We start from the raw sequence: 114953 nt of genomic DNA on the forward strand, positions 1-114953 counted from the left end.
ACGACGCGGGCGCGCACCTGGTGGTGCCGTTCACGTCCGCCGAGGCCGAACGGGAGTGCCTCGCGGCGGGACGGATGCGCGGGATCCGTCTCGATGGTTTGGCCCGCCACTTCGCGGGAACGCCCACGGCGTATGGCGTGGCGATCGGTTACGCGGGCTGTTCGCGCGAGGCGCTGGGCGGCGCGCTGGACGAGCTGGTGGGCTTACTGCGCTGATCGGATCAGGGCAAGAGCCCGGTAGGGTGACGGCCCATGAGGAAGACGCGGGTGGCCGTGGTGTTCGGCGGCCGGAGCACCGAGCACACGATCTCGTGCCTGTCGGCGGGCAGCGTGCTGGCTCATCTGGACCGCGACCGCTTCGAGGTCGTGCCCATCGGGATCACCCGCGAGGGCGGCTGGGTGCTGGGCACCGCCGACCCGAAGACCCTCACGATCTCCGACCGGCGGCTGCCCTCCGTCGACGGCGGCCAGTCGCTGGTCCTCGCCGGGGACCCGACGCGGCGCGAGCTGGTCGTGACCGAGCCCGGCGCCGAGGCGCTCGGTGGTGTCGACGTCGTCTTCCCCGTGCTGCACGGCGCCTTCGGTGAGGACGGCACGCTGCAGGGGCTGCTGGAGCTGGCCGGGATCCCGTACGTGGGGCCGGGCGTGCTGGCCAGCGCGGTGGCGATGGACAAGGGCTACGCGAAGAAGCTCCTCGCCGCGGAGGGCCTGCCGGTCGGGCGTTACGTCGAGCTGCGCCGCGGACAGTCCACTCTGGACGAGGCGGACCGGGAACGGCTGGGGCTGCCGGTGTTCGTCAAGCCGTCGCGGGCGGGGTCGTCGATCGGGATCAGCAAGGTGACCGACTGGGCCGACCTGGACGCGGCGATCGCCCTGGCGCGCGAGACCGACCCGAAGGTGCTGGTCGAGGCGGCGGTGCCGGGGCGCGAGGTCGAGTGCGGCGTGCTGGAGTTCCCGGACGGCCGGGTGGAGGCGTCGCTGCCGGCCGAGGTGCGCGTGCTCTCCGACGACGAGTCCGCCTGGTACGACTTCGAGACGAAGTACATCGGCGAGGACGCGGAGCTGGACATCCCCGCCAAGTTGGACGATTCGGTCACCGAGAAGCTGCGCGCGCAGGCGGTGAAGGCGTTCCAGGCGCTCGACTGCCAGGGCCTGGCGCGGGTGGACTTCTTCGTGGGCCCGAACGGCGAACTGACGGTCAACGAGGTCAACACGATGCCCGGCTTCACGGCGACGTCGGCGTACCCGAAGATGTGGCAGGTCACCGGCGTGGATTACCGCACCCTGCTGACGACGCTGATCGACACCGCGCTGGCACGGGGCACCGGGCTGCGCTGAGGCCGCCGGCCGCTGCGCTCAGAAGCGCAGCGGCACAGTGCGCCGGTCGCGCACGGCCCGGACCGGGCTGCATCGGGGCGCGGCCGCTGGTCCTGGCGGAGCCGGGGACCGCGCCGCCACTTCCCGGCCGAGCCAGGGGCCCTGCGCTCAGAAGCGCAGCGGCACAGTGCGCCGGTCGCGCACGGCCCGGACCGGGCTGCATCGGGGCGCGGCCGCTGGTCCTGGCGGAGCCGGGGACCGCGCCGCCACTTCCCGGCCGAGCCAGGGGCCCTGCGCTCAGAAGCGCAGCGGCACCGCGGGCAGCGTGGCCGCCACCGTGTCCGAGATCTGCTGCAGCGGCCCGGTCCCCGCGGAGTCGGGCACCGTCAGCGCCACGTACACCGCCCGGTCGACCACGTACCACGTCGACGAGCCCGGGCCCTCCACCGGCAGCCACTGCACTCCGCTGACCACCCGCAACTGGCTCGTCGGCGTCAGCTCCGGTGGCTTGCCCAACCCGCAGCGCAGCACGATCGACTCCGGGGAGCCCCACGCGATCGTCGCCTCCGGGGCGGGTTCGGCGATCGTCCGGCGGGGTAGCGCGGTGCCCTTCGAGTCCAGCTGCGCCGGCATCGCCGGGATCAGCTGCGCGCACCCGGCCGAACCGGCCTGCGGGGCGTCCACCGGCACCAGCGCCAGCGGGCCCGCCTCGTCACCGGAGCCGCGCACCACCAGCCCGATGACCGCGACCCCGGCCGCCAGCACGACCACCAGCACGGCCGCGACCACCAGCAGTGCCCGCGGCGGTGCCCCGGTCTCGGTGTCCGGCATCGCTTACAGGTGCACCACGGGGCAGGTCAGCGTGCGCGTGATGCCCTCGACACCCTGCACCTTCGCGACCACGAGCTGCCCGAGCTGGTCGACGTTGTCGGCTTCGGCGCGCACGATCACGTCGTAGGGGCCGGTCACATCCTCGGAACTGGTGACGCCGGGGATCCCGGCGATCTCCGCCGCGACCGCGGCGGCCTTGCCGACTTCGGTCTGGATGAGGATGTATGCGTGGACCACGGCGCGCCCCTTCGTCTCCGGCGTCGAACTCAAGGTAGGAACGTGGTGAGAACCTACCGCACGAACCACGAATTTAGGTCATCCGACTATCGAGCGACCGAGGTGACGCATGTCAACCCACCAGGCATCCGACTCCGGCACGGTCGCCGGAATGGGTGAGTTCGGCCTCATCCGCGCCGTGACCGAGAACCGAAGACAACCCGCGCCGACCCTCCTCGGACCCGGCGACGACGCCGCGGTCGTGGCCGCGCCCGACGGGCGGGTGGTCGCCACGACCGACGTCCTCGTCCAGGGCGTGCACTTCCGGCTGGACTGGTCCACTCCGGACCAGGTCGGGCGCAAGGCGGTGGCGGAGAACTTCGCCGACGTCGCCGCGATGGGCGCGGTGCCCACGGCCGTCCTCGTCGGGCTCGCCTGCCCGCCGGACACGCCCGCGAAGGTCGTCCGGGAACTCAGCGACGGCCTGTGGGCGGAAGCGCAGCGCGCCGGCGCCGGGGTCGTCGGCGGCGACATGGTGCGCGCCGACCAGCTCGTGGTGAGCATCACCGCGCTCGGTGACCTGCAGGGCCGCGCGCCGGTGACGCGTTCGGGCGCGCGGCCGGGGGACATCGTCGCGGTGTCCGGGCGGCTGGGCTGGGCCGCGGCCGGTCTGGCCACGCTCGGCCGCGGTTTCCGCTCGCCGGTCGCGGTCGTCAACGCCCAGCGCGCGCCCGAACCGGACTACGCCGCCGGCCCCGCGGCCGCGATCGCCGGGGCGACGGCGATGATCGACGTCTCGGACGGCCTGCTCGCCGACCTCGGCCACATCGCGGAGGCGTCCGGCGTGGGCATCGACGTGCTGACCGAGCACCTGGAGGTCGACCAGAAGCTGGTCGACGTGGGCACCGCGCTGGGCGCGGACCCGCTGACCTGGGTGCTGACCGGCGGCGAGGACCACGCGCTGGTCGCCACGTTCCCGTCGTTCGCCGACCTGCCCGAGGGCTGGCGGCGGATCGGCTCGGTCACGCTGGCCGATTCGGGCGTGACGGTCGACGGTGAGCAGTACCACGGCGAAAGTGGCTGGGAGCACTGGCGCTGACCCCGTTACGGTGACCCGTTATGGACCTTCGCGTGGTCGCCTACGACGATCCGGACGCGGTCGAGCTGATCGACGCCGTGCAGCAGGAGTACGTCGTGCGGTACGGCGAAACGGACGCCACCCCGGTCGATCCGGCCGAGTTCGCGCCGCCGCTGGGGTTGTTCGTCGTCGGCTACCTGGACGGGGAGCCGGTCGCCTGCGGTGGCTGGCGTGCCCGCGGTGACGACGAGGTCGAGCTGAAGCGCATGTACGTCGCCGATGCCGCTCGGGGCAAGGGTTTCGCCCGCGCGGTGCTGGCGGAGCTGGAGCGGACGGCGCTCGCGGCCGGGCGACGGCGGCTCGTGCTGGAGACCGGGCTGAAGCAGCCGGAGGCGATCGCGCTGTACCGGTCGGCCGGCTACACCGACGTTCCGGCGTTCGGCCACTACCGGGACGATCCGCTGTCGGTGTACCTGGGCAAGGACTTGGAGGATTCGAGTGGCGATCTACGCGCTGGGTGAGCTGACCCCGTCGATCCACCCGACGGCGTTCGTGCACCCGGACGCCACGGTGATCGGCGACGTGCGGATCGGGCCGGACGCGTCGGTGTGGCCGCAGGCCGTGCTGCGCGGGGACCACGGCTACATCGAGATCGGCGAGCGGTCCAACGTGCAGGACGGGTGCGTGCTGCACTGCACCGCCCAGGACCCGACGATCCTGGGCCCGTCGTCGGCGATCGGGCACGCGGTGCACGTGGAGGGCGCGCGGATCGGCACCGGTTGCCTCATCGCCTCGGGTTCGGTGGTGCTGAACGGCAGCGTGATCGAAGACGGCGCGATGGTCGGCGCCGGGGCGGTGCTGTCGTATTCGGCGCACGTGCCGTCCGGGCACATCGCGCTCGGGGTGCCGGCCAAGGTGCGGGAGAACACGTCGTTCGGGCCGGACAAGATCCAGCGCGTGGTGGACGGCTACGTCGAGCGGGCGCAATGGTTCCGCACCGCCCTGCGACGGCTGGATTAGGGACGGCCGATCAGGAGAGTTGCCGTGCGCGGGCCGGGGCGCCCGGGCCGGCCGCCTGAGCGGCGGCAGCGATTCGGCGCGGCGCCGCTCGGTGCCGGGCCCGGCCGCTTCGGGCGATGGTGCGGCCCGCCGGAACGGGAGCCGTGGCGGCGAGCGGGGCAGCGGCACGCCGCCCCTCGCCTGGGCTAGGGCGGTGTTTCCTGAACGAGGAAGCCACTCGTGATTGCCATGAGGTGGACGGTTGCCTCGTAGCGGCCGGCGAGCTTGTCGTACCGGGTGGCGTGACAGCGGCTTTTGGCCCTGTTCGATGGCCAGATGCAGCTTGGCGGTCCATCCACACCGCGAGCACCAGGCCGTGATCAGCCGGCTCGCGCTGCCCGACTCCGCTGGTGATCAGGCCGCCGCGTCCGCACGCGCTTGCAACGCCGCCAGGATCAGCCTCCACACTCCGGCGCGCTGCCAGCGCCGGAACAGGCCGTTCACGGCCAGGTCGGCTCGCCCCGTGGCCGCTCGACCTAGGGCAGCTTCCAGTCCACCGGCTCGGCGCCCTGCCGCTGCAGCAGCTCGTTCGCGCGGCTGAAGGGCTTCGACCCGAAGAAGCCGTTGCGGGCGGACAGCGGGCTCGGGTGCACCGACTCGATGCACGGCACCCCGCCGAGCAGCGGCTTCAGGCTGCGCGCGTTGCTGCCCCACAGGATCGCCACCATCGGCTTGCCGCGGGCGGCCAGCGCGCGGATCGCCTGCTCGGTGACCTCTTCCCAGCCCTTGCCCTTGTGCGAATTGGGCGAACCGGGGCGCACGGTCAGCGACCTGTTGAGCAGCAGCACGCCCTGTTCGGTCCACGGCGTGAGGTCACCGTTGGACGGCGCCGGGTAGCCGAGGTCGTCGCAGTACTCCTGGTAGATGTTGATCAGGCTCTTCGGCAGCGGCCGCACCTCCGGCGCCACCGCGAAGCTCAGCCCGATCGGGTGGCCCGGCGTCGGGTACGGGTCCTGGCCGACGATCAGCACCTTGACGTCGTCGAAGGGCTGCTGGAACGCCCGCAGCACGTGCTCGCCCGCCGGGAGATACTTGCGACCCGCGGCGATCTCCGCGCGCAGGAACTCACCCATCGCGGCGATCCGGTCGGCGACCGGGTCCAGCGCCTTCGCCCAGCCGGCCTCAACGACTTCGTGCAACGGTTTCGCAGCCACGGCGGCGTACTCTAGCGCCACCCCGGGCACGCGAAAACGGCGGATGCCGCAGGGCACCCGCCGTTTCCGATGAAGTCTGCAGCGATCAGCCGCGAACGACCTTGCCGGCCTTCAGGCACGAGGTGCAGACGTTCAGCCGCTTGCGCTGGGACACGCCGATCTTGGCGTGCACGGTCTGGATGTTCGGGTTCCAGCGGCGGTTGGTACGCCGGTGGGAGTGCGAGACGGACTTGCCGAAGCCCGGTCCCTTGCCACAGACGTCGCACACGGCAGCCACGTCGAACTCCTTTGACGATCAGGGAAGACAAAACACGCCCGGCGCGGGCCGGACACTCGGACCATAGTAAACGACGGTCCTTCGCCCTCCGGCGACCGGGTCGCTACCCTGGCCTGACCAGGGAGGAGGTCGGCGGTGCGGGCTCTGGACGAGCATGCCATCACAGCGTGGGCGGCGGCCTGCGTGCACAGCCTGGAGGTGCTGTGCCCGGCCATCAACGGCATCAACGTCTACCCGGTCGCCGACTCCGACACCGGCTCCAACCTGCTGCACACCATGTCCGGCGCGCACGCCCGCCTGATCGCCGAACCCGCCACGGACAGCGCGGCGACGGCACTGTCCGTGCTCGCCCGGGGCGCCGTCCTCGCCGCGCGCGGCAACTCCGGCGTGATCCTCTCGCAGGTCCTGCGCGGTCTCGCCGAAACCGCCGCCGCCGCGAGCGAGCTGGACGGGCCCACCCTGGCCAAGGCCCTGGCGAACGCGCACCGCACCGCCACCGACGCGGTCGCCCGCCCGGTCCAGGGCACGATGCTCAGCGTCCTGCAGGCCGTGGCCCAGGCGGTCACGCAGCCCGGTGACCTCGCCGACGTCGTCGCGATCGCCGCCAAGGCCGCTTCGGAAGCCCTCGAGCAGACCCCGCACCAGCTGCCGGTCCTCGCCGCGGCCGGGGTCGTGGACGCGGGCGCGCGCGGGCTCGTCGCGGTCTTCGACGCCCTGGCCGGCGTGGTCACCGGCACCGAGACCCAGATCGCGCACTCCTGCGAGGCGCACACCCGCGGCGAACCGGACGCCGAGCCGGCCCCCTACGCGTGGGAGGTCATGTACCTGCTGGACGGCGTCGCCGACGCGGACGTCCCGGTCCTGCGCCGGGCGCTGTCCGAACTGGGGGACAGCGTCACCGTGGCCGGGGACGGCAGCGGGGGACACGCCGTCCACGTGCACTGCGCGGACATCGGTGCCGCGATCGAGGCCGGTCTGCGGGCGGGCACGCCGAGCAACATCCGCGTCGAACCGCTGATCACACCGACCCCGATCGAACCGCCGTCCGGCCCGGACCGCGCGGTGGTCGCCGTCGTGCACGGCGAGGAGCTGGCCGCGCTGCTGCGGGAGGAGGGCGTCGCGGTGCTCGCGGTGCCCGACCACGCCACGCCGAGCGTCGAGGAGATGCTCGGCCTGATCACCGAGCGGGCGGCCGGTCACATCACCGTCCTCGCCGGCGGCGCGAGCCTGACCAGGGCCGCCGACGACGCCGCCGGCCACCCGATGATCGGCGACCGGGACGTGGTGGTCATCCCGTGCGCGTCGCCGGTCCAGGTGCTGTCCGCGCTGGCCGTGCACGACGTGCAGCGCCGCGCGAACGACGACGTCGTGGCCATGGCCGAGGCGGCCGCGGCAACGCGGCGTGGCGAGCTCGTGGTCGCCGCCGAGGAGTCGATAACCTGGGTGGGACGGGCCCACGCCGGTGACCTGATCGGTTTCGTCGACGGCGAGGTCGTGCTCGTCGAACCGGCCGGCGCCGAGCCCGCCGAGGCGGCGCTGGGTGTGCTGAACCGGATGCTGGCCGTCGGCGGCGAGCTGGTCACCGTGCTGACCGGGACCGAGGCGCCGCCGGGCCTGACCGACGAGCTGCGGGAGCGGTTGCGGGCGCAGCGACCGGAGGTGGAGTTCGTGGATTACCCCGGCGGCCAGGCCGACGCCGTGCTGCTGATCGGTGTGGAGTGAACGCGTGACCGGACTGCGTGACAAGCTGCCCCCGCTGCTGGGCGCCAGGACCGCGAAGGCGCTCGCCGAGTCGCTGGACATCCACACCGTCGCGGACCTGCTGCGGCACTACCCGCGCCGCTACGCCGAGCGCGGTGAGCTGACCGACATCGCCGGGCTGGAGATCGGCGAGCACGCGACCGTCATGGCGCGCGTGGAGAAGGTCAACATGCGCCGCATGCGCAACAAGCCGGGGCACATCCTGGAACTGGTCATCACCGACGGCCACCGCAGGCTGTCGTGCGCGTTCTTCGGCCGCCCGCACCAGCACGAGCGGCAGCTGCGGCTGGGTCGCACCGGGTTGTTCGCCGGCAAGGTCACCGCGTTCCGCAACACGCTCCAGCTCGCCAACCCCGAGTACCAGATGCTCGACGGCGACGACGACAGCGCGATGGACGACTTCGTGGGCGCGATCATCCCGGTCTACCCGGCCGCGGCCGGGATGCCGTCGTGGTCCATCGCGCGGTGCGTGCGCCAGGTGCTGGACACCCTGGAGCGCGAAGAGGACCCGATGCCGCGCGAGTTGCTCGACAGCCGCCAGCTCATGGACCTGTTCGACGCGCTGCACAACATCCACCGCCCCAAGGACCGCGACGCGCTGGAGGCCGCGCGGGACCGGCTGAAGTGGGACGAGGCCATGGCGGTGCAGCTGATCTTCGCGCAACGCCGGTACTCCGCGGTGTCCCGGCCGGCGCCCGCGTGCGCGCGCACGACGGACGGCCTGCTGGACGCCTTCGACCAGCGGCTGCCGTTCGAGCTGACCGAGGGCCAGCGCGCGGTGGGCGAGGACATCGCCGCCGACCTCGCCAGCGAGCACCCGATGAACCGGCTGCTGCAGGGCGAGGTCGGCAGCGGCAAGACGGTCGTCGCGCTGCGGGCGATGCTCCAGGTGGTCGACTCCGGCCGCCAGGCCGCGATGCTCGCGCCCACCGAGGTGCTCGCCGCGCAGCACGCCCGGTCGCTGCGCGAGATGCTCGGCGACCTGGGGCAGGCCGGTGAGCTGGGCGCCGCGGAGAACGCGACGAAGGTGACGCTGCTGACCGGGTCGATGTCGACGAAGGAACGCAAGCAGGCGCTGCTGGACACCGCCAGCGGCGCGGCCGGGATCGTCGTCGGCACGCACGCGCTGATCCAGGACACGGTGTCCTTCGCCGATCTGGGCCTGGTGGTGGTGGACGAGCAGCACCGGTTCGGCGTCGAGCAGCGGGACGCGCTGCGTTCCCGCGCGGCGAACGGCGGCAGCCCGCACGTGCTGGTCATGACCGCGACGCCGATCCCGCGCACGGTCGCGATGACGGTCTACGGCGACCTGGAAACCTCGGCGCTGCGGCACATGCCGGTCGGGCGGTCGCCGATCAAGACGAGCGTGGTGCCGGTCGCGGAGAAGCCGGCGTGGCTGGACCGGGCGTGGCAGCGGCTGGTCGAGGAGGTCCGCAAGGGCCACCAGGCGTACGTGGTGTGCCCGCGGATCGGGGACGAGCCGGCGTCGAACAACAGCGACCGCCGTCCGCCGCTGGCGGTGCTCGACGTCGCCGCCGAGCTGGAGAACGGGCCGCTGTCGGAGCTGCGCCTGGGGATTCTGCACGGCCGGATGCCGCCCGACGACAAGGACGCCGTGATGCGCGCGTTCGCGGCGGGCAAGCTGGACGTGCTGGTCGCGACCACGGTGATCGAGGTCGGCGTGAACGTGCCGAACGCGACGATGATGGTGATCATGGACGCCGACCGGTTCGGGGTCAGCCAGCTGCACCAGCTGCGTGGCCGGGTGGGCCGGGGCAGCGTGCCCGGGCTGTGCCTGCTGGTCACCGAGACGCTGGACGGCACCGCGACGCGCGAGCGACTGGCGGCGGTGGAGTCCACAACGGACGGGTTCGAACTGTCCCGGTTGGACCTGGAGCTGCGGCGCGAGGGCGACATCCTGGGCGCGACCCAGTCCGGCAAGCGCTCCAGCCTCAAGCTGCTTTCGCTGCTGCGCGACGAAGACGTCATCGCGGCCGCGCGGGAGCGGGCGCAGGAGATCGTCAGCGGCGACCCGGCGCTGGACCGGCATCCGGGCCTGGCGCACATGGTGTCCGACCTGGTCGATTCCGAGCGCGCCGAGTACCTCGAGAAGTCCTGACGCACGATCGGGCGACGGCCCGAGTTGTGCGTGATCTCCGGCGGCGCAACGCTGAGGCGTGCTCAAGACTGGATTACGCGCGGTCATCGGTTCGGCACTGCTCGTCCTCGCCGCCGTGGCGCCGGCTTCGGCCGCGCCCGGTGCGCAGCAGAACCCGCCGAGCTGGGCCCTGGACCGGATCGACCAGCGCGGCAAGGCCGGCGACCAGACCTACCACTACGACAGCACCGGCGAGGGCGTCACGGTGTACGTGATCGACACCGGGGTCGACGCGGCGCTGCCGGACCTGGCCGGGCGGGTGGACCCGGGCAAGGACTTCGTCGGCGGCACCGACAACCCGGCCGACGGCAACGGCGACGGCACGCGGATGGCCGGGATCGTGGCCGGCACGGAGTTCGGCGTCGCGAAGGCCGCGCGGATCGTGCCGGTCAAGGTGCTCGACGACAAGGGCAACGGGCGGCTCAACAACATCATCTCGGGCATCGACTGGGTCACCCAGAACGCGAAGCAGCCCGCCGTCGCGGTGATCGGTTTCGGCGGGCCCGCGTCCGACGGCCTGGACAACGCGGTGCGGCGGCTGATCGGCGTGATGCCGGTGGTCGCGGCGGCCGGGTGGTCGGGGGTGGACTCGTCGTTCTCCTCGCCCGCGCGGATCCCGGAGCTGCTGACCGTGGGAGCGGTGGACAAGGCGGACGCCTTCGCGCCGAAGTCGAACTTCGGGCTGGGGGTGGACCTGCTGGCGCCGGGGGTGGACGTGCCGTCGACCGCGCCGGGGGCGACCGCCGCGACGCCGTTCTCGGGCACCTCGATGGCGGCGGCGTTCGTCGCGGGCGCCGCGGCGCTCTACCGGGCCCAGTACCCCGACAAGACGCCCCAGCAGGTGATGGACGCCCTGATCAACAACTCGACGCCGGACGTGCTGACCGGCCTGCCGCAGGGCACACCGAACCGGCTGCTGTACACGCGGTTCGAGAAGGAGAACGCGGCGAGCTGAATTGCAGAAGCCCGTGACGGCGGCTGAAGGCGCCGAAGTCGCGCCCGGTGCAGGGCAACCTCATTCCGGTGTCGCGGAGGCACTCGGTGAGGTTGCCCGCACTGACCTCGGTGACCTTCCCGTTGCCGCAAGCACGGGCGAGGAGCCACACCGTTTCCGTGCACAGGCAGACCGTAGGCGCGCCCGACCCTTACCGCGTCGCGATCGTCGGTGACAGCGATGCCGCCTTGTCGCTCCACGACGGCAAAGACGCTGGGCTCCCCGAGGTTGCGAGGTTCTTCGCGAAACAGGACGTCGAGGCGTTCTGCAAGTGCGAAGTGACTCGGACAGGTCGTGTCGAAGGCGAGCATCGATCAGGGCGCCGACTCGGCTTCGTTGCGCAGAGGCAGATCCTCGATCGTGATCTGACCGTGCAGCAGTTCGACGGCTCGGTTCGAGGTGATCTTGTCGAACCTCCAGGCTTGGATCACCGCGTGTGCGAAGGTGGGCGGAACCGTCACCGAGGTCAGACCGGGCTGCGGAGCCCATCCGAGGGCTTCGAGTATCTCGGCGCGTGTCGGTGTGCGCCATCGACGGGCCGTGCTCCCGTCGATGACCTTTGCGTGTTGCGCTTGTCTGAGCGCTGTCGACCAGGACGTCCGATAGCGTGCGGCGAGTTCGATCAGATATTCGCGGGCCACGCTCTCGTCTCGCGGCCAGCCGTCGGTGATCACCGCGACCGGCAACAGCAGTTCGGCGGCGAACGCGCCGATGGCTCGCTCTCTTTCCTCGCGCGAAGCCGCGACACCGAGATCCGTCGAATACTCATCGCCCAGAACGAGGTGGCCCAGCTCGTGAGCGGCAGTGGCACGGCGACGACCGGGGTCGGCCGCACTGTTCACGACCGCCACTGCCAGCCCGTCGTCCGTCAGCGAAGCACCGTCCCCAGTCAGCTCAGTGACGAGCAGGAACTGTCCGGCGCGCTCGCATACCGACATCATCGTGTCAATGGGCCTGGTGCCAAGGTCCAGGTGCTCACGTAGCCAGGATGCAGCTTCCCGCGCCGCTGGTAGCCCGTCGACCTTGCCCGGAAAAATCACCACATCCAGGGGCGGTAGCTGTCCGAGGTCCACCAGTTGGCGGACGTCCCGTAGCCACTCGAACAAGGCGGCTTCCAGGCGTGACTCAGCGCGCCCGGAGTTCGTTCCGGTGTCGTCCAAGGGAAGGCTGCTGCGCCGGGAGACCACCGCCGGGCGCGCGTCCAGGAAGTACCCGATCGACACTGAGAGTGCCTCGGCGAGACGCGCCAGCTCAAGGGCGTCCAGACGTCGCGCTCCACGCTCGATTTTCACGACCATCGTGCGGTCCAGACCGATCTCGGCGGCCAGCTCGGCCTGGGACAGCCCAGCGCCCAAGCGCGCCTCACGCACGCGCTCGCCGATCTCGGTCCATTCCACACAGCCACGGTTAGTGCGATTTTCGCACATGTCAAGCGTGGTTGGTTCTATCGACGCAATCGAGGAAGCTGCATTACCCCGCACCACTGTGCGGCATGCGCACGTTCCGGATGATGTCCATCACCCGGGACTGAACTCCCGATGAGCGGGATCGGCAAGGTAACGTCACAGCACTACCGATCCGTGAACAGGGAAGGACCGGGCATGTTTCGCAAGGTGCTGGTCGCCAACCGCGGGGAAATCGCCATCCGGGCGTTCCGCGCGGGCTACGAGCTGGGCGCGGGCACAGTGGCGGTGTTCCCCCACGAGGACCGCAACTCGCTGCACCGTCTGAAGGCCGACGAGGCCTACGAGATCGGCGAACCGGGACACCCGGTCCGCGCCTACCTCGACGTGGAAGAGATCGTCGGCGCCGCGCGGAAAGCCGGTGCGGACGCGGTGTACCCCGGCTACGGATTCCTGTCCGAGAACCCCGATCTCGCGCGCGCGTGCGAGGAAGCCGGCATCACCTTCGTCGGCCCGAGCGCGGAAATCCTGGAACTGACCGGTAACAAGGCGCGCGCCGTCGCGGCCGCCCGTGAGGCCGGGGTGCCGGTGCTCGGCTCGTCGCAGCCGTCCACGAACGTCGACGAGCTGACCGCCGCGGCCGAGGAGATCGGGTTCCCCGTCTTCGTCAAGGCCGTCGCCGGTGGTGGCGGCCGCGGCATGCGCCGCGTCAACGATCCCGCGCACCTGCGCGAGTCGATCGAGGCCGCGATGCGCGAGGCCGAGTCGGCCTTCGGCGACCCCACCGTGTTCCTGGAAAAGGCCGTCGTCGACCCGCGGCACATCGAGGTCCAGATCCTCGCCGACGGCGCCGGCAACGTCATCCACCTCTTCGAGCGCGACTGCTCCGTCCAGCGGCGGCACCAGAAGGTCATCGAGCTGGCGCCCGCCCCCAACCTCGACCCCGAGCTGCGCGACCGCATCTGCAACGACGCCGTCGCGTTCGCCCGCAAGATCGGCTACCGCAACGCGGGCACCGTCGAGTTCCTGCTCGACCGGGACGGCAACCACGTCTTCATCGAGATGAACCCGCGCATCCAGGTCGAGCACACGGTGACCGAGGAGGTCACCGACGTCGACCTGGTGCAGTCGCAGCTGCGCATCGCCTCCGGCGAGACGCTCGCCGACCTCGGCCTGTCGCAGGAGAAGGTCTACCTGCGCGGCGCCGCGATGCAGTGCCGCATCACCACCGAGGACCCGGCCAACGGGTTCCGCCCGGACACGGGCATGATCAGCGCCTACCGCTCGCCCGGCGGTTCGGGCATCCGCCTCGACGGCGGCACCGCGTTCGCCGGCACCGAGATCAGCGCGCACTTCGACTCGATGCTGGTGAAGCTCACCTGCCGCGGCCGGGACTTCAAGACCGCGGTGGGCCGCGCCCGCCGCGCGCTCGCCGAGTTCCGCATCCGCGGCGTGTCCACGAACATCCCGTTCCTGCAGGCCGTGCTCGACGACCCGGACTTCGCCGCCGGGCGCGTCACCACCTCGTTCATCGAGGAGCGGCCGCACCTGCTGACCGCGCGGCACTCCGCCGACCGCGGCACCCGGCTGCTGACCTACCTCGCCGACGTCACGGTCAACAAGCCGCACGGCGAGCGGCCGCGCCTGATCGACCCGGCCACGAAGCTGCCGTCGCTGCCCTCGGCCGAGCCGCAGGCGGGGTCGAAGCAGAAGCTGGCCGAGCTGGGCCCGGAGGGATTCGCGCGGTGGCTGCGCGAGTCGCCGACGCTGGGTGTCACGGACACGACCTTCCGCGACGCGCACCAGTCGCTGCTGGCGACCCGCGTGCGCACCAAGGACCTGCTGGCCGTCGCGCCGGTCGTGGCGCACACGCTGCCGCAGCTGCTGTCCCTGGAGTGCTGGGGCGGCGCGACCTACGACGTCGCGCTGCGGTTCCTCGCCGAGGACCCGTGGGAGCGGCTGGCGAAGCTGCGCGAGGCCGTGCCGAACATCTGCCTGCAGATGCTGCTGCGCGGCCGGAACACGGTCGGCTACACGCCGTACCCGACCGAGGTGACCAACGCCTTCGTCGAGGAGGCCACCAACACCGGCATCGACATCTTCCGCATCTTCGACGCCCTCAACGACGTCGAGCAGATGCGCCCGGCCATCGAGGCCGTGCGGGAGACCGGGAAGGCCGTCGCCGAGGTCGCGCTCTGCTACACCTCGGACCTGTCCGACCCCGGCGAGAAGCTCTACACGCTGGACTACTACCTCAAGCTGGCCGAGCAGATCGTCGGCGCCGGGGCGCACGTCCTGGCGATCAAGGACATGGCCGGCCTGCTGCGCGCGCCGGCCGCGGAGAAGCTGGTCTCCGCGCTGCGCAAGGAGTTCGACCTCCCGGTGCACATCCACACCCACGACACCGCGGGTGGTCAGCTGGGCACCTACCTGGCGGCGATCGGCGCCGGGGCGGACGCGGTGGACGGCGCCGTCGCGTCGATGGCGGGCACCACCTCGCAGCCGTCGCTGTCGGCGATCGTCGCGGCCACCGACCACTCGCCGCGGCCGTCCGGGCTGAGCCTGCGGGCGGTCGGCGACCTGGAGCCGTACTGGGAGATCGTGCGCAAGATCTACGCGCCGTTCGAGGCGGGCCTGGCCTCGCCGACCGGCCGCGTGTACGACCACGAGATCCCCGGCGGTCAGCTGTCCAACCTGCGCACGCAGGCCAAGGCGCTCGGGCTGGGCGACCGCTTCGAGGAGATCGAGGCGATGTACGCGGCGGCCGACCGCATCCTGGGCCACCTGGTCAAGGTCACGCCGTCGTCCAAGGTGGTCGGCGACCTGGCGCTGCACCTGGTGGGCGCGGGGGTCGAGCCGGAGAAGTTCGAGGCCGAGCCGAACCGCTACGACATCCCGGACTCGGTGATCGGCTTCCTGCGCGGCGAGCTGGGCGACCCGCCCGGCGGCTGGCCGGAGCCGTTCCGCACCAAGGCGCTCGAGGGCCGCGCCGAACCGAAGCCGGAGACCGAGCTGTCCGCCGAGGACCGCGAGGGCCTGGCGAAGGACCGCCGCGCGACGCTCAACCGGCTGCTGTTCCCCGGGCCGACCAAGGAGTTCGAGGAGCACCGCCGCGCCTACGGCGACACCAGCGTGCTGTCCAGCAAGGACTTCTTCTACGGTCTGCGCCCGGGCGAGGAGTACGCGGTCGACCTGGAGCCGGGCGTGCGGCTGCTGTTCGAGCTGGAGGCCGTCGGTGAGGCCGACGAGCGCGGCATGCGGACGGTGATGGCGACGCTGAACGGGCAGCTGCGGCCGATCCAGGTGCGCGACCGGTCGGTGGCCTCGGACCTGCCGGCGGCGGAGAAGGCCGACAAGTCCAACCCGAAGCACGTCGCCGCGCCGTTCGCCGGTGTGGTCACGCTGTCGGTGGCCGAGGGCGACGAGGTCGCCGCGGGCGCCACGGTCGCGACCATCGAGGCGATGAAGATGGAGGCGGCGATCACCGCGTCCGAATCGGGCAAGGTGGTGCGCCTGGCGATCAACTCGGTGCAGCAGGTCGAGGGCGGTGACCTGCTGATCGTGCTGGAGTAACACCCGAACGCAGAACTCGCGCACGGGAACGCAGGACTCGCGCACCGGCACGCAGAACTCGCGCACCGGAACGCAGAACTCGCGCACCGGGACGTGGGACTCGCGCGGAAGCCGACAGCCCGCGAGTCCCACGCTCACGCTCGCGAGTCCCACGCTCACGCTCGCGAGTCCCACGCTCACGCCCGCGAGTCCCACACTCGTGCTCGCGAGTCCCACACTCGTGCTCGCGAGTTCTGCGCTCGTGAGCGCGAGTTCGGCGGGCGGGGAAATCCGCGTGCGGCGGCCCCCGTGCCGTCGTTAGGGTCGGTGCGTGCTGATCCAAGCGGTACCGCAGTGGCAAGGGGCCCGGACACCCCGGGCGGGCGATCTGCCCGCGGGGTGCCGGGCCCTTTCCGCGTTGGCGGCGGAGGTTCTCGGGGCGCCGGTGCGCGAGGTGCGTCTGGAGGCGGGCGAAACGCCGGTCGTGGACGGGATCGCGAACCGGGAAGCGTTGCTGGACAACCGGAAGCGGCACGCCGAGGCCCTCGCCGACGGACCGGTGCTCACCATCGGCGGTGACTGCGCCGCCGACCTGGTGCCCGTCGCCGCCGCCCGGGCCCGGCACGGCGAACGCTTCGGCGTGGCGTGGTTCGACGCGCACGGCGACCTCAACACCCCGGCCGGCTCGCCGTCCGGCGCCTTCCACGGGATGGTGCTGCGGTCGCTGCTCGGCGACGGCGATCCGGCGTTCGCGGCCGTGCCCGCGGTCGAGCCGGGCCGTGCGGTGCTCGTCGGGGCGCGGGCGCTGGATCCGGCGGAACGGGACGAAATCGAGGCGGGCCGGGTCCGGCTGGTTTCGGGGGAACCGTCGCGGATTGTCGCCGAAGTCCGGGATGCCGGTATCGAACGGCTGTACGTGCACGTCGATCTCGATGTCCTGGACCCGTCCGCGTTCGCCGGAATGGACTACCCGGAACCCGATGGGATGACCGTGTCGAAGCTCGTCGACGGGCTGCGTGCGCTCGCGGAGTTCGAGGTCGTGGGCGCGGGCATCACCGAATGCGTTTCCGGCAAACGGGATGATCTGGTGATTCTGGCACCTGTGCTGCACACCATTGGTGAATTACTTCGCTGATACAAGCGATTTCGCCGCGCGCGTGCTTGAATGAAGTTCGTGGGTAGCGCAGGTGGAGTCGCCGGCGCCGTAGGGGAACTCCTGCACACGGCGCTCGGTCAGAACGTCCCGATCCGGATTCGTTGCTGGGACGGCAGTGAAACCGGGCCGCCGGACGCGCCGGTGCTGCACCTCAAACACCGCCGCGCGTTGCGGCGCCTGCTGTGGGCGCCGAACGAGCTGGGCGTGACGCGGGCGCACGTCGCCGGCGAGCTCGACGTCGAGGGGCCGTTCGTGGAAGCCCTGGAGCGGCTGCACGATCTGGTCTACGACGTCGACTTCGACGTGGACCTCACCTGGGCGGTGCGGCGCGACCTGGCCAAGGCGGCGCTGAAGCTGGGCATCGTGGGGTTCCCGCCGAAACCGCCGCCGGAGGAGATCAAGCTCGCCGGGCGCATGCACTCCCGGCGCCGTGACGCGGCCGCCATCTCGCACCACTACGACGTGGGCAACGACTTCTACGCGCTCGTGCTCGGGCCGTCGATGACGTACTCGTGCGCGGTGTGGCCGAAGCCGGAGACCACGCTGGAGGAGGCGCAGACCGCGAAGGTCGACCTGGTGGCGCGCAAGCTCGGGTTGCGCGAGGGGATGCGGGTGCTCGACGTCGGCTGCGGCTGGGGCACCTTCGTCATCCACGCCGCCAAGGAGTACGGCGCGCACGCGGTCGGCGTCACGCTGTCGCAGGCGCAGGCGGACTTCGCGCGCAAGCGGGTCGCCGAGGAGGGGCTGTCGGACCTGGTGGAGATCCGGGTGCAGGACTACCGCGAGGTGTCCGACGGGCCGTTCGACGCGATCTCCAGCATCGGGATGGCCGAGCACGTGGGCGCGTCGATGCTGCCGGTGTACGCGAAGTCGCTGTTCGACCTGCTGCGGCCGGAGGGGCGGTTGCTCAACCACGCCATCTCGCGGCACCCGTCGGTGCCGCCGCGGAACCAGAAGACGTCGTTCATCGACCGGTACGTCTTCCCGGACGGCGAGCTGGAGCCGGTGAGCGTGATGGCCGCGGCGATCGAGGAGGCCGGCTTCGAGGTGCGGGACGTGGAGGCGCTGCGCGAGCACTACGGGCGCACGCTGCGCGCGTGGGTGGCGAACCTGGAGGCGAACTGGGCCGAGGCGGTCCGCCTGGGCGGCGCGGGACGGGCGCGGGTGTGGCGGCTGTACATGGCCGCGTGCGCGCTGAGCTTCGAAAGCGGGGCCATCGGGGTGAACCAGATCCTGGCGGTGAAGCCGACGGCCCGCGGCGGCAGCGGGATGCCGCCGGTGCGGAGCGCCTGGCTGTCCTGAACCGAGCGGCGAGGCCGGGCGGGCGGTTGCGGCCTGCCCGGCGCAGCGCGGGTGGCTTGGGAATTCAGGGTCGCTGCGGAGCTGCGCCTGGAGCCGAAGGCTGCGGCGCGCGCGGGTTCTGCGCGTGCGCCCGGCCGGTTCTCGCGTGGGCCGGCAGCAGGATGCCGCCGGTGCGGTCGGCGGGCTCAGTGTGGGGTGGCGCGGGCTGGTTCTCGTGTGGCCGGCGGCGGGATGCCGCCGGTGCGGAGCGCTTGGCGGTCCTAGCCGCGGGCGCGGCCGGAGGCTGCGGTGCGGCGGGCGGGTTAACGGAGGCCGCCCGGCCCGCCGCGCGGGTCCGGGCTCAACGCGGCGGGCCGTTGGCCATCACGGGCGAGGCCGGACGCTAGCGGGTTGGCGGAGGCCGCCCGACCTGCCGCGCCGGGCTTGGGCTCAGGCGTGGGTGAGGTCGGCCACCAGCTCGTAGGAGCGCAGCCGGTCGGCCTCGCCGTGGACCATCGTCGTGATCATGATCTCATCGGCGCCGGTGTCGCTGACCAGCGTCTCCAGGCCCTTGCGGACCGTCGACGGTGAGCCGTGGATCGTCGTGCCCAGGCGTTCGTCCACGAAGTGCCGGTCGATCTCCGAGTACGGGTACCCGGCGGCCTCCTCGGGCGTCGGCAGCGGGATCGGGTTGCCGCGCCGCAGCTGGAGGAACTGCAGGCCGCTCGGCCCGGCCAGCCACCGCGCCCGGTCGTCGGTCTCCGCGCAGATCACCGCCGCGCCGAGCATCACGTAGGGCTCGGGCAGCGCCTCCGACGGCTGGAACGACTCGCGGTACAGCTCCACCGCCGGGATCGTGTTGCGGGCGCTGAAGTGGTGCGCGAACGCGAACGGCAGCCCGAGCGACCCGGCCAGCCGCGCGCTGAACCCGCTCGACCCGAGCAGCCACACCGGCGGCTTGTACCTCGGCACCGCCCGCACCGCGCCCTCGCCGTCGAAGTAGCCCATCAGCTCGGACAGCTGCTGAAGGAAGTCGTCCGCGCCCAGCGCCTGCGCCGAACCACGCAACGCGATCGCCGTGCGCTGGTCGGTGCCCGGTGCCCGGCCGATGCCGAGGTCGATGCGGCCGGGGTGGAACGCCTCCAGCATCCCGAACTGCTCGGCCACCACCAGCGGCGCGTGGTTGGGCAGCATGATGCCGCCGGAGCCGACGCGGATGCTTTCGGTCGCCGCCGCGACGTGGCTCATCAGGACCGTCGTGGCCGAACTCGCGATGCCCGGCATGTTGTGGTGCTCGGCGACCCAGAACCGCCGGTAGCCGAGCCGCTCGGTCTGCCGGGCCAGCTCGACGGTGTTGCGGAGCGCGGTGCGCGCGTCCGCGCCGCTCGGAATGGGGGACAGGTCCAGCACGGACAGCGCGACGTCGGATAGCGGCTTCACGGCAACGTCCAACGCGCACCCGGCCGCACGTCTTCCCGCGCGAACGCAGAACTCGCCTGCGGGAGCGTGGGACTCGCGGCTCCGAATGTGGAACTCCCGCGCCGGAACACAGGACGCGCGGGCCGAGCGCGGGACGCGCGGCTCCGAGCGCAGGACTCGCGCGCCGGAGCGTGGGACTCGCGCGCCGGAGCGTGGGACTCGCGCGGGCGAGAGGTCAGTGCGGCAGGTTCAGGGCGGGGCAGGAGCCGTCCACGGCCGCCCGGCGGAGTTCGTCCCCGGGCACGCCGGGGAACTGGACCTGGGGGCAGTCGTGGGCCGGCGGTAGCACGAGTGCGCCTTCCGCGCCTACGAGCCCCGCCCTGCTTCGCCTCACCGCCAAGACCGCGCCCGTCCACAACTCCATGACGGTGGGCGACTACTAGGAGCCGCACGGCACCCGGCCACCCGAGTGCGGAACTCGCGCGCCGGAGCGCAGAACTCTTGCGCCGGAACGCGGAACTCGCGCGCCGGAGCGTGGGACTCGCGGGGCGGAGCGTGGGACTCGCGGGGCGGAGCGTGGGACTCGCGTGGCTATGAGCCGGGGACTGAGCCGATCGCTGGTGGGGACGGGGGTGCGCCGGTCACCACCGTGCCCAGCGTCTCCTGCCAGGCGCGCTGCCACAGCCCGGCGGCCTCGATCTTGCGCAGCCAGTCGTTGACGAACCGCTTGAACGTGTCGTCGTCGAGCTTGAGGCCGATGCCGTACGGCTCGCTGGTGAACGGCTGCCCGCTGATCTGCAGCTTCGAGTCCAGTTGCGCCTCGCCCGCCAGCACGGTCAGATCGTGCACGTACGCGTCGCCCTTGCCCTGCTCCAGCGCCTGCACGCACTCCTCGGCCGTGCCGAACGTGGTGATCTTCGCGCCGGGCGCGCGCTGCTGGATCGCCGCCACGCTGGTCGTCCCGGCCACCGCCAGGACGGTCTTGCCGTTGAGGTCGGCGGGGTCGTCGATGCCGGTGGTGCCCTTGAGCGTGGCGATCGCCTGCCCGGACAGCAGGTACGGCCCGGCGAACGCGACCCGCTGCGCCCGTTCCGCCGTGATCGTGTAGATCCGGATCACCGCGTCCACGGTGCCCGTTTTCAACATCGCTTCGCGCGTTTCCGGTGTGGTCGTCACGATGTTGACGTTCGGCCGGCCGATGATGTATTTCGCCAGCATTTTTCCGAGTGTCGCGTCGAATCCGTCGGTGCTCCCGGTGATCGGATTCCGCTGCGACAGCAGGGGCAGGTTCTCGTCGCCGCCGACGATCAGCGTGCCGCGGGCCCGGATCGCCTGGGCGGTCGGGCTGGCCGCCAGCTCCGCCTCACTGGCCACCGGAGCCTCACCGATAACTCCCTGACCAGTGGAAACTTCACCACCAGTGCTCGCGGTCTCGTCGCCGGTACAGGCGACGCCCGTCGTGAGCAGCGCCGCGCCGAGGCCGATCGAGGCCGCCGTACGGCGCGCAGCACGCACCCAACCTGCCATGAGGTGCTCCATCCACAGTCCCGGACATCACGAAGAGACGATCGGTCTCGCCGTGCATGGTAATTGCCCGGGAAATGATGGAGGCTGACGAAGACGTCGCTTTTTTCGTGATTTATTCCGCAGGCAGCCACTCGTCGTCGGAGGCCACGACGGTCAGTTGCTGGGTCGCGCGGGTCAGTGCGACGTAGAGCACGCGGCGCCCGGTGAGCGACTCGGTGATCAGCTCGGTCGGCTCGACCAGCACGACGGCGTCGTACTCCAGGCCCTTGGCGTCCAGGCTGCCGACGACCTTGAGCCGCTCGTCCGCCTGGCCCCGCACCCACGTGCCGACCTCGGCGACCCGGTCCATGGCGCACACCACACCGACCGTGCCCTCGACCGCGTCCAGCAGCTCCTTCGCCGCGGCCTGCACCGCGCTCTCCACGCTGCCGGGCTCGACCAGCCGCACGTCCGGCTCGATCCCGGTGGTCCGCACCGCGTGCGGCAGCTCACCCTCGGCGGCGTGCCCGGCGACCACCCGCGCGGCCAGGTCGAAGATCTCCGCCGAGTTCCGGTAGTTGGTGCGCAGCGTGTACCGGCGGATCGGGGTGCGCGCGCCGAACACCTGCGTCCGGGCCTGCGCCGCCTCCGCCGGATCCGGCCACGAGCTCTGCACCGGGTCGCCGACCACCGTCCAGCTGGCGTACTTGCCCCGCCGCCCGACCATCCGCCACTGCATCGGCGAGAGGTCCTGCGACTCGTCGACCACGATGTGCGAGTACTCGTCGTAGTGCTCCGGCCGGTGCGGTTTGCCGACCGACCCGCGCTCCGGCGGCGCCGCGTCCAGCTCGACCTGCTGCGCGCGGCGGCGGCGCTTGGGCGGCGGCCCGACCAGCACGCGCAGCTCGTCCAGCAGCGCCACGTCGGCGACCGTCCATTCGCGCTCCCGGTCGGCGAACGACGCGGCCAGCAGGTCGACCTCGTCCGGGGTCAGCACACCCCGCGCGGCCTTGGTCAGCCGCTTCGGATCACCCAGCCAGCGCAGGATCTCGCCGGGGTACAGCACCGGCCACCACACCACCAGGAAGCGGTGGAAGTCGATCCGCTCGCCCAGGTCGTGGATCAGCTCGGCGCGCTCGATCGTCCGGCCGTCGGCGCGGGCGTTCTCCTCGGCGCGGTCGGCCAGCGCCTCCAGCAGCGCCTCGGCCGCGCGCACCCGCGAGCGGTTCGGCGGCCCGCCGTGGCCGTGCACCTTGCGGCGGACCTTCTCCAGTTCCTTGCGGGTGAGCTTGAGGACCTCGCCCTTGTAGACGATCCGCATCTCGCCGGGCACGTCCGGCGGGGTGTCGCGCAACGCCTTGAGCAGCACCTTGCGCATCCGCAGCGACCCCTTGATCGCGGCCAGCGGCGCCGGGTCCTGCCGGTCGGTCTCGATGCCGTCGAGCACCGCGCCCAGCGCCCGCAGCTCGACGTTCGTCTCACCCATCGACGGCAGCACGCGGGAGATGTAGTTGGTGAACACCCCGGACGGGCCGACCACCAGCACGCCGGCCCCGCCGAGCTGGCGGCGGTAGCGGTAGAGCAGGTAGGCCGCGCGGTGCAGCGCCACGGCGGTCTTGCCGGTGCCCGGGCCGCCGGTGATTTCGGTGACACCGCGCCACGGCGCCCGGATGACCTCGTCCTGTTCCTTCTGGATGGTGGCGACGATGTCGCGCATCTTGTCGCCACGCGACCGGCCCAGCGCGGCCATCAGCGCGCCCTCGCCGACCACCTGCATGTCGTCGCCGACCGCGTCCGGGATCAGCACGTCGTCATCCACGTCGAGCACGGTCTGGCCGGAGCAGCGGATGACGCGGCGGCGCACCACGTCCATCGGTTCCTCGGCGGTGGCCTGGTAGAACGCGGCGGCCGCGGGGGCGCGCCAGTCGGTGACCAGGTTGTCGAACTCGGCGTCGCGGATGCCGAGGCGCCCGACGTAGATCGTCTCCCGGCTGGTGTGGTCGAGGCGGCCGAAGACCAGGCCCTCGTACTCGGCGTCCAGGGTCTGCAGCGTCTGGGTCGCGTGGTGGACCATCATGTCGCGCTCGAACAGCATCGAGGCCTGCTCGAAAACGGCTTCGCGCTGGGCGCCGTGGCCGATCTCGTAGCCCTTGGCACGCATCGCCTCCGCCTGCGCCCGGAGTTCGGCGAGCCGGGTGTAGACGCGGTCCACGTGGTGTTGTTCGATGGCGATCTCGGCCCGTCTGACCCGAGGTTCCGACACGCAGCGCTCCTACAGCTCACTCGCCGGCAACAGGAAGATTGACTCTACGCGTGCCCCGCGCGCTGTTCACCGGGTCCTGGGCAAAACACCGCGTAGAACACAGCGCGATGATGGGGGTGTGACGACGAGGATCGTGGCCGGGGCGGCGAGCGGGCGGCGGCTCAAGGTGCCCGCGCAGGGCACCCGGCCGACCTCCGAGCGCGTGCGGGAGGCGTTGTTCAACGCGCTGGAGGCGGCGGGCGAGCTGACCGACGCGCGGGTCCTGGACCTCTACGCCGGTTCCGGCGCCCTGGGCCTGGAGGCGCTCTCGCGTGGCGCGGCGGACGCGGTGTTCGTCGAGTCCGACCGGCGGGCCGTGCAGGTGCTCAAGGCCAACGTGAGCGCGCTCGGGCTGGGCGGATCGGTGCGCTCCGGCCCGGTGGAGACGGTGCTGGCGCAGCCCGCCGACGAGCCGTTCGACCTCGTGCTGGCCGATCCGCCGTACTCGCTGGGGGCGGACCGGATCGGCGCGGTGCTGACCGTCCTGGCCGCCGGCGGCTGGATCGCCGGGCACGGGCTGGTGATCGTGGAACGCGCGCTGCGCGACGGCGAACCCGCCTGGCCGGCCGGGTTCGAACCGGTGCGCACGTCGCGGTACGGCGACACGGCGTTGTACTGGGCGGAGTACGTCACTTCACCGCGCCACGACGGGTAGAGCTTGATAGCGTCCGCGGCATGCGGCGTGCGGTGTGTCCTGGCTCCTACGACCCGGTGACCAACGGCCACCTCGACATCATCGAGCGGGCGGCGAAGCTGTTCGACGAGGTCGTGGTCGCGGTCATGATCAACAAGTCCAAGAAGGGCATGTTCTCCATCGAGGAGCGCCTGGAGATGCTGCGGGAGATCACCGCGCACCTGCCCAACGTGCGGGTGGACTCCTGGCACGGGCTGCTCGTGGAGTACTGCAAGCAGAACGGCATCGCGGCGATCGCCAAGGGCCTGCGCTCGGTCAGCGACTTCGACTACGAGCTGCAGATGGCGCAGATGAACCGCGAGCTCTCCGGGGTGGAGACGCTGCTGATGTCCAACAACCCCGCCTACGGCTTCGTGTCCAGCTCGCTGGTCAAGGAGGTCGCCACCTACGGCGGCGACGTGAAGAACCTGGTGCCGGGCGTGGTTTTCGAGCGGCTGACCGCGAAGCTCGCCGAACGCGCCTGATCGGGCGACGACTTTCGTCGGGACTTCGGGCGCGTTCACCTGACGGCCTCCTGCGGGTAACGCGATCGGGCTACGGTCCGAAAATGACCAACACCATGATATCCCGGGTGGCCGGGGTGCTGCTCGCGTTCGTCCTCACGTTGTTCACGGGCCTCGGCCTGGTCGCGCCCGCCTCGGCCGCGCCGGCGTCCCTCGCCCAGGCCGAGTGCGGCGACACCTCCGGCTTCACGGAGGTCGCGCTGAGCGACCTGCCCGCGGAGGCCACCGACACCTACGAGCTGATCCAGCAGGGCGGCCCGTACCCGTACGAGCAGGACGGGACGGTTTTCCAGAACCGCGAAGGGCTGCTGCCCGCCTGCGCGAGCGGCTACTACCACGAGTACACCGTGGAGACCCCCGGCAGCGACGACCGCGGCGCGCGGCGGATCGTCACCGGCTCGGCGGGGGAGTACTTCTACACCGGCGACCACTACGCGAGCTTCGACCTGGTGGACGTGAATTCCTGACGGAACTCCTTGACACGCCCGCCCGTCGCCCACCACCACCCTCAACGGAAACGCTTCGCGTTGCTGACACGCCCGCCCGTCGCCCACCACCACCCTCAACGGAAACGCTTCGCGTTGCTGACACGCCCGCCCGTCGCCCACCACCACCCTCAACGGAAACGCTTCGCGTCACTGACACGCCCGCCCGTCGCCCACCACCACCCTCAACGGAAACGCTTCGCGTTGCTGACACGCCCGGTAACGCAGCGCTCCCGCCGTTTCACGCGAGAAGCGGGCAGACTGGTGGTCAAGCCGGATGGGGAAAGGCCACCTAGGGAGTCGCTGTGTACCGGGTGTTCGAGGCGCTGGACGAACTCGTCACGATCGTGGAAGAGGCACGCGGGGTGCCGATGACATCCAGCTGCGTGGTTCCCCGCGGGGACGTCCTCGAACTGCTCGACGACGTGCGTGACGCGCTGCCCCGCGAGGTCGATGACGCGCAGGACGTGCTCGACCAGCGCGACGAGCTGATCACCAAGGCGCGCGACCAGGCCGAGACCACGGTCAACGACGCCAACGCCGAGGCCGAGCGGGTCACCTCCGAGGCCGCCGCGGAGGCGGAGCGCATGATCGCCGACGCGCAGGCGCGCGCCGAGCAGGTCATGGCCGACGCCCGGGCCGAGGCGGAGCGGATGATCGCCGCGGGCCAGGCCGAGTACCACAACCTGACCGAGCGGGCCCGCGCCGAGGCCGAGCGCATGATGCAGGCCGGCCGCGACGCCTACGAGCGGGCCGTCGAGGACGGCCGCCACGAGCAGTCCCGGCTGGTGTCCCAGACCGAGGTCGTGCAGGCCGCGCACGCCGAATCCGCGCGGATCGTGGACGAGGCCCACGCCGAGGCCGACCGCCAGCGCGCCGACTGCGACGCCTACGTCGACGGCAAGCTCGCCGAGTTCTCCGAGCTGCTGTCCACCACGCTGCGCACGGTCGACTCCGGCCGCAACCACCTGCGCGCGCCGTCGACCCTCGGCCAGCGGCCCACGCCCCTGTACGACTTCCAGCCCTGAACGGGTGAGGGCGTAGAGTGGTGAGGTTGCCTTCCGCCCTCTACTCAACGGACCGATGTCTCAGCACAATGACTCTTCCGACGCCCGCAACCCGTGGGTCGTCGACACGCGCGAGCTCGGCCGCCGCGCCGGCCTGAGCCGCACCGTCCAGCGCACGGCGCCCACCGGCGTCGAGTGGGGCGTGCCCGACGTGATCGTGGTGCCCAAGGGCACCGAGGTCGAGCTCGACCTGCTGCTCGAGTCGGTGGTCGAGGGCGTGCTGGTCAGCGGTTCCGCCGTCGCGCCGACGACGGGCGCCTGCTCGCGCTGCCTCGACCCGATCTCCGACGAGGTCGAGGTCGACCTGACCGAGCTGTTCGCCTACCCGGACTCGACCACGGACGAGACGACCGACGAGGACGAGGTCATGCGCCTGGTCGACGACCGGATCGACCTCGAACCGCTGGTCCGCGACGCCGTCGTGCTGGCCCTGCCGCAGGTCCCGCTGTGCCGCGAGGACTGCCCCGGGCTGTGCCCCGAATGCGGCGGGAAGTGGGCCGATCTCGAGCCCGGACACGGGCATGAGACGATAGACCCTCGGTGGGCCGCGCTGGTCGAGCGTTTCGACGACTCGTCCCCGGGCGGGCCCGGCCGGCAAGCCTGACGGGCATCAGCTCGTAAGCATTGAGTAAGCACGCTCGCGCCCGCGTGAGCGAACCGTGGATGAGGAGATTCAGTCGTGGCCGTCCCGAAGCGGAAGATGTCGCGCTCCAACACGCGCCACCGTCGTGCGCAGTGGAAGGCGACGCCCGTGCAGCTGGTGCCCTGCCAGAACCGGGCCTGCCGGCAGCCGAAGCCGCAGCACGTGGCCTGCCCGACCTGCGGCCAGTACGACGGTCGTCAGGTCGTCGAGCCCGCCTGAGGTCGCTGACCAGGATGGGGGGCAGGTCGAGATCGGGAGGGCCGGCCGCCGACCCGAAACCGTTGCTCGAAGCGCTCGGCGTCGAACTCGACGCCGAGCTGCTCACGTTGGCGCTCACCCACCGCTCGTACGCGTACGAGAACGGTGGGCTGCCGCCCAACGAGCGGCTCGAGTTCCTCGGTGACGCCGTGCTCGGTCTGGTCGTCACCGACCACCTGTACCGCACGCACCCCGAGCTTCCGGAGGGACAGCTCGCGAAGCTGCGGGCCAGCGTGGTCAACATGCACGCCCTGGCCGGGGTGGCGCGCGGGCTGGGCCCCGGCGGCCTCGGCGCGCACCTGCTGCTGGGCAAGGGCGAGGAGCTGACCGGGGGCCGTGACAAGGCGAGCATCCTCGCCGACGGGCTCGAAGCCGTGATCGGTGCGGCGTACCTGGCGCACGGCATCGACGCGGCGCGCGATCTGGTGCACCGGCTGTTCGACGCGCTGCTGGCGGAGGCGCCGCTGCGCGGGGCCGGGCTGGACTGGAAGACGAGCCTGCAGGAGCTGACCGCCTCGGCCGGGCTGGGTGTGCCCGAGTACAAGGTGGAGGACACCGGTCCGGACCACCGCAAGGAGTTCAGTGCGACGGTGCTGGTCGCCGGTCGCGATCTGGGCAACGGCTCGGGCACCACGAAGAAGGAAGCCGAGCAGAAGGCCGCCGAGACCGCCTGGCGGGCTCTTTCCGAGGAGCTGAAGCCGGAGGGCTCGGAGTAGTTCCGCTGTCCCGGAAGCCGGGTCGCTGCCTCGCCGCGGCGGCCCGGTTTTCGTCGTTCCGGTGGATCCGGGCGTCACTGTCGGTCGTCGTGATGTGACCCGGTCGGACGCCGGGAATTGTCGGTGGTCGTGGTTAGGGTGGTGGAGTGCCGGAGCTTCCCGAAGTAGAAGTGGTGCGCCGCGGGCTGCAGGCCCACGTGGCGGGCCGCGCGATCGCGCGCGTCGAAGTGCTGCACCCGCGGGCGATCCGCCGTCACGAGCTGGGCCCGGACGACTTCACCGGCCGCCTGGCGGGGGCGCGCGTCGAGGCGGCGCGGCGCCGCGGCAAGTACCTGTGGCTGGAGCTGTCCGACAAGGAGGCGATCCTCGCGCACCTGGGCATGAGCGGCCAGATGCTCGTCCAGCCCGAGGGCGCCCCCGACGAGAAGCACCTGCGCGTCCGCATCCGCTTCGACGACGGCGGGCCCGAGTTGCGGTTCGTCGACCAGCGCACGTTCGGCGGACTCGCGCTCGCCGACCTGGTCACCTCCGACGGCACGCTGCTGCCCGCCCCGATCGCGCACATCGCCCGCGATCCGATGGACCCGGCGTTCGACCCGGCCCAGGCGGTCAAGGCGCTGCGCTCGCGCCGCACCGAGATCAAACGCGCCCTGCTCGACCAGACCCTGGTGTCCGGCGTCGGCAACATCTACGCCGACGAGTCGCTCTGGCGCGCCCGCCTGCACTGGGCCCGCCCCACCGAGAAGCTCACCCGCGCCCAGGGCGCGGCCGTGCTCGAAGCGGCCACCGAGGTGATGAACGAGGCCCTCCAGGCCGGGGGCACGTCCTTCGACGCCTTGTACGTCAACGTCAACGGCCAGTCCGGCTACTTCGACCGCTCGCTGAACGTCTACGGCCAGGGTGACCGCCCCTGCCGCCGCTGCGGCACGGCCATCCGCCGCGAGCCGTTCATGAACCGGTCGTCCTACTTCTGCCCGCGCTGCCAGCCCCGGCCGCGCCGCTCCCACTGACACGGAAGGCAGGGCACGTGGCCCAGGAAGAACTCGTGGTGCTGCTCGACGAGCGCTTCGACCCCATCGGCACCGCGCCCAAGCGCACGGTGCACGACGCGCACACCCCGCTGCACCTGGCGTTCTCGTGCTACGTCTTCGACCGCGCCGGTCGCGTGCTGCTGACCCGGCGGGCGATCGGCAAGAAGACGTGGCCGGGCGTGTGGACCAACTCGTTCTGCGGCCACCCCGGCCCGGGCGAGGACATGGCGGAGGCCATCGGACGGCGCGCGAAGCAGGAGCTGGGCCTGGAGGTCACCGGCCTGCGGAAGGTGCTGCCGGACTTCCGCTACACCGCGACCGACGCCGGTGGCGTGGTGGAGAACGAGTTCTGCCCGGTGTGGGTCGCCGAGGCCGCGGCCGACCCGCTGCCCGAGCCGGACGAGGTGTGCGAGTGGCGGTGGTCGGCGTGGACCGACCTCGTGGAGAGCATGAGCCGCACGCCGTTCGTGTTCAGCCCGTGGTCGCAGCTGCAGGTTCCGCGCCTGGCGGAAGCCCTTTCCGCGGGGGCGCGGCGGTAGCCGTGTGACCGCATCAGGACATCGCCTTTGACGGTCACCGCCCGTCCGCGGTTACCTCGGGAGGTGCGGATGGGACGGGCGCGGTGGTGGACGCTGGGCGGCGCGGCGGTCGCGTCGATCGCGGTGGTCGTGCTGCTCCTGGTGTACGTGTTCGACGACGATCCCGGGGACGCCGCGGACGACATCGCCACGGCGCTCACCGGCGAGGACCGCGCCGCCTACCGGGACCTGACCTGCGCCGGCCTGCCGCCCGTCGACGAGGTCGACCTGCCCGGCCAGGGACGGGTTTCGGCGTTCACCATCGGCGACATCTCCGTCTACGAGGTGCGCCAGAACGCCGAAGACTTCGCCGTCGCCGTGTTCGTGGCCGACGGGACGTCCAGCTTCGTCGTCGGCCAGCTCACCGAGGACGACGGCTGGTGCCTGCTCGACCTGTTCGCCTGTCCCGCCGCGGCGCAGCCGGCCACGAGCGGCTTCCGGACCGACTGGGCGCAGCTGAGGAGGGAAACCGTGTGCGGGTACGTCCTGTCGGACTCCCGCAACTGAGAAAGCCCCGAGCCGGACCGGCTCGGGGCTCTTCCTCAGGTGACTCAGTTGAACACGTGCGCCCGCGCGGCGAGGTTCGCCAGCAGCTCGCGGCCCTTCTCGGCGTTGCGGGGCTGGCTCAGCACGTCGTAGCGGCGCGCGACCAGCTGCGTCTGCGACACGAAGTCCCGGCGGCCGCGGGTGGCGCCGTAGCTGATGGCCGCGAACACCATGCTGAACGCGACACCGGCGACGAGACCGAACAGGATCGGCAGCAACCCGGCGCCCGGCGTGAACATCGTCAGCAACAGGCCGACGAAGACACCGAACCAGGCACCCGACATGGCCGCGCCACCGAGTACCCGCCCCCAGCTGAGCTTGCCGGCGACGCGCTCGACCAGCATCGGCTCGACTCCGACGATCGTGACGTCCGCCACGGGGAAGTCGTTGTCGGCGAGGTGGTCGACCGCCCGCTGGGCCTCTTCGTAGGACTCGTAGGACCCGATCGGCCAGCCGGTGGGCAGGGTCGGGAGCTGCGGGTTCGTCCGGGCGTTGGTGAACGCGGTCTGCGTGAATGCTTGGGTCATCTTTCCTCACCTCTCCTGACCAGTCCAACGCTCACGCATACCCACTTGTGCCCGATGTCCGAACCTCACAGGCATTTTTCAGGTGGCGGCCTGCGGGGCGGTGCGGGTAGCGGCCCCTCCCGCCAGCCCGCCACCGCCCCTGGTGGACGCGCTTCGCGCGACAGTGCCATCAACCACGTCGGCGCTGTCCTCGCGAGAGGCCGCCCGCCCGTCGCCCGCCACCGCCCTCAACGGACGCGCTCCGCGCGGCAGATCCGACTCGAAACCCGCGGCGGTGCAAGCTGCTCATGCGGTGCTTCGAAGCACCGATCAGACTCGCAGCTCCGGCCGGTAGATGTCGAACCAGTGGTGCAGGTCCAGCAGCCGGTCCAGACCGTGGCGCGTCAGCGAGTCCATCGCGGCCGGGTCCTGGCCCACCGCGTCCGTTGCCCACTCGCGGGAGGCCAGCTCGAACACCGGGTCGCCGGGTGAGGCGAGCACCTCCTTCGCCTGCTGCTGCAACGCCGCGGCGTACCCGGGGTCCTGCGTGGACGGGTACGGGCTCTTCACCCGGTCCACAACGGACCGCGGCAGCACGTGCTTGGTCGCGTGCCGCAGCAGGCTCTTCTCCCGGCCGTCGAACGTCTTCAGCGACCACGGCGTGTTGTAGACGTACTCGACGAGCCGGTGGTCGCAGAACGGCACCCGCACCTCCAACCCGACCGCCATCGACGCGCGGTCCTTGCGGTCCAGCAGCGCCCGCACCATCCGGGTCAGGTGCAGGTGGCACACCTCGCGCATCCGGCGCTCCTCCGCGGACACCCCGTCCAGGTGCTCGACCCGCGCCAGCGCGGTGCGGTACTGGTCCGCGATGTAGCCGTCCAGGTCCAGCGTCCGGGACACGTCGCCGCGCAGCAGGTTGCCGCCGTCCTGGACGCCGGTGCGGAACGCCAGCCACGGGAAGGTGTCGGCGTTGCGGGCGGTCTCGTCGTGGAACCACCGGTACCCCCCGAACACCTCGTCGGCCGACTCGCCGGACAGCGCCACCGTCGACTCCGCGCGGATCGCCTTGAACAGCAGGTACAGCGAGGTGTCCATGTCGCCCATGCCGGCCGGGATGTCCCGCGCGGTCAGCACCGCCCGCCGCACCGCCGGGTCGGTCAGCGCGGCCGGGTCGAGCACGACGTCCTGGTGCGCCGACCCGACCAGCTTCGCCACGTCCCGGATGAACGGCGAGTCCGGGGTGTCGCGCATCTCGTCGGGCTTGAAGTTCTCCTCCTGGCCCACGAAGTCCACCGAGAACGTGCGCAGCTGCTCGCCCTCTTCCCGCAGCCGCGCGGCCGCCAGACCGGTGATCGCGCTGGAGTCCAGGCCGCCCGACAGCAGCACGCAGCGCGGCACGTCGGCGACCAGCTGCCGGTGCACGATGTCGGTCATCAGCTCGCGCACCCGCGCGACGGTCGTCTCCTGGTCGTCGGTGTGCTCGCGCGCCTCCAGCTTCCAGTAGGTGCGGGTGTGCACGCCGTCCCGGTCCACCCGGACGATCGTGCCCGGCTCCACTTCGGACATGCCGTGCCACAGCGACCAGCCCGGCTGCTTGGTGAAGGAGAACAGCTCCCGCAGCCCGTCCGCGTCCACGATCCGCTCGGCCGCGGGGTTGGCCAGGATCGCCTTCGGCTCGGAGCCGAACAGCACGCCGTCCCGCGTCGGGTAGTAGTAGAACGGCTTGATGCCCATCCGGTCGCGGATCATGACGAGCTTCTCGTCACGCGCGTCCCAGATCGCGAAGGCGTACATGCCGTTGAGGTGGTCGGCGACGGACTCGCCCCACTCCAGGTAGCCGCGCAGCACGACCTCGGTGTCGCTGTCGGTGCGGAAGGCGTGGCCCTTGCCCGCCAGTTCGCGGCGCAGCTCGGTGAAGTTGTAGGCCTCACCGCTGTAGACCATGGCGACCTCGCCGGACGGCGTGGTCACCGACATCGGCTGCCGCCCGCCGGGCAGGTCGATGATCGCCAGCCGCCGGTGGCCGAGGGCGGCGTGCCGGGCGATCCAGGTCCCGGAGTCGTCGGGGCCACGGCAGGCCATGGTCCCGGTCATGGCGTCGAGCACTTCGCGCCGCTGGGTGAGGTCGGTCTCGAAGGAGACCCAGCCGGTGATGCCGCACATGCGTACTACCCTCCCGATGCTTAGCAAGTACAACTATGCGTAACACCGTGGTAACACAACTCACCGGTAACTGTCTGCCCGATCTGACCGCTGTGACCGGATGGATTTCACGGAGTGTGGCCGGTCGCACACGCACCTCAAGAACACGTAAACGCCGTCCGATGCCGCGTCAAGGCGCCGTCAGACCGCGCGGGGAACGGGACATCCCGAGCGCAGGCTGTCACCGGAGCGGTCACCGATCGGGTGACCCGTGCTGGAAGGTGTGAAGTGGCGGATCTGCTGTACGCCGTGCTGCTGATCGCGGTGTTCGCGGTGCTGGCGCTGACGTTGCGCGGACTGGAGAAGCTGTGAGCGGCGCCGGGGTGGTCGCCAACGTCGCCGGTGGGGTGCTGGCGCTGGGCCTGATCGTCTACCTGTTCATCGCACTCATCAAGCCGGAGAGGTTCTGATGTCGGACCTCGCCTCCGGTCTGGTCACGGCCGGCATCCTCGTCGCCGCGCTGGCCCTGGTGCACAAGCCGCTGGGCGACTACATGGCGCGCGTGTTCACCAGCGAGCGGCACCTGAAGCTGGAGCGCGGCCTGTACCGCGCGTTCCGGGTGGACCCGTCCTCCGAGCAGCGCTGGCCCACCTACGCGCTGGGCGTGCTCGGCTTCTCGCTGGTGTCCATCGTCTTCCTGTACCTGCTGCAGCGCCTGCAGTCGCTGCTGCCGCTGAGCCTCGGCCGCGGCCCGGTCGACCCGGGCGTCGCGTTCAACACCGCGGTCAGCTTCGTGACCAACACGAACTGGCAGTCCTACGTCCCCGAGACGACCATGGGCCACCTCGTCCAGATGGCCGGGCTGACGGTGCAGAACTTCCTGTCCGCGGCCGTGGGCCTGTCCGTCGCGATGGCGCTGGTCCGCGGGTTCACGCGGTCGAGGACCGACCGGCTCGGCAACTTCTGGGTCGACCTGACCCGCGGCACCGTGCGGATCCTGCTGCCGATGGCGGTGCTGTTCGCGATCGTGCTCGTCGCGCTCGGCGTCACGCAGAGCCTGCGGGCGGGGGTCACGGCCACCGGACTGGACGGCACGCGGAGCACGATCTCCCTGGCCCCCACGGCGAGCCAGGAGGTCGTCAAGGAACTGGGCACCAACGGCGGCGGCATCTTCAACGCCAACTCCGCGCACCCGTTCGAGAACCCGAACGCCTGGACCAACCTGATCGAGATCTTCCTGATCCTGGTGATCCCGGTGTCGCTGACCCGGACGTTCGGCAGGCTCGCCGGCAACCCGAAGCAGGGGTACGTCCTGCTGTCGGTGATGGGTCTGCTGTGGACGTTCGTGCTCGCCGTGACCTGGTGGGCCGAGACGCACCCGAACGGGCCCGCCGCGCTGCTGGCCGGGGCGAACCTGGAGGGCAAGGAGCAGCGGTTCGGCATCGGCGCGTCGTCGCTGTTCGCCACCAGCACCACCGGCACCTCGACCGGCGCGGTGAACTCGATGCACGACAGCTACAGCGGTCTCGGCGGCGGGATGACGTTGCTGCACATGCTGTTCAGCGAGGTCTCGCCCGGCGGGGTCGGCACCGGTCTGTACGGCATCCTGGTGATGGCGATCATCGCGATGTTCCTGGCCGGCCTGATGGTCGGGCGCACGCCGGAGTACCTGGGCAAGAAGCTCGGCAGGCGCGAGGTCACCGCGTCCGCGATCGCGATGCTGGCGATGCCCACGGTCGTGCTGCTCGGCGCCGGTGCGGCCCTGCTCATGCCGGGCACCGCGGGCGCGCTGGGCAACAGCGGCGCGCACGGGCTGTCCGAGGTGCTCTACGCCTACACCTCGACCGGCAACAACAACGGCAGCGCCTTCGGCGGCATCACCGTGACGAACGACTGGTTCCAGTCGTCGCTGTCGGTGGCGATGCTCATCGGGCGGTTCGTGCCGATCATCGCGGTCCTGTGCCTGGCCGGTTCGCTGGCCGCGCAGAAGAAGGTGCCGGAGACCGCGGGCACCTTGCCGACGACCGGGCCGCTGTTCGGCTCCGTGCTCGCCGGAACCATCCTTCTCGTCGCGGCGCTGACCTTCGTCCCCGCGCTCGCGCTCGGTCCCATCGCGGAGGCCATGGCATGACTGTCACGCAGGACAAACCCGTCGAAACCCAGGCGGCGCACCCGAACCGCGTCGGCGCGGGGGTGTTCGACGCCCGCCAGCTGCTGACCTCGCTGCCGGACGCGCTGCGCAAGCTCGACCCGCGCCACCAGGTCCGCAACCCGGTCATGTTCGTGGTGTGGGTGGGTTCGGTCCTCACCACGGTCTTCGCGATCACCGGCCCGAGCGTGTTCACGATCCTGATCGCGGTGTGGCTGTGGTTCACGGTCGTGTTCGCGAACCTGGCCGAGGCCGTCGCCGAGGGCCGGGGCAAGGCGCAGGCGGAGTCGTTGCGCCGCACCAAGAAGGAGACCGTCGCCCGGCGGATCACCCCGGACGGCGAGGTGCGCGTGCCGGGTGCCGAGCTGCGGGTGGGTGACCTGGTGGTCGTCGAGGCCGGGGAGACCATCCCGGGCGACGGCGACGTGGTCGAGGGCATCGCGACGGTCGACGAGTCGGCCATCACCGGCGAGTCCGCGCCGGTGATCCGCGAGTCCGGCGGCGACCGCTCGGCCGTCACCGGCGGCACGACCGTGCTCAGCGACCGGATCGTCGTGCGCATCACCACCAAGCCCGGCGAGTCCTTCGTGGACCGCATGATCGCGCTGGTCGAAGGCGCCTCGCGGCAGAAGACGCCGAACGAGGTCGCCCTGACGATCCTGCTGTCCACGCTGACGATCATCTTCCTGCTCGCCGTCGTCGCGCTGCAGCCGATGGCCGCCTACTCCGGCAGCGAGCAGTCGGTGATCGTGCTGACCGCGCTGCTGGTGTGCCTGATCCCGACGACGATCGGGGCGCTGCTGTCGGCGATCGGCATCGCCGGGATGGACCGGCTGGTGCAGCGCAACGTGCTCGCCACGTCCGGCCGCGCGGTCGAGGCCGCCGGGGACGTGTCGACGCTGCTGCTGGACAAGACCGGCACCATCACCTTCGGCAACCGGCGCGCGACCGAGCTGATCCCGGTCGGCGGGACGACCCCGGAGCGGCTGGCCGAGGCCGCGCGGCTGTCCAGCCTGGCCGACGGCACGCCGGAGGGCCGCAGCGTCGTCGAGCTGACCGAGGGCACGACGGTTCCCGAGGGCGGTGAGTTCGTCCCGTTCACCGCGCAGACCCGGATGAGCGGCGTCGACCTGCCCGGCCGCCAGGTCCGCAAGGGCGCGGCCGGCGCGGTCCGCGAGTGGGTGCGCGAGCACGGCGGGACCTTCCCGGACGAGACCGAGCGGATCGTGGACGAGATCAGCGAGCAGGGCGGCACCCCGCTGGTGGTCGCCGAGCTGACCGGGGGCAACGCGGTCGTGCGCGGCGTGATCCGGCTGTCCGACGTGGTCAAGCCGGGCATGCGGGAGCGCTTCGCCGAGCTGCGCCGGATGGGCATCAAGACGGTGATGATCACCGGGGACAACCCGCGCACCGCACGGGCCATCGCCGAGGACGCCGGGGTCGACGACTACCTCGCCGAGGCCAAGCCCGAGGACAAGATGGCCCTGATCCACAAGGAGCAGGAGGGTGGCCGGCTGGTCGCGATGACCGGCGACGGCACGAACGACGCCCCGGCGCTGGCCGCCTCGGACGTCGGGGTCGCGATGAACACCGGCACGTCGGCCGCGAAGGAGGCCGGCAACATGGTCGACCTCGACTCCGACCCGACGAAGCTGATCGAGATCGTGGAGATCGGCAAGCAGCTGCTGATCACCCGCGGCGCCCTGACCACGTTCAGCATCGCCAACGACCTCGCGAAGTACTTCGCGATCCTGCCCGCCATGTTCGTGGCGATCTTCCCGCAGCTGGCCGCGCTGAACATCCTGCACCTGGCGACCCCGCGGTCGGCGATCCTGTCCGCGGTGATCTTCAACGCGCTGGTCATCGTGGCGCTGATCCCGCTCGCGCTGCGGGGTGTGCGGTACCAGCCGTCGAGCGCGTCGGCGCTGCTGCGGCGCAACCTGTTGATCTACGGGGTCGGCGGCATCGTGACGCCGTTCCTCGGCATCTGGCTCGTGGACCTGGTGGTCCGCGTCATCCCTGGAATCGGGTAGTGATGATCAGAACTCTGGTGAAGCAGACCGGCGCCGGCCTGCGGGTGCTGCTGGTGTTCACGGTGCTGCTGGGGGTGGTCTACCCGCTCGGCGTGTGGGCGGTGTCCCGGATCCCGGGGCTGCACGACCACGCCGAGGGGTCGCTGGTGACGGTGAACGGGCAGGTCGTGGGCTCGTCGCTGATCGGGATCGACCCGGTCCCCGCCGACCCGGCGCGCGACCCGTACTTCCACACCCGGCCCTCGGCGACCGGCGACCCGTCGGTGTCCGGCGGTTCGAACAAGGGCGGGTTCAACCCCGACCTGGTCGCCGCCGTCGAGGAGCGCAAGGCGGCGGTCGCGCAACGCGAGGGCGTGTCGCCGGACGCGGTGCCGGCCGACGCGGTGACGGCCTCGGCGTCCGGCCTGGACCCGACGATCAGCGTCGCCTACGCCGAGCTGCAGGTGCCGCGGGTGGCGCGCAACACCGGGCTCACCGAGGAGCGCGTGCGGCAGCTGGTGGAGGCGAACACGACCGGTCACGGCATCGGCGTCCCGGGGGTGAACGTGTTGCGGCTCAACCTCGCGATCGGCCGGGCAGGAGCACACTGAACAGGTGGAACCGGAGAAGGAGCCGCCGCGCCGGGGAGAGCTGCGCATCTACCTCGGCGCGGCGCCCGGCGTGGGCAAGACCTACGCGATGCTCGGCGAGGCGCGGCGCCGCCTCGACCGCGGCACCGACGTGGTCGCCGGCCTGGTCGAGACCCACGGCCGGGCCAAGACCGCGGCCCTGCTGGAGGGCATCGAAACCGTGCCGCGGCGGCGGATGACCTACCGCGGGCGCGATTTCGACGAGCTGGACGTGGACGCGGTGCTCGCCCGCGCTCCCGAGGTGGCCATTGTGGACGAGCTGGCGCACACCAACGTGCCCGGCTCGCGCAACGAGAAGCGCTGGCAGGACATCGAGGAGCTGCTCGACGCCGGGATCGACGTGCTGTCCACGGTCAACGTGCAGCACCTGGAGAGCCTGAGCGACGTCGTCGAGCGCATCACCGGCGTCGCGCAGCAGGAGACCGTGCCCGACGACGTGGTGCGCCGGGCCGAGCAGGTGGAGCTGGTCGACATCACGCCCCAGGCGCTGCGGCGGCGGCTCGCGCACGGCAACGTCTACCCGGCCGAGCGGATCGACGCGGCGCTGGGCAACTACTTCCGCACCGGCAACCTCACCGCCCTGCGCGAGCTGGCGCTGCTGTGGGTGGCCGACCAGGTGGACGTGGCGTTGCAGCGCTACCGCGCCGAGCAGCGGATCACCGACACGTGGGAGACGCGGGAGCGGGTGGTCGTCGCGATCACCGGCGGCCCGGAGAGCGAGACGCTGATCCGGCGAGGCAGCCGCATCGCCACCCGGGCCGGGGCTGAGCTGCTGGTGCTGCACGTCCTGCGCGGCGACGGGCTGTCCCCGCTCGGGCACGTCGAAACCGGCCGGTACCGCAAGCTCACCGATCAGCTCGGCGGCACGTTCCACACGGTCGTCGGCGACGACGTGCCGACCGCGCTGCTGGACTTCGCCCGCGGCGTCAACGCGACCCAGCTCGTGCTCGGCACCTCGCGCCGGTCGCGGATCGCGCGGCTGTTCGACGAGGGCATCGGCGCGACGGTGGTGCAGCGGTCCGGGCAGATCGACGTGCACATGGTGACCCACGACGAGGCGGGCGGGCGGCTGCGGTCGTGGCTGGGCCGGCGCAGCCCGCTCGCGCCGTCGCGGCTGCTGATCGGCTGGGTGCTGGCGTTCCTCGCGCCCGCACTGGCCACGCTGACCGGGGTGCTGCTGCGGCACGAGCTGGACTTCTCCACCGACGTGGTGGACTACTTCCTCGCCACGGTGGTGGTCGCGCTGGTCGGCGGGCTCGGTCCGGCGCTGGTGGCGGCGTTGCTGTCGGCCGGGCTGCTGAACTTCTTCTTCACCGAACCGCTCTACACGCTGACCGTGCACGCGCAGAGCAACGTGATCACGCTGATCGCGATGGTCCTGGTCGGGGTGCTGGTCGCGCTGGTCGTGGACCGGGCGGCGCGGCGGGCGACTCAGGCGGCGCAGGCGCGCACGGAGGCGGCGTTGCTGGCTTCCTACGCACGGACGGTCCTGACGAGCGCCGAGCCGTTGCCGCGGTTGCTGGAGAAGGTGCGCGAGAACTTCGGCATGGAATGCGTGGTGCTGCTGGAGAAGCGCGGCGGCAAGTGGCAGGCGGTCGAGCACGCCGGGGTCAACCCGTGCGGCAAGCCGGACGAGGCCGATGTGGACATCCCGGTCACCGCCGACGTGCACCTGACCCTGCGGGGCAGGGCGTTGCCCGCGGCGGACCGGCGGGCGCTGGAGGCGGCGGCCGGGCAGGCGCTGCTGGCGTTGCGGCAGCAGCGGCTGGCGGCGGCGCAGGCCGAAGCCGAGCGCCAGGCCGAGGCGACGCAGCTGCGCACGGCGCTGCTGTCCGCGCTGGGGCACGACCTGCGCACGCCGCTGACCTCGATCAAGGCCGCGATCGGCAGCCTGCGGGCGCAGGACATCGACCTCTCGCCGGAGGACACCGAGGAGCTGCTGGAGGCGGCGGAGGAATCCACCGACCGGCTCGCGCGCCTGGTGAACAACCTGCTCGACTCGTCGCGGCTGGCGGCCGGGGCCGTGCGCACGCACCTGCGGCCGGTCGGCTACGACGAGGTGGTGGCGCACGCGCTGTCGAATGTGGACGGTTCGGAGTCGGTGGCGGTCGAGGTGGACGAGCGGCTGCCCGCGGTGATGGCCGACCCCGGGCTGCTGGAGCGGGTGATCGCGAACGTGCTGGACAACGCGTTGCGGCACGGCGGGGCGCCGGTGGCGGTGCGGGGGTCGGCGTACGCGGAGTGGGTGGAGCTGCGGATCGTGGACCACGGGCGCGGGTTGAAGAAGGGTGCGGCGGAGGCGGCGTTCGCGCCGTTCCAAAGGCTGGGGGACCGGGACGCGACGCCCGGGGTCGGGCTCGGGTTGTCCGTCGCGAAAGGATTCACCGAGGCCATGGGCGGCACGATCCGGGCGGAGGACACGCCCGGTGGCGGGCTCACGGTGGTGGTGGCGCTCAAGGCGTGCCAGGCTCCGGACGTGGTGCCGGTGGTGCTGAAGGAGGTGGCTTCGTGACCGAGCAGACCGGCACGGTCCTGGTGGTCGACGACGAGCCGCAGATCGTGCGCGCCCTGCGGATCAACCTGGCCGCGCGCGGGTACAAGGTGGTGACCGCGCACGACGGGGCGGCGGCGTTGCGGGCGGTGGCCGAGACGAAACCCGACGTCGTGGTGCTGGACCTGGGGTTGCCGGACATCGACGGCACCGACGTGATCACCGGGCTGCGCGGGTGGACCACGGTGCCGATCATCGTGCTGTCCGCCCGCGGTGAGTCGCCCGACAAGGTCAAGGCGCTCGACCTCGGCGCGGACGACTACGTGACGAAGCCGTTCGGGATGGACGAGCTGCTGGCCAGGCTGCGCGCGGCCCTGCGGCGCTCGGCGGTGCCGTCGGCCGAGGGCGATGCGGTGATCGAGACGGAGTCGTTCACGCTGGACCTGCTGGCGAAGAAGGTGCACCGGGACGGGGCCGAGGTGCACCTGACGAAGACCGAGTGGGGGGTGCTGGAGCTGCTGGTGCGCAACCGGGGCCGGCTGGTGGCGCAGAAACAGCTGCTGCGCGAGGTGTGGGGCCCCGGCTACGAGAACGAGTCGCACTACCTGCGGGTGTACCTGGCGCAGCTGCGCCGGAAACTGGAGAAGGAGCCGTCCCGGCCGCGGCACCTGATCACCGAGCCGGGAATGGGCTACCGCTTCGAAGCCTGATCGTTCTGCGGCGACGCCGGGTGTCAACATCGGGCGACTCGCGGCCAGGGACGAAATCCGGGCGGCACCCGATGTCCGGGGCGGCCGGGAGCGGCAGCCTCGGGAGCATGCTCAAGGGATGGCGGCACGCGGCCGTCTGGCTGCACATCATCACGTCCGTCGGCTGGATGGCCGAGGCGCTCACGTTGTTCGCGCTCATGCTGATCGGCTCGGGCGGCGACCCCGGCCGCCGGGCGAGCGCGATGTCCATGGCCCACGCGATCGACCTGCACCTGCTCGCGCCGCTGGCGAACGCGTCGGCGTTCACCGGGTTCCTGCTCGCGGCGGCCACGCCGTGGGGGTTCTTCCGGCACTGGTGGGTGTTCGGCAAGTTCACCATCACCGTGGTGCAGTTCCACGTCGCGATCCTCGTGCTGTCCCCGGCGCTGGCCGACGCGGAACGGGCCGCGCTGGCGGGGGAGCCTCCACCCGGGGCACTCGTCGCGGGCACGGTGCTCATGGCGAGCGCGATCGCGTTCCAGGCCTGGCTTTCCGTGGCGAAACCGTGGAAGCGCACGCCGTGGGCCGGCGCCGCGAAGCCACCGACCGGGCCGCTGTGGGTGTTCGTGGCCGCGGTGTGCGCGCCGGTCGCCGACGCCGGGATCGGCCTGGTGCTGGGCTTTCCGTTGCCGCTGCTGTCGCTGGTCGCGCTGGTGACGCGACTGCTCACCCGGCGGCGGTCAGGTGGTCGGGTTCGAGCTGTCGCTGCCGCTTGACGTCGAGCTGTCGTCGGGGGAGCTGCTCGTCGGCGCGGTGCTGCTGGTCGGCGTGGTCGGATCCGTGGTCGGCGAAGTCGTGTCGGGCGTGCTGGTCGGCGTGCTGCTCGACGACGGTTTCGGCGTCCGCGTCGCGGGGGTGTCGTTGCGCGGGGGAGTGGTCGTGGTGCCCGGGGGCAGCGTGGTGCCGGGCGGGATGACCGTGCCGGGTGGCAGCGGGGTGCCCGGCGGCAGCACGATCGGCGCCTCGTCCGAGCCCTCGGCCGGAAGCAGCGTCACGACCTGCGTCCCGTCCGGGTTGGTCGTCACCACGGCCGTGCGGGTGCCCGCGGGGATCGCCACGCCGTCGACGGTCACCGGTGTCTGGCCGGGAGCCGGGTAGCCGGGGACGAGCTGCGCTCCCGGGGTCGAGTTGGTGCCGCCCGGCACCGCGACCTTCGGTGAGTCGCCCGGCGCGATGATCGAGGCGAGCCCCCGAACGCGGTGGCGAGCACGACACCGCTGACCGCGAGCAGTACGTAGCCGCTGCGCTGGCTGCGGGTGGCGGAGTCGCGCGGCGGGGACACCTCGGTCCGACGACCCATGTGGGCCATTTGTCGCTCCTTGACTGGCGGGGAAACCGGCTTGAGCACACCCGGGCGAGTGAGCCCGAATGGTGGCGCCTGCCGGGGAGATTAGCACTAAGAGTGAATGTCGATCTGGCCAGGAGCACCGGCGTGATCACCCTCCGCAGTCGGAAAGGTTCCGGCAGGATGGGGGACGTGACGGGTGAAAAGGACGCCGTCCGGCTCACGGCGTGGGTCAGCGGACGGGTGCAGGGAGTGGGTTTCCGCTGGTGGACCCGGTGCCGGGCGCTGGAACTCGGCCTGGTGGGCAGCGCGCGCAACCTCGACGACGGCCGTGTTCGGGTGTTGGCGGAGGGTAGTGAGGGCCACTGTCAGCAGCTACTGGACCTGCTTCGCTCACCATCGTCACCCGGTCGTGTGGATCAAGTGGTCGAGCACTGGTCCCCGGCGCAGGGCGGGCTTACGGGCTTCGTCGAGGAGTGACACCTGGGACGATCGAGACGCCTGAGGCTCGCGGGGACAACACGCCCACGGTCATGACCGGGACGTTCACCCGCCCCGGATAGACTTCCCGGATCACTCAGGCGTTGAAGGGTCCCGCCACGTGCATCTCAAGAGCTTGACGCTGAAGGGCTTCAAGTCCTTCGCCTCGGCTACCACCCTGCGGTTCGAACCGGGCATCACCTGCGTCGTCGGCCCCAACGGGTCGGGGAAGTCGAACGTGCTCGACGCGCTGCGCTGGGTGATGGGCACGCAGGGCGCGAAGGACCTGCGCGGCGGCAAGATGGAGGACGTCATCTTCGCCGGCACCTCCGGCCGCGCGCCGCTGGGCCGCGCCGAGGTCACGCTGACCATCGACAACGCCGACGGCGCCTTGCCGATCGAGTACAGCGAGGTCTCGATCACGCGCCGGATGTTCCGCGACGGCGCCAGCGAGTACGAGATCAACGGCAGCTCGTGCCGCCTGCTGGACATCCAGGAGCTGCTGTCGGACTCCGGCATCGGCCGCGAGATGCACGTCATCGTCGGCCAGGGCCAGCTGGCGCAGATCCTGGAGTCGAAGCCGGAGGAGCGCCGCGCCTTCATCGAGGAGGCCGCGGGTGTGCTCAAGCACCGCAAGCGCAAGGAAAAGGCGCTGCGCAAGCTCACCGCGATGCAGGCGAACCTGGACCGCCTCAACGACCTCACCGCGGAGCTGCGCCGCCAGCTCAAGCCGCTGGGCAAGCAGGCCGAGATCGCCCGCAAGGCGCAGTCCGTGCAGGCCGAGCTGCGGGACGCGCGCCTGCGCCTGCTGGCCGACGACCTGGTCACGCAGCGCGCCGCGATCGCGCGTGAGGAGGCGGACGAGAACGCCGCCCGTGCCCGCCGCGCCGAGGTGGAGCAGGCTCTCGAACTCGCCGGCGCCGAGGAGGCCCAGCTGGAGGCGATGGTCGCGGAGGACGCGCCGCGCCTCAACGCCGCGCAGGACACCTGGTTCAAGCTGTCCGCGCTGGGCGAGCGGCTGCGCGGCACCGTGCGGCTGGCCGTGGAGCGGCAGCGGCACCTGTCCGCCGACGTCGACACCGCGACCGGCGGCCGGGATCCGGAGGAGCTGCTGGCCGAGGCCGAGCAGGTCGCCGAGCGCGAGGCCGAGCTGAACGAGGCGGTCATGGTCGCCCGCGAGACGCTCGCCGAGGCCGTGCTGCGCCGCGAGGAGCTGGAGCACGAGGTCCAGGCCGCGGAGAAGGCGCACATGGCCGCGGTGCGGGCGATCGCCGACCGGCGCGAGGGCCTGGCGAAGCTCACCGGCCAGGTCGAGGCGCTGCGCAGCAAGAACAGCGCGACCTCCGACGAGATCGACCGCCTCACCGCCGCCATCGACGAGGCCGCCGCGCGTGCCGAGCTGGCCGTCGAGGAGCTGGAGGAGGCCAGGGCCGAGGGCGGGGTCGAGGAGTCCGACGACGCCGGCCTGCAGGACCGGCACGACCGCGCGGTCCAGGCCAACCAGGCCGCGAAGGCGCGCGTCGAGGAGCTGGTCAAGGCCGAGCGGCAGGCCGAGCGCGAGATCGCGTCGGAGAAGGCGCGGGTGGACGCGCTGTCGATGGGCCTGCGGCGCAAGGACGGCGCCGGTGAGCTGCTCGGCGCGGGAGACCGGCTGCCCGGGCTGCTCGGGTCGGTCGCCGCGCTGCTGTCGGTCGAGGCCGGCTACGAGGTCGCGCTCGCCGCGGCGCTCGGCCCGGTCGCCGACGCGGTCGCGGTGCAGGGCGGCGACGAGGCCATCGCCGCGCTGAAGTTCCTGAAGGACAACGACTCCGGCCGCGCCGGGGTGCTGCTCGGCGGCGCTCCGTACACAGTGGACACTTCGGCCTGGCCGTCGCTGCCGGACGGCGCGCGCTGGGCCAGGGACGTGGTCACCGCGCCGGAGCCGCTGCGGCCCGCGGTGGAGCGCGCGCTCGACCGGATCGCGGTGGTGGACACGCTGGAGGCGGCGCGGCAGCTGGTCGCGGCGCACCCCGAGGTCAGCGCGGTGACGGCCGAGGGTGACGTGTTCGGCTCGCACTGGGCCGTCGGTGGCTCGGGCCGCAGCGAGAGCGTCATCGAGGTGCAGGCCGCGGTCGACGAGGCGCGGGACCGGCTGATGGCCGCGGAGCGCCGGCTGGAGCAGACGGCCGCCGAGCTGGAGGGCGCCCGCGCCGAGCAGCAGGCCCGGCGCGAGGAAGTGGCCCAGGCCAAGGAAGCGCTGTCCGAGGCGAAGGTCCGCAAGGCCCGGTCGTCGGAGCGGCTGAACCGGATGCAGCAGGCCGCGCGGTCGGCCGAGGCCGAGGTGACGCGGTTGCGGGACCAGCGCGCGAAGGTCGAGGCCAGCCGCGAGCAGGCGCTGGCCAGCCTGGCGGAGCTGGAGGAGCGGCTGGCGGCGGTGGCCGAGCAGCCGGTGGACGAGGACCCGGACACCAGCGCCCGCGACGAGGCCGCGGAACGGCTGGCGGCGGTGCGTCAGGAGGAGGTCGAGTCGCGGCTGGCGCTGCGGACCTCCGAGGAGCGGGCACGCAGCATCGCGGGCCGGGCCGATTCGCTGCGGCGTGCCGCCCACGCGGAGCGCGCGGCGCGGGAGCGGGCGGAGAAGGCGCGGGCGGCGCGTGCCCGTGGCGCGGCGATCGCGGCGGCCGTGGTCGACGCGGGTGAGGTGGCGCTGGAGCGGATCGAGCTGTCGGTGCAGCGGGCCGCCGCCGAGCGCGACGAGGCACAGGCGGTGCGCCAGCAGCGTGAGGCGGCGCTGGCGCAGGTGCGCAACCGGGTGCGCGAGCTGACCCACGAGCTGGAGAAGCTGACCGACGCGGTGCACCGGGACGAGGTGTTGCGCGCCGAGCAGCGGCTGCGGCTGGAGCAGCTGGAGACGAAGATCGCCGAGGATTTCGGGATCGGCCTGGAGGACCTGGTCGCCGAGTACGGCCCGGACGTGCCGGTGCCGCCGAGCGCGCAGGAGATGGCCGAGTACGAGGAGGCCAAGGCGAACGGCGAGCAGGTCAGCGCCCCGCCGGCCATCCCGTACGACCGGAGCACGCAGGAGCGGCGGGCCAAGCGCGCCGAGCGGGACCTCGCGACGCTGGGCAAGGTCAACCCGCTGGCGCTGGAGGAGTTCGCCGCGCTGGAGGAGCGGTACAAGTTCCTGTCCACCCAGCTGGAGGACCTGAAGGCGACGCGCAAGGACCTGCTGACGGTCATCAAGGAGGTGGACGACAAGATCCTCGAGGTCTTCACGTCCGCCTACTACGACGTCGCCCGCGAGTTCGAGACGGTGTTCTCGGTGCTCTTCCCCGGCGGCGAGGGCCGGATGGTGCTGACCGAGCCGGACGACATGCTCGCGACCGGGGTGGACGTGGAGGCGCGCCCGCCGGGCAAGAAGGTGAAGCGCCTGTCGCTGCTGTCCGGTGGGGAGAAGTCGCTGGTCGCGGTGGCGATGCTGGTCGCGATCTTCCGCGCGCGCCCGTCGCCGTTCTACGTGATGGACGAGGTCGAGGCCGCGCTGGACGACACCAACATGCGAAGGCTCATCGGCCTGCTGGAGCAGCTGCGGGAGTCCAGCCAGCTGATCATCATCACGCACCAGAAGCCGACGATGGAGATCGCGGACGCACTCTACGGAGTAAGCATGCAGGGCGACGGCATCACGAAGGTGATCAGCCAACGCCTACGCCAGGAGGCGTAGAAGCGGCAGCCCTGCGAACCGCCGCCCGGCAACGCAAGCAGATCGGCACTCGGCTGACCGCGCGGCAGCCCTGCGAACCGCAAGCCGGCAACGCAAGCCGACCGACCACGCCCCAGACCTCCCCCGCCCCCGATCCACAGCCGATCTTTGGTCGCCGACCAGGCGTGTCAAGGTACTCTTTCCCGCCTTGACACGCCTGCTCGGCGACCGAAACACAATTCAGGAGCGGGGGCGGGGGAGGTCCACCCAAGGTGACCGTTCGGCGCCGTAGGCGCCTTTGACCCTGCGCGAAGCGCAGGAAAAGATCAAAAGATGTCCTCGCCGGACGGGCAGGCGACGGGATGGCCACCCAGCTCCGGTGGTCTGGTCCCGCTTCCCTCGAAAGTGTCCGTTTCAGACACTCCTGCCCGGTAATAACCCTCAGTGTTCGATCAGTAACCACCCATGTGGCGCTAGACACACCGGCGCCACCACCCGCTAAGTTCAGAAATCGATTACTCGCGCGCCAGCGCGGGGCGGTCCGTCCAGGCTGGGGGTCCTCACTGTGCCCAAAAGTTCCTTTGTCGCGCCCAAAAACCGCTCCGTGCTCGTCGTGCTCGGGATGGTTCTCGCGCTCGTCGTGGGTGTGCCTGCCGGTGCCGCGCCGGCTCCCGGCGCGAGCGACAAGGGACCCGTGGGCTGGGACGTCTACCGATCGATCGACGGCCTCGCCCGCATGCGGCCCGGTGAGCAGGTCAAACAGTTCTCCAGCTTCGACCGCACCGGCAACAACGACGACGGCTTCGTCGGCACCTACTCGTGCCTGCGCCAGGAACCGAACGGCGACTGCCTGCTCGCCGACGCGCGCGGGGCGGGTGAGATCTCCTCGATCTGGTTCACCTACCAGTCGACCTCCGTCGCCGCGATCGGGCGGATCACGATCGAGCTGGACGGGCGGGTCGTGCTGCAGGGGTCGTTGCAGGACATCGTCAACGGCTCGAAGGGCGCGCCGTTCGTGTGGCCGCTGGTGGGCAACTCGGCCGACACCATGGGCGGCGCGGTGATCAAGGTGCCCATGCCGTACACGACCTCGATGCGGATCACCACCGAGAACAACCCGCACTTCTACCACGTCACCTACCGCCAGTTCGCCGACGCGGCGGGCGTGCGCACCTTCAACCCGGGCGACCGGGCCACCGACGTGATCCAGCGCCTGCGCGGCTTCGGCGTGCGCGACCCGAAACCGGCCGCGCCCGGGGCGCGTGCCCAGGCGGCCGCGGTCGACGTCCCGGCCGGATCGGCCGTCGCGATCCCGCTCCAGTCCGGCACGCGGCGGATCACGCAGCTCAACCTCCGGTTGCCGCAGGTCATCGCGGCCCCGGGACTGGCCGACGACGGTCGCGCCTACGGTGCCGGAGGCAGCTCGTTCACCGCGGCCGTCGCGCCGGACAACGACGGTGTGCGGATCACCCGCCGCATCGACGCGGGCATCGGCGAGCAACGCGCGGACCTGCTGGTCGGCGGCCGTTCCGTCGGTCAGCTCTACAGCGGCCCGGCCCGCGCCGGCGGCGGCTGGATGGACCAGGTCGTCGACGTGCCGGCCGACCTGACCCGCAACCGCTCCCAGCTGCAGGTCGCGACCAGGTTCGTCTCCTCCAGCGAGGACGTCAACGAGTTCCGCTACGAGGTGCACAGCTTGGTCGGCGGCCGGTGGGTGCGCACCGACGTGCTCGACCTCGGCCACAACCACCCCAACGAGGAAGCGGTGCACGGGTACCGGGTGGACGGTCAGCGGTGGTCCGGCCTGCGGCGTTTCCGCTACCCGGCGGACCCCGGGCAGGCCATGGCCTCCGAGGCCGTGCTGGAGGGCCTGCGGCTGCGGCTGACCTTCGACGGCCAGACCACGGTCGACGCCCCGGTCGGCGAGTTCTTCGGTTCCGGCCTCGGCAAGTACGCGTCGCGGACGCTGCTGCACTCCATCGACACCACGGACAACGGCGCGTTCACCGCGTGGTGGCCGATGCCGTACGCCCGCAGCGCGGTGGCCGAACTGGTCAACACCTCGGGTGTGCCGGTCACCGGGGGCAGCCTGGAGGTGGTCTCCGCGCCGGATCCGGGCGTGGCGGCCGGGTTGCGGGACGGCACGATCGGCTACTTCCACGCCACCCAGCACCGCGGCGAGACGGTGTCCGGTCAGGACTGGAACTTCCTGACCGCGCGCGGACGCGGCGTGTTCTACGGGGTCACGTCCACCATGCGCGGCGGCATCCCGCCGGGGCAGAACCAGCTGAACTACCTCGAGGGTGACGAGCGGATGTACCCGAACGGCTCGGCCAGCCCGGCGATCCACGGCACCGGGTCCGAGGACTTCTACGAGTCCGGCTGGTACTTCCAGGACGGCCGCGACGGCTACGTCGAGGGCGTGCCGTACGCGATGCCGCAGGCCGGTTTGGTGAGCCGCGAGGACGCGGGCGACGGCTGCCGGTACGTGTGCCTCAACGCCTACCGGCTGATGATCGGCGACGGCGTCCCGTTCGGCAACGGCATCGAGTTCGACATCGAGCACGGCGACCGGTCGTCGATGCCGGCCGACTACAGCTCGACCGCCTACTGGTACGGGCTGGCCACGCCGTCGATGAGCCAGAGCGACGTGGTGGAGGTCGGCGACGACGCGAGCCGGTCCCAGCACGGGTATTCGGCGCCCGGCGAGACGCGCGAGTCGCTGACGTCGACGTTCGAGGGCAAGCGGGACCGCACCCCGGTCACCGGGACCACGACGTCGACCACCCAGCCGGTGACGTTCACGGCGCGGGTGGACCAGTCGAACGGCGGATTGCGGTTGCACCGCGTGTCCGACCAGGCGCAGGCGTTCCAGCACGCGCGGGTGTTCGTGAACGACCGGCTGGTCGGCGAGTGGTACCAGCCGCTGGGCAACACGCATTCGCGGTGGCTGGAGGACAGCTTCGACATCCCGGCGTCGGCGACGGCGGGCCAGAGCGCGGTGCGGGTGCGGCTGGAGCCGGTCGCGGGCGCCCCGGCCTGGTCGGCGTCGCGCTACACGGTCTTCTCGCAGGGCGCGCCACCCCAGCCGGCGCAGGACTAGCGCGGGTCCGGCGGGCGCGGCGCAGGGTTTCGTCGAACCAGGCGAATCCGCGCAGCGAGCAGCGTGGGGACAGGCCGCACGCCGCTAGGCGATCGGTGCGCTGCCGTCCCATTCGGACAGTGGTGCGCAGTGCCACCGCCACTTCGACAGCCTCGGGTGGCCCGGCAACGACGTCCGCCCGTTGGCCCACAGCAACGTGGGCCACGGGTCGGTGTCCATCGGCGTCCACGGGAACAGCCGGTACAGCGCGGCGGCCGCCAGGCGGGCCGGCGCCTCGAACTCCACGCCCAGCCCGCGCGCCGCGTCGTGGGTGTGCACCAGCAGCTCGTCGCAGGCCATCGCGGCGAACCCGGCCGGGTCGGCGATGCCCCACGGGTGGAAACCGCGCGCTTCCGGGCCGCTCGTCGCCACCACCGCGGCCAGCACCTTCGCCGTCGTGCCGAGCGTGACCAGCAGCTCGGCCGGCGGCGATCCGGCCCGCACGTGGGACTCCATCGTCGACAGCTCGACCGGCCCGGCGGTCAGGTCGTAGGCGTACCAGTGCAGGCAGTCGCTGATGTGCGCGACCACCCCGGCGACCGTCAGGTCCATCTCCGGCACCGGGACGGACCAGTCGCGTTCCAGCTGCCCGGACAGGAATTCCGTGCAGGTCTCCGCGGTGGTCAGCAGGACGTTGGCGTCCATCTAAACCGGCTCCGGTTCCTTCGGGGCCGTGGTGTCCGCAGTGCGGTGCCGCAGGGACAGCGCGCCGCCCACGACGAGCGTGATCAGTACGCCGAGCAGCGTATACCACGGGAACGCCAGCACGACCGGCTTCGCGCCGGGCGCGGGCGGGATCTTCACCGCGAGCACCACGACCGCCATCACCGCGACGGTCACGACGAACGCGATGATCGCGTCCAGCTGCCGCGCCCGCTTGACCCACATGCCGAGGAAGAACGCGCCCAGCATCGCGCCGTAGGTGTATCCCGTGATGGACAGGCCCTGCTCGATCACCGGGTTGTTGCGGTTGCTGAACAGCGAACCGAACACCGCGAACACCACCGCCCACACCAGCGTCCAGATCCGGCCGTGCCGCAGCAGCTTGGAATCCTCCGGCGCGCGCTTGGTGAACCGCTGGTAGAGGTCGGCGACCGTGGAGTTGGACAACGCGTTCAGCGCCGAGGCCAGCGCGCCCATCGTGGAGGCCAGGATCGCGGCGATCAGCAGCCCGGCCACGCCCACCGGCAGCTCGCTGGTGATGAAGTTCGTGAACACGTCGTCACCCTTCACCCCCAGCTCGGGCAGCGTGCGGAACCCGTTGTGCGCCCACAGCATCGCGCCGACGAACAGGAACAACGCGAACTGGATGGTCACCGCGACGCCGCTGCCGATCAGCGCCTTCCGCCCGTCGGTGACGCTGCGGCAGGCCAGGAACCGCTGCACGATGAGCTGGTCACTGCCGTGCGAGGCCATCGTGAAGATCGCGCCGCCGACCACGGCCGTGACGAACGCGTACTGGCTGGTCAGCAGGTGCAGGACGTCGAAGTTGAAGTCGAACAGCCGGAAGATCCCGGCGTCCGCGGCGCGCGAGGTCCACCCGTCCGGCAGCTTCCCGGCCAGCACGATCATCGCGATGATCGCGCCGCCGATGTAGACCGACAGCTGGATCACGTCCACCCACACGACCGCCTTGATGCCGCCGACCAGCGCGTAGATGACGGTCAGCGCGGTCAGCACCACGACGATCTGCCAGTACGAGGTGTGCAGCCCGAAGTGCTTGAGGATCACCTGGATCGGGATCGCGCCGGCGAACAGCCGCACGCCCTCGGCCAGCAGCCGCGTCACGATGAACGCCACCGACGACACGCCCTGCATGGCCGAGCCGAACCGCTGCCCGAGGAAGGCGTACGCGGTGGTCTGCTGGCCCTTGAAGTAGCGCGGCAGCAGCACGAACGACACCAGCGTGCGGCCGATGATGTAGCCGAACGGCAGCTGCAGGTAGGTCAGCCCGTTGTAATTGCCCGACGCCGCCCAGATCAGGCCCGGCGTGCTGATCACGGTGAGCGTCGAGGTCTCGGTGGCGACGATCGAGAAGCACACCGCCCACCACGGCAGGCTGCGTTCGCCGATGAAGTAGTCCGCCGCCGAGCGCTGGCGCCGCCCCACGAGCACGCCGATCGCGGGCATCGCGGCCAGGTAGACCACGATGATCGCCAGGTCAACTGGGTGCATCAGGCACTCCTATCGGTTGGTCCGGGGCGGCCGCTACCCGCAGACGGGTGACGGTCACCGGATGTGGAGCGGGCATCGACAGCGGGTGCGCGCCCGGGGTGATGCTGCCGAGCAGCCGTGGTCCGCGCGCGCCGGTCGCGTCCGGCAGGTTCGCCGGGACGCCGTGCCAGGTGAGCCAGCCGAGCAGCGCGGTCAGGTACGCCTCCTTGGCCTCGCGCGGCAAGCCGAACTCGTCGCTCGTCGCCAGCCGGGTCCCGGGCAGGTTCCGGGCGAGCGCGCGCATCAGCGACGGGTTGTCGGCGCCGCCGCCGGAGACGATCACGGTGGTCGCGCCGGCGCAGGCGCGGGCGATCGTGACCGCGGTCAGCTCGGTGAGGGTGGCGAGCAGGTCCTCGTCCCGGACGTCGAGGCCGTCGGTCGCCGCACGCAGGTAGCCGGCGTGGAACAGTTCCTTGCCGGTCGACTTCGGCGGCGGGGCGGCGTAGTAGGGCTCGGCGAGCAGGCGGTCGAGCAGTTCCTGGTGGATGCGGCCGCGGGCGGCGATGGCGCCGTCGAGGTCGCTGTTCTGGGCACCGCGGGTGACCTGGTGCGCCGCGAGGTCGAGCAGGGCGTTGCCCGGGCCGGTGTCGAAGGCCGCCACGCCATCCGGCCGGACGACGGTGACGTTGGCGATGCCGCCGATGTTCAGCGCGACGGCCGGGGCCAGGTCCCGCAGCCACAGCGCGTCCAGGGTGCTGGCCAGGGGAGCGCCGTGCCCGCCCGCGGCGATGTCGCGGACCCGCAGATCGGCGACCACCGGCAACCCGGTCCGCTCGGCGATCCAGGCCGGCTGGCCCAGCTGCAGGGTGCCGCGGGCGCGGCCGTTCTCGACCCAGTGGAAGACGGTCTGGCCGAGGGAGGCGACCAGGTCCGCGGTGCCGGCCAGGGTGCTCGCGGCTTCGGCGAACGCCTGGCCGACCCGGGTGTCCAGGCGCGTGACCTGGTCGACGGTGGTCGCCGACGGCGGCAGCGCGGCGAGCAGCTCCCGCCGCAGGTCATCGGGGTAGGGGAGCGAGGAGTGCCCGAGCGGGACGAGCACGACCTCGTCGCCGGACGCGGCCAACTCGGCCAGTGCCACGTCGATCCCGTCGACCGACGTGCCGGAGATGAGCCCGACGACGCGCATGACCGAGTGGTCTAGTCCTTTTCTGACCGGAGCGCAAGGCATCCGGTGAGTTTTTGTCCGCGAGGGGTGTCCTGCCCGGTCAACCGGCAGATGCGAGGATGGCTCCGTGGCGGAAAACCTCTGGTTCTGGATCATCCTGGTGGTCGTCGTCCTACTGGCGATCCTCCTCATCACCGGCCTGGTCTTCGCCCGTCGCCGGCGGATCAGCCTGACCGAGGCGGAGCCGGAGCGGGAGACCAAGCCCCCGAGAGGCGGGAACTACCAGGCGGGTGGCGGCATCGCCCTGGCGCCTGGTGGGCAGAAGACGGAGACGGTCGAACCGCCTGAGCACCCGGCGGGCGAGCGCACCGAGGTGGACGGCCAGCCCGGCGTCGGCGACGACGCCTCCGTGCCCCGCGACTCGCCGCGGCGCGGCATCGTCGACGTGGGCCTGCCGGAGGCCGAGGCGCCCGCGCCGGAGACCGAGGTCCCGGCGGCGCCCGCTCCCGCTCCGGAGGTGCCTGCCGCGCGGGAGCCGGAGAAGGCGGCGGTCGCGGTCGAGGAGCCGGAGCCGGTCTCCGGGCGGATCGAGCGGCTGCGCGGGCGGCTGTCGAAGTCCCGGTCGATGTTCGGGCAGAGCCTGCTCGGCCTGCTCGGCGCCGGTGACCTGGACGAGGACTCGTGGCAGGACGTCGAGGACACGCTGCTGATGGCGGACCTGGGCGCGGCCACGACGACGGAGATCGTGGAGGCCCTGCGCACCGAGCTGACCGCGCGGGCGGTGCGGACGTCGGCGGAGGCGCGCACGGTGCTCAAGACCGTGCTGACCGACGCGCTGCACCCGGACTGGGATCGCTCGGTGCGGGCGCTCGCGCACACCGTGGACGGGGCCAAGCAGCCGGCGGTCGTGCTGGTCGCGGGCGTGAACGGCACCGGGAAGACCACGACGACCGGCAAGCTCGCGCGGGTGCTGGTGGCGCAGGGCAGCGAGGTCCTGCTGGGCGCCGCGGACACCTTCCGCGCCGCGGCGGCCGACCAGTTGCAGACGTGGTCGGAGCGCGTGGGAGCCGAGGTCGTGCGCGGCAAGGAGGGCGCCGACCCGGCGTCCGTGGCGTTCGACGCGGTCAAGCGGGGCGTGGACGCCGGAGTCGACGCGGTGCTCATCGACACGGCGGGCCGGCTGCACACCAAGACCGGCCTGATGGACGAGCTCGGCAAGGTCAAGCGGGTGGTGGAAAAGCAGGCCAAGGTGGACGAGGTGCTGCTGGTCCTGGACGCCACGACCGGCCAGAACGGGCTCATGCAGGCCCGGGTGTTCCGCGAGGTCGTGAACGTCACCGGGATCGTGCTGACCAAGCTCGACGGCACCGCCAAGGGTGGCATCGTGTTCCAGGTCCAGCGGGAGCTCGGGGTGCCCGTGAAGCTCGTCGGACTGGGCGAAGGCCCGGACGACCTGGCGCCCTTCGAGCCGGCCGCCTTCGTGGACGCCCTGCTCGGATGACCTTGCTCCCCCAGGCGGGGGAGAAGGTCGAAAACACTGTACAAGCCCGGTCGAACTTCGCCAGTCTGTGAGGGCGCGCCGCAGGGGAGGCGGCGCGCCTTTTCCTGGACTGGGGGTGGGTGATGACGGGCTTCGGCGCCGCGCCGGACGAGCTGCGGCAGACCGCGGGCACCATCGGTGACGTCGTCTCGGGTGTGGCGGGGGTGGCCTTCCGCGCGCCGGCCGGTGACTACGGGCACGCCGGGGTGCAAGCGGGCTGGACCGAGTTCCTCCGCGAGATGGAAGCTCAGGTCGAGAAGCTGCGCGCCAAGGCGGAGGAGCACGGGGAGAGCCTGCGTGTCGCGGCCGGTGTGTACCGGGAGTCCGATGGTGATGCCGGCCGGTCGCTGACCGGCATCGGCGAACTGATCGGCGAGACCGGTGATCCGCTCGGCGGCGTGGTCGGTGGCGGCTTCGCCGGTGCTCGCGGGACGGGCAGCATCTCGAGCCGGCTCGACCCTGATGAGCGGACCTCCTGATGGCTGCCGAACTCGGGCAGACGACCAACCCCAGGGAACTCGTCCCGGGCGAACCGGAGCTGATCGCCAACGACCTCCGTGACCTGGTCGCCGGCATCGAGCAGATCGCCACCACCGGTGAGGGGCTCAACGGGATCGCCCCCGCGCAGTGGACCGGCGCGGCGGCCGACGCCTTCCGTGAGGCGTTCGGTGCCGAGCCGCCCAAGTGGATCGAGACCGCCGCTCTCCTCGGTCGGGGCGGGCAGTCGCTCGCGGACTTCGGCGATGCACTGACCTGGGCGCAGGCCGAGGCGCAGCGCGCCATCGAGATGTACACCCAGGCGCAGGCGGCCTCCCGCGCGGCGGCGGCGCAGTACCACGCCCAGGCCGTGCAGGCCCAGGCCGTCGGTCAGATCCTCGCCCCGTTCCAGGACCCGGGGGAAGCGCTGGCCCGGGAAGCCCAGTCGGTGCTCGACCAGGCGCGCGCCCATGTCGCGGAGATCGGTGATTCCGTCGCGGAGGCCTTCGGGTTCGAGCCTGACGGCGAAGGTGGTTACCGCAAGGAGTTCGGCGACAGGGAGCGTGACCCCGGACGGCGGAAGGGGTTCGAGTGGGGCTCCCAGTCCGAGGGGATGCTCGGCGACCGCATCGACGACACCCTCGAAGCCCTCGGATTCGACCTCTCGGACGAGACGTTCAGCGCGGCCGCCAGCGCCGACCTGCTGGGCGGCAGCCTGGACGGTTCGTTCGGTAGCGGTGCGTTGTCGGGGGCGGGGAAGCTCGACGGCTCGCTCCTCGGAGCCAGTGCCGGTGTCTCCGGAAGCGTCAACGCGCTCGGCCTGACGGCCGCGGCGAACGCCGAGGCGTGGCTGGCCAAGGGGTCGGCCGAGGGGCAGGTCAAGCTTGGCGAGCACGCCGGTGCGACGGGACATGCGGAAGGCTCCGTGGGCGTGCGGGCGGAGGCCGAGGGAAGCGCCGGGGTGACCGGTGTCCGGGGCAGCATCGGCGGTTTCGCCGGTGCGCGGGTCGATGCGGCGGCGAGTGCGGAGGTCGCGGGTCTCAGCGCGGGCGTCCACGGCGGGCTCTCGGCCGGGTTCGGAGCGCACGCGAGTGGTCAGTTCGGGATGGGCGACGACGGCAAGTTCCACCTCGGTGCCTCGCTCGGCCTGACCGTCGGCGTCGGCGGGGACGTGGGCTTCGACATCGCGATCGATCCGCAGGAGGTCGTGGACACTGTGACGGACGTGGCGGACGACGTCGCCGACATCGCGACCGACGTCGGGCACGGGTTGGCGAACGCCGCGGACGCGGTCGCGGACTTCCTGTTCTAGGACGGAGACGGAGACATCGTGGCAACCACCATTCCGGTGCCGATCCAGTTCTCGCTGCCCGAGGGCTGGCAGTCGGTGCCGCCGGGCGAGGTCAAGGCCGACGAGGCCGGGTTCGTGGCTCTGCGGCCGCCCGCGCTCAAGGGTTTCACGCCGAACATCACGATGAGCGGCGAGCTGCACCCGCGCGACGTGTCGCTGACCGAGCTCGCCGACGCGGCGCTCGACCGTCTGCGACGCGGAGCGCCCGACGCCCAGCTCGGCCGGCGCAAGGAGGCGGGATCGGCCGGTGGCCCCGGCCTGACCCAGGCCGTCCGCCTGTCCCTGTTGCTGAACGGCAAGCCCGAGCAGGTGGTGCAGTTGCAGGTGTTCCTCGGGATCCGCGACACCAGCGATCCGAGCCGGTACGCCGTCCTGCAGATCGTGCTCAGCTCGCTCGCCGAGCAGTTCGACCAGGTCGTCGGCGACTTCCAGAAGTTCCTGTCGACGATCCGTCCGGAGGGGACGCGATGAGCGAATTCGCCCGGCAGCTGTTGCGCCGCATCGAAGCGATCGACACCGCGGCGGCCGGCAACCGCCGCCGCGCGGAGGCTTACGAGCAGATGGCCGCGGAGTTGACGGACGTCACGGCGGAGGTCGTCTCGCCTGACGGTGCCGTCCGCGTCGTCGCGGGTGCGGGTGGCGAGGTCAAGGCGGTCACGTTCGGCGAACGCGTCCGTGACCTGCCACCCGCCGCGCTGTCCGCGGCCGTGATGCACACCCTCGCGGCGGCGAGGGCGGCCGCGGCGAGGCGGCAGGCCGAAGTCGTCCACCGGGGACTCGGTGACACCGAACTCCTGGACAAGGTGCTCGACGCGGACGAGAAGACGTTCGGCGACCAGCGGCCGCTGCACCCCGGGCCGCCTCCCGTGTTCGTCCCGCCGCCCGAGGAGGAACCGTTCGAGAGCGCCGCCGCGCTGTTCGACGAGCGCCCGGCTCCGGCTGTTCCGCCGCCGCCTCCTGCGCCCGCGCCACCACGTCCGCCCGCCGCACACCGGCGCCCGCCCGCGCCGGACGACGAGCCGTTCGAGGAGACCGACCTGTTCGCGGATGGTTCCGGCCGGTGAGCGCGGGAGTGGTCGTCGCGATCGCGGTCGGCGGATCGGTGCTGTTCATGGCTGCGTTCGGGTGGCTGATGATGCGGTTGCGCCGCAGGGAAGCCGGTGCCGCGGCGGTCGCCATCGGGAAGCTGCGGGCGGAGTTGCCACGGCGGGGGTGGACGTACGTCGAGCGCGACGATTCGCTGGCCGAGGCGTACAACCGGCAGGTCGAGCAGTTCTGGAGCCCGGAGCAGAGCCAGTTCTGGCGACCGAACCAGCCCGAATCGCGGTCCGGTTTCCAGCCCACCGCGCCGGACCCGCTGGAGCAGCACTTCATCCGGCCGCCGCGGGCGAGGAGCGCTCACGACGTCATCACCGGTACCCACCGCGGCCGACCGTTCGTCGCGGCGACGCTCGAGGTCTTCTACCGGCATCACGTCCTCACGGAACTCTGCATCTGGGTGCGGACACCCGCGCCGCGTCCGCCGGTGTACGTGCGGCAGACCGTGGGAGTCGTCAGCAGGATCAACGCGGCCGTGGGGCAGGGCGACTTCCGCACCGGCAACCCGGCTTTCGACGACCGGTTCGATGCCAACGGCCCGGACGAGCGGTTCCTCGCCTACGCGATCACCCCGGCGCTGGCCGAGTTCCTGCTCACCGACCAGCGCAAGTTCCGCGGCTTCACGCTGTTCGCCGACCGCCTCGACGCCTTCGACCGGATTCGCGACCACCGGGACCCGGCTGAGCTGGTCCCCGCGCTCGACCTCCGCTGCGACATCCTCGACCGCATCCCCGCCGCTGCCTGGGCCTAGGAGTTCCGATGCCCGGCCTCGTGGCCGTCTAAGCCCGGCGCGAGCGCCCGCTGCGTGCTCACCGACAAGGGCAAGCGCTACGGCGTCACTGCCACGGCCACCGGTGTCGCGAACGGTGGTGCCGATCACCACATCCAGATGGACGACCGGCCCCTCGCAAGCGGCTGGTTCAGCTGATCAGGCGCTTTCCGCCAGATGGGTCGACAGCGTGGCCGCCGTCGCCTGGACCAGGGGGGCTATTCGCGCCACCGCCTCCCTCGTCAGCCGTCCCGAGGGGCCGGACACCGAGACCGCCGCGGGGGCCGGTGTGCCGGTCAGCGGGACCGCCACGCAGCGCACCCCCAGCTCCTGCTCGCTCTCGTCCACCGCGTAGCCCTGCGCCGCCACCTGGGTCAGGTGCGCCAGCAGCTCGTCCGGGTCGGTGAACGTGTGCTCGGTGTACGCGGGCATCCCCGTGCGGTCCAGCAGCGCCCGCACGTCCTCCGGCGGCAGCTGCGACAGGATCGCCTTCCCGACGCCCGTCCCGTGCGGCAGGACCCGGCGGCCGACCTCGGTGAACATCCGCATCGAGTGCTTCGACGGCACCTGCGACACGTACACCACCTCGTCGCGCTCCAGGACCGCCAGGTTCGCCGTCTCGCCGGTCGCCTCGACCAGCTCCGCCAGCAGGGGGCGCGCCCACGTGCCGAACTGCATGCTCGCGTGCTCGCCCAGGCGGATCAACCGCGCCCCCAGCGCGTACTTCCGGTTCGTGTTCTGCCGCACGTAACCGAGCTGCACCAGCGTGCGGATCAGGCGGTGGATCGTCGGCATCGGCAGGCCCGACGTGGCCGCCAGCTCGGACAGGCTGGCCTCGCCACCGGTGTCGGCCAGCCGCTCGAGCAGCTCGAACGCGCGGCGCAGCGACTGGACCCCGCCGTCTCGTCCCGCCTTCTCCTCGGCCACCGCGACTCCCTCACATTGAGCTTCCGCTATGTAGAAACTATAGTCCGGGATGTAAAAACCGAACCGCAAGTCTTCTTGGGAGTGTTCCGCATGGCTGACGTCGAGGTGCTCGGTGGCTCCGTCGAGCGAGGCGACGAGATCCTGACCCGGGAAGCGCTGGACTTCCTGGCCGGGCTGCACGAGAACTTCGCGGCTCGCCGTGACGAGCTGCTCGCCGCCCGTGCCAAGCGGCGCGAGGAGGCCAAGCGCACCGGGCGCCTGGACTTCCTCCCCGAGACCAAGGAGATCCGCGAGGGCGACTGGCGCGTCGCCGAGGCGCCGCCGGCCCTGCGCGACCGCCGCGTGGAGATCACCGGCCCGACCGACCGCAAGATGACGATCAACGCCCTCAACTCGGGCGCCAAGGTGTGGCTGGCCGACTTCGAGGACGCCAACACCCCGCACTGGCACAACGTCGTCGGCGGCCAGGTCAACCTGTACGACGCGATCCGCGGCACCATCGAGCTGGACTCGAACGGCAAGCACTACGAGCTGCGCAAGGACATCGACCTGGCGACGATCGTGGTGCGCCCCCGCGGCTGGCACCTCGACGAGCACAACCTGACCTTCGGCGGCCGCAAGGGCGTCGGCGCGCTGGTCGACTTCGGCCTGTACTTCTTCCACAACGCGAAGGAGCTGCTGGAGCGCGGCAAGGGCCCGTACTTCTACCTGCCGAAAATGGAGAGCCACCTCGAGGCCCGCCTGTGGAACGACGTGTTCACCCACGCCGAGAAGACGCTGGGCATCGAGCACGGCACCGTCCGCGCGACCGTCCTGATCGAGACCATCCCGGCCGCGTTCGAGATGGAGGAGATCCTCTACGAGCTGCGCGAGCACGCCTCCGGCCTCAACGCCGGCCGCTGGGACTACCTGTTCAGCGTCATCAAGTACTTCCGCGACGCGGGCGAGAAGTTCGTGCTGCCGGACCGCAACAGCGTCACCATGACCGCGCCGTTCATGCGTGCCTACACCGAGCTGCTGGTCCGCACCTGCCACAAGCGCGGCGCGTTCGCGATCGGCGGCATGGCCGCGTTCATCCCGAGCAAGGACCCCGAGGTCAACGAGAACGCCTCGAAGAAGGTCCACGCCGACAAGGCGCGCGAGGCCAACGACGGCTTCGACGGCTCCTGGGTCGCGCACCCGGGCATGGTCGAGCTGTGCAAGGAGGAGTTCGACAAGGTCCTCGGCGACAAGCCGAACCAGCTCGACCGGCTGCGTGAGGACGTGTCGGTGACCGCCGACCAGCTGCTCGACGTGGCCAGCACCGAGGGCGGCGCCACCGAGGCCGGCCTGCGTGGCGCGGTCGACGTCGGTGTCCGCTACATCGCTTCCTGGCTGGGCGGCAACGGCGCGGCCGGCATCCACAACCTGATGGAGGACGCCGCGACCGCGGAGATCTCGCGGTCGCAGATCTGGCAGTGGGTGCAGAACGGCACCCAGCTCGACAACGGCCAGAAGGTCACCCGCGAGCTGGTGAAGTCGGTGCTCGACGACGTGCGCAAGGAGCTCGACGGCCAGATCGCCGCCGACCTGCTCACCCCGGCGGTCGAGATCTTCGAGGAGGTCGCGCTCGCCGACGAGTTCGTCGACTTCCTGACCCTGCCCGCCTACGAGCGGATCAAGTAACCGTGGCCGGACGGCTCACCGGGGACGTGTACGCGGGCATCGACGCGCGCTTGTCCGAAGTGGACGCGCGGGTCGTGGCGCGGTACCCCGGTGAGCCGTCCGGGCGTCAGCCGGTGCACACGGTCTACGTGCCGGCGCACCGGTACACCGCCGACCTGGCCGCCCGCTGGGGCGAGCAGGCGCGGGCGGTGTTCGACTCCGACGGCGGCGCGCTCGGCCTGGACCCGGCCGTGGCCGAGCGGGTGCGGCGCAAGCTGGTCACCGAGCCGATCGAAGACCTGCGGATCGACTTCGAGGACGGCTACGGCCGCCCCGGCGACGACACCGAGGACGAAGCGGCTCTCACGGCCGGCCGCGTGCTCGCGGAGAACCCGGCGACGCCGTTCTGCGGCATCCGGTTCAAGAGCTTCGAGCGCGCGACCCGTCGTCGCGGCATCCGGACGCTGGACGTGTTCCTGTCCGGGCTGCTGGAGCACGGCAAGCTGCCGGCCGGGTTCGTGGTGACGCTGCCGAAGGTGACGGCGGTCGAGCAGGTCGGGGCCGCCGCCGAGGTGCTCGGTCACCTGGAGACGGCCTACGGGCTCCCGGACGGCGCGCTGCGGTTCGAAGTGCAGATCGAGACCGCGCAGTCCATCGTGGACAGTGAGGGGCGGGTCGCGGTGGCCCGGATCGTGCAGGCCGCCGAGGGCCGGTGCAGCGGGCTGCACTACGGCACCTACGACTACAGCGCCGGGCTGGGCATCGCCGCGGAGCACCAGAGCATGGATCACCCCGTGGCCGACTTCGCGAAGGCGTTCATGCAGGTCAGCGCCGCGGGGACCGGGGTTCGGCTCTCCGACGGATCCACGAACAGGCTCCCGGTGGGGGAGGCGTTGCTGCCCGCGTGGCGCGAGCACCTGCGCCTCGTGCGGCGGTCTCTGGAGCGCGGCTTCTACCAAGGCTGGGACCTGCACCCGCACCAGCTGCCGACCCGCTTCGCCGCGACGTACGCCTTCTTCCGCGAGGGCCTGCCCGCGGCGGCGGCCCGGCTGCGGGACTACGCGTCGCAGGTGGACAGCGGCGTCCTCGACGAGCCGGCCACCGCCCGGGCGCTGGCTGGTTTCCTGTTGCGCGGCCTGGATTGCGGCGCCACCGACACCGCCGAAGTCGAAAACCTGACCGGCCTGACCCGCGACCACCTGGAGAGCTACGCGACCCCCCGCGGCTGACCGCAGAACTCGCGCGCCGGAGCGTGGGACTCGCGCGCCGGAACGTGGAACTCGCGCGCCGGAACGTGGGACTCGCGCGCCGGAACGTGGAACTCGCGCGCCGGAACGTGGGACTCGCGCGGCGGAGCGTGGGACTCGCGCGGTGGGTGCGAGTCCCACGCTCCTGGCGGTGAGTTCTGCGTTCGTGCGGGTGAGTTCTGCGTTCAGGTCAGGAAGTCCAGCAGGGTCGCGGTCAGTGCGGCCGGTGCGTCCTCCTGCACCAGGTGTCCGGCGCCGGGGAACAGCTTCAGCCGCGCGCCGGGGATCCGGGATGCCAGGTCCTTGCCCTGCTCGGCGGGGATCCACTCGTCCGCCTCGCCCCAGCCGACCAGCACCGGCAGGTCCAGGGAGCCCAGCAGCGGCTCGATCTCGTCGGTGAACCGCTGGTCCGCCTGCGCGATCTGGCGGTAGTACGCGGCCTGCCCCTCCGCGCCGAGCCACGGCGCGACCAGGTCGTCCAGCACCCCGCCGCGCAGGCCCGGGGCGGAAGCGGTCGCCGTCTGGGTGCGCACGATCGCCTCGTGCAGGTGCGACGGCAGCCGCTCGAACACCGCCGGGTTGTCGCGCACCAGGCGGAAGAACGACGTCCCCCACGGCGCGATCGCCACGGCGTCCACCAGCGCCAGCCGCTGGTACCGCGCGCCGTGCAGCAGGTGCGCCCGCAGCGCGACCACCCCGCCGAAGTCGTGCGCCACCACCGACGGCGACTCCAGCCCCCAGTGCTCCAGCAACGCCGCGAACACCGAAGCCTGCGTCCCCAGCGACACGTCCTGACCGGCCCGTTTCTCGGACTGCCCGTACCCCAGCATGTCCCACACGAACACCTCGTGCCGCTCGCTCAGCGCGGCCGCGATGTCCCGCCACACGTACGACGAAAACGGCGTCCCGTGCAGCAACACGACCGGCGGGCCCGAACCCGAGGAAGCCCAGCGCACGGTCCCGCCCGATGTCTCGAATCGCTCCATGCCCGGGACGTTACCATCTAGCCGGACTAGACGGTAACCAGAAGCGCGAGGTACACGTCCACCTGGGCGACGAAGTCGTTGAGGTCCACGCCGAGCAGCTCCGAGGCCCGCGCGATCCGGTACCGCAGCGTGTTGACGTGGACGTGCAGCGCCCGCGCCGCCGCTGTCGGCGAGCTGGAGCACTCCAGGTAGACCAGCACGGTGTGCACGAGGTCCGTGCCCTGTGCCGCGTCGTAGGCGAGCAGCGGCCCGAGCACCCGCGCCCGCACCGAGCGGCGCAGCTCGTCCGGCGCGCCGGCGGCCAGCAGCTGGTGCACCGCGATGTCCTCGCCCGCGACCAGCTCGATCCGCCCGCCGCGCCGGGCCGCCAGCTCGACCGCGTGGCGGGCCTCCTGCGTCGCGCCGTGCAGGCCCTCGACCGACGCCGGCCCGCCGGACCCCAGGCGGAACCGCGACAACGACATCAGCCGGTCCAGCCGCGCCAGCGCCTCACCGGCCGCGCGCATCCAGTTCCCCGGCCCGGCCACCAGCGCGTAGGCGTCCTCGCCGACGACGCCGACCACCGGTCGCGCGCCGGCGAGGAGTTCGGCCAGCACCTCCGCCGCCAGGTCCGGGTCGTCGTCCGGCGCCCGCGCGAGCAGCACCCGGATCTCGGCGTCCGAGGGCAGGCCGGACGCGGCGAAGGCGCCCGTGACCGGGCTCCCGTCGGCGAGCGCCTGGAGCAGCGGTTCGGCGGCGCGGCCCGCCATGCGCCGCACCTGGTCCGCCCGTGCCCGCGCCAGCCGCACCAGCTCGGCCAGCTCTCCGGCCAGCTCACCCGGCTCGGGGTGCCCGACCGCCAGCAGCCACGGCACCGCGAAGCTCCCGCCGACCGGGAGCAGCGCGTACCCGTCGTGGACCGTCACGTCCCGGCCGGGCACGACGTGCGCGACCAGGTCCGCCGGTGGCGGTTCGGCCGTGCCCGCGACCACCCGGCCCGTCCCGGACAGCACCCAGCACGGCGCGCCCAGTTCGACCGCGCCCTGCCGCAGCAGCGCGGGCAGCGAGATGTCCTCGGTCGCCGCGGCCAGCAAGCGTTTGCGGGCACCGCCCGGCTCCCGGCCCCGCGCCGCGGCCAGCTCCAGCACCACGCGCTCGGTGATCACCGCGAACGACAGGTCGGCGGGCACCTCCAGCAGCGGGATCCGGTGCTGCGCGCACGCCTGCACCACGTCCGGCGGAATCCCGCCGGTGTCCGCGCCGGACGCGGCGAGCGCGGCGACCCCGGCCCGGGCGAGCGCGGCGACGAACGGCCGTGCGTCCCCCGGCTGCCGCCACCACAGCAGCCCGCTCAGGACGACCTCGCCCGCCGAGACGTACCGGCTCGGATCGGGCAGCTCGGTCACGTAGATCCGGCTGACTTCGCGCCCGAGCAGCCCGGCGCCGGTGCGCAGCCGCAGCCGCAGTTCCGGGATCTCCAGCAGTGTTTTCACCGTCGTCATCAGGGTTGTAGGAAAGCACAAACGCGGGCCCGCACGCTGCTGTCGGTTCGTACTGCGCTGCCGTTGCCGGTGCCCCGTCACAGGCGTCTACTGCTATCCATGGACTTCCTGCGACCGGCGAACCTGGCCGAGGCGCTCGCCGCGAAGGCGGAGCGCCCGGACGCCGTGCCACTGGCGGGCGGCACGGACGTCATGGTCGAGCTGAACTTCGACCACCGCCGTCCGGACGCGCTGCTCGACCTGACCCGGGTCGCGGAACTCGCCGAGTGGACCGTCGAGGACGGCGTGGTCCGGCTGGGCGCGGGTGTGTCCTACACGCGCCTGATCGCTGAGCTGGGTGAAAAACTGCCCGCGCTGGCGATGGCGTCCCGCACGGTCGGCTCACCGCAGATCCGCAACCGCGGCACGGTCGGCGGCAACCTCGGCGCCGCCTCACCCGCCGGGGACACGCACCCGGTGCTGCTGGCGACGGGCGCGCGGGTCGAGGTCGCCTCCACCCGCGGCACCCGGTTCATCGAGGCCGACGACTTCTACGTCGGCGTGAAGAAGCACAGCCTGGCGGCCGATGAGCTGATCGTGGCGGTGCACCTGCCGGTCGCGACCGCGCCGCAGCAGTTCTCGAAGGTCGGCACCCGCAACGCGATGGTCATCGCGGTGTGCTCGTTCGCCGTCGCGCTCGATCCGGAGCACCGGCGCGCGGGCGCGGCGATCGGCTCCGCGGCGCCCACCCCGCGCCGCGCCACCGAGGCTGAGGAGTTCCTGGCCGGCGAACTGCCGTGGGACTCGCCCGCGCCGCTGCGCGACTCGGCCAAGCGGCGCTTCGGCGAGCTGGTCGCTTCGGCCGCCGCGCCGATCGACGACGTGCGTGGCACCGCGGAGTACCGCAGGCACGCGCTGGCGGTGCTGGCCCGCCGCACCCTCGGCTGGGCCTGGCAGGACTACGTGGGAAGTGAGCGGACATGCGCGTGAACGTGACGGTCAACGGCGAGGCCCGGCAGGCCGACGACGTGTGGGAGGGCGAGAGCCTGCTCTACCTGCTGCGCGAACGGCTCGGCCTGCCCGGTTCGAAGAACGCGTGTGAGCAGGGCGAATGCGGGTCCTGCACGGTCTACCTGGACGGCACCCCGGTGTGCGCGTGCCTGGTCGCCGCCGGTCAGGCCGAGGGCCGCGAGGTGCGCACGGTCGAGGGGCTGGCCGAGGGCGACCGGCTCGACCCGGTCCAGCAGTCCTTTGTGGACGCGGGTGCGGTGCAGTGCGGGTTCTGCACGCCCGGTCTGGTGGTCGCCGCGCACGATCTGCTCAACCGGGTGCCGAACCCGAGCGACGAGGAGATCCGCGAGGCGCTGGCCGGCAACCTGTGCCGCTGCACGGGTTACGAGAAGATCCTCGATGCGGTGCGGGCGGCGGCGAAATGACCCTGATCCTGGAGAACGCGGCCATCGCGACGGTCGATGCGGACGGCACCGAGCACCGCAGCGGGCACGTCGTGATCGACGGCGACACCATCACCGCCGTCGGCGCAGGGCGCGCCGGGGTCGCGGGGGATCGGGTCGATCTGACCGGCTGCCTGATCACGCCCGGCCTGGTCAACACCCACCACCACCTGTACCAGTGGGCCACCCGCGGGCTCGCGGCCGACGCCACGCTGTTCGAGTGGCTGGTCCACCTGTACCCGATCTGGAAGCGGCTGGATGCCGGCATCACCCACGCCGCCGCGACCGCCGGCATGGCGCGCCTCGCGCTGACCGGGTGCACCACGGTCGCCGACCACCACTACGTCTTCCCGCACGACAGCGGCGACCAGATCGAGGCACTCGTCGCCGCGACGAACCGGATCGGCGTGCGCGCGCACCTCGTGCGCGGGTCGATGGACCGCGGCGAGTCCGACGGCGGCCTGCCCCCGGACAACCTGGTGGAGACCACCGAAGCCGCGCTCATCGGCACCGAGGCGGCCATCCACGCCCACCACGACCCGGCACCCGGCGCGCGCATCCGGATCGCGGCCGGGCCGTGCTCGCCGTTCACCGTGAGCGAGCAGCTGATGCGTCAGGCCGCGGATCTCGCCCGCCGCACGGGAGTCCGGCTGCACACCCACCTCGCCGAGACGCTGGACGAGGAAGAGCAGTGCGTGGCCGAGAACGGCTGCACCCCCGCCGAGTACGCCGACAAGCTGGGCTGGCTCGGCGACGACGTGTGGCTCGCCCACACCGTCCACCTGGAGGACGCCGCGATCCGCCGCCTCGGCGCGACCCGCACCGGCTCGGCGCACTGCCCCACCTCCAACGGCCGCCTGGGCACCGGGATCGCCCCGGTGCGCGGTCTGCTGGACGCGGGCGCGCCGGTCGGTCTCGGAGTCGACGGTGCGGCGTCGAACGAGTCCGGCGGGCTCGGCGAGGAACTGCACCAGGCATTGCTGCAGGCACGGCAACGCGGCGGCCCCACCGCGCTGACCGTCCGCGAGGCGCTGTGGATGGGCACGATGGGCGGCGCGCGCTGCCTCGGGCGGGACGGCGAGCTGGGCTCGATCGAACCCGGCAAGCTCGCCGACCTGGCCGTGTGGGACCTGACCGGCCTGCGCTACGCCGGCATCGAGGACCCGGTGGCCGCCCTCGTCCTCGGCACGACCCCACCGGTGAAGCGGCTGCTCGTCGGCGGCCGGACGGTGGTCGAAGACGGCGAGCTGCGCACGGACGACGAAACCGCGATCGCGGGCGAGCTGGCCGCCGCGAGCAGGAGGTTGCGATGACCACGTCGGTCGAGCGGGCCACCACGACGGACGGTATCGGCAGCAGCCCGCGCCGCCCGGACGGGATCGTGAAGGTGCGCGGCGAGTTCGCCTACTCGTCGGACCTGTGGCACGAGGACATGGTGTGGGGCGTGACCCTGCGCAGCCCGCACCCGTCCGCGCGCATCACCGGCATCGACATCACCGAGGCGCTCAAGGTGCCCGGCGTCGAGGCGGTGCTGACGCACGAGGACGTGCCGGGCGTGAACCGGTACGGCCTGGAGCACCCGGACCAGCCGGTGCTGGCCGTCGACGTGGTGCGTTATGAGGGCGAACCGGTCGCGCTCGTGGCGGCCGACCACCCGGAGACCGCGCGCCGCGCGATGAAGCGCATTCGCGTGGACTACGAGGTGCTGGACCCGGTCACCGACGCCGAGCGGGCCGTGCGCGGCGACGGGCCGAAGGTGCACCCGAACGGCAACGTCGTCCGGCACGTCCCGATCCGGCGCGGCGAGAAGTCCCCGACCGCCGACGTGGTGGTGTCGGGTGTCTACGAGGTGGGCATGCAGGACCAGGCGTTCCTGGGGCCGGAGTCCGGCCTCGCGGTCCCGGCCGAGGACGGCGGCGTCGACCTGTACGTCGCGACGCAGTGGCTGCACGTCGACCAGCGGCAGATCGTCGCCGCGCTCGGGCTGCCCGAGGACAAGGTGCGGCTCACGCTCGGCGGGGTCGGCGGCGCGTTCGGCGGGCGCGAGGACCTGTCCATCCAGATCCACGCGTGCCTGCTCGCGCTGCACACCGGCAAGCCGGTGAAGATGGTCTACAACCGCGAGGAATCGTTCTACGGCCACGTGCACCGGCATCCGGCGAAGATGTACTACGAGCACGGCGCCGACCGGGACGGGAAGCTGGTCTACGTCAAGGCGAAGCTCTTCCTCGACGGCGGCGCGTACGCCTCGTCCACCAGCGCGGTGGTCGCCAACGCCGCGACCCTCGGTGTGGGGCCGTACAACGTGGACAACGTCGAGGTCGACTGCTGGGGCGCGTACACCAACAACCCGCCGTGCGGCGCGATGCGCGGCTTCGGCGCGGTGCAGGCCGCGTTCGCCTACGAGTCGCAAATGGACAAACTGGCCCGGGCGTGTGGGCTGGACCCGGTCGAGGTGCGGGTCCGCAACGCGATGAGCGAGGGGTCGCGCATGCCGACCGGGCAGATCGTGGACTCCGCCGCCCCGGTTGCGGAGCTGGTGCGGCGGGTGGCCGCCAAACCACTGCCGCCCGAACCGTCCGGTGAGCGGGACCTGCGGACGCTGCCCGGCGGGGTCTCGAACACCACCCACGGGGAGGGCGTGGTCCGTGGAGTCGGGTACGCCGTCGGGATCAAGAACATCTGCTTCTCCGAGGGCTTCGACGACTACTCGACCGCGCGCGTGCAGCTGCGGGTCGTCGGTGGCGAAGCGGCCGCGACCGTGCAGACCGCGGCGTGCGAAGTCGGGCAGGGCCTGGTGACGGTGCTGCAGCAGATCGTGCGGACCGAGCTGGGCGTGGAGCAGGTGACGATCCTGCCGATGGACACCTCGATCGGCAACGCGGGATCGACCTCGGCGTCGCGCCAGACGTACATGACCGGGGGAGCGGTGCGGGCCGCGTGCCTGGCGGTGCGCACGGCGCTGACCAAGCGGATCGGCGCGCCGGACGCGGAGCTGGTGGGCGGCAAGGTGGTGTCCACCCGGGACGGTGTGGTCGCGGACCTGGCCGACGTGCTCGGCGACGACGTCTACGACGAGACCGTGGAGTGGCGGCACCGGCCGACCGACGTCCTCGATCCGGAGACCGGCGCCGGCAACGCGCACGTGCAGTACGGGTTCGCCGCGCACCGGGCGGTGGTGGACGTGGACACCGAACTGGGCCTGGTCAAGGTGGTCGCGCTGGACTGCGCCCAGGACGTCGGGCGGGCGCTCAACCCGCAGGCCGTGCTGGGCCAGATCCAGGGCGGCTCGGCGCAGGGCCTCGGGCTGGCGGTGATGGAGGAGATCCAGACGCACGAGGGGAAGATCCGCAACCCGTCGTTCACCGACTACCTGATTCCGACGGTGCTCGACATGCCGCCGATGGACATCGACGTGCTGGAACTGGCCGACCCGAACGCGCCCTACGGCCTGCGCGGCGTCGGCGAGCCGCCCACGATCTCCTCCACTCCGGCGATCGTGGCGGCCATCCGCGCCGCGACGGGCAAGGACCTGCCGCGGATCCCGGTGCGGCCGGAGCACATCGCCGGCTGACCGGGACCCGCGGCCGGGATCAGGCGCGTTCCAGCACGACCACGGGGATCTCCCGCGTGGTCTTCTTCTGGTACTCGTCGTAGTCCGGCCAGGCCTCGGTCATCTTCGCCCACATCGCGGGCTTCTCCTCGGGGGTGGCGACCCGGGCGACGGCCCGGAAGCGCTCGCCCTTGACCTGGACCTCGACGTTCGGGTCGGCCTGGAGGTTGACGAACCAGGCGGGCGGCGTGTCGGTGCCGCCATTGGACGCCACCAGCAGGTAGGCGCCCTCGTGCTCGCGGAAGATCAGGGCGTGCTTGCGCTCCTGACCGGACTTGCGGCCCTTGGTGAACAGGATCAGGATCGTCGTCCCGTTGCGCCAGTAGTAGCCGTCCTCGCCGTCGGTCTCGAGGTAGCGGTCGACGTGCGGTTGCCCGTGCAGATCGATGGAAGTGCTCATGAACCCGACACTACCCACGGCCGGGACGGGTGAGCATTTCCCGGGCCATCGCCACCGCGGCCTCACCGGCGATCGCCAGTGGTTCGACGTTCCGCAGCGAACGGCTGAGCACGAACGCGCCTTCCAGGCCGGTGATCACCGCGACGGTCAGCCGGCGGGCGTCGTCCGCGGACAGGCCGAACCGGGTGAACACCCCCGTTCCGGTGTCGATCCACGCGGTGAACACGTCCGCCGTCGCGCGGCGCAGGGTCTCGTTAGTGCTGGCGACCTCCAGCGCCACGGTGGCGATCGGGCACGCGTCGGCGTAGCCGGTCTCCCGCAGGGTCACCGCCGCGGCGGCGAAGGCTTGCTCCAGCCCGGTGATCAGGTCCGGCGCCGGGGCGATCAGCAGGTCGAACAGCTTCGCGTACTCCATCCCCGACGTCCGGATGACCTCTTCGGCCAGCTGTTCCTTGCCGCCCGGGAAGAAGTGGTAGATCGAGCCGAACGGCGCGCTCGCCTCGCCGACGATCTGCTTCAGGCCGGTCCCGGTGTAGCCGTTGCGCCGGAACAGCTCGGCGCTCGCGGCCAGGATCCGTTCTCTGGTGTTGCCCACGTCACTGATCCTAGCTACTCTCCCGCTAGAGCGATCTATCAAATCCGAGGGGGCGATGATGCCCGAGGTGGAGCTGTCCGCGGGGACGATCGAGTACGACGACACCGGCGGTGGGGGGCCGGTGATCGTCTTCCTGCACGGCCTGACCATCGACAACACCGTGTGGCGCAAGGTCGTGCCGGGCCTGGGGGAGTACCGGTGCGTGCTGCCGAACTGGCCGCTGGGCGCGCACAAGAAACCGATGAAACCGGACGCCGACCTGTCGCTGCGTGGTCACGTGCGGCTGCTGGCCGAGTTCCTGGAGAAGCTCGACCTGCGGGACGTGACCCTGGTCCTCAACGACTGGGGCGGCGCGCAGTTCCTGATCTCCGAGGGGCTCGCCGACCGCCTCGCCCGCCTGGTCCTGGTGGCGTGTGAGGCGTTCGACAACTACCCGCCCGGCTTTTCCGGGCGCATGCTCGTCCGCGTCGCGCGGATCCCCGGCGGTCTCAAGGCGATGCTGCACCTGCTGAAGTTCCGGTTCGTCCAGCGCGCGCCGGGCTCGTGGGGGTGGATGAGCAAGACACCGGTGCCACCCGAGGTCGTGGACGGCTGGTTCCGCCCGGCTCGCGAGAACCCGGCGATCATGCGGGACATGCTGAAGTACGGCCTGCACACGCCGCCGAAGGAGACGCTGCTGGCGTGGTCGGACCGGCTGGGGGAGTTCACCGGGCCCGTGCTCGTGGTGTGGGCGGCGGAGGACAAGCTCATGCCCCGCGAGCACGGGCCGCGGCTGGCGCGGCTGTTCCCGGACGCGCGGCTGGTCGAGGTGCCCGGCAGCTACACGCTCGTGCCGGAGGACCAGCCGGAACTGCTCACGAACCTGCTGCGGGAGTTCGTTCCCGTCGCGTCCCGAAGATCAGGTTGAGCACCACGGCCACCACGCAGCCCGCGCTGATGCCGGAGTCGAGCACGGTCTGCACGGCCGACGGGAAGTGCGCGTAGAACTCCGGCGCGGCGATCGGGATGATCCCGATGCCCAGCGCGGCCGCCACGATCGTCACGTTCGCCGGGCGGTCGAACGCGGCCGTGGCCAGGGTCCGGACGCCGCTGACCGCGACGCTGCCGAACAGCACCAGCCCGGCGCCGCCGAGCACCGGCTGCGGCACCAGCGCGACCACTCCGCCCGCGACCGGGAACAGGCCCAGCAGCACCAGGATCGCGCCGCACGCGGCCACGACGAACCGGCTGAACATCCGGGTCAGCGCGACCAGCCCGACGTTCTGCGCGAACGCCGTGCACGCGAACCCGCCGAACACGGTGGACACCGCGGTCGCGACCCCGTCCGCGCGCAGGCCGTCGGCGAGCGTGCGCTGCCCGGTCGGGCGGCCGACCACCTCGCCCAGCGCGAGCATGTCCGCGGTGCTCTCGGCCATGATCACGATCATCACGATCGCCATCGAGACGATCGCCGCGATGTCGAACGCCGGGGTGCCGAAGTGGAACGGGCTCGCCACGCCGAAGGCCGGCGCCTCGCGGAAGGTCGACGTGTCGACCTCGCCCAGCGGCCACGCGATCAGCGTGCCGACGACCAGGCCGAGCAGCAGCGCGATCCGGCTCCAGAACCCGGGCAGGAACCGGTTGAACGCCAGCACCGCCAGCAGCGTGATCGCGGCGAGCAGGATGCCGTGCGGTTCGGCGGAATCCTGCTGGCTGGAGATCCAGTCGACCGCCACCGGCAGCAGCGACACCCCGATGAGCGTGATGACCGTGCCGGTCACCAGCGGCGGGAAGAACCGCGTCAGCCGCGAGAAGAACGGCGCGGCGAGCACCATCAGCGCGGCGCCGACCAGCGTGGCGCCGTAGACGATGCCCAGTGCGTTCTGCGGCCCGTGCTGCTGCACGATCGCCAGCACCGGGGCCACGTTGGCGAACGTGACGCCGTTGACCAGCGGCAACCGGGCGCCGAACCGCCACACGCCGAGGGTCTGCAGCAGGGTCGCCAGACCCGCGGTGAACAGGCTCGCGCTGATCAGCAGGCTCAGCTGACCGCCGGACAGGCCGACGGCGCTGCCGATGATCAGCGGCGGGGCGACGACGCCGGCGTACATCGCGGCGACGTGCTGCACGCCGCCGACGACCAGTTGCAGAGCCGGGGGTTTGCGGTCGACCGGGTGGATCTCCGTTGCCGGTGCGGCGGTCGTGGTCACGCGGGTTCTCCCAACTCGCCCGGCGCTACCGCCAGGCGGGGCCCGGGTCCTCCGCGTCGTCGCGCAGGACGGTTCCTTCGATCAGACCGTACGGACGGTCCGCGGCGTGGAAGACCTCGTTGTCGTTGGTGAGCCCGAACGGGCTGAGGTCCACCACGAAGTGGTGCTTGTTCGGCATCGACAGCCGGATCTCGGCCACCTCACCGCGTTCTTCCAGAACCGCTTCGCCCATCGCGTACAGGGTCTGCTGCAGCGAGAGGCTGTGTTTCGTGGCAAAGGTCTCCAGCAGGATCCGCCGGATCTCGGCGAAGCTCGTGCGCCAGTCGAGGTCGCTGCCCTGGTAGCGCCACTGGGCGGTGACGGCGGTGGCCAGGATGCGATCGTCGGTCTCGGCCAGCGTCGTGTACCTGTCGCGCGGGAAGCCGTGGAACTCCGAGCCGGTCGACTTGAGCACGACCAGGTCGCGCAGGCCGGACACGACCCACGCGCGGTCGTTCTCGATCGTCACCACGGTGGTGCGTTTTTCCTCGCCCGAGCGGGAGAAGGCGTGGTCGTGCGGGCGGCCACCGACCGGGATGCGGTCCCAGCCGTGCTCGTCGATCGTGATGCGCGCGCCGGTGATCTGGCCGAACTCGCCGACGAAGTGCCGTCCCAGCCGCAGCCCGAAGTCCTCGATCTCGCCGACCCGGCTCTCCTTGGCGAAGGCGTAGATCGTGTTCTTCTGCGTGTCGGTGGCGACCACGTCGGAGTTGTCGCCGGTCAGGTGGGTTTTCGCGAGGTCACCGCGCAGCGCGGTGGACACGGTGAGGTCCTTGAGGTGGTGCACGTCCCCGGCGCGGGTCACCGTGACCAGGCGGACCTCGGCCTTGCCGTACTGGTTCGGGCCCAGCGTGATCCCCATGGTCAGCTCCCGCGGTAGGTGGAGTAGGAGAACGGGCTCAGCAGCACCGGCACGTGGTGGTGCTGCGTGCCGTCGGAGATCCGGAAGGACACCGTGACCTCGGGGAAGAACGCGTCCGGGCCGAGGTGGGCGCCGGTGTCGAAGACCAGCCGGTAGACGCCGGGGTCCAGTTCGTCCGGGCCGAGGTCGCGGATGCGGCCGTCGTCGTCGGTGCGGCCCCGGGCGATGGGGGTGCCGTCGCCCGTTTCCAGCCGGACCGGGACGCCCGCGGCCGGGCGGCCGGCGGCGGTGTCGAGGACGTGGGTGGTCACCAGGCTCATGCGGTCACCGCCTTGTCCAGCCGCAGCACGGCGATCTCGACCAGCTCCCGCCCGGCGACCGCCAGTTCGGTGTCCGGGTCGTGGTGCATCCGCTCCCGCAGGTTCGCCAGCAGTTCCTCGCCGCTGCGCCCGCTCGCGCGGACCAGGAACACGTGCCCGAACCGCTCCTCGTACTCGGCGTTGGCGGCGCGGAACTGCGCGGCCGCGTCATCGTCCACACCGGACTGTTCGGCGCGCGACCAGCCGCCCGCGGATCGGTCGCCGATCCGCGGATGCGCCGCGATGGCCCGCCTGGTCTCGTCCGCGGTCAGGGTGCGGCGGGCCGCGGCGGTCAGCGCGGCGAGATCGGGGTAGGGCCGTCCGGCCAGCACCGCGTCGACCCAGCGCGGGACGTCCAGGCACGCGGTGAGCAGGTCCCTGGCTTCGTCGGCGGGTGCGGTGTTGAACTCGGCGAGCGTGACAGTCAAGTGTTCCTCCGGATCACGGTGCTGCCGATTCTGGGAAAAAGACGTTACGGTCGTGTTCGACGAGCGTCAACAATTTGTTGAAGTCAGGGCTGGCGATTGAGATAGTTGTAGACCGTGAACCGGGTGACGCCGAGTGCTTCGGCGACGGTGGGCGCGGCCTTGCGCAGGGCGAACGCGCCGCGTTCCTCCAGCAGGCGCACGGCACGCTGCTTGCCGGGCCGGTCCAGGTCGGCCAGCCGGGTGCCGAGCTCCCGCTCGACCTCGGTGATCAGCCGCTCCAGCGTGGTGGGCGGGGCGCCGGCCGGTTCCCGGGCGGCGGCCGGCGTGGACAGCTGCAGGGTCAGGCGGGTCGCGCCGCCGGCCAGCGCGGCCCTGGCGATGGCCGGGAGCGCGTCGAGCAGGGCGTCCGCGTCGCCGCGGGCGGTGGTGCCGAGCGGGCCGAAGTCCACGGACAGCCCGGCCCGCTCGGCGGCGGTCCGGGCCCGGACGGCGTGCTCGGGCGGCTCGCCTTCGCCGCGGAACGGTTCGGTGGTGAACTCGGCTTCCAGTTCCACGTCGGCACGGTAACGGCCCGGGCGGGGAAACTGGAAGCGGACGAAAGGAGTGCGGGTGGAACTGGTCTTCCGGGCGCGGCGCGCGATCACGGCCGCGGGTACCGGGCCGTGCTCGGTGGGTGTCTCGGGTGGGCGGATCGTGGCCGTCGAACCGGGTGCGGCGTTGTCCGGCGACCGGGTGGTCGAGCTGGGCGACGACGTCGTCCTGATGCCGGGGCTCGTCGACACGCACGTGCACGTCAACGACCCCGGCCGCAGCGAGTGGGAGGGCTTCGAGACGGCCACCCGGGCGGCCGCGGCGGGCGGGGTGACCACGATCGTGGACATGCCGCTGAACAGCCTGCCGCCGACGGTCGACCCGGACGCGCTGGAGGTGAAGCGGAAGGCCGCGGCCGGACGCGTGCACGTGGACGTCGGCTTCTGGGGCGGCGCGATCCCCGGCAACGGCGGTCACCTGGCGGCGCTGCACGAGGCCGGGGTGTTCGGGTTCAAGTGCTTCCTGCTGCACTCCGGCGTCGACGAGTTCCCGCCGCTGGACGACGCCGAACTGGAGGCGGACCTGCGGATCCTCGCCGGACTGGGCGCGTTGATGATCGTGCACGCCGAGGACGCCCCGACGATCGACGCCGCACCCCGGCCGCACGGCCCGCGGTACTCGGGATTTCTCGCGTCGCGGCCGCGGGAGGCGGAGAACCGGGCGATCGCGCGGGTCATCGAGCTGGCGCGGCGCACGGGGGCGCGGGCGCACATCCTGCACCTGTCCTCGTCGGACGCGCTGCCGATGATCTCGGCGGCCCGGGCCGAGGGGGTCGCGCTGACGGTCGAGACGTGCCCGCACTACCTGAGTTTCGCGGCGGAGGAGATCCGCGACGGCGCGACGCAGTTCAAGTGCTGCCCGCCGATCCGCGAGGCGGGCAACCGCGAGCTGCTGTGGCAGGGGCTGGCCGACGGTGTGATCGACTGCGTGGTGAGCGACCATTCGCCGTGCACGCCGGAGCTGAAGCGGTTCGACAGCGGCGACTTCGGTGCGGCGTGGGGCGGGATTTCCGGGTTGCAGGTCGGGCTGCCCGCGGTGTGGAGCGGCGCCGCGCAGCGTGGGCATGGGCTGGCGGACGTGGTGCGCTGGATGGCGACGCGTCCGGCCGAGCTGGCCGGGATGACGCGCAAGGGCTGGATCGCGGCCGGGTACGACGCCGACTTCTGCGTGTTCGCGCCGGACGAGGAGTTCGTGGTGGACGTCGCGAAGCTGCGTCACCGGAACCCGGTGAGCGCCTACGACGGCAGCCCGTTGCGGGGTGTGGTGCGGCAGACGTGGTTGCGGGGCCAGGAAGTCACCGGGGACGATCCCCGGGGCGAGTTGCTGAATCGAGGGCAGTGTTGACCGAGCGTCCGGAGTGGACTCATGAGCCGGATCTGGCGTCGCGCCGGGCCGGTGGCAGCGTGGTGTGGGCCAACGACGAGGCCTTCGCCGAGCGGGAGAACCTGATCAAGCCGGGGCCCGCGGAGTTCCGGCCGTGGAACTTCGGGCACAAGGGGCAGATCTACGACGGGTGGGAGACGCGGCGGCGCCGGGAGCCGGGCGTCGACCAGGCGATCGTGCGTCTCGGGTTGCCGGGTGTGGTGGCCGGGGTGGTGGTCGACACGGCGTTCTTCACCGGGAACTACCCGCCGTTCGCGTCGGTGGAGGCGGTGGCGGTCGACGGGTATCCGAGCCCGGCCGAGTTGCTGGAGCTGGAGTGGACGCCGCTGGTGCCGAAATCGGAGGTGCGGGGTGACTCGGAGAACTTCTTCGCCGTGTCCTCGGGGCGGCGCTGGACGCACGTGCGGCTGACGATCCACCCGGACGGGGGAGTCGCGCGGTTCCGGGTGCACGGCGCGCCGGTGGCCGACCCGCGGCTGGTCGACCCGGCGGCGCTGGACCTGGCCGCGCTGGAGAACGGCGCGCGGGTGACGGGGTGCTCGAACATGTTCTACTCGTCGCCGTCGAACCTGATCTCGCCCGGTTTCGCCGCGGTGATGGGGGAGGGCTGGGAAACGGCCCGCCGCCGCGACGACGGCAACGACTGGGTGTCGGTGGCGCTGGCGGGCGCGGGCGTGCCGCGGCTGGCTGAGCTGGACACCACGCACTTCAAGGGCAACGCGCCCGGGTGGGCGTCGCTGAGCGGCCGCCTGGACGGCCCGTGGTTCGAGGTGTTGCCGCGCACGCGCCTCCAACCGGACACGAGGCACCGTTTCCTGGTGCCGGAGCCGCGCGAACTGAGCGAGGTGCGCCTGGACATCCACCCGGACGGCGGCATGGCCCGGCTGCGCCTGTGGGGCGCACTGACGGAGCGGGGACGCGAGACGTTCGAGCGACGGTTCCGGGATACGGCGGGCTGAGGATCGCCGGTCGGTTGTCCGGGTGCCCCGCCCACGGCCGGCGCGGCGCCGCGGGCTGGGTTGCCGGCTACCAGCCCGCGTGGGCAAGCCTCAAAGCGCGTGCCCGCCCGCCACCTGGAGCACCTGACCCGTGATCCAGCGCGCCTGCCGCGACGCCAGGAAAACCACCGCGTCGGCGATGTCCTCCGGCTCACCCACCCGGCCGAGCGGCACCAGGCCGCGCACCTCCTCCTCGAGCGCGGCGCTCATCCAGCCCGTCTGCACCGGCCCCGGCGCGACCGCGTTCACCCGGATCCCCTGCGCGCCCAGGTCCAGCGCGCTCGCCCGCGTCAGGGCCTCCAGCGCCGCCTTCGACGTGCCGTATCCGATCTGCCCCGGGAAGGCCCGGGCGCTGTCCGTCGAGATGTTCACCACGCACGGCGGTTCCGCGCCCCGCAGGCGGGCCACCTCCGCGATCAGCAGCGCGGGCGCCACCGCGTTGACCCGGTAGTGCCGCTCCAGCGACGACGCCGACAACGCGTCGATCGTGTCCGGCGTCTCGCAGTGCGCCGCGTTGTTGACCAGCACCTGCACCGGACCGAGCCGCTCCGCCACCTCGGCCACCAGGCGCCGTGGACCGTCCGGGTCGGCCAAGTCCGCCGCGACCGCGATCCCGCCCAGCTCCCGGGCCAGCGAAACCGCCACCTCGGCCGCGGGCGTCACGTGCGCCCACTCGCCACCCTCCGGCGGCGGCGCGTCCTCCGCCAGGTGGTGCACCGCGACGCGCGCCCCCTCGGCGGCGAACGCCCGGCTGATCGCCGCGCCGATGCCACCCGCGCCACCGGTCACCAGCACCGTCCGGCCACGCAATCCGGTTTCGATCACGCCCCCGACGTTAGCGGATCACGGTGCTTTCACCCGGTTCCAGGACGTGCAGCCGGTCGCTCAGGCCCGCCCCGGCGAACGCCTTCCGCACCTCGTCGGGGCCCTCGCTGAAGTGGGCCCACCCGCGGGTGTGCACGGGCACGATGTTGCGCGCCCGCAGCGCGTGGGCGGCCTCGGCGGCGTCCTCGCTGGTCAGGGTCAGCGGAGCGCCCTCGAACAGCGACGTGCGTGCCGCGCCGGCGAAGAGCACCGCCAGGTCCAGCCGCCGCAGCCGGCGGGAGATGTCGCGCACCACGTCGAGCGAGGCGTTGTCCCCGCTCACGTACACCGTCGGCAGGTCCTTCCCGGTCAGCACGAACCCGATGACCTCCCCGGTCAGCTCCTCACTGCCCGCCGGCCCGTGCTGGGCCGGCACGGCGGTCACCGCGACCGGCCCGATGTGCAGCTGGTGCCACGGCGCCAGCCCCTGCGCCGTGCCGCCCAGCCGCCGCGCGCCGCTGGGCGTGGTCAGCGTGAGCAGGGCCTCCCCGACGTACCGCCGGCCGTCCGGGTCCAGGTTGTCGGCGTGCTGGTCGTGCGACAGCAGCACCGCGTCGACCGGCCCGACCTCCGCCGCGGACAGGCCGGGGTCCTCGGTCTTGGTCAGCGGCCGCCCCGGCGTCGTCTCGTGCACGCCGGCCGGGCTGAACGTCGGGTCGGTCAGGAACCGTTTGCCACCCAGCTCCAGCAGCACCGTCGGACCGCCGACGTAGGTCACCTTCACACCGTCTGCCATGACCAGCACAACCCACCTCCACCCGGGGAACTTCCCGCCACGCCACCGAGTCTGACACGATCGGCCAGCCTCAGTGGAGGGTGAGCCGCGGCGAATCGCTTTTCCCGCCGCGGGATCAGGGCTTCAGGCGCCGCCGCGACGAGATCACCCCGGTGTTGAAACCGGCCAGGTGCAAGCCGCCCGCGAACCGCGCGTGCTCGATCTTCACGCACCGGTTCATCACCACTTCGAGGCCCGCTTCGCTCGCCCGCTGCGCCACCGGCTCGTGCCACAGGCCCAGCTGCAGCCACAGCGTCCGCGCACCCGCCTCGATCACTTCTTCCGCCACTTCCGGCAGGTCGGAGTGCTTGCGGAACACGCTGACCAGGTCCAGCTCACCCGGCACGTCGGCCAGCGACGGGTACACCGGCCGCCCCAGCAGCGACGACAGCCGCGGGTTGACGAAGTTCACCTCGTAGGGGCTGGCGGACAGCAGGTAGGTCGCGACGAAGTAGCTCGGCCGCGCCGGGTTGTCCGACGCGCCGACGATCGTCACCGACTTCGTCCGCGACAGCAGCGCGAGCCGTTCCCGCGCGGTCGGCGGGGTCCAGGACAGCGGCGACTCCGACCGGACGGCCCCGGACGGCACGGTCGTCTCCAGGCTCATGCGGCCTTCACCGCCGCGGTCAGCGCCTGGTCGATGTCCCACAGGATGTCCTCGGCGTCCTCCAGCCCGACCGACAGCCGGATCAGGTCCGGGCCCACGCCGCCGGCCTTCAGCTGCTCGTCGGAGAGCTGCTGGTGGGTCGTGGAGGCGGGGTGGATGACCAGCGTGCGGGCGTCGCCGACGTTGGCCAGGTGCGACAGCAGCTCGACCGACTCGACGAACTTCTCCCCCGCCGCGCGCCCGCCCTTGATCCCGAACGAGAACACCGCGCCGGGCCCGAGCGGCAGGTACTTCCGCGCCAGCTCGTGGTGCCGGTGCCCGGGCAGGCCGGCGTAGCTGACCCACGCCACCCGGTCGTCGGCGTCCAGGAACTCCGCGACGGCGCGGGCGTTCGCCAGGTGCGCGTCCATCCGCTGCGGCAGCGTCTCCACGCCCTGGAGCAGCAGGAACGCCGAGTGCGGCGACAGCACCGCGCCGATGTCGCGCAGCTGCTCGGCGCGCAGCCGCGTGCAGAACGCGTACTCGCCGAAGTTCTCCCAGTACTTGAGACCGCCGTAGCTGGGCACGACCTCGGTCATCCGCGGGAACTTCCCGTTGCCCCAGTCGAACCGGCCCGATTCGACGACGATCCCGCCGAGCGTGGTGCCGTGCCCGCCGAGGAACTTCGTCGCCGAGTGCAGCACGATGTCCGCGCCGTGCTCGATCGGGCGGCACAGGTACGGCGTCGCCAGCGTCGCGTCGACCACGAGCGGGATGTCGTGACTGTGCGCGAGGCCGGCGAGCGCGGCGAGGTCCGCGATACCGCCACTCGGGTTGCCGATGACCTCGGTGAAGATCAGCCGGGTGCGGTCGGTGATCGCGGCCGCGTAGTCGTCCAGGTCGTCCCCGGCCACGAAGCTGGTCTCCACGCCGAACCGGGCCAGCGTCCCGGACAGCTGCGTGACCGTGCCGCCGTAGAGCCCGCTCGCCGAGACGATGTGGTCGCCCGCCTCGGCCAGCGCGGAGAACGTGAGGAACTCCGCCGCCTGCCCGCTGCTGGTCGCGACGCCGCCGATGCCGCCTTCGAGGCTCGCGAGGCGCTCCTCGAACGCCGCGACGGTCGGGTTGCCGATCCGGCTGTAGATGTTGCCGTACTTCTGCAACGCGAACAGGTTGGCCGCGTCGGCCGCGTCCTCGAAGACGAAACTCGTGGTCTGGTAGATCGGCACCGCCCGCGCCCCGGTCACCGGATCGGGAGTCCCGCCGGCGTGCAGGGCGCGGGTGCGGAAGCCCCAGCTGCGCTCACTCACCCGGCCGACGCTACCTCCCCGTCCGCGGGTGGGGCGAGCGTTCCCGCGCGGCGGACGGCCGGTGATCTCAGTCCGCCTTGCCGAACAGTCGCGCGAGTTGTTCCCAGCTGCGGGTCCAGGCTGGTCGCACGTAGCTCTTGATCAGCTCGCCGAACTCCTCGTCCGGGGGAAACCGCGCGGTCTCGAGCGCCGCTACCGGCGCCCGCTGGGCGGCACTCGCCCTGCTGCCGGCAGCCGTCTTCATGGACATGGTCGACAACCAGATCGTCGTGATCGCGCTGCCGGCCATCCAGCGCGACCGCCTACACGCTGGCCTTCGCGGTCACCCTGATCACCGGCGGCAGGCTGGGCGACCGGTTCGGGCACCGGCCGGTCTTCGTCGCCGGCGCCGCGTCGCTGCTCGCCGGGTGCGCACCCGGAACCGGGGTGCTGCTGGCTCCCGCGTCGCGCAGGGTGTGTTCGCCGGGCTGATGGTGCCGCAGGTGCTGTCGTTCATCCGGGTCGGGTTCCCCGCGGACGAGCAGGGCCGGGCGAGGGGGTTCTACGGCATGACGTTCCCGATCGGCGGCCTGGCCGGACCGCTCCTCGGCGGTCTCCTCACCCAGGCCGGCCTCTTCGGCTGGGGCTGGCGGACGGTGTTCCTCGTCAACGTCCCGATCGCAGTGGTGGTGCCCCTGGCCGCCGCGCTGTACCCGCTGGTGCAGGGCCGCGAGCTGGGCTGGCCACTGTGGACAGCCGGGGCGATGGTGGCGGGAATCGCCCTGCTCGGGGTCTTCGCCCTCCAGCCGCTGCCGGTGTGCCTGCTGCTCCCGGCCGGCACCCGCCTCAGCCGAACGTCATCCGCAACCGCTGGGCCCGCTCGGCCGGGGTCTGGCGCGGGCAGCTGACGCACTTGGGCGCCCCGCCGGTCCGGTAGATCAGGCAGCACGACGCCCGCCGGACCACCGGGGTGCCGCCGACCTCCACGAACCGCGGCCGGGGCAGGTGGTCGCCCACCGCCGCGACCACCGCACCCGCCAGCGACACCCCTCGCGCCACGTCTCCGGCCGCCTTCCCGGCCCACAGCAGGACGTTCGCGATCGAGTCCGTCGCGATCGCGCACAACGCGCGGGTTCCGGCGCCGCTCACCTCGGCCACGGCGGCGATCCCCGCGTCCAGCGAACCGGCCAGCGCCTTGCCGATCTCGTCCACATCGGAGCCCAGCGGCCGGGACGAGCGGGCGTCCAGCACCCGGCCGTCGGGCACCACGTCCAGCGTCACCGCCTCCAGCGCGGGGTCCATCGCGCGCCCGGTCGCGACCAGCGGGTCCAGCGCGGGGGTCACCAGCACCGCCGACACCGAGTACCACCAGATCGTGCCCAGCACGACCGGTCCCGCGTCGCCGTACAGCCCGGCGGCCAGGTGCAGCTGCCCGGACAGCCAGTCCCGGTCGGTGATCGCGGTCGCGGGCACGGCCGTCATGGGGTCCTCCGGTACTCCGACAGCGAGAACGCGAGCGTCACCTCGGCCGGTTCGGTCACGTCATCGAGCGCGGCCAGGCGGTCCGGGTGGTGCCCGGTCGGCCCCATCCGCACGGCGTCGCGGACGTCGTCCGGTTTCAGCGTCACCCGGTCCCGCAGCGCCCGCCGGGAAACCAGGTCGAATTGCTCCGACAACGCCGCGTCGAGACGCTCTTCCTTCCGCGCGTCGACCTCCAGGACCGGCGCCACCGCCGCCAGTTCGCCGAGGTGCCCCCGTTCGGGCGACACGACGAGCAGCGTGCCACCCGGACGCAGCACCCGCCGGAACTCCGCGGCGTTGCGTGGCGCGAACACGTTCAGCACCACCGCGGCCGCCTCCGCCGCGACCGGCCACGGCTCCCACAGGTTCCACACCGCCGCCCCCAGCCGGTCGTGCGCCTTCGCGGCCCGGCGCAGCGCCACCGCGGAAACGTCGAGCGCGAGCCCCGCCGCCTCCGGCAGCCGGTCGAGCACCCCGGCGAGGTAGTAGCCCGTCCCGGCCCCGGCGTCCACGACCAGCCCGTCCCCGCCGGTGCCCGCCGCGACCTCGGCCACCAGGTCCCGGAGCCCGCCGTAGTGCCCGGCCCCCAGGAACGCCACCCGCGCCGCGACCATCTCCGCGGTGTCCGCCGTGCCCGCCGGGATACCGGCGTGCAGGAGGTTCACGTACCCCTGCTTCGCCAGGTCGAACGAGTGCCGCGCCGGGCAGCGCAGCGATCGCCCGTCGAGGGTGAACGGGGACGCGCACAGCGGGCACCGCAACGCCGCGACGACGGCGCTGGGCAGCGTGCCGGGCCTGGTCATGCCCTCATCTCACCACACCGCCGGGCTCACCCACGGTCACCGGTGACGGCCGGTATTCGACGCCGACGTTTCGTGACCGGACATATCCGCCCTGGTCGCGCGAAACGTGCTCGTAACAAGAGCGGCGCCACAGTTCACCCGGGGGAAACGCGCGAAGTGCCGTCGTGAAACACGGGAATCGAAAACTGCCCGTCAATATCTCGGGTACGGGAGGACGATGTGCTGAACGCAGGAGACACCGCGTGGGTGTTGGCCAGCGCCGCGCTGGTCATGCTCATGACACCAGGGTTGGCGTTCTTCTACGGCGGCATGGTCCGCGTGAAGAGCGTCCTGAACATGCTCATGATGAACTTCATCTGCCTGGCGATCGTCGCCGTGCTGTGGACCCTCTACGGGTTCACCATGGCCTTCGGTGACGACGCGTTCGGCGGTCTGCTGGGCGGCTTCGACTTCGCGGGTATGTCGGACACCTGGGGGCAGCTGGTGGGGTACGCCACCGCCGCCACCGACACCGCGCCGGAGATCCCGTGGCCGGGCGGCAACGCGATCCCGATGCTCGTGTTCGCCATGTTCCAGCTGATGTTCGCGATCATCACGCCCGCGCTGATCTCCGGTGCGATCGCCGACCGTGCGAAGTTCTGGGGCTGGGCCCTGTTCGTCGTCCTGTGGTCGACGATCGTCTACTTCCCGGTGGCGCACTGGGTGTTCGCCTTCGACGGCTTCATGGGCGCCGACGCGACCGGCGGCTGGATCGCCAACCAGCTCAAGGCGCTCGACTTCGCCGGTGGCACCGCGGTCCACATCAACGCCGGTGCGGCGGGCCTGGCCCTGGCGCTGGTCCTGGGCAAGCGCCGCGGCTGGCCGCGGGACACCGGCCGCCCGCACAACGTGCCGTTCGTCCTGCTCGGCGCCGGCCTGCTGTGGTTCGGCTGGTACGGCTTCAACGCCGGGTCCGCGCTGAGCGCCGGTGACCTCGCCGGTGTCGCCTTCACCAACACCACCGTCGCCACCGGCGCCGCCGTGCTCGGCTGGCTGATCGTGGAGCAGCTGCGCTTCGGCAAGCCGACCACGCTGGGCGCGGCCTCCGGCGCGATCGCCGGTCTGGTCGCCATCACCCCGGCCGCGGGCTTCGTGTCACCGCTCGGCTCGATCGCGATCGGTGTCATCGCCGGCGCCGTGTGCGCGCTGGCGGTGAGCCTGAAGTACAAGCTCGGCTTCGACGACTCGCTCGACGTGGTCGGCGTCCACCTGGTCGGTGGCCTGGTCGGCACGCTGCTGATCGGCTTCTTCGGCACCACCAGCGTCAACTCCCTCGGCGTGGACGGCATCTTCTACGGCGGTGACTGGAGCCAGCTCGGCAAGCAGGCCGCGGCGGCCTTCGTGGTCCTGGGCTACTCGTTCGTCGTCACCCTCATCCTCGGCGGGATCATCAAGGTCGCCGGCGGTTTCCGGGTCAGCAAGGAGGACGAGGTCGGCGGCATCGACGAGGCGCAGCACGCGGAGAGCGCGTACGACTTCGTGGGTGGCAGCATCGGCGGCCACAGTGGATCGACCCCCGCTTCGCTGCCGTCGAAGGACGGGGCGGCCCTGGAAGGAAGCAAGGCATGAAGCTGATCACCGCGATCGTCAAGCCGTTCACGCTGGACGACATCCGCGCCGCGCTGGAGCAGCTGGGCACGCTCGGCATGACCGTCAGCGAGGTGCAGGGCTACGGCCGCCAGAAGGGCCACACCGAGGTCTACCGCGGCGCCGAGTACGCCGTGGACTTCGTGGCCAAGCTGCGGGTCGAGGTCCTCACCGACGACGCGAACGTCGAGAAGGTCATCGAAGCCATCGTGAACGCCGCGCACACCGGCAAGATCGGTGACGGCAAGGTCTGGGTGACCCCGGTGGAGACCGTGGTCCGCGTCCGTACCGGCGAGCGCGGTACGGACGCGCTCTAGGGAAGCACCGGATGGTCGTCGGGGGGGAACTCGCCAAGGCGGCGAACCGGTTGCTGGAGGGCCGGCACGGCAGGCTCGGTGCCTCGGCACTGCGCGCCGCGCTGGTGGACCTGTACGAGTTCTGGCTCAGCAAGGCCGCCGCGGCGGCCGGCGTGGACACCGCCGAACCCGGTGTCGCGCTGGTCGCCGTCGGCGGCCTCGGCCGCCGTGAGCTCGTGCCGTTCTCGGACCTGGACCTGGTCCTGGTCCACAACCAGCACCCGGGGATCGCCGAAATCGCCGATGCGCTGTGGTACCCGCTGTGGGACGCGCGCATCGGCCTCGACCACTCGGTCCGCACCCCCGGGGAGGCCCTCCAGGTCGCCTCGGAGGACCTGCGGACCGCGATGGGACTGCTCGACGCCCGGCACATCGCCGGGGACGCCGAGCTGACCGGCAGGCTCGCCACGGCGGCGCGCGACCAGTGGCGCCGCACCGCGCGAAAGCGCTTGCCGGAACTCGCCGAATCGACCCGCAAGCGCTGGCAGCGCAGCGGGGAGATCGCCCAGTCGGCCGAGCCCGACCTGAAGTACGGCCGCGGCGGGCTGCGGGACCTCGGGGTGCTGGAGGCCCTGGCCGCCGCCCAGCTCACCGGCCGGCCCGGCGAGGAACTGCGCCAGGCCCGGGAACTGCTGCTGGACGTGCGCACCGAGATGCGCCGCGAACTGCGCCGCGACCGGGACGTGCTGTCCGGTGTGGACGCCGAGCTGGTGGCAGCCGAACTCGGGTTCGGCGACCGGTTCACGTTGGCGCGCAAGCTGTCCGGCGCCGGGCGCGCGGTCGGCTACGCGGTCGACGTCGCGTTGCGCGCCACCGCCGAGGTGCCGCGCGGGCGGTTTTCCCGGCGGCCCAGCCGGACCCCGCTGGACGACGGCGTGGTGTTGCACGGCAACGAGGTCGCGCTGGCGCGGGACGCCGTCCCGGCCAAGGATCCGGCGCTGCTGCTGCGGGTCGCGGCCGCGTCTGCCCGCACGCGCACCCCCATCTCGCACGGCACCCTGCGCACGCTCGCCGATTCGGCGCCGGAACTGCGCACGCCGTGGCCGGCCGACGCGCGGGACTCGCTCACCGAACTCCTCGGCGCGGGCGAGGGCCTGATCGACGCGGTCGAAGCCCTGGACCGGACCGGGCTGTGGGCGCGGCTGTTCCCGGAGTGGGGCGCGGTGCGGGATCTGCCGCCACGCGAACCGGTGCACTCGTGGACCGTCGACCGGCACCTCGTGCACACCGCGGTCGAGGCCGCCAAGCTCACCACCACGGTGTCCCGGCCGGACCTGCTGCTGCTGGCCGCGCTGCTGCACGACATCGGCAAGGGCCGCGAGGCCGACCACTCCGAGCTGGGCGCCGCGATCTCGCTGCAGGTCGCTCAGCGCATCGGGCTGCCCGCCGCCGACGCCGCGCTCGTCTCGGCCGCGGTGCGGCACCACCTGCTGCTGGCGCACACCGCGACCCGCCGCGACATCGAGGAACCGGCCACGATCGCGCGGGTCGCCAAGACCGTCGGCAACGACGTGGTCCTGCTGGAGCTGCTGCACGCGCTGACCCAGGCCGATTCGCTGGCCACCGGGCCCGGCATGTGGACCGACTGGAAGGCCGGGCTGGTCGCCGGCCTGGTCAACCGGTGCCGCCAGGCCGTGCAGGGCAACGGGTTCAGCCCGCCGGAGCCGCTCGACGCGCGCCGCCGCGAGCTGGTCTCGGCGGCGGTGGCGTCCGGCCGCAGCGAGGTGCTGATCACGCACGACGGCAGGATGGCGACCGTCGTGGTCGCCGCGCCCGCGCACACGGACCTGCTGGCCCCGGCGGCCGGGGTGCTCGCGCTGCACTCGCTGGAGGTGCACACCGCGGTCCTGCGCGGCCACGACGGCGGGCGCGCCGGCATCTTCACCGCGTCCCCGAAGTTCGGGTCGCTGCCGGACCCGTCGCTGCTGCGCGAGCAGTTCGCGCGAGCCGTCGCGGGCGGGCTCGCGCTGGAGGCGAAGATCGCGGCGAAGGAACGCGACTACCAGCCGACCCGGGTGGCCGCCAAGCCCAAGGTGCTGTGGTTCGACGACGAGACCAGCGGCTCGAACACGGTCGTGCTGGAGCTGCGGGCCACCGACCGGATCGGCCTGCTGTACCGGGTCGCCGGGGCGCTGCGGTCGTGCGGCGCGGAGGTGAAGTGGGCCAAGGTCGCCACGCTCGGCGCCGCGGCCGTGGACTCCTTCGCCGTCTCCCCGCGCGGCGGGAAGCTGGACCCGGCGTGGCGGCAGCGGGTCGAGCAGGCGGTGCTCACCGCGGCGAGCTGATCCGCTCCGGGGTGTCGCCACGGTTTCCTTGATCGGGGGTGGCAGGATGTCGCTCGTGCCAGAGTCGACGATCCTGCCGCTCACGGTCGCCGCCGCGCACCTGGAGGCCTGCGCCGCGGAGCTGGACCGGGCCCCGGAAACCGATCTCGGGGAGATCGTCGCCGTCCTCAAGCACCTCGTCGCCGGGCAGCGCCACCTGTCCGGCGCGCTCACCGGGCTCGCCGAGCGGCTCGGCGAAGCGCGGTTCGGTGCGCTGGCCGCGATGCCGTCGGCGGAAATGGCCGCCCTCGTGGAGATCCTCCAAGCGGCGGGCGCCGCGTTCGGCTATTCGGCCGACGCGCTCGGCGAAAGCGCGCCGCTGGCCGCGTTCATCGCCGCGAACGCCGGTGAGAACACCCGTTTGTAGCTGTTGAACGTCGTTTCCGCGTCACTAACGTCGGTGGGATGCGGACAGTCTGGAAGGGCACGATCGGGGTCGGCAGCTTCGCCATCCCGGTGAAGGCGTACAGCGCCACCGAGGAGCCCGGCAGTGGCCTGCACCAGCTCCACCTGACCGACGGCGGGCGGCTGCGGTTCAAGCGGGTCTGCGAGGTCGACGGCGCGGAGATCCCGGCGGAGGAGGTCGGCCGCGGCTACGCGCTGCCGGGCGGGGACGTGGTGGTCCTGTCCGAGGCGGAGCTGGCGTCGCTCGCGCCGGAAAGCGCTCACTCGATCCAGGTGTGCGGGTTCGTCCCGCCGTCGCAGATCGACCCGGTGTACTTCATGAAGAGCTACTACCTGGAGCCCGAGGTGCCCGCCACCAAGCCGTACGTGCTGCTGGCCGAGGCACTGCTCACCGCGGGCCGCGTCGCGCTGGTGAAGGTGGCGATCCGGCAGCGGGAGACCCTGGGCGCGCTGCGGGTGCGCGACCAGCTGATCGTGCTCGACACCATGCACTGGCCGAGCGAGGTCCGCCGCCCCGACTTCCCCTTCCTGCACGAGGACATCGACCTGCGCATGCCCGAGCTGCGGGCCGCGGCGAACCTGATCGAGAACCTCTCCGGCGACTTCGAACCGTCCGCCTACACCGACGGCTACGCGGCCGCGCTGCAGGACCTGGTCGACGCGAAGGTCGAGGGCCGCCAGGTGGTCCGCCCGACGGCCGCGATCCAGGACGAGGGCGTCACCGAGCTGCTGCAGGCCCTGCAGAGCAGCGCGCAGGACCGCGCCGACGCCGACCAGGGCGTGGCGAAGGCCAAGGCCGCCGCGAAGAAGGCCGCCGACGCGAAGACCCGCGCGCGCAAGGCCACGTCGAAGGCGAAGTCCGCGCCCAAATCACCGCGCTGAACAATTCGTCGAAACCCGCGTCACGCCCCCGGGCGAAGCGGGTCACACCCCTGCGCGCACCCGCATCCTGAGTAGATCTACCTAGGGCTACTTGGGGGTCTTCACGCTGCCCCGGCCCGCGCGGAACCGGCAGTCTTACCGACATCACGCCACGGATGTCCGGAGGAACTCGCTGGTACTGGGGGTACGGCGAGCACCGGGGGACCGGCGCCCGCGGCGTGCGTGTGCGGGTGGCCCGGCGAGGGGGCGGGCCACCCGCACTTTCCCTTGCGCGGTTGGATGTCGCCCATGCTGCATCTGCTGATCCTGCGCTACCTGAGGGGCGAGGCGGACGTGGCGCCGCACATCGCCGGCCACGTCGAGTACCTCGAGCGGCACCACGCCGCCGGCACGTTCATCGCCTCCGGCCAGACGGTGCCGGCCGGCGAGGGCGGCGCGATCCTCGCCCGCGGCGTCGACCGGGCCGCGGCACTGGCCATCACCGCCGAGGACCCGTTCGTGCGGGCCGGGGTCGCCGAGTACTCCATCACCACGATCGACGTCGGCCGCGCCCACCCGGCGCTGGCGGGACTGGTGAGCGCGGCGTGAACACCGACGTGACGCAGAACCTCGTCGCCTTCCGGGTGCACGGCCTGGACGAACCGGTCGTCGCGAGCGCCCCCACCGTGGCCGACGACGCGCTGCGGCAGGCGTGGGCGCAGGTGCGCGCCGAACGGCAGGTCCAGCCCGCGGACGTCACCGCCGTCTACAGCGAGTGGGAGCTCGACGCCGAAGACCTCGGGTTCGTCGCCCTGATGTTCCCCGGCGCCCAGCACACCTACAGCTTCGACCGGCCCGGCCCGGACGGCTGGGCCGCCGCGTTCGCCGAGGCCGAGCGCGTGCTGGCGGAGCAGGCCGCGCCCGCGCCGGAGCTGCTGCCGGTGCTGTGGAGCGCGTCGTCGCCGCGCGCCGAGGTGCTCGGCTCGATCCCGCACCACCCGCTGGTGCCCGGCCGCCTGTCGGTTGCGCTGGCCCACGTCGGCCCCACCCCGCGCGGCACGCTCGGCATGCACCACGTCACCACGCACGGCTACCAGGAGCTGGGCTCACCGCCGTTCGCGGAGCTGCTGGCCGAGGCGGGCGCGAACCTCAAGCGCGGCCTGCGTGTCACCGGTCACCGCGGCGAGCGCGGCGACCTGCTGCACCTGACCCGGGAGGACTGGCTCGCCGGATCGGCGCTGGCGCTGGACGACTTCGGCGCGCAGATGGCCCGCAACCTGGGCGAGGAGCGGCTGGTGGTCGGCCTGCCCTGCCCCGACGAGCTGTTCGTGGCCGGTGCGGATTCGGGCTGGGCCGAGGCGATCCACGAGCAGGTGCTGGGCTCGGAGTACGACACGACCGAGCTGGTGCCGTGCGTGGTGCTGCTGGAGCCCGGCGGGATGCGGCTGCTGGCCGAACGACAGGCCTGACAGGCCACCCGTCCGCAGCGGCTACCCTGGTGGGACGCCGCAGGCGGCACAACCACGACCAGCTGGAGCGTGCACACCCGTGTTCGACACCCTCTCCGACCGGCTCACTTCGGTCCTGCAGAACCTGCGGGGCAAGGGGAAGCTGACCGACGCCGACATCGACGCCACCGCGCGCGAGATCCGCATCGCGCTGCTGGAGGCCGACGTCGCGCTGCCCGTCGTCCGGGAGTTCATCGCGCACGTCAAGGAACGCGCGAAGGGCGCCGAGGTCTCCGAGGCCCTCAACCCGGCGCAGCAGGTCATCAAGATCGTCAACGAGGAGCTCATCGGCATCCTCGGTGGCGAGACCCGCCGTCTGAGCCTGGCCAAGAACCCGCCGACCGTGATCATGCTCGCCGGTCTCCAGGGTTCCGGTAAGACGACGCTGGCCGGCAAGCTCGCGCTGTTCCTCAAGAAGCAGGGGCACGCGCCGCTGCTGGTCGCGTGTGACCTGCAGCGCCCCAACGCGGTCACGCAGCTGCAGGTCGTCGGTGAGCGCGCCGGGGTCCAGACCTTCGCGCCGGAGCCGGGCAACGGCGTCGGCGACCCGGTCGACGTGGCCCGCCGCGGTATCGACGAGGCCAAGCACGCGCAGCACGACATCGTGATCGTCGACACCGCCGGGCGGCTGGGTGTCGACGAGGAGCTGATGAAGCAGGCCGCGGACATCCGCGACGCGGTCCAGCCCGACGAGATCCTGTTCGTCGTCGACGCGATGATCGGTCAGGACGCGGTCACCACGGCCGAGGCGTTCCGCGACGGCGTCGGCTTCACCGGTGTGGTGCTGACCAAGCTCGACGGTGACGCCCGCGGTGGTGCGGCGCTGTCCGTCCGGCAGGTCACCGGCCAGCCGATCCTGTTCGCCTCCAACGGTGAGAAGCTCGAGGACTTCGACACCTTCCACCCGGACCGGATGGCCAGCCGGATCCTCGGCATGGGCGACCTGCTCACCCTGATCGAGCAGGCCGAGCAGGCCTTCGACCAGGAGCAGGCCGAGAAGGCCGCGGCGAAGCTGGGCACCGGCCAGCTCACGCTGGAGGACTTCCTGGAGCAAATGCTCGCGGTCCGCAAGATGGGCCCGATCGGCAACCTGCTCGGCATGCTGCCCGGCGCCGGGCAGATGAAGGACCAGCTCGCGCAGGTCGACGACAAGCACCTGGACCGCCTGCAGGCGATCATCCGCGGCATGACCCCGGCCGAGCGGGCCGACCCGAAGATGATCAACGGGTCGCGCCGCCAGCGCATCGCGCAGGGGTCGGGCGTGACCGTGCGCGAGGTCAACGACCTGGTCAACCGGTTCTTCGAAGCCCGCAAGATGATGCAGCAGATGGCCGGCCGCTTCGGGTTCGGCGGCGGCAGCGCGACCAAGCGCAAGAAGGGCAAGAAGGGGAAGAAGGGCAAGGGCCCGACGCAGCCCAAGGTGCGCGGCGGGTTCCCCGGCGGCATGCCGATGCTCCCGCCCGGCGGCGCCGGCGGCGGGATGCCCGACCTGTCCCAGCTGGGCGGCGGCCTGAACGACGTGCCCGGTTTCGACCCGTCCAAGTTCAAGCTGCCGAAGAACAAGTAGATGCACCTGCGCGCAGTGGTGCTGCCCGACGGTGAGCAGCGCGACGTCTGGATCAGCGACGGCAAGGTCACGTACACGCCCGTCGAGGGCGCGCGGACCCTGGTGACGGACGGTTTCCTGGTGCCCGGGCTGGTCGACGCCCACTGCCACCCGGCGATCGGGCCGGACGGGCCGACCGACCTCGACGGCGCGGTGGTCAACGCGCTGGCCGACCGGGACGCGGGCACGCTGCTGATCCGCGACTGCGGCCAGCCGATCGACACCCGGCCGCTGCAGGAGCGCGCCGACCTGCCGCGGATCATCCGGTCCGGACGGCACCTCGCGCTGCCCAAGCGGTACATCCCGGGCCTGGGCATCGACCTGTCGCACCCCGACGAGCTGCCCGCCGCGGTCGCCGAGCAGGCGGCCGACGGCGACGGCTGGGTCAAGCTGGTCGGCGACTGGATCGACCGTTCGGTGGGCGATCTCGCGCCGCTGTGGCCGGACCACGTGCTGGCGGAGGCGATCAAGGTCGCCCACGAGGCCGGGGCCAGGGTGACCGCGCACGTCTTCGGCGAGGCCGCCCTGCCCGGGTTGATCAACGCCGGCATCGACTGCCTGGAGCACGGCACGGGTTTGGACCCGTCGCTGCTGGCCGAGATGGCCCGCCGCGGCACGGCCCTGGTGCCGACGCTGATCAACATCGAGAACTTCCCGGGCATCGCCGATTCGGCGGGCAAGTACCCGGTGTACGCCGACCACATGCGGGCCCTGTACGCGCGGGTCGGCGAGCTGGTCGGCAACGCGCTGGACGCCGGCGTGGCGGTCTACGCCGGCAGCGACGCGGGCGGCATGATCGCGCACGGCCGGCTGGTGGACGAGCTGGAGGCGCTGCACCGCGCCGGGATGACGGCGGAGCAGGCGCTGGCCGCGGGTTCGTGGGCCGCGCGGGAGTGGCTCGGCCACCCGGCCTTGAGCGAGGGCGCACCCGCCGACTTCCTGGTCCTGGACACCGACCCGCGCGAGAACCTGTCGGCCCTACGCAACCCACGCCACATAATCCTCCGCGGCGCGATCATCCACTGACGCCCAACCGCCACGGGTAGCGGCCGCGCAGCGCCGCCGAAACCGCCCCCCGCAGCGACTCGCTGGCGGCCCCGCTGGAGCCGCGCACCCAGCCCACCCCCACCCGACGCAGCCTTCTCCAGCCCCGGTGCCGCACCGCGCTGTGGCAACCAGCTCTGCGCCGCCCAGCACGGCGATACCCGGCGTCGCACCGCGCCGCGGCACCCAGCCCACCGCCGCCCGGCACGGCGATCTCCGGCCCGGCGCCGCACCCCGCCGTGGCCCCAGCTCTGCGCCGCCCGGCACGGCGATACCCGGCGTCGCACCGCGCCGCGGCACCCAGCCCACCGCCGCCCGGCACGGCGATCTCCGGCCCGGCGCCGCACCCCGCCGTGGCCCCAGCTCTGCGCCGCCCGGCACGGCGATACCCGGCGTCGCACCGCGCCGCGGCACCCAGCCCACCGCCGCCCGGCACGGCGATCTCCGGCCCGGCGCCGCACCCCGCCGTGGCCCCAGCTCTGCGCCGCCCGGCGCGATCATTTCCGCCCCGTGGCCCCGCTGTCTCCTGGGGCCCAGCCTGCGCCGCCCGGCGCAGCGATCCCTGACCCCCCACCCGCCACCCCCGCCCACTGTCGGCCGAAATGCCGCTACCGTCCCGCCCGCAAACTGATCAAGATGGCACGGGTGAAGATCATCAAGGCGCTGGGCCTGCTCTACGCGGTCCCGCTGGCCCTGCTCGTCGTCGGCGTCGTCGGCGGGCTCGTCCTGGGGGAGGGCCTCTACCTCGCGGCCTTCGCGGTCGGCGCCGCGGCCACGCTCGCCGTCGTCGTCGCCCGGGCGAACGGGCGTGCGCTCGGCGGGTGGAAGCAGGCCGCGGTCGCGACGGTCGTGCTGGTCGCCGCCGGCCTGCTCCCGCTCCGGGCGGACAACCAGGACCTCCTCACGGCCGAGGGCCTGGAAGCCGGCCTGGACGAGCTCCGCGGCGTCGCGACGACCTACGACCTGATCGCGATCGGCGACGACTACCTCCGCGGCCAGCGCGGCGACCGCGCGCTGATCTACCGCGACGGCGACCTCCAGCCGGTGCCGCGGGACATGACCGGACCGGATCCGGAGTACGCGTTCGACCTGCGCGAGGTCGACTTCGGCGCGATCCCCGGCCTGGTCGGCCTCGCCCGCCAGCGGTTCCCCGACGCCACCGGCGAGGCGGAGGTGCGGATCACCCGGCCCCCGGGCGGCGGCCCGGTCGAGATCACGGTCCTCGTCGAACGCTCCGGGCCCGAACGCAGGGGCGAACTGGTCGCCGACGCCGCCGGGAACCCCCGCTAGTGCCCCACTTCGTCCCCGGCATCGGCCACTGCGCGGCGATGCAGATCATCCGCGGCCTGGGGCTCGTGTTCGCCGTGCCGATCGCGCTCGTCGTCGCGGGCGCGGTCGGCTGGCTGGCCCGGCGCGAGGGCATCTACCTCGCCGCACTCCTCACCGGCGCCGTCCTCACCCCGGTCCGCGTGCTGCCGGCCGCGCTCGCCACGGCCGTGCTGGTCGTCGTCGGCCTGCTGCCGCTGTGGATCCGGTGACACCGCTCACGCCCCGGGGTCGATCGATCGCGCGCAGCCACATAGCCTGAAACCCATGAGGCTGAGCCAGGGAGAGGACGTGCGCACCCGGCTGGTCTTCGGCGCCCACTGGGGTTTCCTCGCGTTTTTCGCCGGCCTCGGCGTGTACCACCTGGTGACCGTCGTGATGACCGCCCTGCGGTCCGGGCACGCCAGCGTCGACCCGCTGGAACTGCTCGACGTCGGCCCGGTGCTGCTGCTCGCGTTCGTGCCCAGCCTCTTGCTCGGCCTCGCCCCGCTGGTCGCGTCGCGGCGCTGGGGGAGCGGGCCGCGGCGCGACTTCGGCTGGCTCCCGACCCTGCGCGACGTCAAGGTGGGCCTGGCCTGCGGTGCGCTCGCCCTGCTCGCCGGGTACCTGGTGAACCTGGTGCTGCTGGGCATCTACGGCACCGACCGGATCTCCGACAGCCCGCTCACCGACCTCGCCGAGGACGGCGGCCGGGACGAGTTCGTGTGGCTCGCGCTCGCCGCGCTCGTCGTCGTGGTCGCCACGCCGATGGCCGAGGAGCTGCTGATGCGCGGCTCGCTGTGGGGAGCGCTCGAACACCACCGCGTCCCGCAGTGGGTGATCCTGGTGCTCACCGCGGTCGTCTTCGCCTACCTGCACGGCGAACCGACCCGCACGCTCGCGCTGCTGACGCAGGGGCTGCTGATCGGCGCGGCGCGGTGGCGGACCGGCCGCGTGGGGGCGAGTTTCGTCGCGCACGCGGCGAACAACCTGGTCCCGGCGTTGCTGCTGTTCACCGGGTCCTGAGCGGAACGACCATGGCGACTAGGCTCGGTAGGTGCTGGGCGAGGATCAGAGGGAGGCACGCCGTGACGGCACATCCGGGCGAGCTCGACCCGCCTGATCTGCCCGCCACCGCGGAGGCCGCGCCCGCGCACCGCTGGGGGTTCGGCGCCTTCCTGGTGGTCGAGGCCGTCCTGCTGGCCTCCGCCGCGTTCGTCAGCGTCCTGCTCGGCCCGGCACCACCCGGTCAGCCGCTGCCCGCGCGGGACGTGCTGATCGGCACGATGGCCCCGACCGTCCTCGCCGCGCTGGTCGCGATCCTGATCACCAAGGTGCGGGGCAACGGCCCGTTCACCGACCTGCGGCTGTCCTGGCGCTGGGAGGACGTCAAGCTCGGGCTGAAACTCGGCAGCTTCGGGCTGGTGCTGACCACGGTCAGCGCGTTCATCTGGACCCAGGCGGTCGGCGAGGCCAACGCCGGATCGGCGATCAGCGCCCTGGTCGAGGAGCAGCCGATGTCGGTGAGCGCCGCCATCGTGATGTTCGCCTACCTGTGGCTGCTCGGGCCGATCTGCGAGGAGATCATCTACCGCGGCCTGCTGTGGAGCGCCGTCGAACGGCTGCACTGGGGTCAGGAGAAGTGGGCCCGGCTGGCGGCGTTCCTGCTGTCCACGGCGGTGTTCGCGGCCAGCCACCTGGAACCGCTGCGCACCACGCTGCTGCTGGTGATCGCCATCCCGATCGGCCTGGCCCGCCTGCTCACCGGCCGCCTGCTCGGCAGCATCGTGGCCCACCAGATGAACAACTTCCTGCCCGCGGTGGCGATGCTGCTCACGGCGCTGGGAGTGATGGCGATCTAGACGCCCGGTGCGGGCCGCGCGACCGGGTCTGGCAGAATAGTCGCTTGCCTGCTGCGGCCGGGCCCTCTCACCGTGCCGTGGCGACCGAAAGCTTCGGGTACTCGTCCGGTGTCCCCACACGGATCGTGACCCGACACCCGCGAGCACGCAGAGAACCAAGGAGTACCCACACACCGTGGCCGTCAAGATCAAGCTCCAGCGCCTCGGCAAGATCCGTGCGCCGTACTACCGCATCATCGTCGCCGACGCCCGCACCCGCCGGGACGGCAAGGCGATCGAGTCGATCGGCAAGTACCACCCGAAGTCCGAGCCGAGCTTCATCGAGGTCGACTCCGAGCGGGCCCAGTACTGGCTGGGTGTCGGCGCGCAGCCGACCGAGCCGGTGCAGCGCATCCTGGAGATCACCGGTGACTGGCAGAAGTTCAAGGGCCTGCCGGGCGCCGAGGGCACGCTGAAGACCGCCGAGCCGAAGCCGTCCAAGGAGGAGCTGTTCAACGCGGCCCTCGCGGCGGCCGGTGACGAGCCCGCCAACGAGGCCACCACGCCGAAGAAGAAGTCGGCCAAGAAGGCCGACGACGAGGCGGCGAAGGACGAGGCGTGAGCTTCCTCGCCGACTCCCTCGAACACCTGGTGCGCGGGATCGTGGACAACCCGGACGACGTCCGGGTCGACCTGATCACCACCCGCCGCGGCCGCACGCTCGAGGTCCACGTCCACCCGGACGACCTCGGCAAGGTCATCGGCCGCGGCGGCCGGACCGCGACCGCGCTGCGCACCGTCATGGGCGGCATCGGTGGCCGCGGCGTCCGCGTGGACGTCGTCGACACCGACCGCTGACCCATCCGTGGACGTCGTCGTCGGGCGGGTCGCCAAGGCCCACGGTGTGCGCGGTGAACTCGCCGTGGACATCCGGACCGACTCGCCCGAGGAACGCTTCCGCGACGGCGCGACGGTGACCGCGCGGTTCCGCGACGGCACCACGCGCCCGCTGACCATCGCAGCCGCCCGCCCACACAGCGGGCGGCTGCTGGTCACGTTCGAGCAGGTGGTGACGCGCGAGGCCGCCGAGGCCCTGCGCGGCGCCCTGCTGCTCGCCGACACCGCCGATCTGCCGCCCACGGACGACCCGGACGAGTTCTACGACCACGAACTCGAGGGTCTGCGTGCCGAGCTGAGCGACGGCGAGGTGATCGGCACCGTCACCGAGGTGGTGCACGCCCCGCACGGCGAGCTGCTCGCGCTCGACCGCGACGGGCGCACCGTTCTCGTCCCGTTCGTGCAGGCCATCGTGCCCGTGGTGGACGTCAAGGGCGGCCGGGTCGTCATCGATCCCCCGAGGGCCTGCTCGACGACGCCGGCTGACGGGCTGGTTACGCTCGCGCCGTGCGGATCGACGTCGTCACCATCTTCCCCGAGTACCTGGACCCGCTGCGGGCCGCGCTGCTGGGCCGCGCCATCGAGCGCGGGCTGATCGAGGTCGGGGTGCACGATCTGCGGGACTGGACCCACGACGTGCACCGCGCCGTCGACGACGCGCCCTACGGCGGCGGTCCCGGCATGGTCATGAAGCCCCAGGTCTGGGGCGACGCGCTGGACGCCGTCTGCGGTCCGGACACCCGGCTGGTCGTCCCGACGCCGGCGGGCCGCCCGTTCACCCAGGAGATGGCGCGCTCCTACGCCCGCGAGAAGCACCTGGTGTTCGCCTGCGGCCGCTACGAGGGCATCGACCAGCGCGTGATCGACGACGCCGCGCGCCGGATGCCGGTCGACGAGGTGTCCATCGGCGACTACGTGCTGGTCGGCGGCGAAGCCGCGGTGCTCGTGATGGTCGAGGCCACGGTGCGGCTGCTGCCTGGCGTCCTGGGCAACCCGGTGTCGGCCGAGCAGGACTCCTTCTCCGACGGCCTGCTCGAAGGCCCCAGCTACACGCGCCCCGAGGTGTGGCGCGACCTGTCCGTGCCCGAGGTGCTGCGGTCGGGCAACCACGCGCTCATCGACCGCTGGCGGCGCGACCAGGCCCTGGAGCGAACGCTGCTGCGCCGCCCCGATCTCCTCGACCGGCTGCCGGACGGTACCCTGGACGAGCGCGATCTCGCCGTGCTCGACCGTGTCCGGTCGGGGCAGCGGCAGGCCGGGTGATCCGGCCGGGGACGCGTCTGCAATACTTGACAGGTTGGCCGTGCCAGTGGTGCGCGCCTGCCACAAGCCCCCGGGTCGCCTGCCCCAGTGAGAGCGTGCGCGTGCTCGGATGACTGCCAGACAGACGAAGGACGAGGACGGACTCCCGATGAACACCCTGGACGCCCTGGACGCTCAGTCGCTGCGTTCCGACATTCCGCACTTCCGCCCGGGTGACACGCTGAAGGTGCACGTTCGCGTCATCGAGGGAAACCGTGAGCGTGTTCAGGTTTTCCAGGGCGTCGTGATCCGCCGCCAGGGTGGCGGTATTCGCGAGACCTTCACCGTGCGCAAGGTTTCGTTCGGTGTCGGCGTCGAGCGCACTTTCCCGGTGCACAGCCCGAACATCGCGAAGATCGAGGTGCACAAGCGCGGTGACGTGCGTCGCGCCAAGCTGTACTACCTGCGCGAGCTGCGCGGCAAGGCCGCCAAGATCAAGGAGCGCCGCGAGGCCCCGACCGCGTCCTGAGCGATCGGACTTTCTCCGATAGCCTGGCGAAGTGGTCGAACCTGTGCCCTCCAGCGCCGCTGAGGACGAGCCCGAACGCCCGAACCCGGACGAGAATGCCGATTCCGGCGCAAATGGGAAACGGCGCCGCCGCAAGCCCAAGAAACAGCGCTCGTTCTGGGTCGAACTGCCGATTCTGATCGTCGTCGCGCTGGCGCTGGCATTCGTGTTCCAGCAATTCCTGGCGCGGGTCTACACGATTCCTTCAGGGTCGATGGAGACCACGTTGCACGGCTGCCCCGGGTGCTACGGCGACAAGGTCCTGGTCGACAAGATCACCTACGACTTCACCGACCCCGAACCGGGTGATGTCGTGGTGTTCAAGGGCCCGGAGCCGTGGGTGGAGAACGAGGCGGCGACCGAGCGGTCGAGCAACGCGGTGGTGCGCTTCTTCCAGAACATCGGTTCGGTGTTCGGGCTGGCGCCGCCGGACGAGCGCGACTTCGTCAAGCGGATCATCGCGACCGGCGGCCAGACCGTCGAGTGCTGTGACGCCCAGAACCGGGTCGTCGTCGACGGCAAGGCCCTGGACGAGCCCTACATCCACTGGAAGAATCCGGACGACCAGCGGCAGGAGCCGTTCGACCCGGTGACGGTGCCGGACGGCTACGTCTGGGTGATGGGCGACAACCGCAACGACTCGTGCGACTCGCGTTGCCAGGGTGGCGGCGGGGTCCGCGGTGCCGTCCCGGTGGACAACATCATCGGCAAGGCACGCATCATCGTGCTGCCACCCGGCCGGTGGGGCGGGGTCAGCGACCACAACCCGCAGGCCGCCGCCCAGCCGGCCGCGCTCGGGATGAGCGCTCCGGCGTGGCAGGAAGGCGTTCCGCTCGGGTTCGGGGTCGTCGCCGCGTGGCCCGTGGTGTGGGGCGGGCGGCGACTGGGCTCGAAGGTGCGCGAGGCGGTCGAGCGAAAGCGGTAACCAGGTTGGGTAGGTCTTCGGCGGTTCTGGCCTCCTTCCGCCCGCCCAGGGCGATCGTCCGGGGCGAGACGGCGTGGGGTCTGCAGTCCGCGCTGGACCGGCGGGGCCTCGGTCCGGTGGCCGGGGTCGACGAGGCGGGCCGCGGGGCCTGCGCCGGTCCGCTGGTGGTGGCGTCGTGCGTGCTCCGCCCCGGTGACGCCGCGCGGCTGGCCGAGCTGAACGACTCGAAGCTGCTCACGGCGCTGGCCAGGGAGCGGGTCTACGAGCGGCTCCTGGTGCGCGCCCTGGACTATTCGATCGTCGTCATCTCACCCGAAGAGGTGGATCAGCTCGGTATTCACGTCACCAACATCGAGGGCATGCGCCGGGCGGTGGCGGGGTTGCGGGAGTGCCCCGGGTACGTGCTGACGGACGGTTTCAAGGTGCCCGGCCTGCCGGCGCCGAGCGTGCCGGTGATCAAGGGGGACCGGGCGGTGGCGTGCGTGGCGGCCGCGTCGGTGCTGGCGAAGGTGACGCGGGACCGGATCATGGCCGAGACGCACCTGAAGTACCCGATGTACGGATTCGACGTGCACAAGGGGTACACGACCGTGGACCACGGCGCGGCGCTCGTCGAACACGGGCCGTGTGAGGTACACCGGTGGTCGTACACCAATGTGGCAGCGGCGGCCGCCGCCCACGGTATGCGACCACCGCGGAAGGTCATGCTCACCGCTGCTGCATTGGGGCAGTCCGATGCTCCGGTACGTGCTCTGGAGGGCAGCGTGGTTCAGAATGGGAGTTCCGCCGCCGGAGACCGGTCGAACTCGCGAGGAGGGGCGCGGATTTCATGAGCGCAGAGGATCTCGAGAAGTACGAGACCGAGATGGAGCTGTCGCTGTACCGTGAGTACCGCGACATCGTCAGCCAGTTCTCGTACGTGGTGGAGACCGAGCGGCGGTTCTACCTGGCCAACGCGGTGGACTTGCAGGTCAGGGACAGCGGGGGAGACGTGTACTTCGAGGTCCGCATGTCCGACGCGTGGGTGTGGGACATGTACCGGCCGGCTCGTTTCGTGAAGAACGTTCGTGTGATCACGTTCAAGGACGTGAACGTGGAGGAGCTGGAGAAGCCCGAGCTGAGGCTCCCGGAAGAGGGCCCCTTCTCCGGCTGAGAGCAGCTTCACCACCCGAGGGACGTCCTCCACACGGGGGACGTCCCTCGCTCTTTTCTGTTTGCTGCTGCCCGGCCGCCGGGGTTGGCGCAGCCCACTGCATCGACCCCGAACCTCGCTTATTCGCGACCCACCCATCAACCTCAGCCCGCCCTCACGTCTCCCGCTTCTTCACAGGGGCCGCCCTCGCCTCTCCCGCTTCTTCATCGGAAGCCCCTTGCTTCTCCCGGTTCCTCCCAGGAAGCCCCCTGAGCACCTGAGCCGTCTGCCCCAGCCCGGGCAGCCGCAGCGCCCCGCCACCCTCTGAGCCCCCGCCCTGCTTCTCGGCCGCCGCCCCTCCCGACCACGGCACTCGACTCCCGCTCCTCCCGGCCCCGGCTTGTCGGCTCCTGCTCCTCCCGGCCCCGGCTTGTCGGCTCCTGCTCCTCCCGGCCCCGGCTTGTCGGCTCCTGCTCCTCCCGGCCCCGGCTTGTCGGCTCCTGCTCCTCCCGGCCCCGGCTTGTCGGCTCCTGCTCCTCCCGGCCCCGGCTTCTCGGCTCCCGCTCCTCGGGCCCGCGCTCCTCGGCTCCGTTCCTTGGCACCTCGCTCCTCGCGTTCGCTCCTTGGGGCGCTCGGCCGCTGGCCTTCTGGGTCCCGCCGTCCCGTGGCCCTCCACCCCTGAGCCCCATCTGTCCCTCTACTTCTCGGGCCGGGGCCCTCGGGGCCCCGGCCTCTGGCCCCCCGGCGCCTCGGTGCGCCCGCCCTCCGGCCCCCCGGCTCGTCGGGGCCCCGCGCCCGGCCTTCGTTCCTTGGGGCTCCCGTCCCTCGGCCCCCGCTCATGGGCGCTCGGCTGCTGGCCTTCTGGTCCGCCGCCCCCTGGCCCCGCCACCCCTGGACCCATCGGTCCCTCTGCCTCTCGACCCCCGGGCCCCTTCCGTCCTGGGCCCACGACGGGCCGGCCCCCTCCCCGCCAGCCCGCGCCCCTCCGCCCCTGAGCGCTCAGCCCGGCGCCCCACCCGCCACCTCGCCCCCAATCGCCCCGGCCTCTACCACCCGGGTCCGACATTTCCGCCGCTCCCCACCGCAATTCCCCGCGGTTGTCCACAACACCCCACTTGTCCACAGGTCCGGCAACTCGGTCTGTCGGCGAAACCCCAGGTCCTGGCACCGTCGAAGGCAGTGAACGACCACCGACCTTGGGGACCAGCCATGACCACCGCGGCCAGACCCGCCCGCCACCTCACCCTCGGCCGCAGGGGCGAGGACATCGCCGCCCGCCACCTGCAGAAGCTCGGCTTCGTCGTGCTGTCCAGGAACTGGCGCTGCCGCCAGGGCGAGCTCGACCTCATCGCCACCGACGGCCGCACCCTGGTCATCTGCGAGGTCAAGACCCGCACCAGGGAGAGTTTCGGCGATCCCGCCGAGGCCGTCACCGAGGACAAGATCGCCCGCATCCGGCGCCTGGCCGGGCAGTGGCTCAGCGTCCACCGCGTCGGCTGGTGCCGGGTCCGTTTCGACGTCATCGCGGTCTACGCCGACGGCGACGGTGAGCCCCGCGTCCGGCACATCCCGGGAGCGTTCTGATGCCGCTCGGACGCGCCTGGTCGGTGGCCCTCGTGGGCCTCGACGGCCGCCTGGTCGAGGTCGAGGCCGATCTGGGCGGCGGCCTGCCGGGCGTCAAGATGGTCGGCCTGCCCGACGCGGGTCTGCGCGAAGCCAAGGACAGGGTTCGCTCGGCCATCCGCAACTCCGGGCAGCACTGGCCCGAGGACAAGGTCACCCTCGGCCTGTTCCCGGCGAACCTGCCCAAACTCGGCTCGGGCTACGACCTCGCGATCGCGGTGGCCGTGCTCGCCTCGGCGGGCAAGGTCCCAGCAACCCGCCTGCTCGGCACGGTCCTGCTGGGGGAGCTGGCGCTCGACGGCCGGGTGCGGGAAATCCGCGGCGTCCTGCCCGGCCTGCTCGCGGCGCGCAAGGCCGGGATCAAGCGCGCGATCGTCCCGTCACACATGTTGTTCGAGGCGGCCCTGGTCGACGGCCTGGAGGTCTACGGCGCGGCCAGGCTGCGCGACGTGGTGTCCTGGCTGGAGGGCGAGAACGCACTGGCCCGGCCGGAGCCGCCCGTCGAGAGCCCACCGCCCGAGGTGCCGGATCTGGCTGACGTCCTCGGCCAACCCGAGGCCCGCTGGGCACTCGAAGTGGCGGCCGCGGGCGGGCACCACCTCCTCCTCACCGGGCCGCCCGGCGTCGGGAAGACCATGCTGGCCAAACGTCTGCCCGGGCTCCTGCCGATGCTCTCCCCGGAGGAGTCGCTCGAGGTCACTGCCGTGCATTCGATCCACGGCAAGTTGTCCGCGGAGGCCCCGTTGATCAGGGTCCCGCCGTTCGTCGCGCCGCACTATTCGGTGTCCGAAGCCGCTCTGATCGGTGGTGGTACCGGCATCGCCAAACCCGGCCTGATCAGCCGCGCCCACCGCGGGGTTTTGTTCTTGGACGAAGCCGCGGAGTTCGGGTCGCAACGGCTGGACTCCCTGCGCACGATCCTGGAGGAAGGCGAGGTTCGCATTGCCCGTGCCCGCGGTTCGGTTTGCTACCCGGCCCGCTTCCAGCTCGTCATGGCCACCAACCCGTGCCCGTGCGCACCACCCCGCGAGACCGACTGCTCGTGCTCCCCGACCGAGCGCCGCCGGTACCACAGCAGGTTGTCCGGCCCGTTGCTCGACCGCGTCGACCTGCGGGTCCGGTTGCGTCCGATGACCGCCATGGGCCGCCACGAGAGCGGTGAACCCGAGCCGACGGAGGTGGTCCGCAAACGCGTCCTCGCCGCCCGCGACCGTGCCGCCGCGCGCTGGAGCCCGCACGGCTGGAAGACCAACGCGGAAGTCCCAGGCCCCGCCCTCCACCGCGAGTTCGCCCTCCCACCCCCGACGACAGCCCTGCTGGAGCGAAGCCTCGAACGCGGCACGATCACCGCCCGCGGCGCCGACCGATGCCTCCGCATCGCGTGGACGCTGGCCGACCTCGCCAAGGTCGAGGAACCGACCTCCGATCACGTGGCCGCCGCGCTGGAGTTCCGCGATCGGAGAGCCGCATGAGCCCCGCGACCGACTTGCGCGAACCGCTCGCCACGAACCTGCCCGCCCACATCCCGAGGCTGGGAATGACCACGCCCCGAATCGGCACCGAACCCACCCCAGTCCACCTGGTCGCCGCGCTGGAACCCCGCATCCGGAGGCCGGCGTGACCAGCTCACACACCGCCCCCGAGCCCTCCACCGACAACCTCGCCGCCGAGCGCCTGGCCCGTTCCTACCTGGTCCGCGTCGCCGAGCCGCCGGCCCCGGCCGTGGTCGACTTCGTCGCCCAGCTCGGGCCCGTCGCCGCCGCCGAAGCGATCCGCGCCGGCGACTGTCCCAGCCGTGTGCGCGACGAGACCGAGGCCCGCCGCACGCACGACCACGCCCAGCGCGACCTCGACGAAGGCGCTCGCCTCGGCATGCGGCTGCTGATTCCGGAGGACGACGAGTGGCCGGCCTGGCCGCTCCTGTCCCTCCAGCTGGCGGCCAGCCGCGGCGTGCCGGGTGCCGCCCCGCCACTCGCGTTGTGGGTGCGCGGCCACACCCGCTTCGATGAGGCCACCGAACAGGCCGTGGCGATCGTCGGCGCCAGGTCGGCCACCGGGTACGGCGAGCACGTGGCCGGCGACTTCGCTTCTGCCCTGGCCCGCCAGGGAGTGCCGATCTTCTCCGGTGCGGCCTACGGCGTCGACGGCGCCGCCCACCGCGGAGCCCTGGCCGCGGGCGGCACCACCGTCGCGCTGCTCGGCTGCGCCCTCGACGCCGGATACCCCGCCGGGCACGTCGTCCTCCTCGACAAGATCGCCGAACTCGGCGGGCTCGTCGCCAGCGAGTACCCGCCGGGCACACCGCCCGCCCGCCACCGCTTCCTGGTCCGCAACCGCCTCATCGCGGCGCTCAGCGAAGGCACCATCGTCGTCGAGGCCGGCCGGCGTAGCGGCGCGCGCAACACCGCGACGACAGCCGGCGCGCTCGGCAAGGTCGTGATGGCCGTCCCCGGGCCGATCACCTCCGCGATGTCGATCGGCTGCCACGAGCTGATCCGCGAATCCGGCGCGACCCTCGTGGCCTCGATCGACGACGTGATCGAAACCGTCGGCCGGCTCGGCACGCCCCGGCCCGAGAAGGTCCGCTCGAAACGGCCGACGGACGGCCTCGGCCCGGACGCCCTGCGCGTCCACGAAGCGCTCCACAAACGCGAGGGCAAGTCCGCCGAGCAGATCGCCGCCGAATCCGGGGTTCCGGTCGCCCGGGTCCGGGCGGTACTGCCCGCCCTCGAACTCGACGACCTCGCCGAGCGCTGCGAAAGCGGCTGGCGCGGCAGGGCGAGGAGGTGATGCGATCGTCATCTGCTCCCGGTGTGGCGATGCTTGACCACGCGCGCCCCTTCGCGCAGCGTGAACAACCATGTCCGCACGGGAATCTCGGGGCCGCAAAACGGACCTGCACGCCCTCCGGGACGCCCTGCCGCGCGCCGCCGCGGGCCTGGTCGACGACTACGAACGGCACCTCGGGCTGGAGCGAGGGCTGTCCCCGCACACGGTGCGCGCGTATGTCGGGGACGTGGTGTCCCTGCTGGGGTTCCTGCACGGTGAGGAGCCGCAGCCGGACGCCGCCGCGCTCGCGGGCCTGGACATCGGGGTGCTCCGGTCGTGGTTGGCCGACCAGCGGAACGGGGGAGCGGGACGGACCACTCTCGCACGGCGAGCGGCTTCGGCCCGGACCTTCACCGCCTGGGCTCGCCGCCAAGGCGCGCTGGACCACGACCCGGGGGCGAAGCTGGTGGCGCCTCGCGTGCACCGGACCCTCCCGCCGGTGCTCCGGCCGGACGAGGCGGAGGACGTCCTCACCGCGGCGGGCAGCGGCGCAGCGCAACAGGAGCCGGTCGCCCTGCGTGATCACGCGGTCCTCGAGCTGCTCTACGCGACCGGGGTGCGGGTGTCCGAGCTGTGCGGGCTCGACGTCGACGATGTGGACTTCGGCCGCAGGCTCGTCCGGGTGCTCGGCAAGGGCGGCAAGGAGCGCATGGTCCCGTTCGGCGCGCCGGCCGATCGGGCTCTGCGCAGCTGGCTCGACCACGGCCGGCCGGCGGTGGCCGGTGCGGTGGCGAAGCCGCACGCGTCCGCGCTGTTCCTCGGTGTGCGGGGTGGGCGGCTGGACCCGCGGACGGTCCGGCGAGTGGTGCACGAAGCGCTCGACACGGTGCCCTCGGCGGCCGACATGGGCCCGCACGGACTGCGGCACACCGCGGCAACGCACCTGCTGGAGGGCGGTGCCGACCTTCGCAGCGTTCAGGAGCTACTCGGTCACGCTACGCTTGCCACGACACAGCTTTACACTCACGTGACCGTCGAGCGGTTGAAGGCGATCCATGACCAAGCCCACCCCCGATCCCGATGACCTCGGAGGACGGCAGGCAGGATCGTTGACACCGCCCACCCCGTACGAGCCCGGAGAACGACCTGAGCCCGCTGCCGAGAACGGTTCCCGTGTGAAGGCCGATTTGCGAGCGACACCTGCCCGCCCCGCCCCCGACCAGGCCGGGCGACCGATGCTGCCCACGTCCGAACAGGACGGCGAGCCCGGGAGCGAGCGCACCGGGGAACCGACGGCCACTGGTACCCCCAGCGCGCCCACACGGGAGAGTGCCCCCGAAGCCACAGCGGCGGCGGCCTCCGGCACGCTCGCGGAGGCACCTCGCAGCGGCGAGCCGGTGGCAGGTGCCGGTGCGCAGGCCGCGACCGAGGAGATCGGGGGTAGCGAGTCGGGGGTCGAGGGACCGCGGGTCACTGGTGGTGGGCCGGTGGCGGACGCTGGTGCGCAGGCCGCGACCGAGCCGAACGCGGGCACCGGTTCGCGGGGCAGCGGCGCGTCGGTCACCGACGGTGCCACCCAACCCGGTGCTGCCCAACCCGGTGCTGCCCAACCCGGTGCTGCCCAACCCGGTGGCAGCCCCACCCGCGCGGGTGACGGCGACTCCGCGATCCAAGCCGTCTGGCGCAAGTTCCGGACCTGCCCGGAGCAGCGGCTGCGGGAGCGCCTGGTCCTGCACTACGCGCCGCTGGTCAAGTACGTCGCCGGGCGGGTGGGGACCGGGTTGCCCACGCATGTCGACGTCAGCGACCTCATCCAGTCCGGCATCTTCGGCCTGATCGACGCCATCGAGAAGTTCGAGCCCGAGCGCGGCCTGCGGTTCGAGACCTACGCGATGCAGCGGATCCGCGGCGCGATCCTCGACGACCTGCGCTCCCAGGACTGGGTGCCCCGCGTCGTGCGCAGCCGTGCCCGTGAGGTGGAGCGCGCGCTCGAGCGCCTCGGCGGCCGCCTGCGCCGCACCCCGACCGACACCGAGGTCGCCGCCGAGCTGGGCATCACCCTCGAAGAGCTGCGCGACCTCTACAGTCAGCTCCAGCTGACCAGCGTCGTCGCGCTCGAGGACCTCATGGCGGCCGGCCGGGAGAGCGGCTCGCTGGTCGACACGCTCCCCGACGACGACGCCATCGACCCCGTCGCCGTCCTCGTCGACCGGGACAACCGGCGCCAGCTCGCCGAGGCCATCGCCCAGCTGACCGAGCGTGACCGGATCGTGGTCAGCCTCTACTACTTCGAACGGCTGACGCTCGCCGAGATCGGCCGGGTCCTGGGCGTCACCGAGTCGCGGGTCAGCCAGCTGCACACCCGCGCGGTCCTCCGGCTGCGCGCCCGGCTCACGGAGCAGGCCGGGGTCTAACCTGCCCAGGGTTTCAGCCGGATCGCTGTGCCGGTCTGGACCAGGGGAAGCGGGCTCAGGTACTCCTCGCCCCGGCGGACACCCCAGTGCAGGCAGGCCTCGACCGGACACCCCGGATGCCCGGCCTCGACGACGCCGATCGGCTGTCCCCGCCACACCTGCGTCCCGGCCGGAACCGTCGGCGTGACCGGCTCGTAGGTCGTGCGCAACCCGCCGTCGTGGTCGATCGAGACCACCGGACGCCCCGCGACGAGCCCCGCGAACACCACGACGCCCGGCCCCGCGGCCAGAACCTGCTGACCGGGCGTCGCAGCCAGGTCCACCCCGCGATGACCCGGCCCGTACGGCCCTGACGGCGCCTGGAACGGCCGGACCACCACCGGCTTGGGCGACAACGGCCACCCGAACCGCGGATCCAGGTCGTCGCGCACCGCAGCCGGCGGGGCGGTCGTCACGGGTCCCTGAGGTGCCGCCCTGACCCCTCCAACGTCCGGCGAGCCGGCCAGCAAACCGGCGCTGACCAGCACGATCCCGAGCAATCGGCGAACTACCACGATCATCAACCCAGGGTGGCGCACTTCCGGCCTCGGGAACGGCCGCTGACCAAATCTGTGGATAACTCGGCCGCTTGTGGACAACTCGAACCTGCGAACACACTCGCACCACGCGCGAGCGGGCCGCAGGGGGCCGAGCACGGTTCGCGTGGGGTACGGGCCACCAGAACGAGCCGGAAGTGCGAACCCCGAAGGGGAACAGGGCCAGCGCCCGAGATGCCGCAGAACTCGGGCTCACCCCCAGACGCCCGGGCGGGCGATGGCGCACGCCGGCCGGCGGTGACGCACTCGGGGCCGGCACGGCGCACCCGAGGCCGGCCCCGCGCATCCGGGGCCCGCGTCGCGCATCCAGGAGCAGCACCGCGGGCTCGGGGCCCGTACTGCGCGCCCTGGCTCACCCGCAGCACCCCGGGCTCACCCGCAGCACCCCGGGCTCACCCGTGTCGCACCTAGGCTCGCCCCCAGTGCGCCCGGGTCGGCGGTGGTGCATCCGGCTCACCACTGGCGCCCCCGGGCTCCCGCGGCGCCTGCCGCGATCACGAGGCCGCCCGTGGTGAACCCCGCGTCGCCAGGGCGTACACTGTTCGCGCGGCCTGTCACGACAGGTCGACTTCGCGTGTACGTGCAGGTTCCCCGCTCAGAGGAACCCACGGCGCCCGGCGGTCCCCGAGGAACAACCCCCGGGGTCCGGGCACCGGCACTGCACCAGGGTCGCCGGCCACCCGGCCGACGGCGACAAAACCGGCCAGCGCGTCCCGCGGGGCGCGCGCTACACAGAAGAGGTGCGGATCCGGCCATGGCCGTCGTCACCATGAAGCAGCTGCTCGATTCCGGCGTGCACTTCGGGCACCAGACCCGCCGCTGGAACCCGAAGATGAAGCGCTACATCCTCACCGAGCGCAACGGCATCTACATCATCGACCTGCAGCAGACGCTGAGCTACATCGACCGTGCGTACGAGTTCATCAAGGAGACCGTCGCGCACGGCGGCACCATCATGTTCGTCGGCACGAAGAAGCAGGCCCAGGAGGCGATCGCCCGCGAGGCGCAGCGCGTGGGCATGCCCTTCGTCAACCAGCGCTGGCTCGGCGGCATGCTGACCAACTTCCAGACGGTCCACAAGCGGCTGCTGCGCCTCAAGGAGCTGGAGTCGCAGGAGCAGACCGGCGGTTTCCAGGGGCTCACCAAGCGCGAGATCCTGACGCTGACCCGCGAGAAGGAGAAGCTGGAGCGCACCCTCGGCGGTATCCGCGACATGCAGAAGGTGCCCAGCGCCGTCTGGATCGTGGACACCAAGAAGGAGCACATCGCCGTCGGCGAGGCGCGCAAGCTGAACATCCCGGTCGTCGCGGTCCTGGACACCAACTGCGACCCGGACGAGGTCGACTACCCGATCCCGGGCAACGACGACGCGATCCGCTCGGCCGCGCTGCTCACCAAGGTGGTCGCCGAGGCCGCCGCCGCCGGCCTGATGGCCCGCTCCAGCCGCAACGGCTCCGCGCCGGCCGCCGAGGGCCAGGACAAGCCCGAGCCGGGCGTGTCCGACGAGCCGCTGGCCGAGTGGGAGCAGGACCTGCTCAAGGGCAACGAGGCCCCGGCCGAGCAGACCACCGCCTCCTGAATCTTTCCGGCAGGCCACGCCGCGCAGGCGCGGCCCCCACAACTTTCCGAGAGGAACGGACACCGCACGATGGCGAACTACACCGCGGCGGACGTCAAGCGTCTCCGCGAGCTCACCGGCTCCGGCATGATGGACTGCAAGAAGGCGCTCGAGGAGAGCGGCGGCGACTTCGACAAGGCCGTTGAGTTCCTGCGCATCAAGGGCGCCAAGGACGTCGGCAAGCGCGCCGAGCGCGCCACCGCCGAGGGCCTCGTCGCCGGGGACGGCGGCGTGCTGGTCGAGATCAACTCCGAGACCGACTTCGTCGCCAAGAACGAGCAGTTCCAGGAGCTCGCCAACAAGATCGTCAAGGTCGCCCAGACCCTGCAGACCGACGACGTCGAGAAGCTGGCCGCGGCCGAGCTCGAGGGCGGCAAGTCCGTCGGCGACGCCGTCCAGGAGCTGGCCGCCAAGATCGGCGAGAAGCTGGTCCTGCGCCGCGTCGTGGCCTTCGACGGCCAGGTCGCGACGTACCTGCACCGCCGCGGCACCGACCTGCCCCCGGCGGTCGGCGTGCTGGTCGAGTACAGCGGCGAGGGCGACGGCGCCGCCGAGGCGGCCCGCAACGCGGCGCTGCAGATCGCGGCCCTCAAGCCGAAGTACCTGACCCGCGAAGAGGTGCCCGCCGACCTGGTCGACAACGAGCGCCGCATCGCCGAGGAGACCGCCCGGGCCGAAGGCAAGCCCGAGCAGGCCCTGCCCAAGATCATCGAGGGCAAGGTCAACGCGTTCTACAAGGACACCGTGCTGCTGGAGCAGCCGTCGGTGCTCGACAACAAGAAGACCGTCAAGGCGCTGCTCGACGCGGCCGGCGTGACCGTCACCCGGTTCGCCCGGTTCGAGGTCGGCCAGCCGTAACACGACGGCAGTGACGTGAGGGTGCCCCGTCTCCGTGATCACGGGGACGGGGCACACTCGCGAAGGCAGGCTCCACGAGAGCACCCGAGCGGGCGGAGGCGGACATGGGCGAGGCGAAACGAGCCGACGGCGGTTACCGGCGGGTGCTGCTGAAACTGGGTGGCGAGATGTTCGGCGGGGGAGCGCTCGGTCTCGACCCCGACGTCGTCCACTCCGTGGCCGCGCAGATCGCGGACGTCGTTCGCACCGGCGTCCAGATGGCCGTCGTGATCGGCGGCGGCAACTACTTCCGCGGCGCCGAGCTGTCCCAGCGCGGCATGGACCGCGACCGGGCCGACTACATGGCCATGCTCGGCACCGTCATGAACTCCCTGGCGCTGCAGGACTTCCTGGAGAAGGAAGGCGTCCCCACGCGCGTGCAGACCGCCATCACCATGGGGCAGGTCGCCGAGCCCTACATCCCGCGGCGCGCCGAGCGGCACCTCGAGAAGGGCCGCGTGGTGATCTTCGGCGCCGGCACCGGGATGCCCTACTTCTCCACCGACACCGCCGCCGCCCAGCGCTCGCTGGAGATCGGCTGCGAGGCGGTGCTCATGGCCAAGGCCGTGGACGGGGTCTTCACCGCGGACCCGAAGAGCGACCCGAGCGCCAAGATGTTCGACGAGATCAGCCACCGCGAGGTGCTCGAACGCGGGCTCAAGGTCGCCGACGCCACCGCCTTCAGCCTCTGCATGGACAACAACATGCCCATCATCGTGTTCAACCTTCTCACCGAGGGGAACATCGCCAGGGCGGTGCGTGGTGAGAGGATCGGCACGTTGGTGAGCACCCCCGTCGCCGGGCCGAGCGCCTGACCGCCGGGGACCGGGAACAACAGCACAGACAACGGGAGTAGCCGTGATCGACGAGACCCTCCTCGACGCCGAGGAGAAGATGGAAAAAGCGGTGTCCTTCGCCAAGGAGGATCTGTCGTCGGTGCGGACCGGCCGGGCCAACCCGGGCATGTTCGCCCGGATCATGGTCGAGGCGTACGGGTCGACGATGCCGCTGAACCAGGTGGCCGGCGTCAACATCCCCGAGGCCCGCATGGTGATCGTCAAGCCCTACGACCAGGGGCAGCTCGGTGCGATCGAGAAGGCCATCCGCGAGTCCGACCTGGGCGTGAACCCGTCCAACGACGGGCAGATCATCCGCATCACCATCCCGCAGCTCACCGAGGAGCGGCGCAAGGAGATGGTGAAGATGGTCAAGTCCAAGGGCGAGGACGCCAAGGTCCACATCCGCGGGGTGCGCCGCAAGGCCAAGGAGGAGCTCGACCGCATCGCCAAGGACGGCGAAGCCGGTGAGGACGAGGTCGCGCGCGCGGAGAAGGAACTGCAGCACCTGACCGACAACTACGTGGCGAAGGTCGACGAGCTCGTCAAACACAAGGAAACCGAGCTGCTCGAGGTCTGATGCCCCCGGTGAGCGAAGAACGCGAGAAGGCCCCCGTGGCTTCTGCGGAGCCGGCCGAACCGGCCAAGAAAGCGTCGCGGGCGGGACGCAACCTTCCCGCGGCGATCGGTGTCGGGCTGCTGCTGGGCGCGGCGATCCTCGTGTCGCTGCTCACCGTGCGGTACCTGTTCATCGGGATCATCGCGGCGGCGATCGCCGTCGGCACGTACGAGTTCGCGCAGGCGCTCCGCCGTGCCGCGGGGATCCGGCTCGCACTGGTCCCGCTGCTGGCCGGCGGTCAGGCGATGATCTGGCTGGCCTGGCCGTTCGGTTACGAGGGCGCGCTGATCGCGTTCGCGGTCACCGTCCTGGCCTGCCTGCTGTGGCGCCTGCCCGGCGGGGCCGAGGGCTATCTGCGGGACATCAGCGCGTCCGTGTTCACCGCCGCGTACCTGCCGCTGTTCGGCGCGTTCGCGGCGATGCTGGTCCCGCCCGCCGACGGGGTGGGCCGGGTGCTGGCGTTCCTGATCGGCGTCGTCGCGTCGGACACCGGCGGTTACATCGCCGGTGTCCTCAAGGGCAAGCACCCGATGGCGCCGTCGATCAGCCCGAAGAAGACGTGGGAAGGCTTCAGCGGCTCGCTGGTCGCGGGCGTCGTGGCGGGCGCGCTGACGCTGACGCTGCTGCTCGACGGGCAGATCTGGCAGGGTGTGGTGTTCGGGGTCGCGATCGTGCTGACCGCGACGCTGGGCGACCTGGTCGAGTCGCTGATGAAGCGGGACCTCGGCATCAAGGACATGGGAACGCTGCTGCCCGGGCACGGCGGCCTGATGGACCGGCTCGACTCGCTGCTGCCGTCGGCCGTGGTGTCGTTCCTGCTGCTGTCGGCGTTCCTGAACTGACCGCAAGCGCCTCGGCTGCGCGACCGCATCGCCGAGGCTTCGGCAGGAACAGGTAGACGCGTTCGGCCCAGCCGGCATCCGGACGCAGACACCCCGGACGCTCCGCGCCGCCAGGATCGAGCGCGGTCCCGCGACGGACTCGCGGAGCACCCGTCGTTCGGTCCTGGTCGGTGTGGGTGGCCCGAGGCGGGCCGGGTGCAGACGTGACGGGCAAGCTGTCGCACGCCCGGGAGAGCGCGACGGTAAGAACCGGCTCAGTCGTCGTAGGGGTCGTCCACCTCGGCGCGGCCCCAGCCCTCGCTCACGCGCGAGTGGTCGATGATCGAGAACACCGCCCCGGCCGGATCGGCGAGGATCGCGATCCGGCCCCACGGCGTGTCGTAGGGCTCCACCAGCACGGTGCCGCCGAGCATGAGCGCGTGGCCTGCCGTCGCGTCCGCGCCGCGGGCCGGGTCGACGCCGAAGTACACCATCCAGTGCGGCGGCGCCTGCGGCGGGTACTCGGGCCCCATCACGTACCGGTACAGCACCGGTTGCTGGTCCAGCCGCCATTCCACGTAGTCGATGCCGCGGTTGTCGCCCACCTGCAGGCTCGTGTACGAGAACAGCCTGGTGAAGAAGCCGTCCGCGGCCGCGCCGTCGCGGGTGTTGAGATCCGCCCCGGAGAAGGTGTTCGGATAGCCGGTCGCGAACGCCCAGTCCGGCGGCGGCTGCCACAGCACGAACGGCGCGCCGGAGGGCTCGACACCGTGCATGATGCAGCCGCGGTGGGGCAGCACGGTCGGTTCGAGCGTGACCGCACCGCCGAGCCGCTGCACCCAGTTCGCCGCCGCCTGCGCGTTCTGCACCGAGATGTTGATCATCCACGCGCTCGCCTGCCCGGGCGCCGCCTGGTAGAGACCACCGACGGGCACGCCCTCCAGCGTGCCGATCAGGTACCGGCCGGTGCGCGTGGCGGGATCGCGGCTGAGCACGTAGGTCCAGCCGAAGAGGCCCTCGTAGAACCGGTGGGACGCCGCCTCGTCGACGGTGGCGAGCTCGACCCAGCACGGAACCCCGGACGGCAGAACGGACGGGGCCGAAGATCCGACGGACATACCGCCTCCGATCGGTGGGGAGGGCAGCAAGTCTAGGCCGAACGTGAAGCGCTTTCCGGGCAACCTTTCATTTATCCTTGCGGTGTGTGGAAGATCGCCCGGCGTGGGCAGCGGACCACGTCCCGGGCGGACGTCCTGCCCAGCCCCAACATCTGGTACTACCCGGACACCTACGAGCTGGAGAACCGCGCGCAGGACGTCGACGGCGACATCTGGCGGGTCCTCGCCGAGGAATGTTCCTGGCAGGGCAAGGACGTCCTGGACGTGGGCTGCGGGGACGGTTTTCACCTGCCCCGCTTCGCCGGGACAGCGCGGTCGGTGATCGGCGTCGAGCCGCACGAACCGCTGGTGCGCCGGGCGGAACGCCGGGTCGCCGGACTGTCTTCGGTGCGGGTGCTGCGTGGTTCCGCGCAGCTGATCCCGGTACCGGACGCGAGTGCCGACGTCGTGCACGCGCGCACCGCGTACTTCTTCGGCCCGGGCTGCGAACCCGGTCTGCGCGAGGCGGACCGCGTGCTGCGGCCGGGGGGAGCGCTGGTGATCGTCGATCTGGACGTGTCCAGTGAGCCGTATGGCCGGTGGATGCGGGCCGATCTGCCCGACTACGACCCGGCCGCGGTCGACGCGTTCTTCGCCGGCCAGGGTTTTCGCTGCCGTCGACTGACGGCGCAGTGGCGGTTCGCCGACTCCGAGAGCCTCGCGGCAGTACTGCGCATCGAGTTCAGCCCGGAGGTGGCCGACCGCGCGATCGAAGAGGTCCTACGGGACAACGGATCGCGCGGCCGGCACGGCGCGGGCTTCACGGTGCCGGTGGGCTATCGCGTTCTCGTCCGCGACAAGCCCGCCGGCCTCGTGCTGCCTGGTCACTCCTCGTCGTCCTCGTCGTCGGTGTCGATCTCGCCGAGCACGGCGTAGATCGACCGACGGGCTTCGTTGAGGATCTCCGCGGCGCGCCGCTTCTGACCCGGCGTCCCGGCCTGGGACACCTGGACCGCGGCGGCGGCCAGCATGGCGCCCGCCTTGCGCAGGTCGACCTCGTTCGGGTCGACGTCGGAGGCGATCTGCTCCCACGGCGGCTTCCCGTCCTGGTTCGCGGCCGCCTCACGGCCGGCGTCGGTCAGCTCGAACAGGCGCTTGCCGCCGTCCTCGCGCGCCACGAC

114 protein-coding genes and 1 pseudogene (2 of these 115 running past the window's edge) are annotated in these 114953 nt (G+C 72.0%); 82 read left to right on the forward strand and 33 right to left on the reverse strand.

Translation table 11 applies throughout. The features are described from left to right. A protein-coding gene (pdxR, locus tag L1857_RS10320) for a MocR-like pyridoxine biosynthesis transcription factor PdxR (protein WP_249464918.1) crosses the window boundary here: on the forward strand, positions 1–215 show its final stretch. 1156 nt of this gene lie to the left of the window's left edge; the window shows 215 of its 1371 coding nt (coding positions 1157–1371); its start codon lies beyond the left edge, outside the window; the stop codon is at positions 213–215. A 36-nt stretch (positions 216–251) separates the two neighbouring features. Continuing rightward, complete coding sequence (locus tag L1857_RS10325) at positions 252–1337, forward strand: D-alanine--D-alanine ligase family protein (protein ID WP_094007366.1); 1086 nt, start codon at positions 252–254, stop codon at positions 1335–1337. 276 nt (positions 1338–1613) lie between these two features. Here L1857_RS10325 and L1857_RS10330 read toward each other — a convergent pair whose 3' ends face one another. Together L1857_RS10330 and L1857_RS10335 are read right to left on the reverse strand one after the other, a co-directional pair. Then, positions 1614–2147, reverse strand: a complete 534-nt coding sequence (locus L1857_RS10330; protein ID WP_249464920.1) for a DUF3515 domain-containing protein — start codon at positions 2145–2147, stop codon at positions 1614–1616. 3 nt (positions 2148–2150) lie between these two features. Next, a complete protein-coding gene (locus tag L1857_RS10335) occupies positions 2151–2384 on the reverse strand; it encodes an Lrp/AsnC ligand binding domain-containing protein (protein WP_017987495.1) in 234 nt (77 codons plus the stop codon). Between the two features lie 109 nt (positions 2385–2493). On the opposite strand from L1857_RS10335, the gene L1857_RS10340 reads away from it, so the two are divergent. Genes L1857_RS10340 through L1857_RS10350 form a run of 3 tightly spaced genes read left to right on the forward strand, consistent with a single transcriptional unit; the run spans position 2494 to position 4461 of the window. Beyond that, a complete protein-coding gene (locus L1857_RS10340) occupies positions 2494–3462 on the forward strand; it encodes a thiamine-phosphate kinase (RefSeq protein WP_094007364.1) in 969 nt (322 codons plus the stop codon). A 20-nt stretch (positions 3463–3482) separates the two neighbouring features. Then, on the forward strand, positions 3483–3962 hold the full coding sequence (locus L1857_RS10345; RefSeq protein ID WP_094007363.1) for a GNAT family N-acetyltransferase: 480 nt from the start codon (positions 3483–3485) through the stop codon (positions 3960–3962). Then, the gene (locus L1857_RS10350) at positions 3940–4461 is read left to right on the forward strand and encodes a gamma carbonic anhydrase family protein (protein WP_094007362.1); all 522 of its coding nucleotides are present in this window, start codon (positions 3940–3942) and stop codon (positions 4459–4461) included. The genes L1857_RS10345 and L1857_RS10350 overlap by 23 nt, the downstream gene beginning before the upstream one ends. A 515-nt stretch (positions 4462–4976) precedes the next feature. Here L1857_RS10350 and L1857_RS10355 read toward each other — a convergent pair. Beyond that, the gene (locus L1857_RS10355) at positions 4977–5654 is read right to left on the reverse strand and encodes a uracil-DNA glycosylase (protein WP_116110850.1); all 678 of its coding nucleotides are present in this window, start codon (positions 5652–5654) and stop codon (positions 4977–4979) included. An 85-nt stretch (positions 5655–5739) separates the two neighbouring features. Further along, entirely contained in the window at positions 5740–5931 is a 192-nt protein-coding gene (gene rpmB / locus L1857_RS10360; RefSeq protein WP_017987500.1) for a 50S ribosomal protein L28, read from the reverse strand. Positions 5932–6066: 135 nt separating this feature from the next. On the opposite strand from rpmB, the gene L1857_RS10365 reads away from it, so the two are divergent. Genes L1857_RS10365 through L1857_RS10375 form a run of 3 tightly spaced genes read left to right on the forward strand, consistent with a single transcriptional unit; the run spans position 6067 to position 10805 of the window. Further along, on the forward strand, positions 6067–7653 hold the full coding sequence (locus L1857_RS10365; protein WP_094007361.1) for a DAK2 domain-containing protein: 1587 nt from the start codon (positions 6067–6069) through the stop codon (positions 7651–7653). A 4-nt stretch (positions 7654–7657) separates the two neighbouring features. Then, positions 7658–9811, forward strand: a complete 2154-nt coding sequence (recG, locus tag L1857_RS10370) for an ATP-dependent DNA helicase RecG (protein ID WP_249464924.1) — start codon at positions 7658–7660, stop codon at positions 9809–9811. Between the two features lie 58 nt (positions 9812–9869). Beyond that, complete coding sequence (locus L1857_RS10375) at positions 9870–10805, forward strand: S8 family peptidase (RefSeq protein WP_116110811.1); 936 nt, start codon at positions 9870–9872, stop codon at positions 10803–10805. Positions 10806–11158: 353 nt separating this feature from the next. Here L1857_RS10375 and L1857_RS10380 read toward each other — a convergent pair whose 3' ends face one another. Further along, positions 11159–12241 (reverse strand): helix-turn-helix domain-containing protein, encoded by a 1083-nt coding sequence (locus L1857_RS10380; RefSeq protein ID WP_205413254.1) that lies wholly within the window; start codon positions 12239–12241, stop codon positions 11159–11161. A gap of 204 nt (positions 12242–12445) precedes the next feature. Here L1857_RS10380 and L1857_RS10385 point away from each other — a divergent pair, with 204 nt between their 5' ends. The 3 genes from L1857_RS10385 (at position 12446) to L1857_RS10395 (ending at position 18257) form a co-directional block, all read left to right on the forward strand. After that, positions 12446–15820 (forward strand): pyruvate carboxylase, encoded by a 3375-nt coding sequence (locus L1857_RS10385; protein ID WP_116110813.1) that lies wholly within the window; start codon positions 12446–12448, stop codon positions 15818–15820. Between the two features lie 310 nt (positions 15821–16130). Further along, positions 16131–16934: an arginase family protein gene (locus L1857_RS10390; protein WP_116110814.1), complete on the forward strand. Its 804-nt coding sequence runs from the start codon at positions 16131–16133 to the stop codon at positions 16932–16934. Between the two features lie 30 nt (positions 16935–16964). Then, positions 16965–18257, forward strand: a complete 1293-nt coding sequence (locus L1857_RS10395) for a class I SAM-dependent methyltransferase (protein WP_346009482.1) — start codon at positions 16965–16967, stop codon at positions 18255–18257. 429 nt (positions 18258–18686) lie between these two features. Here the strand turns inward: L1857_RS10395 and L1857_RS10400 are convergent, their stop codons facing one another. The 3 genes from L1857_RS10400 to L1857_RS10410 form a co-directional block, all read right to left on the reverse strand. Further along, the gene (locus tag L1857_RS10400; RefSeq protein WP_116110815.1) at positions 18687–19676 is read right to left on the reverse strand and encodes an LLM class flavin-dependent oxidoreductase; all 990 of its coding nucleotides are present in this window, start codon (positions 19674–19676) and stop codon (positions 18687–18689) included. Positions 19677–20246: 570 nt separating this feature from the next. Next, positions 20247–21182: a glutamate ABC transporter substrate-binding protein gene (locus L1857_RS10405; protein ID WP_429727750.1), complete on the reverse strand. Its 936-nt coding sequence runs from the start codon at positions 21180–21182 to the stop codon at positions 20247–20249. Positions 21183–21294: 112 nt separating this feature from the next. Next, entirely contained in the window at positions 21295–23424 is a 2130-nt protein-coding gene (locus tag L1857_RS10410) for a HelD family protein (protein ID WP_094007354.1), read from the reverse strand. 118 nt (positions 23425–23542) lie between these two features. Here L1857_RS10410 and rsmD point away from each other — a divergent pair, with 118 nt between their 5' ends. The 10 genes from rsmD (at position 23543) to L1857_RS10460 (ending at position 29945) form a co-directional block, all read left to right on the forward strand. Continuing rightward, positions 23543–24118, forward strand: coding sequence for a 16S rRNA (guanine(966)-N(2))-methyltransferase RsmD (rsmD, locus tag L1857_RS10415; RefSeq protein ID WP_249464927.1), 576 nt, complete (start codon positions 23543–23545; stop codon positions 24116–24118). A 20-nt stretch (positions 24119–24138) separates the two neighbouring features. Continuing rightward, positions 24139–24621, forward strand: coding sequence for a pantetheine-phosphate adenylyltransferase (gene coaD, locus L1857_RS10420; protein ID WP_094007353.1), 483 nt, complete (start codon positions 24139–24141; stop codon positions 24619–24621). An 83-nt stretch (positions 24622–24704) separates the two neighbouring features. Further along, a complete protein-coding gene (locus L1857_RS10425) occupies positions 24705–25127 on the forward strand; it encodes a guanyl-specific ribonuclease (RefSeq protein ID WP_116110818.1) in 423 nt (140 codons plus the stop codon). A gap of 323 nt (positions 25128–25450) precedes the next feature. Continuing rightward, entirely contained in the window at positions 25451–26173 is a 723-nt protein-coding gene (locus tag L1857_RS10430) for an SPFH domain-containing protein (RefSeq protein WP_094007350.1), read from the forward strand. Positions 26174–26228: 55 nt separating this feature from the next. Continuing rightward, the gene (locus L1857_RS10435; RefSeq protein WP_094007349.1) at positions 26229–26816 is read left to right on the forward strand and encodes a YceD family protein; all 588 of its coding nucleotides are present in this window, start codon (positions 26229–26231) and stop codon (positions 26814–26816) included. Between the two features lie 75 nt (positions 26817–26891). Continuing rightward, entirely contained in the window at positions 26892–27074 is a 183-nt protein-coding gene (gene rpmF, locus L1857_RS10440) for a 50S ribosomal protein L32 (RefSeq protein WP_017987516.1), read from the forward strand. A gap of 14 nt (positions 27075–27088) precedes the next feature. After that, a complete protein-coding gene (gene rnc / locus L1857_RS10445) occupies positions 27089–27829 on the forward strand; it encodes a ribonuclease III (RefSeq protein ID WP_094007348.1) in 741 nt (246 codons plus the stop codon). Positions 27830–27975: 146 nt separating this feature from the next. Further along, complete coding sequence (gene mutM / locus L1857_RS10450; RefSeq protein WP_094007347.1) at positions 27976–28839, forward strand: bifunctional DNA-formamidopyrimidine glycosylase/DNA-(apurinic or apyrimidinic site) lyase; 864 nt, start codon at positions 27976–27978, stop codon at positions 28837–28839. Positions 28840–28856: 17 nt separating this feature from the next. After that, positions 28857–29399: an isopentenyl-diphosphate Delta-isomerase gene (gene idi / locus L1857_RS10455; RefSeq protein ID WP_094007346.1), complete on the forward strand. Its 543-nt coding sequence runs from the start codon at positions 28857–28859 to the stop codon at positions 29397–29399. 69 nt (positions 29400–29468) lie between these two features. After that, entirely contained in the window at positions 29469–29945 is a 477-nt protein-coding gene (locus L1857_RS10460) for a hypothetical protein (protein ID WP_116110820.1), read from the forward strand. Positions 29946–29989: 44 nt separating this feature from the next. On the opposite strand, the gene L1857_RS10465 is transcribed toward L1857_RS10460, so the two are convergent. Beyond that, complete coding sequence (locus L1857_RS10465; RefSeq protein ID WP_116110821.1) at positions 29990–30511, reverse strand: YflT domain-containing protein; 522 nt, start codon at positions 30509–30511, stop codon at positions 29990–29992. 309 nt (positions 30512–30820) lie between these two features. Beyond that, positions 30821–32656 (reverse strand): asparagine synthase (glutamine-hydrolyzing), encoded by a 1836-nt coding sequence (gene asnB, locus L1857_RS10470; RefSeq protein ID WP_116110822.1) that lies wholly within the window; start codon positions 32654–32656, stop codon positions 30821–30823. Positions 32657–33003: 347 nt separating this feature from the next. On the opposite strand from asnB, the gene kdpF reads away from it, so the two are divergent. From kdpF to L1857_RS10525, 11 genes are all read left to right on the forward strand, one after another. Beyond that, entirely contained in the window at positions 33004–33105 is a 102-nt protein-coding gene (gene kdpF / locus L1857_RS10475; protein WP_094007342.1) for a K(+)-transporting ATPase subunit F, read from the forward strand. After that, complete coding sequence (gene kdpA, locus L1857_RS10480; protein WP_116110823.1) at positions 33105–34766, forward strand: potassium-transporting ATPase subunit KdpA; 1662 nt, start codon at positions 33105–33107, stop codon at positions 34764–34766. Before kdpF ends, kdpA begins: the two co-directional genes overlap by 1 nt. Then, positions 34763–36817 carry a potassium-transporting ATPase subunit KdpB gene (kdpB, locus tag L1857_RS10485; protein ID WP_094007340.1) on the forward strand — a complete coding sequence of 685 codons (2055 nt, stop codon included), beginning with the start codon at positions 34763–34765 and terminating at the stop codon, positions 36815–36817. Before kdpA ends, kdpB begins: the two co-directional genes overlap by 4 nt. A gap of 2 nt (positions 36818–36819) precedes the next feature. Continuing rightward, positions 36820–37407, forward strand: coding sequence for a potassium-transporting ATPase subunit C (locus L1857_RS10490; RefSeq protein WP_094007382.1), 588 nt, complete (start codon positions 36820–36822; stop codon positions 37405–37407). A 4-nt stretch (positions 37408–37411) separates the two neighbouring features. Continuing rightward, positions 37412–39958 (forward strand): sensor histidine kinase, encoded by a 2547-nt coding sequence (locus L1857_RS10495; protein ID WP_094007339.1) that lies wholly within the window; start codon positions 37412–37414, stop codon positions 39956–39958. Beyond that, positions 39955–40647: a response regulator gene (locus L1857_RS10500; RefSeq protein ID WP_094007338.1), complete on the forward strand. Its 693-nt coding sequence runs from the start codon at positions 39955–39957 to the stop codon at positions 40645–40647. The genes L1857_RS10495 and L1857_RS10500 overlap by 4 nt, the downstream gene beginning before the upstream one ends. Positions 40648–40754: 107 nt before the next feature. Further along, complete coding sequence (locus tag L1857_RS10505) at positions 40755–41402, forward strand: hypothetical protein (protein WP_094007381.1); 648 nt, start codon at positions 40755–40757, stop codon at positions 41400–41402. Then, on the forward strand, positions 41371–41784 hold the full coding sequence (locus L1857_RS35370; RefSeq protein ID WP_116110825.1) for a hypothetical protein: 414 nt from the start codon (positions 41371–41373) through the stop codon (positions 41782–41784). Before L1857_RS10505 ends, L1857_RS35370 begins: the two co-directional genes overlap by 32 nt. A 370-nt stretch (positions 41785–42154) precedes the next feature. Beyond that, positions 42155–42451 carry an acylphosphatase gene (locus tag L1857_RS10515; protein WP_167481454.1) on the forward strand — a complete coding sequence of 99 codons (297 nt, stop codon included), beginning with the start codon at positions 42155–42157 and terminating at the stop codon, positions 42449–42451. 121 nt (positions 42452–42572) lie between these two features. Next, positions 42573–46154 carry a chromosome segregation protein SMC gene (gene smc / locus L1857_RS10520; RefSeq protein WP_249464930.1) on the forward strand — a complete coding sequence of 1194 codons (3582 nt, stop codon included), beginning with the start codon at positions 42573–42575 and terminating at the stop codon, positions 46152–46154. Positions 46155–46737: 583 nt separating this feature from the next. After that, positions 46738–49236 carry a glycoside hydrolase family 172 protein gene (locus L1857_RS10525; RefSeq protein WP_116110826.1) on the forward strand — a complete coding sequence of 833 codons (2499 nt, stop codon included), beginning with the start codon at positions 46738–46740 and terminating at the stop codon, positions 49234–49236. An 84-nt stretch (positions 49237–49320) separates the two neighbouring features. Here L1857_RS10525 and L1857_RS10530 read toward each other — a convergent pair whose 3' ends face one another. The 3 genes from L1857_RS10530 to L1857_RS10540 are packed head-to-tail and all read right to left on the reverse strand — an operon-like array spanning position 49321 to position 52615. After that, positions 49321–49920 (reverse strand): maleylpyruvate isomerase N-terminal domain-containing protein, encoded by a 600-nt coding sequence (locus L1857_RS10530; protein ID WP_116110827.1) that lies wholly within the window; start codon positions 49918–49920, stop codon positions 49321–49323. Then, the gene (locus tag L1857_RS10535) at positions 49921–51450 is read right to left on the reverse strand and encodes a sodium:solute symporter (RefSeq protein ID WP_094007817.1); all 1530 of its coding nucleotides are present in this window, start codon (positions 51448–51450) and stop codon (positions 49921–49923) included. It abuts the gene before it with no gap. Then, positions 51437–52615, reverse strand: coding sequence for an anhydro-N-acetylmuramic acid kinase (locus tag L1857_RS10540; RefSeq protein ID WP_116110828.1), 1179 nt, complete (start codon positions 52613–52615; stop codon positions 51437–51439). The genes L1857_RS10535 and L1857_RS10540 overlap by 14 nt, the downstream gene beginning before the upstream one ends. Before the next feature lie 106 nt (positions 52616–52721). Here L1857_RS10540 and ftsY point away from each other — a divergent pair, with 106 nt between their 5' ends. The 7 genes from ftsY to L1857_RS35380 all read left to right on the forward strand — a co-directional run bounded on the left by ftsY (position 52722) and on the right by L1857_RS35380 (position 57988). Then, on the forward strand, positions 52722–54095 hold the full coding sequence (ftsY, locus tag L1857_RS10545; protein WP_116110829.1) for a signal recognition particle-docking protein FtsY: 1374 nt from the start codon (positions 52722–52724) through the stop codon (positions 54093–54095). Between the two features lie 122 nt (positions 54096–54217). Beyond that, complete coding sequence (locus L1857_RS10550; RefSeq protein ID WP_116110830.1) at positions 54218–54613, forward strand: type VII secretion target; 396 nt, start codon at positions 54218–54220, stop codon at positions 54611–54613. Then, the gene (locus L1857_RS10555; protein WP_116110831.1) at positions 54613–55923 is read left to right on the forward strand and encodes a putative T7SS-secreted protein; all 1311 of its coding nucleotides are present in this window, start codon (positions 54613–54615) and stop codon (positions 55921–55923) included. Before L1857_RS10550 ends, L1857_RS10555 begins: the two co-directional genes overlap by 1 nt. An 18-nt stretch (positions 55924–55941) precedes the next feature. Beyond that, positions 55942–56433 carry a hypothetical protein gene (locus tag L1857_RS10560; RefSeq protein WP_116110832.1) on the forward strand — a complete coding sequence of 164 codons (492 nt, stop codon included), beginning with the start codon at positions 55942–55944 and terminating at the stop codon, positions 56431–56433. After that, positions 56430–57026 (forward strand): YbaB/EbfC family nucleoid-associated protein, encoded by a 597-nt coding sequence (locus L1857_RS35375; protein WP_116110833.1) that lies wholly within the window; start codon positions 56430–56432, stop codon positions 57024–57026. The genes L1857_RS10560 and L1857_RS35375 overlap by 4 nt, the downstream gene beginning before the upstream one ends. Then, entirely contained in the window at positions 57023–57811 is a 789-nt protein-coding gene (locus L1857_RS10575; protein WP_094007824.1) for a hypothetical protein, read from the forward strand. The genes L1857_RS35375 and L1857_RS10575 overlap by 4 nt, the downstream gene beginning before the upstream one ends. Positions 57812–57865: 54 nt before the next feature. Continuing rightward, positions 57866–57988: a hypothetical protein gene (locus tag L1857_RS35380; protein ID WP_116110834.1), complete on the forward strand. Its 123-nt coding sequence runs from the start codon at positions 57866–57868 to the stop codon at positions 57986–57988. On the opposite strand, the gene L1857_RS10580 is transcribed toward L1857_RS35380, so the two are convergent. Continuing rightward, a complete protein-coding gene (locus L1857_RS10580) occupies positions 57989–58756 on the reverse strand; it encodes an IclR family transcriptional regulator (protein ID WP_094007825.1) in 768 nt (255 codons plus the stop codon). A gap of 90 nt (positions 58757–58846) precedes the next feature. Here L1857_RS10580 and aceB point away from each other — a divergent pair, with 90 nt between their 5' ends. Continuing rightward, positions 58847–60421, forward strand: coding sequence for a malate synthase A (gene aceB, locus L1857_RS10585; protein ID WP_116110853.1), 1575 nt, complete (start codon positions 58847–58849; stop codon positions 60419–60421). A gap of 2 nt (positions 60422–60423) precedes the next feature. Then, complete coding sequence (locus L1857_RS10590) at positions 60424–61629, forward strand: DUF6986 family protein (protein WP_116110835.1); 1206 nt, start codon at positions 60424–60426, stop codon at positions 61627–61629. A gap of 203 nt (positions 61630–61832) precedes the next feature. Here the strand turns inward: L1857_RS10590 and L1857_RS10595 are convergent, their stop codons facing one another. Further along, positions 61833–62633: an alpha/beta fold hydrolase gene (locus L1857_RS10595; RefSeq protein ID WP_094007827.1), complete on the reverse strand. Its 801-nt coding sequence runs from the start codon at positions 62631–62633 to the stop codon at positions 61833–61835. A 26-nt stretch (positions 62634–62659) separates the two neighbouring features. After that, positions 62660–64114: a PucR family transcriptional regulator gene (locus tag L1857_RS10600; RefSeq protein WP_249464933.1), complete on the reverse strand. Its 1455-nt coding sequence runs from the start codon at positions 64112–64114 to the stop codon at positions 62660–62662. A 99-nt stretch (positions 64115–64213) separates the two neighbouring features. Between L1857_RS10600 and L1857_RS10605 the strand changes: the two genes are divergently transcribed. Genes L1857_RS10605 through pucD form a run of 4 tightly spaced genes read left to right on the forward strand, consistent with a single transcriptional unit; the run spans position 64214 to position 69121 of the window. Then, positions 64214–65083, forward strand: coding sequence for an FAD binding domain-containing protein (locus L1857_RS10605; RefSeq protein WP_116110837.1), 870 nt, complete (start codon positions 64214–64216; stop codon positions 65081–65083). After that, positions 65074–65529, forward strand: a complete 456-nt coding sequence (locus tag L1857_RS10610; RefSeq protein ID WP_094007830.1) for a (2Fe-2S)-binding protein — start codon at positions 65074–65076, stop codon at positions 65527–65529. The genes L1857_RS10605 and L1857_RS10610 overlap by 10 nt, the downstream gene beginning before the upstream one ends. Continuing rightward, the gene (locus L1857_RS10615) at positions 65526–66860 is read left to right on the forward strand and encodes an 8-oxoguanine deaminase (protein WP_094007831.1); all 1335 of its coding nucleotides are present in this window, start codon (positions 65526–65528) and stop codon (positions 66858–66860) included. Before L1857_RS10610 ends, L1857_RS10615 begins: the two co-directional genes overlap by 4 nt. Continuing rightward, positions 66857–69121, forward strand: coding sequence for a xanthine dehydrogenase subunit D (gene pucD, locus L1857_RS10620; protein ID WP_094007832.1), 2265 nt, complete (start codon positions 66857–66859; stop codon positions 69119–69121). Before L1857_RS10615 ends, pucD begins: the two co-directional genes overlap by 4 nt. 19 nt (positions 69122–69140) lie before the next feature. Here pucD and L1857_RS10625 read toward each other — a convergent pair whose 3' ends face one another. After that, positions 69141–69560, reverse strand: coding sequence for a nitroreductase family deazaflavin-dependent oxidoreductase (locus tag L1857_RS10625; protein ID WP_116110839.1), 420 nt, complete (start codon positions 69558–69560; stop codon positions 69141–69143). 10 nt (positions 69561–69570) lie between these two features. Further along, positions 69571–70155 (reverse strand): TetR/AcrR family transcriptional regulator, encoded by a 585-nt coding sequence (locus tag L1857_RS10630; RefSeq protein WP_094007834.1) that lies wholly within the window; start codon positions 70153–70155, stop codon positions 69571–69573. Positions 70156–70213: 58 nt separating this feature from the next. On the opposite strand from L1857_RS10630, the gene L1857_RS10635 reads away from it, so the two are divergent. After that, entirely contained in the window at positions 70214–71062 is an 849-nt protein-coding gene (locus tag L1857_RS10635; RefSeq protein ID WP_094007868.1) for an alpha/beta fold hydrolase, read from the forward strand. Here the strand turns inward: L1857_RS10635 and L1857_RS10640 are convergent. From L1857_RS10640 to L1857_RS10660, 5 genes are all read right to left on the reverse strand, one after another. Next, entirely contained in the window at positions 71010–72344 is a 1335-nt protein-coding gene (locus tag L1857_RS10640; protein ID WP_094007835.1) for a nucleobase:cation symporter-2 family protein, read from the reverse strand. The genes L1857_RS10635 and L1857_RS10640 overlap by 53 nt on opposite strands. Before the next feature lie 25 nt (positions 72345–72369). Next, the gene (pucL, locus tag L1857_RS10645; protein WP_094007836.1) at positions 72370–73245 is read right to left on the reverse strand and encodes a factor-independent urate hydroxylase; all 876 of its coding nucleotides are present in this window, start codon (positions 73243–73245) and stop codon (positions 72370–72372) included. A gap of 2 nt (positions 73246–73247) precedes the next feature. Then, positions 73248–73565: a hydroxyisourate hydrolase gene (gene uraH / locus L1857_RS10650; RefSeq protein WP_094007837.1), complete on the reverse strand. Its 318-nt coding sequence runs from the start codon at positions 73563–73565 to the stop codon at positions 73248–73250. Then, on the reverse strand, positions 73562–74032 hold the full coding sequence (gene uraD, locus L1857_RS10655; protein ID WP_094007838.1) for a 2-oxo-4-hydroxy-4-carboxy-5-ureidoimidazoline decarboxylase: 471 nt from the start codon (positions 74030–74032) through the stop codon (positions 73562–73564). The genes uraH and uraD overlap by 4 nt, the downstream gene beginning before the upstream one ends. 83 nt (positions 74033–74115) lie before the next feature. After that, positions 74116–74586, reverse strand: a complete 471-nt coding sequence (locus L1857_RS10660; RefSeq protein WP_094007839.1) for a helix-turn-helix domain-containing protein — start codon at positions 74584–74586, stop codon at positions 74116–74118. A 55-nt stretch (positions 74587–74641) separates the two neighbouring features. Between L1857_RS10660 and allB the strand changes: the two genes are divergently transcribed. Together allB and alc are read left to right on the forward strand one after the other, a co-directional pair. Further along, entirely contained in the window at positions 74642–75967 is a 1326-nt protein-coding gene (gene allB, locus L1857_RS10665; protein WP_116110842.1) for an allantoinase AllB, read from the forward strand. Beyond that, positions 75961–76965, forward strand: coding sequence for an allantoicase (alc, locus tag L1857_RS10670; RefSeq protein WP_116110843.1), 1005 nt, complete (start codon positions 75961–75963; stop codon positions 76963–76965). Before allB ends, alc begins: the two co-directional genes overlap by 7 nt. A gap of 90 nt (positions 76966–77055) precedes the next feature. On the opposite strand, the gene L1857_RS10675 is transcribed toward alc, so the two are convergent. The 5 genes from L1857_RS10675 to L1857_RS10695 all read right to left on the reverse strand — a co-directional run bounded on the left by L1857_RS10675 (position 77056) and on the right by L1857_RS10695 (position 80828). Further along, a complete protein-coding gene (locus L1857_RS10675) occupies positions 77056–77829 on the reverse strand; it encodes an SDR family NAD(P)-dependent oxidoreductase (protein WP_094007842.1) in 774 nt (257 codons plus the stop codon). A 10-nt stretch (positions 77830–77839) separates the two neighbouring features. Beyond that, positions 77840–78613 (reverse strand): MBL fold metallo-hydrolase, encoded by a 774-nt coding sequence (locus tag L1857_RS10680; RefSeq protein ID WP_205413256.1) that lies wholly within the window; start codon positions 78611–78613, stop codon positions 77840–77842. A gap of 106 nt (positions 78614–78719) precedes the next feature. Then, positions 78720–79250 carry a CoA-binding protein gene (locus L1857_RS10685; RefSeq protein WP_162830634.1) on the reverse strand — a complete coding sequence of 177 codons (531 nt, stop codon included), beginning with the start codon at positions 79248–79250 and terminating at the stop codon, positions 78720–78722. Continuing rightward, complete coding sequence (locus L1857_RS10690) at positions 79247–80539, reverse strand: O-acetylhomoserine aminocarboxypropyltransferase/cysteine synthase family protein (RefSeq protein WP_094007843.1); 1293 nt, start codon at positions 80537–80539, stop codon at positions 79247–79249. The genes L1857_RS10685 and L1857_RS10690 overlap by 4 nt, the downstream gene beginning before the upstream one ends. Positions 80540–80606: 67 nt before the next feature. Continuing rightward, positions 80607–80828 (reverse strand): hypothetical protein, encoded by a 222-nt coding sequence (locus L1857_RS10695; RefSeq protein WP_162831056.1) that lies wholly within the window; start codon positions 80826–80828, stop codon positions 80607–80609. Positions 80829–80946: 118 nt separating this feature from the next. Between L1857_RS10695 and L1857_RS10700 the strand changes: the two genes are divergently transcribed. Next, positions 80947–81426, forward strand: a complete 480-nt coding sequence (locus L1857_RS10700; protein ID WP_162831057.1) for an MFS transporter — start codon at positions 80947–80949, stop codon at positions 81424–81426. Here L1857_RS10700 and L1857_RS10705 read toward each other — a convergent pair. After that, positions 81365–82000 carry a (2Fe-2S)-binding protein gene (locus L1857_RS10705; RefSeq protein WP_094007845.1) on the reverse strand — a complete coding sequence of 212 codons (636 nt, stop codon included), beginning with the start codon at positions 81998–82000 and terminating at the stop codon, positions 81365–81367. The two genes, L1857_RS10700 and L1857_RS10705, sit on opposite strands and share 62 nt — an antisense overlap. Continuing rightward, entirely contained in the window at positions 81997–82842 is an 846-nt protein-coding gene (locus L1857_RS10710) for a putative RNA methyltransferase (protein WP_116110845.1), read from the reverse strand. The genes L1857_RS10705 and L1857_RS10710 overlap by 4 nt, the downstream gene beginning before the upstream one ends. A 219-nt stretch (positions 82843–83061) precedes the next feature. Between L1857_RS10710 and L1857_RS10715 the strand changes: the two genes are divergently transcribed. The 27 genes and pseudogenes from L1857_RS10715 (at position 83062) to L1857_RS10845 (ending at position 107288) form a co-directional block, all read left to right on the forward strand. Beyond that, positions 83062–84450 carry an ammonium transporter gene (locus L1857_RS10715; RefSeq protein WP_167481532.1) on the forward strand — a complete coding sequence of 463 codons (1389 nt, stop codon included), beginning with the start codon at positions 83062–83064 and terminating at the stop codon, positions 84448–84450. Then, complete coding sequence (locus L1857_RS10720; RefSeq protein ID WP_017987570.1) at positions 84447–84785, forward strand: P-II family nitrogen regulator; 339 nt, start codon at positions 84447–84449, stop codon at positions 84783–84785. The genes L1857_RS10715 and L1857_RS10720 overlap by 4 nt, the downstream gene beginning before the upstream one ends. 11 nt (positions 84786–84796) lie before the next feature. Further along, positions 84797–87109, forward strand: coding sequence for a [protein-PII] uridylyltransferase (locus tag L1857_RS10725; protein WP_249464938.1), 2313 nt, complete (start codon positions 84797–84799; stop codon positions 87107–87109). Between the two features lie 46 nt (positions 87110–87155). Further along, a complete protein-coding gene (locus L1857_RS10730) occupies positions 87156–87515 on the forward strand; it encodes a hypothetical protein (protein WP_094007848.1) in 360 nt (119 codons plus the stop codon). A 38-nt stretch (positions 87516–87553) separates the two neighbouring features. Then, on the forward strand, positions 87554–88435 hold the full coding sequence (ku, locus tag L1857_RS10735) for a non-homologous end joining protein Ku (protein ID WP_094007849.1): 882 nt from the start codon (positions 87554–87556) through the stop codon (positions 88433–88435). A gap of 288 nt (positions 88436–88723) precedes the next feature. Then, positions 88724–89023, forward strand: coding sequence for a YciI family protein (locus L1857_RS10740; protein WP_205413257.1), 300 nt, complete (start codon positions 88724–88726; stop codon positions 89021–89023). Next, positions 89020–89883 carry a hypothetical protein gene (locus L1857_RS10745; RefSeq protein WP_116110849.1) on the forward strand — a complete coding sequence of 288 codons (864 nt, stop codon included), beginning with the start codon at positions 89020–89022 and terminating at the stop codon, positions 89881–89883. Before L1857_RS10740 ends, L1857_RS10745 begins: the two co-directional genes overlap by 4 nt. Before the next feature lie 79 nt (positions 89884–89962). After that, positions 89963–91489 (forward strand): signal recognition particle protein, encoded by a 1527-nt coding sequence (gene ffh, locus L1857_RS10750; protein ID WP_094007852.1) that lies wholly within the window; start codon positions 89963–89965, stop codon positions 91487–91489. Further along, positions 91490–92554, forward strand: coding sequence for an amidohydrolase family protein (locus L1857_RS10755; protein WP_094007853.1), 1065 nt, complete (start codon positions 91490–91492; stop codon positions 92552–92554). Between the two features lie 654 nt (positions 92555–93208). Further along, positions 93209–93862 carry a hypothetical protein gene (locus L1857_RS10760; protein ID WP_143266235.1) on the forward strand — a complete coding sequence of 218 codons (654 nt, stop codon included), beginning with the start codon at positions 93209–93211 and terminating at the stop codon, positions 93860–93862. Beyond that, positions 93862–94110: a hypothetical protein gene (locus L1857_RS10765; RefSeq protein ID WP_249464940.1), complete on the forward strand. Its 249-nt coding sequence runs from the start codon at positions 93862–93864 to the stop codon at positions 94108–94110. The genes L1857_RS10760 and L1857_RS10765 overlap by 1 nt, the downstream gene beginning before the upstream one ends. Before the next feature lie 55 nt (positions 94111–94165). Then, entirely contained in the window at positions 94166–94903 is a 738-nt protein-coding gene (locus L1857_RS10770) for a CPBP family intramembrane glutamic endopeptidase (RefSeq protein ID WP_094007856.1), read from the forward strand. 62 nt (positions 94904–94965) lie between these two features. Then, positions 94966–95739 carry a CPBP family intramembrane glutamic endopeptidase gene (locus tag L1857_RS10775; RefSeq protein WP_094007857.1) on the forward strand — a complete coding sequence of 258 codons (774 nt, stop codon included), beginning with the start codon at positions 94966–94968 and terminating at the stop codon, positions 95737–95739. 175 nt (positions 95740–95914) lie between these two features. Next, on the forward strand, positions 95915–96340 hold the full coding sequence (gene rpsP, locus L1857_RS10780; protein WP_094007858.1) for a 30S ribosomal protein S16: 426 nt from the start codon (positions 95915–95917) through the stop codon (positions 96338–96340). Further along, the gene (locus tag L1857_RS10785) at positions 96337–96576 is read left to right on the forward strand and encodes an RNA-binding protein (RefSeq protein ID WP_017987579.1); all 240 of its coding nucleotides are present in this window, start codon (positions 96337–96339) and stop codon (positions 96574–96576) included. Before rpsP ends, L1857_RS10785 begins: the two co-directional genes overlap by 4 nt. A 7-nt stretch (positions 96577–96583) precedes the next feature. Continuing rightward, positions 96584–97101: pseudogene (gene rimM / locus L1857_RS10790) on the forward strand (ribosome maturation factor RimM). A 21-nt stretch (positions 97102–97122) separates the two neighbouring features. After that, positions 97123–97878 (forward strand): tRNA (guanosine(37)-N1)-methyltransferase TrmD, encoded by a 756-nt coding sequence (gene trmD / locus L1857_RS10795; RefSeq protein ID WP_094007860.1) that lies wholly within the window; start codon positions 97123–97125, stop codon positions 97876–97878. A gap of 148 nt (positions 97879–98026) precedes the next feature. Continuing rightward, a complete protein-coding gene (gene rplS / locus L1857_RS10800) occupies positions 98027–98386 on the forward strand; it encodes a 50S ribosomal protein L19 (RefSeq protein WP_094007861.1) in 360 nt (119 codons plus the stop codon). 31 nt (positions 98387–98417) lie between these two features. Continuing rightward, positions 98418–99350, forward strand: a complete 933-nt coding sequence (lepB, locus tag L1857_RS10805; protein WP_116115425.1) for a signal peptidase I — start codon at positions 98418–98420, stop codon at positions 99348–99350. Positions 99351–99403: 53 nt separating this feature from the next. Further along, positions 99404–100183: a ribonuclease HII gene (locus tag L1857_RS10810; RefSeq protein ID WP_205413442.1), complete on the forward strand. Its 780-nt coding sequence runs from the start codon at positions 99404–99406 to the stop codon at positions 100181–100183. Further along, a complete protein-coding gene (locus L1857_RS10815; protein ID WP_094007864.1) occupies positions 100180–100503 on the forward strand; it encodes a DUF2469 domain-containing protein in 324 nt (107 codons plus the stop codon). Before L1857_RS10810 ends, L1857_RS10815 begins: the two co-directional genes overlap by 4 nt. Before the next feature lie 1188 nt (positions 100504–101691). After that, positions 101692–102066: a YraN family protein gene (locus L1857_RS10820; RefSeq protein WP_094007865.1), complete on the forward strand. Its 375-nt coding sequence runs from the start codon at positions 101692–101694 to the stop codon at positions 102064–102066. Beyond that, positions 102066–103577, forward strand: a complete 1512-nt coding sequence (locus L1857_RS10825) for a YifB family Mg chelatase-like AAA ATPase (RefSeq protein ID WP_249464944.1) — start codon at positions 102066–102068, stop codon at positions 103575–103577. The genes L1857_RS10820 and L1857_RS10825 overlap by 1 nt, the downstream gene beginning before the upstream one ends. Next, on the forward strand, positions 103574–103726 hold the full coding sequence (locus L1857_RS10830) for a hypothetical protein (RefSeq protein WP_162830568.1): 153 nt from the start codon (positions 103574–103576) through the stop codon (positions 103724–103726). Before L1857_RS10825 ends, L1857_RS10830 begins: the two co-directional genes overlap by 4 nt. Further along, a complete protein-coding gene (gene dprA, locus L1857_RS10835) occupies positions 103723–104895 on the forward strand; it encodes a DNA-processing protein DprA (protein ID WP_116111268.1) in 1173 nt (390 codons plus the stop codon). The genes L1857_RS10830 and dprA overlap by 4 nt, the downstream gene beginning before the upstream one ends. Positions 104896–104965: 70 nt before the next feature. Beyond that, positions 104966–105958 carry a tyrosine recombinase XerC gene (locus tag L1857_RS10840; RefSeq protein ID WP_094007873.1) on the forward strand — a complete coding sequence of 331 codons (993 nt, stop codon included), beginning with the start codon at positions 104966–104968 and terminating at the stop codon, positions 105956–105958. Between the two features lie 403 nt (positions 105959–106361). Beyond that, positions 106362–107288, forward strand: coding sequence for a FliA/WhiG family RNA polymerase sigma factor (locus L1857_RS10845; RefSeq protein ID WP_240323246.1), 927 nt, complete (start codon positions 106362–106364; stop codon positions 107286–107288). Here the strand turns inward: L1857_RS10845 and L1857_RS10850 are convergent. After that, the gene (locus L1857_RS10850) at positions 107285–107848 is read right to left on the reverse strand and encodes a murein hydrolase activator EnvC family protein (RefSeq protein WP_240323247.1); all 564 of its coding nucleotides are present in this window, start codon (positions 107846–107848) and stop codon (positions 107285–107287) included. The two genes, L1857_RS10845 and L1857_RS10850, sit on opposite strands and share 4 nt — an antisense overlap. A gap of 790 nt (positions 107849–108638) precedes the next feature. Here L1857_RS10850 and rpsB point away from each other — a divergent pair. The 5 genes from rpsB to L1857_RS10875 all read left to right on the forward strand — a co-directional run bounded on the left by rpsB (position 108639) and on the right by L1857_RS10875 (position 112696). Further along, complete coding sequence (gene rpsB, locus L1857_RS10855) at positions 108639–109463, forward strand: 30S ribosomal protein S2 (protein ID WP_094007874.1); 825 nt, start codon at positions 108639–108641, stop codon at positions 109461–109463. 69 nt (positions 109464–109532) lie between these two features. Next, on the forward strand, positions 109533–110360 hold the full coding sequence (gene tsf, locus L1857_RS10860) for a translation elongation factor Ts (protein ID WP_094007875.1): 828 nt from the start codon (positions 109533–109535) through the stop codon (positions 110358–110360). Between the two features lie 104 nt (positions 110361–110464). Continuing rightward, on the forward strand, positions 110465–111214 hold the full coding sequence (gene pyrH, locus L1857_RS10865) for a UMP kinase (RefSeq protein ID WP_094007876.1): 750 nt from the start codon (positions 110465–110467) through the stop codon (positions 111212–111214). Between the two features lie 43 nt (positions 111215–111257). Then, positions 111258–111815 (forward strand): ribosome recycling factor, encoded by a 558-nt coding sequence (frr, locus tag L1857_RS10870; protein ID WP_094007877.1) that lies wholly within the window; start codon positions 111258–111260, stop codon positions 111813–111815. After that, positions 111815–112696: a phosphatidate cytidylyltransferase gene (locus tag L1857_RS10875; protein WP_249464946.1), complete on the forward strand. Its 882-nt coding sequence runs from the start codon at positions 111815–111817 to the stop codon at positions 112694–112696. Before frr ends, L1857_RS10875 begins: the two co-directional genes overlap by 1 nt. A 254-nt stretch (positions 112697–112950) precedes the next feature. Here L1857_RS10875 and L1857_RS10880 read toward each other — a convergent pair whose 3' ends face one another. Beyond that, positions 112951–113793, reverse strand: coding sequence for a VOC family protein (locus L1857_RS10880; protein ID WP_094007879.1), 843 nt, complete (start codon positions 113791–113793; stop codon positions 112951–112953). Positions 113794–113877: 84 nt separating this feature from the next. Between L1857_RS10880 and L1857_RS10885 the strand changes: the two genes are divergently transcribed. Beyond that, positions 113878–114708, forward strand: coding sequence for a class I SAM-dependent methyltransferase (locus L1857_RS10885; RefSeq protein WP_116111270.1), 831 nt, complete (start codon positions 113878–113880; stop codon positions 114706–114708). On the opposite strand, the gene L1857_RS10890 is transcribed toward L1857_RS10885, so the two are convergent. After that, a protein-coding gene (locus L1857_RS10890) for a PadR family transcriptional regulator (RefSeq protein ID WP_094007881.1) crosses the window boundary here: on the reverse strand, positions 114657–114953 show its 3' portion. The gene runs 150 nt beyond the window's last position; only the last 297 of its 447 coding nucleotides appear in the window; its start codon lies beyond the right edge, outside the window; its stop codon occupies positions 114657–114659. The two genes, L1857_RS10885 and L1857_RS10890, sit on opposite strands and share 52 nt — an antisense overlap.

It is taken from the genome of Amycolatopsis thermalba (assembly GCF_023376025.1).
GTDB classification, from domain to species: domain Bacteria; phylum Actinomycetota; class Actinomycetes; order Mycobacteriales; family Pseudonocardiaceae; genus Amycolatopsis_E; species Amycolatopsis_E thermalba.

Excerpts from the sequence above, each read along its gene's own strand:
- L1857_RS10555 (WP_116110831.1), top strand. The coding sequence starts at position 54,613 with ATGGCTGCCGAACTCGGGCAGACGACCAACCCCAGGGAACTCGTCCCG.
- uraH (WP_094007837.1), bottom strand. The coding sequence starts at position 73,565 with ATGAGCCTGGTGACCACCCACGTCCTCGACACCGCCGCCGGCCGCCCG.
- L1857_RS10435 (WP_094007349.1), top strand. The coding sequence starts at position 26,229 with ATGTCTCAGCACAATGACTCTTCCGACGCCCGCAACCCGTGGGTCGTC.
- L1857_RS10635 (WP_094007868.1), top strand. The coding sequence starts at position 70,214 with ATGCCCGAGGTGGAGCTGTCCGCGGGGACGATCGAGTACGACGACACC.
- L1857_RS10550 (WP_116110830.1), top strand. The coding sequence starts at position 54,218 with ATGACGGGCTTCGGCGCCGCGCCGGACGAGCTGCGGCAGACCGCGGGC.
- L1857_RS10615 (WP_094007831.1), top strand. The coding sequence starts at position 65,526 with ATGACCCTGATCCTGGAGAACGCGGCCATCGCGACGGTCGATGCGGAC.
- tsf (WP_094007875.1), top strand. The coding sequence starts at position 109,533 with ATGGCGAACTACACCGCGGCGGACGTCAAGCGTCTCCGCGAGCTCACC.
- L1857_RS10345 (WP_094007363.1), top strand. The coding sequence starts at position 3,483 with ATGGACCTTCGCGTGGTCGCCTACGACGATCCGGACGCGGTCGAGCTG.
- L1857_RS10840 (WP_094007873.1), top strand. The coding sequence starts at position 104,966 with ATGTCCGCACGGGAATCTCGGGGCCGCAAAACGGACCTGCACGCCCTC.
- L1857_RS10540 (WP_116110828.1), bottom strand. The coding sequence starts at position 52,615 with ATGCGCGTCGTCGGGCTCATCTCCGGCACGTCGGTCGACGGGATCGAC.
- L1857_RS10610 (WP_094007830.1), top strand. The coding sequence starts at position 65,074 with ATGCGCGTGAACGTGACGGTCAACGGCGAGGCCCGGCAGGCCGACGAC.
- pyrH (WP_094007876.1), top strand. The coding sequence starts at position 110,465 with ATGGGCGAGGCGAAACGAGCCGACGGCGGTTACCGGCGGGTGCTGCTG.
- L1857_RS35375 (WP_116110833.1), top strand. The coding sequence starts at position 56,430 with ATGAGCGAATTCGCCCGGCAGCTGTTGCGCCGCATCGAAGCGATCGAC.
- pucD (WP_094007832.1), top strand. The coding sequence starts at position 66,857 with ATGACCACGTCGGTCGAGCGGGCCACCACGACGGACGGTATCGGCAGC.
- L1857_RS10425 (WP_116110818.1), top strand. The coding sequence starts at position 24,705 with ATGACCAACACCATGATATCCCGGGTGGCCGGGGTGCTGCTCGCGTTC.
- L1857_RS10830 (WP_162830568.1), top strand. The coding sequence starts at position 103,574 with ATGAGCCCCGCGACCGACTTGCGCGAACCGCTCGCCACGAACCTGCCC.
- L1857_RS10685 (WP_162830634.1), bottom strand. The coding sequence starts at position 79,250 with ATGAGCCTGGAGACGACCGTGCCGTCCGGGGCCGTCCGGTCGGAGTCG.
- L1857_RS10825 (WP_249464944.1), top strand. The coding sequence starts at position 102,066 with ATGCCGCTCGGACGCGCCTGGTCGGTGGCCCTCGTGGGCCTCGACGGC.
- L1857_RS10625 (WP_116110839.1), bottom strand. The coding sequence starts at position 69,560 with ATGAGCACTTCCATCGATCTGCACGGGCAACCGCACGTCGACCGCTAC.
- coaD (WP_094007353.1), top strand. The coding sequence starts at position 24,139 with ATGCGGCGTGCGGTGTGTCCTGGCTCCTACGACCCGGTGACCAACGGC.
- rplS (WP_094007861.1), top strand. The coding sequence starts at position 98,027 with ATGAACACCCTGGACGCCCTGGACGCTCAGTCGCTGCGTTCCGACATT.
- L1857_RS10385 (WP_116110813.1), top strand. The coding sequence starts at position 12,446 with ATGTTTCGCAAGGTGCTGGTCGCCAACCGCGGGGAAATCGCCATCCGG.
- L1857_RS10705 (WP_094007845.1), bottom strand. The coding sequence starts at position 82,000 with ATGACGGCCGTGCCCGCGACCGCGATCACCGACCGGGACTGGCTGTCC.
- L1857_RS10820 (WP_094007865.1), top strand. The coding sequence starts at position 101,692 with ATGACCACCGCGGCCAGACCCGCCCGCCACCTCACCCTCGGCCGCAGG.
- L1857_RS10605 (WP_116110837.1), top strand. The coding sequence starts at position 64,214 with ATGGACTTCCTGCGACCGGCGAACCTGGCCGAGGCGCTCGCCGCGAAG.
- L1857_RS10340 (WP_094007364.1), top strand. The coding sequence starts at position 2,494 with ATGTCAACCCACCAGGCATCCGACTCCGGCACGGTCGCCGGAATGGGT.
- L1857_RS10880 (WP_094007879.1), bottom strand. The coding sequence starts at position 113,793 with ATGTCCGTCGGATCTTCGGCCCCGTCCGTTCTGCCGTCCGGGGTTCCG.
- L1857_RS10595 (WP_094007827.1), bottom strand. The coding sequence starts at position 62,633 with ATGGAGCGATTCGAGACATCGGGCGGGACCGTGCGCTGGGCTTCCTCG.
- L1857_RS10600 (WP_249464933.1), bottom strand. The coding sequence starts at position 64,114 with ATGACGACGGTGAAAACACTGCTGGAGATCCCGGAACTGCGGCTGCGG.
- L1857_RS10490 (WP_094007382.1), top strand. The coding sequence starts at position 36,820 with ATGATCAGAACTCTGGTGAAGCAGACCGGCGCCGGCCTGCGGGTGCTG.
- L1857_RS10725 (WP_249464938.1), top strand. The coding sequence starts at position 84,797 with ATGGTCGTCGGGGGGGAACTCGCCAAGGCGGCGAACCGGTTGCTGGAG.
- L1857_RS10395 (WP_346009482.1), top strand. The coding sequence starts at position 16,965 with ATGAAGTTCGTGGGTAGCGCAGGTGGAGTCGCCGGCGCCGTAGGGGAA.
- L1857_RS10815 (WP_094007864.1), top strand. The coding sequence starts at position 100,180 with ATGAGCGCAGAGGATCTCGAGAAGTACGAGACCGAGATGGAGCTGTCG.
- rnc (WP_094007348.1), top strand. The coding sequence starts at position 27,089 with ATGGGGGGCAGGTCGAGATCGGGAGGGCCGGCCGCCGACCCGAAACCG.
- L1857_RS10755 (WP_094007853.1), top strand. The coding sequence starts at position 91,490 with ATGCACCTGCGCGCAGTGGTGCTGCCCGACGGTGAGCAGCGCGACGTC.
- L1857_RS10515 (WP_167481454.1), top strand. The coding sequence starts at position 42,155 with ATGGGGGACGTGACGGGTGAAAAGGACGCCGTCCGGCTCACGGCGTGG.
- L1857_RS10760 (WP_143266235.1), top strand. The coding sequence starts at position 93,209 with ATGGCACGGGTGAAGATCATCAAGGCGCTGGGCCTGCTCTACGCGGTC.
- L1857_RS10330 (WP_249464920.1), bottom strand. The coding sequence starts at position 2,147 with ATGCCGGACACCGAGACCGGGGCACCGCCGCGGGCACTGCTGGTGGTC.
- L1857_RS10710 (WP_116110845.1), bottom strand. The coding sequence starts at position 82,842 with ATGACCAGGCCCGGCACGCTGCCCAGCGCCGTCGTCGCGGCGTTGCGG.
- L1857_RS10875 (WP_249464946.1), top strand. The coding sequence starts at position 111,815 with ATGCCCCCGGTGAGCGAAGAACGCGAGAAGGCCCCCGTGGCTTCTGCG.
- asnB (WP_116110822.1), bottom strand. The coding sequence starts at position 32,656 with ATGTGCGGCATCACCGGCTGGGTCTCCTTCGAGACCGACCTCACCCAG.
- L1857_RS10770 (WP_094007856.1), top strand. The coding sequence starts at position 94,166 with ATGAGGCTGAGCCAGGGAGAGGACGTGCGCACCCGGCTGGTCTTCGGC.
- kdpB (WP_094007340.1), top strand. The coding sequence starts at position 34,763 with ATGACTGTCACGCAGGACAAACCCGTCGAAACCCAGGCGGCGCACCCG.
- L1857_RS10695 (WP_162831056.1), bottom strand. The coding sequence starts at position 80,828 with ATGGCCGGCAGCGCGATCACGACGATCTGGTTGTCGACCATGTCCATG.
- L1857_RS10460 (WP_116110820.1), top strand. The coding sequence starts at position 29,469 with ATGGGACGGGCGCGGTGGTGGACGCTGGGCGGCGCGGCGGTCGCGTCG.
- L1857_RS10505 (WP_094007381.1), top strand. The coding sequence starts at position 40,755 with ATGCTCAAGGGATGGCGGCACGCGGCCGTCTGGCTGCACATCATCACG.
- ku (WP_094007849.1), top strand. The coding sequence starts at position 87,554 with ATGCGGACAGTCTGGAAGGGCACGATCGGGGTCGGCAGCTTCGCCATC.
- L1857_RS10740 (WP_205413257.1), top strand. The coding sequence starts at position 88,724 with ATGCTGCATCTGCTGATCCTGCGCTACCTGAGGGGCGAGGCGGACGTG.
- L1857_RS10465 (WP_116110821.1), bottom strand. The coding sequence starts at position 30,511 with ATGACCCAAGCATTCACGCAGACCGCGTTCACCAACGCCCGGACGAAC.
- L1857_RS10530 (WP_116110827.1), bottom strand. The coding sequence starts at position 49,920 with ATGGACGCCAACGTCCTGCTGACCACCGCGGAGACCTGCACGGAATTC.
- L1857_RS10850 (WP_240323247.1), bottom strand. The coding sequence starts at position 107,848 with ATGATCGTGGTAGTTCGCCGATTGCTCGGGATCGTGCTGGTCAGCGCC.
- L1857_RS10720 (WP_017987570.1), top strand. The coding sequence starts at position 84,447 with ATGAAGCTGATCACCGCGATCGTCAAGCCGTTCACGCTGGACGACATC.
- aceB (WP_116110853.1), top strand. The coding sequence starts at position 58,847 with ATGGCTGACGTCGAGGTGCTCGGTGGCTCCGTCGAGCGAGGCGACGAG.
- L1857_RS10325 (WP_094007366.1), top strand. The coding sequence starts at position 252 with ATGAGGAAGACGCGGGTGGCCGTGGTGTTCGGCGGCCGGAGCACCGAG.
- rpsB (WP_094007874.1), top strand. The coding sequence starts at position 108,639 with ATGGCCGTCGTCACCATGAAGCAGCTGCTCGATTCCGGCGTGCACTTC.
- L1857_RS10405 (WP_429727750.1), bottom strand. The coding sequence starts at position 21,182 with ATGGCAGGTTGGGTGCGTGCTGCGCGCCGTACGGCGGCCTCGATCGGC.
- pucL (WP_094007836.1), bottom strand. The coding sequence starts at position 73,245 with ATGGGGATCACGCTGGGCCCGAACCAGTACGGCAAGGCCGAGGTCCGC.
- L1857_RS10730 (WP_094007848.1), top strand. The coding sequence starts at position 87,156 with ATGTCGCTCGTGCCAGAGTCGACGATCCTGCCGCTCACGGTCGCCGCC.
- kdpA (WP_116110823.1), top strand. The coding sequence starts at position 33,105 with ATGTCGGACCTCGCCTCCGGTCTGGTCACGGCCGGCATCCTCGTCGCC.
- L1857_RS10535 (WP_094007817.1), bottom strand. The coding sequence starts at position 51,450 with ATGCACCCAGTTGACCTGGCGATCATCGTGGTCTACCTGGCCGCGATG.